This is a genomic window from Microtetraspora glauca (assembly GCF_040656155.1).
GTDB classification, from domain to species: Bacteria; Actinomycetota; Actinomycetes; order Streptosporangiales; family Streptosporangiaceae; genus Microtetraspora; species Microtetraspora glauca.
Genome location: NZ_JBFALK010000006.1, coordinates 75635 through 190977 on the forward strand (window position 1 = coordinate 75635; position 115343 = coordinate 190977).

A 115343-nucleotide genomic window follows, 5' to 3' on the forward strand; every position below is an offset into this window, starting at 1 on the left:
CGCGCCGACACCCAGCCAGTACTGCGCCCGCTCGGAGTCGACCTCGATGCGCGAGGGGTTCTCCTTCGGGTGGTACAGACCGATCTCCTCGATCGCCCGGCCGTCACGCTTGGTGCGGCTGTCGGCGACGACGATGCGGTACTGCGCGTTGCGGATCATGCCGAGCCGCTTGAGCTTGATCTTGACTGCCACGGGTGTGGTCTCTCCTGCTTCAGAGCGTGGGTGAGCGGTGTCACATCGAGTGGGGCACGACGCGAACCCGCCCGAGGGACAGGCGCGACCGGCGGGGTTGAGAGGGCACCCGCGTGGTCACGATGTTCCAACATGACATTCTGCCAGACGATCCGGGGTGCTTGGCGAAATCCCGGTGTGTGCCGGACACGAACAAAACCCTGAGGTCAGGCATCCAACATGGCATGGAGCGAACCAACCGTACATCCCGTGCCATGACGATCTCCGCGGCGGTCGCGAGCCTGGCGTTCGTCGCCGCCTGCGGCGCCGCGGACGCCCGGACCGCCGGCACCGTCTCCGCGGGCGCGGGCACCCCGGCGACCGTTTCCGCAGACAACCCCGCGGCTGTTTCAACGGGCGTCCCCGGGGCCGTTTCGGCGGGCGTCCCCGCGGCGGTTCCGGACATGCCCGGGAAGGCGACCGTACCGGTGACCTCCCCGCCGGGCACGGCCGCGCTCGGGGCCGGGCCGGGAACGGCCGCGCTCGGGACCGGCGCGGCGGCCCCCGCCGCGCCGAAGAGGTGCCGCACCGACGCGCTGAGTGCGCGGATCGGCACGGCGGACGCGGGGGCGGGCCAGCGGTACGCGCCGCTGGTCCTCACCAACACCGGGTCGCGGCCCTGCTGGGTCTACGGTTTCACCGGCCTGATCATGATCGACGGGAACGGCGACGCGCTGCGCACCAGGACCCGCAGGGAGAGCGTCCAGCCGCGCCGGGTCACGCTCCGGCCCGGAGCCGGCGCCCACGCGCGCCTGCACTGGACCGTGGTGCCGACCGGGAAGGAGACCACCTGTCCCCGGTCGGCGCGGCTGATGATCATCCCGCCGGACGAGGTCGCGCACCTCGAGATCCCCTTCGACGCCATGGTCTGCGGCGACGGAAGGATCGACGTCAGGCCGATGGAGCCGGGGACCCGGCTCTGATCACTTCTTGGGGAACTTCAGCTTCGACGGGTCGAACCCGGGCGGCAGCTCCAGGCCAGGCGGGAGCTGGCCCGCGCCCAGCTTGCCGAGCGCTCCGAGGCCCGGCGTGCCGGTCGAGCCGGTCGAGCCGTCCGGGCCGTCCGGGCCGGACGCCGCGCCCGACTTGGCCTGCGCGGCCTTGCGTGGGTCGCCGCTGACGCGGCGGCCCTTCTTGGCCTTCTGCGCCTTCTGCGCCTTGCCCCGACCACCCGGCATGCCGGGGATGCCCAGGCCCTGCGACATCCGCTTCATCATCTTCTGCGCGTCGAAGAAGCGGACGACGAGGTTGCTCACCTCGGTGACCGTGACACCGGAGCCCTTGGCGATGCGGGCCCGGCGCGAGCCGTTGATGATCTTGGGGTCGTGTCGCTCGCCGGGGGTCATGGAACGGATGATCGCGGCGATGCGGTCGAGGTCGCGGTCGTCGACCTGGTTGAGCTGGTCGCGCATCTGCCCCATGCCGGGCATCATGCCGAGCAGGTTCTTGATCGGGCCCATCCTGCGGACCATCATCATCTGCTCGAGGAAGTCGTCGAGCGTGAAGCCGTCGCCGGAGGCGAGCTTGCCGGCCATCTTGGCGGCCTCGGCCTCGTCGAACGTCTTCTGTGCCTGCTCGATCAGGGTGAGGATGTCACCCATGTCGAGGATCCGGCCGGCCATGCGGTCCGGGTGGAAGGCGTCGAAGTCCTCGAGCTTCTCACCGGTGGACGCGAACATGATCGGACGGCTCGTGATGTGCCGCACCGACAGCGCGGCGCCGCCTCGGGCGTCGCCGTCGAGCTTGGTGAGCACGACGCCGTCGAAGCCGACGCCGTCCATGAACGCCTGGGCGGTGCTCACCGCGTCCTGGCCGATCATCGCGTCGACGACGAACAGCACCTCGTCGGGGCTGACCGCGTCACGGATGTCCGCGGCCTGCTTCATCATCTCCTGGTCGATGCCCAGACGGCCGGCGGTGTCGATGACCACGATGTCGTGCTGCTGCCGCTTGGCGTGGTCGATCGACTGCCGGGCGACCGCGACGGGGTCGCCCACGCCGTTGCCGGGCTCGGGCGCGTAGACCGCGGCACCCGCGCGCTCGGCCACCACGGCGAGCTGCTGGACCGCGTTGGGCCGCTGCAGGTCACAGGCCACGAGCAGCGGCGCGTGCCCCTGGTCACGCAGCCACTTGGCGAGCTTGCCCGCGAGCGTCGTCTTACCGGCACCCTGCAGACCGGCGAGCATGATGACGGTCGGCGGGGTCTTGGCGTAGCGGAGCCGCCGGGTCTCGCCGCCCAGGATCTCGATCAGCTCGTCGTTGACGATCTTGACGACCTGCTGGGCGGGGTTCAGCGCCTGGGAGACCTCGGCCCCGCGCGCCCGCTCCTTGACCTGGGCGACGAATGCCTTGACCACCGGCAGCGCGACGTCCGCCTCGAGCAGGGCGATGCGGATCTCGCGGCAGGTCGCGTCGATGTCGGCGTCGGAAAGCCTGCCCTTGGACCGCAGGGAGGAGAAGACCGAAGTCAGCCGGTCGGAAAGCGTCTCGAACACGTGTTTGGCCAGCCTCGAAGCGAGTGGACGGTAAAGAGCTCGCGTCCCAGCCTAGCCGCCCGTGCGGCATGCGTGCCCGAGCCCATGTCGCGTCACCATCCTCCGCCGCTGCCGACATGGGTGGTGAGGGCGTGCTCGACCAGGGTGATGAGCGTGTGCTTGACCGATTCCCGGCTGCGGGCGTCGGTCCGTACGACGGGGACGCGAGAGGAGAGCGTGAGCGCCTCCCTGAGCTCGTCCTCGGTGTGGCCGTACTGCCCGTCGAAGCCGTTGACGCCGACGACGAACGGGAGCTGGGCCTCCTCGAAGTAGTCGACCGCGGGGAAGCTGTCCGCCAGCCGCCGCGTGTCCACCAGCACGACCGCGCCGATCGCACCGCGTACGAGGTCGTCCCACATGAACCAGAAGCGATGCTGACCCGGCGTACCGAACAGGTAGAGGATCAGATCCTGGTCCAGGGAGACCCGGCCGAAGTCCATCGCCACGGTCGTCGTGGTCTTGTGCGGTACCAGCCCGACGTCGTCGATGTCCTTGGACGCGTCGGTCATCACCGCCTCCGTCGTGAGCGGCACGATCTCCGAGACCGCGCCGACGAAGGTGGTCTTGCCCACACCGAAACCGCCCGCCACCACGATCTTCGTCGAGGTCAGACCCCGCTGAGAGCCATGGCTAGAGCCTGCGAAGTCCACTGAGCACCCTTTCAAGCAAGTTCAGATCAGGCTTACCCGCGTCGAGCTGCGGCTGGTGCACGTGCACCAGCCCCTCCGCCGCCATGTCCGCGATCACGACGCGGACCACGCCCAGCGGGATCCGCAGCATCGCCGACACCTCCGCCACCGATCTCACCTGGCGGCACAGCGAGCTGATCGCGCGGTGTTCCGGCGGCCTGCCGGACAGGTCGAGATGCGTGGACGTGGCCGAGGAGACGAGCGCCTCCAGAGCGAGTTGCATGCGCGGAGCCGTGCGGCCTCCCGTCACCGTGTACGGGCGCACCGGCGAGGAGGGCTCCTGGGGAAGCGGGGCGCCGCCGTACGGCTGCCCCCATTGGTCCACCGTCAGCCCCTCGGGTGCGATGCCTGGAGTTCCGCACGTACGGCGGGGGTGAGCACCTGCCCCGCACGATCCACCAGTAGCGTCATCTGGTAGGCCACCAGGCCCATGTCGCATTCGGCCGAGGCGAGCACCGCGAGACACGAGCCGTCGCTGATGGACATGATCAGGAGCAGCCCGCGCTGCATCTCGACCACCGTCTGGTTGACCGGGCCGCCCTCGAACACCCGCGACGCGCCCTGCGTCAGGCTGATCAACCCGGCGGCGACCGCGGCGAGCTGGTCCGCCCGGTCCTTGGGGAACCCATCGGAGTACGCCAGCGGCAGGCCGTCCGCCGACACCACCACCGCGTGGGCGACGCCGGGGACGGATCCCACGAAGTCGCTGATCAGCCAGTTGATGCCGCGAGCCCCCTGGCTCATCTCTCTCATGCGTCCTCCACATTCTTGGGCCCGGGATATCCCTGGTCCTCGCTCAGTTCGCCTCTGGTCACCGCGCGGCCCTGCTGTACGCCGCGTTGCAGGCTGGAGAGCCGGCTGCGCATGCGGTCGGGGGACAGCGCGGGCGGCGGGGAGGCCGCGGGCCCGGCCGAGCCGACGGAGCCGACGGAGCCGGGAACGAGGTTGGCCCTGGGCACCCGCTTGGGCAGGCCCGAGGACGTGTTCCCCTCCCAGGACGGTTTCCGCACCGCGGCGTCGGCGGCCTGCCAGCCCGCCTCCACGTTCTCCTGCTGCCGCCATTCCGGCCCCGTCTCCGACGGGGGCACGCGCTGGAACCACGCGGACTCCACCGAGGCGAAGATCGGCAGGAACTCCTCCTGCTGGCGTTCCTCGACGGGCGTGTTGCGCAGCGCTGGCAGCGGACCTGTCGCGTCGTCGAACTCGTGCTCCTGGCGGCGGGGCCGCATCCGGATCTGGGTGTCCTGAGGAGGAATGGACGAGATCGCGGGCGGCGGCGCGTGCCAGCCGACCTGGGGAGGAGGCGCGCCCCACCCGGGCTGTGGGGCGGTCGGCGCGCCCCAGACGGGCTGCGGATCATGCTGGGGCGTCCACGCGGAGGGGAAGCCGTTCGGGTGCGCGGCCACGGCGGGCTGCGCGATCACGGGTTCCGGCAGCAGGACCATGGCGGTGAGCCCGCCGTCGTCGTGCGGCCTGATCTGGACGCGGATGCCGTTGCGCAACGCGAGACGGCCGACCACGAACAGGCCCATGCGGCGGGACACCGACACGTCCACGACCGGCGGGTTGGCGAGCCGCCAGTTGGTCTCCGCGATCTCCTCGACGGTCATCCCGATGCCGGTGTCGGTGATCGAGACCATCATCCCGCCGCCGTCGATGCGGTTGCCCGACACGATCACACGGCTGTCCTTGGGAGAGAAGGCCAGGGCGTTCTCGACCAGCTCGGCGAGCAGGTGGATGACGTCGTTGACGGCCTGCCCGACGAGCGCGACGTCGGACGGCATGTTGATCACTACGCGCTCGTAGCCCTCGACCTCGGAGAGCGAGGCGCGGACGACGTCGGTGACCTCGACCGGCTGGCTCCACCGGCGGGCGGGCTCCTGGCCCGCGAGGACCAGCAGGTTCTCACTGTTACGGCGCATGCGGGTCGCCAGGTGGTCCAGCTTGAACAGGTTCCCGAGACGGCCCTCGTCCTGCTCGCCCTGCTCCAGCCCGTCGATCAGGGCCAACTGCCGCTCCACCAGTGTCTGGGTGCGGCGGGACAGGTTCACGAACATGGCGCTGATGTTGCTGCGGAGCTGGGCCTCGTCACCGGCCAGCCGGATCGCCTCGCGGTGGACCTCGTCGAAGGCGCGCGCCACCTCGCCGACCTCGTCGGCCGAGGCGACACCGATCGGCTGGACCGCGGGCGGGCCGCCCATGCCCTCGGATTCGCGCAGCCGCTGCACCGTCTCGGGCAGCCGGTGCCCGGCGATCTCCAGCGCCTCGCGGCGCAGCCGCCGCAGTGGCAGTACGAGCGAGCGGGCCATGATGGTGGTGATGAGCACGACGAACAGCAGGACCGCGACGACGAGCGTGATGTTGAGCACCGCGACGCTACGGGCGTCCTGCTGGAAGGTGAGGCTCTTCGCGATGACGGACTTGGTCAGCGCGTCGCCGACCTTCTGCATGCTGTCGATCCGGTCGCTGATCGCGTCGAACCACCGCGTCTCGTCGGATCCTCTGCGGTCGAGTGCCCGGACCGGCTGCCCGGCCTTGGCCATGCCGAGGGCGCGTTCGGTCAGGAACGCGGCACGGTCGACCTTCTGGCCGGTCACGGTGTCGCTGTAGAGCTGGCGCTGGCCGGTGCTCGCCTCGGCGAAGAATCCGCTGAGCTCGCTCTCCTGCCCCGCGCGCGCGGAGGTGAAGGCGTCCATCTCAGCGGGGTCGAACTGCTGCCTGGCCAGCCCGACGGCCAGCAGCGCACGCTGCTTCGACACCGCTTCCTTGGCGCGGACGAGTGAGCCGAGCGCCTTGATGCTCGCGTTGAGCTCCTCGTCCACGACACCCTCCGCGGCCGTGTCGTACAGCCGCAGGAGGTCGGAGATGATGATGGAGTACTTGGTGAGGGACGGCAGCGGCGGCAGCGAGCTTTCCAGCACGATCTCCCGCAGCGCGGCCATCTCGCCCAGGCGGCCGTTGGCGCGGACGACCTCCTGCCGGCCGAGGTCGCCGAACACCTCGGTCGCGGCCTGCATCTTGATGCGTACCTGTTCGACCGCGGTGTTGACGGTGCCCTGCTGGGTGCGGATCGGCGTGAGGTAGCCGCCGCCGCGTCGGCCGGCGGCGATGTAGCGGATCGACAGGTCCCGTTCGAGCTGGAGCTCGTGCGTCAGGTTTCCGACGCTTCCGACCAGGTCGATCGCCTGCCGTACGCGCTGGTATTCGGCGGCGGTGCTGATCGAGCTGGTCACCCGGAATCCGCCGAGAAGCATCGCGACCACGGTGGGCAGCACGATCAGCGCGAGGAGCCGGGTGCGCACGCGCCAGTTCTTCAGTGCCCACTGGTTCCCGGTCGCCGGTTCCGGCGGCTGCGTGCTCGCGGTGGGCGCACCGCCGGCGACCGGCTCGCCGGGCGGCTGGAGCTCGGCGCGGCGACCGCTCTCGATCGTTGCTGTCCTCACAGGTCGCAACCTCTCGCGCTGGTCTTTCCAGAAGGACTTTCAGGGGATTCGCTCGGGAAGCCTGCCACGAGTCCGGGGCAATTTGAGCACAAAGCGACGAGATTGACCAACCACTCGATCTCCTTCAAACGTTCCAAAGACCGCCTGGATGGCGAGGAAGCGATGCGGAGAGAGCGATATCCAGGGAGGATTACGCACAGCGACACATGACCGAATCTCGCCCCGGTCGCAAAACCGGTCCAAATCCCTACACGCAGGGTTATGGACATAGTGGATTTATTGACAAGTTTTGCGACATAGGCGACTTATTCCGCGTTAGGACGTTTTGTCTGCTGTACGCTTCTCGCCCGTCGCCCGTCTTCCGCGATCTTCACACCGGTCGGGCACACTTCCTTCCCCAGCCAAGGAGACTCCATGCGACTTATGGGTCGGACCTTCGCCGTCGGTGTCGTGGCCGCGCTCGCGCTCACGGCATGCGGCGGTTCAGATACGGACACCTCCTCCTCGTCGAACGGCGCCGCCGCGAGCGGAGGACTCGAGAAGACCACGCTGGTCGTCGCCACCATCCCGGTCCCGGACATCGCTCCGCTGCAGGTCGCGATCGACCGCGGCTTCTTCAAGGCCGAGGGCCTCGACGTCAAGACCGAGGTCGTCGCCGGTGGCGCGGTGGGCATCCAGAAGCTGCTGGGCGGGAGCATCGACCTCACGCTCGGCGCCTACATCGGCACCTTCCTCGCCCAGGAGAAGGGCGCCGGCAAGTTCAAGTACGTCGCCGACAGCTACGGCGCCGCGCCCGGAGCCTTCGTCCTCATGGTCAAGAAGGACTCTCCGATCAAATCCGCGGCCGACCTCCGAGGCAAGAAGATCGCAGTCAACACGTTCAAGAACGTGAGCCAGATGACCGCCGAAGTGCAGATGAAGGTGGCCGGAGTAACGGCCACGCAGGACCAGTTCGTGGAGAAGGCCTATCCGGACATGCCCGCGGCCCTGGAAAACGGTCAGGTCGATGCCGCGGCTATGGTCGAGCCGTTTATCACTGTGGAATCCAAGGCGGGCGGAAGAATCATCGCCGACGCCATGGCCGGACCGACTCAGGACCTCCCTGTCGCCGGCTGGCTGACCACAGAATCGGTCGCCGATAAATACCCGAAGACCATGGCCGCATTCCAGCGCGCGCTCGGAAAGGCGCAGGAACTCGTGGCGAACGACCGAAAGATCGTGGAAGAGGTCCTGCCGAACTACACCAAGATCGACGCGGCCACCGCGGCGGTGATCGCCCTCGGCTCCTACCCCACGTCGCTGAGCGAGACGCGGCTCCAGCGGGTGGTGGACCTGATGAAGGAGTACAACTACCTGAAGACCGACCTCGACGTGAAGTCCATGATCCTGGCGCCTCCCGCCGCCTGACAGTGACGATCACACGATCATGAACTACGCACGAGTGCTCCGCGGCGTCGTGGGCGCCGCGGGGTTCCTCGCCGCCGCCGAGCTCGTCGGCATGAGCGGGCTGGTGGACGACCGATTCCTGCCGCGCATGTCCACGGTGCTCGCCGGCGCGGCCGGCCTGGTCACCGACCAGGACTTCCTCGCCGACGCCGGGGCCACGCTCACCGTCTGGCTCCTCGGGCTCCTGCTCACGGTCGCGGTGGCCGTACCCGCCGGGCTGCTGCTCGGCACCCTGCCGCGGGCCGAGGCGGCGGTGCGCCCGCTGATCGAGTTCCTCCGCCCGATCCCGTCGGTCGCGGTCATCCCGCTGGCCATCCTGCTCTTCAGCGACAACCTGAACCTCAAGCTGGCCGTCATCGTGTACGCGTCGTCCTGGCCCGTACTGATCAACACCATCTACGGCCTGAAGGACGTCGACCCGCTCGCCAAGGAGACCCTGCGCAGTTTCGGTTTCGGTCCCCTCCCTGTCCTGGCCAGGGTGGCCCTGCCCAGCGCCGCCCCGTTCATCGCCACAGGGATCCGCGTCGCGTCCGGCATCGCGATCATTCTGGCGATCAGCGCGGAACTGATGGCCGGAGGATCCGAGGGCATCGGGATCTACATCACCGAGGCGGCGAGCGGAAGCCGCGTCGACCTCATGCTGGCCGCCACCCTGTGGGCCGGCCTTTTCGGCGTCGTCGCCGACTCCGTGATGGTGGCGCTGGAACGCCGCCTGTTCCGCTGGCACCACGTCCGCACCGGAGGAGCCCGATGAACGTCGTCAAGGCTCTCGGCCGCCTCTGGCTCGTGCCGGTCGCGCTCGTGGCGTGGGAGGTCGTCACGCGCGTGGCGGAGCAGCCGTTCTTCCCTCCCCCGTCGGCGATCCTGGCGCGGATGTACGAGCTCTGGTTCTCCGGACCGCCCTCGCACCTCCTGCTGACGGACGGCGCGCTCGCCGACCTCGGCCCCAGCCTGGCTCGGCTGTTCACCGGCTGGCTGGTGACCGCGGTCATCGGCATCGCCGCCGGGATCGCGATCGGGTGCTCGCCCCGGCTGTCGGACTACGTCGACCCGCTGATCCAGTTCGGCCGGGCCGTGCCCCCGCCGCTGCTCGTGCCGTTCTTCCTGGCCCTGCTGAAGCTCGGCACCCCGGCCCAGCTCGCCACCATCGTCTTCGGAGTGATCTGGCCGATCCTGCTCAACACCATCGACGGCGCGCGTACGGTCGACCGCCAGCACCTGGAGACCGCGCGCATCTTCGGGTTCTCCGCGGCCCAGCGGTTGTGGCAGGTCATCCTGCCCTCCGCGATGCCCAAGATCTTCGCGGGGCTGCGGCTGGCGCTCTCCCTCGCGCTGATCCTCATGGTGATCGCCGAGATCTTCGCGGGCACCGACGGGATCGGCTACCGGCTGCTCTACACGCAGCGCAGCTACCTCTACCCCGACATGTGGGGCTGCATCGTGCTGCTCGGCCTGCTCGGCTACCTGCTCAACTCAGCGTTCCTGCTGGTGGAACGGCGCGTTCTGGCCTGGCATCGAGGTGCCAGGCAGACTACCTAGGAAGGTCCCGTGCTCGAGATCACCGATCTGGTCCACTCGTACGGCTCGCACCGCGTACTCGGCGGCGTGAGCTTCTCCGTGGCCGAGGGCGAGCTGGTCAGCGTCGTCGGCCCCTCGGGGTGCGGGAAGTCCACACTGCTGCGATCCGTCGCCGGGCTCATCCGGCCGTCGGGTGGGCGGATCACCCTCGGCGGGGAGCCCGTCGAACGCACGCCCGACAACCTGGCGATCGTCTTCCAGGACTACAGCCGGTCCCTGTTCCCGTGGATGTCTGCGGCCAACAACGTCGCCCTGCCGCTGCGGCGCAAGGGGATGGACCGGAGGCGGCGCAGGGAGGCCGCGATGACGGCCCTCGAACAGGTCGGCCTGGCCGACGCGGGCGGGAAGTTCCCGTGGGAGATGTCCGGAGGCATGCAGCAGCGCGTCTCCATCGCGCGGGCGCTCGCCTACCGGCCATCGCTGCTGCTCATGGACGAGCCGTTCGGATCCGTGGACGCGCAGACCCGCGAGGACCTGGAGGACCTGGTCCTGAACGTCTGCGCCCACCACGGGATCACCATCCTGTTGATCACCCACGACATCGACGAGAGCGTGTACGTCGGTGACCGGGTCATCGTCCTCACGCGGTCCCCGACGCGCGTCGCCGCCGACCTGGAGATCGGCCTCGGCCGTTCGCGCGACCAGATCGCGACCAGGCAGCTCGACGCCTTCGTCCGGCTGCGCGCCGAGGTGGGCCGTCTCGTCCGGGGCGGTCACACCACCACCCCCGCCTCAGTTCTGGAGAAGCATTGATCGACTCCACCGGCCCCATCTGGGACGCCATCATCGGCCTCTCGCGGTTCGGCGCCCTGGCCACCATGGCCGAGCTGGGCTGCGCGGACCATCTGGCCGCCGGCCCGCTCAGCGTCACGGACCTGGCCGCCGCCTGCGGCGCGCACGCCCCGTCGCTCGACCGGGTGATGCGCGAGCTCGCGGCGATGGGCGTGGTGCGCACGGTCGCCCCCCAGGTCTACGAGCTCACCGAGGCCGGCGACATGCTGCGCGGCGACGTGCCCGGCAGCATGCGCCCCGCCGTACGGGTGATGGCCGAGGCGGGCTACTGGCACGCGCTGGGCACACTCCCCGAGTCCGTACGGCGCGGCCGTTCCGTGTTCGTGGAGCAGTACGGGCCGTACTACGACTACCTGGCGGAACGTCCCGAGGCGGCGCGGAACTTCAACGCCTACATGGCCACCCGTGCGGCGCCGATCGAGGCGGCGCTCGCCGGCGGCTACGACTTCTCCGGCGTGAAGACCCTCGTGGACGTCGCCGGAGGGAAGGGGCACCTGCTGGCCGCGGTGCTCGACGCCTACCCGGCCGTGCGCGGCGTGCTCTTCGATCTGGACCACGTGGTTGAGGACGCCCGCGAGCCGCTGGACGCGCGGGGTCTCGGCGACCGGTGCGAACTCGTCGGCGGTGACTTCTTCCAGGGGGTGCCCGCCGCCGACGCCTACCTGCTGGCCAGCATCATCCACAACTGGGACGACGACGCGGCCCTGCGGATCCTGGGCAACGTCCGTGAGGCGATGACCGCGGACGGCAGGGTGCTGCTGCTGGAGATGGTGCTGCCCGACGACGACTCGCCGCACATCGGCAAGGAGATCGACCTGCGGATGCTCACGCTGTTCGCGGGCGGCAGGGAACGGACCCGCGGCGAGTACGCGGCGCTGCTCGCCGCGTCGGGCCTGTCGGTCTCGCGCGTGGTGCCGCTCCCGGCCGGGGCGAGCCTGATCGAGGCCCTGCCCGTCTAGGGTCCGTCTCTCCGGCGGGCCGTCCCCGTGGATCGTCCCGTGGATCGTCCCGTGGGTCGTCGCTGCGGCGATCCACGGGGCCCGGCCGGGAGCACGCGCGCGCCGCCGATCTCGGGCAGAGAGCCCCTCCGACGCGCCCCCGAAGGGCATAACTCGAAAAAATAGGACCGCAACAGGAATTCATCCGGCCCGAAACCGGCACGATTCGTGGAACGGTCCAAAGCAGCAAGCGATAGCAACCGGGATATCTTCGGCATCTATCGCGCTTCGCCTGGCATCTACCCAGTTAGGTGACAAAAGCCAGATATGGGGATCTTTCGCAGGCCCGAAGCTCGGGGGAACCTGGCCGCCGCTTCCCGCGTACGGGGCTGAACGGACGAGGCGGGCGAGGCGGACGACACCGCCGGCCGGGGCGGACGCGTGGCGGACGCGCACCCCGGCCGTTCGAGCGCACGTCTCGCCGGGACTCCGGCCGTTCGCGCGCTCGCGTGCCGGGCCCCGGTCAGCGGCCGCCCCAACCGGGTACGGCGACACGCATCGTCAGGGCGTGCTCGACCAGAGTGATGAGCGTGGTCTTGACCGACTCCCGCGTACGCGCGTCGGTGCGGACGATGGGCACGTGCGGCGACAGGCTCAGGGCCTCGCGTACCTCGTTCTCGCTGTGCGGGTACTGCCCGTCGAAGCCGTTGACGCCGACGACGAACGGGAGCTGGGCCTCCTCGAAGTAGTCGACCGCGGGGAAGCTGTCCGCCAGCCGCCGCGTGTCCACCAGCACGACCGCGCCGATCGCACCGCGTACGAGGTCGTCCCACATGAACCAGAAGCGATGCTGACCCGGCGTACCGAACAGGTAGAGGATCAGGTCCTGGTCCAGGGAGACCCGGCCGAAGTCCATCGCCACGGTCGTCGTGGTCTTGTGCGGTACCAGGCCCACGTCGTCGATGCCGGCGCTGGCGTCGGTCATCACCGCCTCGGTCGTGAGCGGCATGATCTCCGAGACCGCGCCGACGAAGGTGGTCTTGCCCACACCGAAACCGCCCGCCACCACGATCTTCGTCGAGGTCAGGCCCCGCTGAGAGCCATGGCTAGAGCCTGCGAAGTCCACTGAGCACCCTTTCAAGCAAGTTCAGATCCGGCTTACCAGCCTCCAACTGCGGCTGGTGCACGTGCACCAGCCCCTCCGCCGCCATATCGGAGATCACCACGCGGACCACGCCCAGCGGGATCCGCAGCATCGCCGAGACCTCCGCCACGGACCTGATCTGGCGGCACAGCGAGACGATCGCCTGCCGCTCCGGCGTGAGCGTGGACAGATCCTGGTGAGTCGAGGTCGCGGAGGACACGAGTGCCTCCATCGCGAGTTGGAGACGCGGTGCCGTACGCCCACCGGTCACCGCGTAGGGGCGCACCAGTGAACTCGGTTCCGCCGGCCCCGGTTGAGGAATCGGGTTCGTCCCGCCATAGTGCCGGTGGGCGTCGTCCACCGGCGGGTAGGGCTCATCCGTCCAGCCGCCGCCTGCCACAACGTCCTCCTGTCATCACCTTTATCTGGGCTGGGACGCCTGGAGCTCGGCGCGTACCGCGGGGGTAAGCACCTGTCCCGCACGATCCACCAGCAGCGTCATCTGGTACGCCACCAGACCCATGTCGCAGTCCGCGGACGCGAGCACCGCGAGACACGACCCGTCACTGATCGACATGATCAGGAGCAGCCCGCGCTGCATCTCGACCACCGTCTGCGTGACCGGGCCGCCCTCGAACACCCGCGACGCGCCCTGCGTCAAACTGATCAACCCGGCGGCGACCGCCGCCAGCTGGTCCGCCCGGTCCTTGGGGAACCCATCGGAGTACGCCAGCGGCAGGCCGTCCGCCGACACCACGACCGTGTGGGCAACGCCGGGAACGTTGTTCACAAAGTCAGTGATCAGCCAGTTGATGCCGCGAGCCGCCTGGCTCATCTCCCTCATGCGTCCTCCTTGTCAGTGTCCGGGCCGCCGCCGGTCATCGGCGTCGCCCCCGGATAACCCTGGTCACCGCTGACCTCTCCTCGCGCCACCGCGCGTCCCTGCCGGATGCCCTGCTGGAAGCTCGCCAGCCGGTTGCGTACGCGGTCGGGCGAGAGCGAGGGCGCGGGCGGCGGGGGTGCCGGCGCCGCCGACGCCGACGCCCCACTGGAGGCGATCGCCGACGCGGAACCCGGTACCAGGTTGGCCTTGGGGACCCGCTTGGGCAGACCGGAGGAGGTGACTCCGCCGAGCGACGGGTCGCTGGCGGCCTTGGCGGCCTGCCAGCCGGCGTCGGCGGGGGACGACCATTGCCGTGCTTCCAGCGGATTGGTCTCCATGCCGGACTTCTTCTCGGGCTCTTCGGTCCCCGGCTCGACCTTCTTGAACCAGTCGGACTCGACCGCCGCGAAGATCGGCAGGAACTCCTCCGGCTGGTCCTCCATCGGCGAGGTCCGTACGACGGGCAGGGGGCCGGTGTTGTCCACATCCGGCTCGAACGCCCCGCGCGGAGCTGCCGGCCAGCCGCCCGAGTCTCCCGGCGGGCTGGGCCAGGAGGAGCTGCCGGGCGCGGGCAGGTGACCCGGCCACGGCGTGTCCACGGGAGCGCCGGTGGCCTTGCCACGCTCGAACGGGGGCGGGTCGAAGGGGTTGCGCGCGAACGGCTCCGGCTCCGGGGCCGCGCCCGCGCCGAACGCGTTCTTCGCGAAGGGGTCCGCGGCCGAGCCCTGCTCGAACGGAGGCGGGTCGAACGGGCTGCGCGCCGGAGCGGGCGGCGGGTCGAACGGGTTCCGCGTGGCCGCCGGCGGGTCGAGCGGGTCGCGGGCCGTCTGGGGCGCGTCGAACGCGTCACGCGCGAACGGCTCCGGCTCCGGGGCCGCGCCCGCACCGAACGTGCTCTTGGCGAACGGCTCCTTGTCCCGTCCGAACGTGTCGAACGGGCCACGCTCGAACGGGTCCGCGCCCGGGGTGCCGACGCCCGGCGCGTCCGACCCGATCACCGGCGTACGCGGCGGGGCGTCGAAGGACGTCGGGCTGGCCAGCGCCGGGGCCCCGCCGAACTGGGCGGCGGGGTCGGCCGGCGGCATGCCCGGGAAGGCCGGGCCGGCCTGGGCGAGCAGCGCCTCGGGCAGGAGCACCATGGCGGTGAGGCCGCCCGCGTCCTGCTGACGGAGCTGCACCCGGATGCCGTGGCGCAGCGCGAGGCGGCCGACCACGAACAGGCCCATGCGGCGGGACACCGACACGTCCACGACCGGCGGGTTGGCGAGCCGCCAGTTGGCCTGGGCGAGCTCGTCCGCGGTCATGCCGATGCCCAGGTCGCTGACGGAGATCATGAGACCGCCGCCGTCGATCCGGTTGCTCGACACGACGACCTTCGTCTCGCGGGGGGAGAACGAGATCGCGTTCTCGACCAGCTCCGCGACGAGGTGGACGACGTCGTTGACGGCCTGGCTGACGACCGCGCCGCCCGCCGACACCTGAAGGCTCACTCGCTCGTAGTTCTCGACCTCGGAGAGCGAGGCGCGGACGACGTCGACGACCGGGACCGGCTGGCCCCACCGGCGGGCGGGCTCCTGGCCCGCGAGGACCAGCAGGTTCTCACTGTTACGGCGCATGCGGGTCGCCAGGTGGTCCAGCTTGAACAGGTTCCCGAGACGGCCCTCGTCCTGCTCGCCCTGCTCCAGCCCGTCGATCAGGGCCAGCTGCCGCTCCACCAGCGTCTGGGTGCGGCGGGACAGGTTCACGAACATCGAGTTGACGGCGCTTCGCAGCTTGGCCTCGTCGCCCGCCAGCCGGATCGCTTCCTGGTGGACCTCGTCGAAGGCCCGGGCGACTTCACCGATCTCGTCGCGTGTGTTGACCTGGATGGGCGCGACCTCGACCTTGACCGAGTCGTCCTGTGCCTCGCGCAGCATCTGGACCGTGCGCGGCAGCCGCGAACCGGCGATCTCCAGCGCCTCGCGGCGCAGCCGCCGCAGCGGCCGGGTGAGCGATCCGGCGACCGCGGTGGTGATCAGCAGCATCAGGCCGAGGAGTAGGAGGATCGCGGAACCGGAGATGATCGCCCGGCGCTGCTCGTCGTCCGCCAGGGTCTGCGTCTGCGTCACGACGGACCCGGCGAGGCGCTGCTCGACGACGTTCATCTTGTCCACGGTCGTGGTCATCGTCTCGAACCACAGGCGCAGGTCGTCGCCCCTGCGGGTGCGGTCCAGGTCGATGATCCGGTTGTACTCGCGCATCTGGGCCAGCGCGCCGGCTCGGAGGGAGTACGCCTTCTCGATCTGGAAGCCCTTGACCGTCTGGGTGTAGAACTTGACGTCGTCGGGCGAGGCTTCCTTCTGGAAGGTCTCGAAGTTGCTGTCCTGCGCCTGGCGGGCTCCGAGGAAGTCGGAGAGGTCGTCGTAGGTGAGCGCCTTCTCGGCGATTCCGACGGTGAAGATGCCTCGCTGGCGGGCGACCTGCTCCTTGGCCCGGCTGAGCGCGCCGAGGGCGATGCCGTCGGCGAACAGGCGGTCGCTACCGGTGGCGGATCGCAGCTCGTCGCCCAGCGCGTTGAACGCCTCGATCATGGTCGTGTACGTGCCGAGAACGGCTCGGGCGGGCACGCCGCTGGAGACGAACTGCTTCCGGAGGCCGGTGAGGCCCTCCATCCAGCGCTCGATCTCCTCGACCCGGTTGCGGACACGGGTGGAGTGGCCGCTGTCGAGCTGCGCGATGGTGTCGGCGACCTTCTTCCTGGCCTTGTCCACGTCCTGCTGCGCGCTGCGCACTTGGGCCAGCCGGGCCGGCCTGCGGCCGGTCGCCGTGTACCAGGCGGTGTAGTCACGTTCCATCGCGACCTCGTGCGAAAGGCCGCTGACCGCCTGGACCAGGCCCGCCACCTCGTTGAGGCGCCGGTATTGGACCGATGTGTTGACCGCGTCGGCAAGCTGGATGCCACCGAGTAGCACACCGACGACCGTGGGAAGCAGGATGAGCGCGACGAGACGCGACCTCACCCTCCAGTTCCCCAGCCGGAACCAGCCGCCGTCCCCTGAGGCGCGCCTGGACGCGGTGTCGGAGGCCGGCATCGATACCGGTACCGCCTCCGGCTCTGGGGCAGCCTTGGGTTCTTGAGTACTCACGGGTTTTCGCAACCTCTTGCCGAAGCTCATATACGCGCAGCTATGGCCCTCAGCCGCGGGGCGGCTGTGATGCCTGGGACGTCATTGAAGCGAGGGTAATTGGAACACACCATTACCAGATCGGCCAAACGTGCACCGCGCGCAGTCGTGACCTTATTCCCACAGAACGGGATGTATAGGACCGCATTTGGGTCAGCCCAAGTGATCAAAATCGGCTGATCCTGTCGTTGTAACGGTCCCGGCGCCCCCCAGAAGGGAGGCGCCGGGTCACACGTCGAACGTGAGGTCAGCCGTGGGTCACTCGGATCACTGCTGCGCCGCGACCTCCGTCGCGAGGCGGGTGTACTTGGCCGAGTCGGCACCCAGGTCGATGATCGACTCGCCCTGGAGCAGGTCGGCAGGGCTCAGCTTGAGCGACGGGAACGACTGGACGAGAGCGGGGTCGACCTTGTCCATGGCGGCCTTGTTCGGCACCTTGTAGAGGATGTTCGCGGCCACCCAGCCGTGGATCTCCGGGTCGAGGATGTAGTTGATGAAGGCGTGCGCCGCCTCCTTGTTCTTGGAGCTCTTCAGGATCACCATGGTGTCCGCCCAGAGGTCGCTGCCCTCCTTCGGCACGGTGAACTTGATGTTCTTGACGTTCTCCGGGCACCAGCCGTCCCACGCCTCGACCATCACGGCCTCGCCCGACTTGAGGCGGTCGCCGAACGTCGTGTCGTCGTACGCCAGGAGGTGGGACTTGGCCTTGAGCAGGAGCTCCTTGGCCTTGGCGAGCTGGCCGTCGTCGGCGGTGTTGATGGAGTAGCCGAGCGACTTGAGGGCGGGCAGGGCCAGCCAGCGCTCGGTGGTCATCATCGTGACCTTCTTGTCGTACTCCGGCGCCGGGTTGAGGATGTCGTTCCAGCTCGTCGGCGGCGTCTTCACCAGGTCGCTGCGGTAGCAGATGCCGGTACTGCCCCAGGTGTAGGGAACCGAGAACTTGTTGCCCTTGTCGTAGGACAGCTCCGACGCCTCGGGGTAGAGGTTCGCGAGGTTCGGGATCAGCTCGGGGTGCAGCGGCTCGAGCAGGCCCTGCTCGCTGAGCGCCTGGGCGTACTGGCCGGAGACGAAGGCGACGTCGAAGCCGCCGTTGTTCTCGCTCGCGGTGAGCTTAGCCATCGCGGTCTCGTTGGTGTCGTGGATCGCGATCTTGATGTCGAAGCCGAGCTTCTGCTTCACCCGCTGGGGAAGGTCCTTCGGCGAGTAGCCGTCCCAGATGGTGATGTTGAGCGACTGCTTCTTCAGGTCGGCGTTGGGGTCCAGCTTCGCGGCGGACGCGGTTGGAGCCGCCCCGGCTCCTGTGGTCTCCGACGAGCCGCACGCTGCCAGGGCAAGGGCAAGACCGGCCACGACGGCGGCAGCCGGAAGACGACGGGTGTACCGGGTACGGGACACGACCGTAACTCCTTCGGGATTCAGATCTTCGAGAGCTCTGCAAAGGGCAGGCCAAAGGAGGAGTGTTGCAGCCCAGACCAGGTTTAAGCAAGACTTATCGGACAGCGTTAACGATCGGACGACGAGTTGATTTGAATCCGTGTTCAACATGGCGCATCCTGTGACTGGTCCGTGAAATCGGACAAAACGCCACAATCGCCATCAATAAGGGGCGCCTCGACGACCCTTTTCGGCTCGGTCCGGCGCCGCGCTCAGGACACGGCCCGCACGCGGAGCACGTACTCCACGAGGCTGATCAACGTGGACTTCACCGCCTCGCGCGAGCGTGCGTCCGTACGGACCAGTGGGACGTGGGGGGCGAGGGACAGCGCCTCCCTGACCTCTTCCACCGAGTGGTGGAACGTGCCGTCCCAGCCGTTCATCGCCACCACGAAGGGCAGCCCGGCCTCCTCGAAATAGTCGATGGCGGGAAAGCAGTCGGCCAGCCTGCGGCTGTCGACCAGCACGACCGCGCCGATCGCGCCGCGTACAAGATCGTCCCACATGAACCAGAACCTGTGCTGACCGGGAGTGCCGAACAGGTAAAGGATGAGGTCCTGGGCCAGGGAGAGGCGCCCGAAGTCCATCGCCACGGTGGTCGTCGTCTTGTTCGGCGTGAGGCCGAGGTCGTCGATGCCCGCGCTCGCGTCGGTCATGACGGCCTCGGTCGTCAGCGGGAGGATCTCCGAGACGGCACCCACGAAGGTGGTCTTGCCCACGCCGAACCCACCGGCCACGACGATCTTCGTTGAGGCGAGGCCCCGTTGAGAGCCGTGGCTAGAGCCTGCGAAGTCCACTGAGCACCCTTTCGAGCAGGTTGAGGTCTGGTTGTCCCTGGTTGAGCTGGGGCACATGCAGGCGGACCAGACCCTCATCGGCCAAATCGGCGATGAGCACGCGGGCCACGCCGAGCGGAACCCGCAGCAGCGCGGAGATCTCCGCGACGGAACGAACGGAACGGCAGAGCACGATGATCGACTCCTGCTCGGGGCTGAGCAGCGAGTAGTCATCGCTCATCAGGGTCACCGATGATACGAGAGTCTCCATCGCCAGGTGGTAACGCGGCTCGGAGCGTCCGCCGGTGACGGCGTACGGACGGAAGAGGGGCTCGTCCTCTTCCCCATCACCAGGGCGCATGCCTGTCTCCCATGACCGGGCGTCAGCGGCGGGTGGACTGCAGCTCGGCGCGGAGCGCCGGGGTCAGCACCTGGCCGACCCGCTCGACCAGCAGCGTCATCTGGTAGGCCACCAGGCCCATGTCGCAGTCGGCCGCGGCGAGCACGGCCATGCAGGATCCGTCGCTGATCGCCATGATCAGCATCAGCCCGCGCTGCATCTCGACCACCGTCTGGGTCACCGGACCGCCGTCGAAGACGCGGGACGCGCCCACGGTCAGGCTGAGCAGACCCGCCGCCACCGCGGCGAGCTGGTCGGCGCGGTCGGGCGGGAACCCGTCGGAATTGGCCAGCCGCAGCCCGTCCGCCGACACGACCACGGCGTGCGCGACACCGGGGGTGCCGCCGACGAACTCCGTGATCAGCCAGTCGAACCTACGTGCCTCAACGCTGAGGGCGGTCACGAACTTTCCTCCTCATTACCGGGCTTCTCGGCTTCGGCGCCGGACACGTCGGCCCGGCCGCGCCGTACACCCTGCTGGTAGCTGGACAAGCGGCTGCGCACCAGATCCGGCGACACCGCCGGCCTGGGTGGGGCCGGAGTGCCCGGCGCCGCGCCCACCGAGCCGGGCACAAGATTGGCCCTGGGGGTCCGCTTCGGCAAACCCGCCGACGTGACGCCTCCCAGAGAGGGGGCGCTCGCCGCGGCCGCCGCCTCGAATCCGCTGTCCGCGCGGGACGCCCAGCCACCCCGCGACGGGTCGCCGCCGGGACCTCCGGAGGTGGCCGGAACGGCGGTCGCGCCCCCGCCCGGCGACACGGTCCGCCCCTGTGCCGAGCCGTTCCCGTGCCCGGTCGCGGATCCGGTCGCGGATCCCGGCGTCCCGGGTACGGCACCAGCGGGGGCGGCACCGGGCACGGCGCCCGCGGCCGGAGTCGCCGGGCGGCGGAACCACGCGGACTCGACCGAGGCGAAGATCGGCAAGAACTCGTCTCCCCGTTCGAGGTGCGCGTCGTCCGCGATGTGCGAGGGGACCGGCGGGGCCCCCTCCACGGGGAAGGCGCCGGAATGCTCCGTGAACCTGGGCAGGGCCGACGGCGCGTCCATCGTGGACGCGTACGACGCCGGGGGTGCCTGGCGGCTGTCGCGACCGGAGCCGTCGGCGGGTGCCGTACGGTCCGCGGTGCCGGCGCGGTTCGGGAGCCCGGCCGAGCCGCCCGAGTCTCCTGTGGGAGCGGGATAGGCGACGGGGCCGCTCGGGCCCTGCCGGTCCGCGTCCCTGAACGCGGGGAACTGCCCCGTGCTCCGCCGATCCCCGTCCCTGAACGCGGGGAACTGCCCCGTGCTCTGCCGGTCCGTGTCTCTGAAGGCGGGGAACTCCCCTGTGCTCCGCCGATCCCCGTCCCTGAACGCGGGGAACTGCCCCGTGCTCTGCCGGTCCGCGTCTCCGAACGCCGAGAAGCCCCCTGTGTTTCCTGTGCTCCCGTTGTCCTGCCGACCGGAATCGCCGAAGGCGGAGAACCCTCCCGTGGGAAGCTGGGCCGCTCCCCCGGAGGCGGAGAAACCACTGGCGGCCGGTGTGCGTGTCGGCAGCCCGTTCCCCCGGGTCGTCCCCGCTCCTGAAGGAGCGGACGTCGCCGAAGGCTCACGGCCCGGCGCCCCGCTCCCCGACGCACCGGTCCCTGCCGCATGGGCGCCCGCCGTGCGCGCGACGGGACCTGTCGCCGGACCCGGCGCGGCGGCGATCTGGGCCCGGCCGACGCCGTTCCCGGCGACCTGTCCGAAGCCGTTGCCCTGACCCTGGCCGAACCCGCTCCCGGCCGGCGCGGGGCCGTTCCCCGGAACCTGCCCTGTGGTGGTTCCCGGAGCCTGCCCGGCGACGGGCCGGTCGGTGCCGGAGACGAGCTCGGCGGGGAACAGCACCATGGCGATCAGGCCGCCGGCGTCACCCCTGCGCAGCTGGACCCGGATGCCGTGCCGCAGCGCGAGGCGGCCGACCACGAAGAGACCCATCCGCCGGGAGACCGACACGTCCACCATGGGCGGCTCCGCGAGCCGCCGGTTGGCCTCGGCCAACTCCTCCTGCGACATGCCGATCCCGGAGTCGCTCACCGAGAGCAACACCGCGCCGCCCTCGATGCGGTCGCTCGACACCACGACCTTCGTACGGTCCGACGAGTAGGCGATGGCGTTCTCCACCAGCTCGGCCACCAGGTGGACGGAGTCGTTGGCGGCGTACCCGGCGACCGAGGCGGTGCGGTGGACCCGGACGGTCACCCGCTCGTAGTCCTCGACCTCCGAGAGCGCGGCGCGCACGACGTCGACCAGGAGGGCCGGCTTACTCCGCTTGCGCGCGGGCTCGTGCCCGGCGAGGACCAGGAGGTTCTCGCTGTTACGCCGCATGCGGGTGGCCAGGTGGTCCAGTTTGAACAGGTCCGACAGGCGGGCGCCGTCCTGCTCGCCGCGCTCCAGGCCGTCGATCAGCGAGATCTGCCGCTCCACGAGCGTCTGGGTGCGCCACGACAGGTTCACGAACATGGCGTTGACGTTGCTGCGCAGCCGGGACTCCTCGGCGGCCAGCCGTACGGCCTGCGCGTGCACCTCGTCGAACGCCTGGGCCACCTCGCCGATCTCGTCGTTCGTGCCGAGGTCGATGGGCCGCACCTCGGGCACGTTCTCGGGGTCGTCGGACTCGCGCATCCGCCGTACGACCTCGGGCAGCCGCATGCCGGCGACCTCCAGGGCCTCGGCGCGCAGCCGGCGCAGCGGCCGGACCATCGACCGGGCGATGAGCACGGTGGTGGCGAGGACGAGCAGGAGGAGGGCGAGGATGAGCCCGGCCGCGATCAGCGCGTTGCGCTGCTCGGCGGACTGCAGGTCCTTGGCACGGTCGATGACGGCGCCGGAGAGCCGCTTCTCGGCGACCGCGAGCTGCCCGATCGTCTTGGTGCTGTGCTGGAACCAGCGCACCAGGGTCCGGTCCCTGGCCTGGTAGCGGCTCAGCGAGGAGTTCTGGATCGCCAGCGTGATCGCCCACGACTTGGTCAGCTCGGCGTCGACCACGTCCTTGTCGCTGAGGAGGCCGGCCAGGAACGCGGCGTCGCCGGAGCCGGTCTCGGCGTAGAAGCGGTCGATGTACCCCTGCTGCCGGGACTGGGAGGCGATGAAGTCCCTCAGCTCGTAGCCGGTGAACCGCTGGTTGGCCTCCATCAGCTCCCTGGTCAGCATCTGCCGCTGCTGGGACGCCTCCTCCTTGGCGTACGCCAGGGCGCTCAGGGCGCGCATGTCCGCGACGACGAGGGCGTCGTCGCTGCTCTGACCGAGTTCGTCGTGCAGGCGCAGCAGACCGGCGATGATGCCGGTGTAGTCCTCCTCGGTGCCCTTCTCGCGGACGTTCTCCAGGCCGGAGAGCCGGTTCCCCGCCTGCTCCGCCTGCTGTACGGCACGCACGCCGTAGCTGTCGTCGATCTTCGCGAGGTCGGCCGCGACCTTCCGCGCCAGGCCGTCGACCGCCACGCGCTGGTCGGTCAGCGTGAGCTTGGTGGTGCCGTCCACGTTGAACACCCGCTTGGCACCGCCGCCGCGCGCGGCGAGGTCGCGCTCCATGGCGAGCTGCTGGGCGAGGTCGCGGAGCCGTACGGAGTATTCGGCGGCGGAGCTGGTCCGCTGGTATCCGTTCAGGCTGCCGACCGAGTCGACGACCCTGGCGCCCGCGAGGGCCACCGCCACGAGGGTCGGGGCGACGATCAGGGCGGTCAGCCGGGAGGGGACACGCCAGTTGCGCGGTGCGAGGCGGTCCGCCCACGTGCCGCTCCGCGCTCCGGCCGCTTCGGGCGTACCCTCCGCGCCACCGCCGCTCTGCTGCTCCGTACTCACCGGCCCCGCCATTCTCGGGATGCCATCACGCATCCCGACAGCATGAAATGACATCGCTACGCAAACGCGGACAATTCGACCACAAGGTCACGATTACCGGCGATTCGCCCTCCGAGGGCGACAGAATTGTTACCAACTGGTAAGGGGTTGCTCCCCTTCTTCCGGCCTCACGTCATCCAGCTAGGTCATCGCAGCGCGGCGAGAACGTGCCGCCGCACCTCGCCCCGCTGCTCCTCGTCCACGAGAGGCCTGCCGGCCCGATCGACGACGTAGAAGACGTCCACGGCCTCCGCGCCGAGAGTCTCCACTCTGGCCGCTCTCACGTCAAGGCCGCATTCGCCGAAGGCCCGCCCGATGCGCCACAGAAGCCCCGGGCGGTCGTGCGCCCGCACCTCCACCACCGTCGCCGTACTGGACGCGTCGTCCACCAGCGAGACCTTCGGCGGCGCCACCGGAACGCGGGGCGGCCGCAGGGCGCGGGCCCGGCGGGCGAGCCGCTGCTCGATGTCGAGGCGGCCCGCGAGCACCAGGCGCAGGTCGGCCTCCAGCGTCGCGGGATCGGGCGGCGATCCGTACTCCGGGACGACGGCGAACTCGATCACGGCGGTCGAGCCCGCCGACGCCGACGCCGCCGACCTGACGACGAGCCGGTGCGCGGCCAGCACCCCCGCGGCGTGCCACAACAGCCCCGGCCGGTCGGGCGCGACCACGGTCACCGCGCCGCCGTGGACCCGGACGGCGCCTCCTCCGTGCCTGGCCAGCGCGGCCTGCTCGGGAGACAGGACCGGCGCGGGCGCGGGCGGCGCCCCCGAGAGGACCGACTTCACCCGGCGCACCAGATCGGAGACCAGGGACGCCTTCCAGGAGTTCCAGGCGGCCGGTCCCGTGGCGTTCCCGTCGGCCACCGCGAGCGCGGCGAGGAGTTCCAGCACCTCGCGCGACCCCACGGCCTCGGCGACCCGGGAGATGGTCACCGGGTCGTCCAGGTCGCGGCGGGTCGCCGTCTCGGGCAGCAGGAGGTGGTGGCGGACGACTCGGGCCAGGATGTCCACGTCCGCGGGCGGCAGGCCGATCCTGGCGCCGATGTCCCTGGCGACGACCTCGCCCGTCACCGAGTGGTCGCCCGGCCAGCCCTTGCCGACGTCGTGCAGCAGGGCGGAGATGAGCAGCAGGTCGGGACGCGAGACGTCGCGCGTGTACGCGGCGGCGCCGGCCGCCGTCTCGATCAGATGCCGGTCGACGGTGTACCTGTGCACCGGGTTGCGCTGCGGGCGGTGCCGTACCCGCTCCCAGTCGGGGATGAGACGGACGAGGACGCCCGCCTGGTCCAGCTCCTCCCAGACCGGTACGGCGGCGCGCCCGGCACCCAGGAGGGAGACGAGGGCGTCCCTGGCCTCCTCCGGCCACGGCACGGGAAGCGGGGGCGACTGGGCGGCCAGCGCGGACACCGTCGCGGGCGCCATCGGCAGCCCGGCCTCGGCCGCCGCGGCGGCGACGCGGAGCACGAGCACCGGGTCGTTGCGAGGGGAGACGCCTCGGGCGAGCACCACCTCGCCGCCGTGCTCGACGACCCCGTCGGCGAGCGGCCGTCTGCCACGCGGAGCGGGACCGGTCAGCAGCCGGTCCACGGTGCGCCAGGTCGAGTCGAACGCGTGGGAGACGGTGCGTCCCGCCTCGGCCAGGCGGCGCATCAGCGCCTCGGCGTCCAGCAGTCCGAGGCTGCCCGCGACCGCGTCCTGCTCCTGCAGCACGAGCCGGTCCGCGCCGCGCGCGGTGACCAGGTGCAGCCCGTGCCGGATGTCCAGCAGCAACTCGTACGCCTCGCGGACGCGCGGGCCGGGGGCCGAGGCGACCCAGGCTGCGGCCACGGCCTGCATCGCCTGGACGTCCCTGAGCCCGCCGCGCGAGTCGCGCAGGTCGGGTTCGAGCAGGAAGGCCAGCTCTCCGCTCGCGCCGGCCCGCTGGTCGGCCGCGTCCCTGAGCTCGGCGAGCCTGCGCCGTGACTCCGCGCGCCAGTCGGCGAGCACGGTCTCGCGCACCGCCCGGGTCAGCTCGGCGTCGCCCGCGACGTGCCTGGCCTGGATCAGGCCGAGAACCGCCTTGAGGTCCTCGCGGGCCACCTTGGCGGCCTCGTCGATCGTGCGGACCGAGTGGTCGAGCCCGACGCCGGAGTCCCAGATGGGATACCAGACGCGGTCGGCGATCCGGCCCACGTCCTCCCGGCCGTTGTGCAGCAGCACCAGGTCGAGGTCGCTGCCCGGGGCGAGCTCGCCCCGCCCCAGGCTGCCGACCGCGACGAGCGCGACACCGCCGAATCCGTTCCTGTCGGCGGAGCCGCGCTCCTCCGGGAGCCCGCTCCTGGTTCCCGGCCCGTTCCGCCCTTCCCGGGCGTACGGCTGCGTGCAGGCCGTACGGAACAGATCGGTGAGCCACCTGTCGATGTCCGCCGCGCGCTCCTTGCGGGCCGCGGCGAACGAGCGAGCATCCCCTCTCATCATGCGATTACAGGGCCTCCGGCCCGCGCTCGCCGGTGCGAACGCGGATCACCGTGTCCACCGGGACGGACCACACCTTGCCGTCGCCGATCTTGCCGGTCTGGGCGGCCTTGACGATGACGTCGATGACGTCGTCGGCGTCGTCCTCCTCGGCGAGCACCTCGATCCGGACCTTGGGGACCAGGTCCACCTGGTACTCGGCGCCGCGGTACACCTCGGTGTGCCCCCGCTGGCGGCCGTAGCCGCTGGCCTCGCTGACCGTCATGCCCTTGATGCCGAACTGCTCCAGCGCCGCCTTGACGTCGTCGAGCTTGAAGGGCTTGATCACTGCCGTGATGAGTCTCATGCGTCCACCTTCTTGGCCTCGGCCGGGACCGCCGGCCCGTTGAGGGAGGCTACGCCGGAGGCGTGGATGGTGCCGAGGTCGTAGCCGGTCTCGGCGTGGGTCGTGATGTCGATGCCGGTGACCTCCTCCTCCTGCGTGATCCGGAAGCCCATCGTCTTGTCGATGATCTTGCCGATGATCCACGCCATGGCGAAGGAGTAGAGGCCGACGACCACCGGGCCGAGCGCCTGGACGCCCAGCTGGGAGAGCGGGCCGCCGTACAGCAGGCCCTTCTCCTGACCGTCGGCGAACGGGTAGCGGGCGATGATGCCGAGGGCGACCGCGCCGATCGCGCCGCCGACCAGGTGCACGCCGACCACGTCGAGCGAGTCGTCGAAGCCGAACCGGTACTTCAGGCCCACCGCGTACGCGCAGACCGCGCCGGCGATGGCGCCGAGGACCACCGAGGCCCACGGGTCGATGAAGCCGCAGGCGGGGGTGATGGCGACCAGACCGGCGACCGCGCCTGACGCCACGCCGAGCGTGGTGGAGTGGCCGTCGCGCAGCTTCTCGACCAGGATCCAGGCGCCCGCGGCGGCCGCCGTGGCGACCTGGGTGTTCATGAACGCCAGGCCGGCGGTGCCGTCGACGGCGAGCTCGGAGCCCGCGTTGAACCCGAACCAGCCGAACCACAGGAGACCGACGCCGAGGAGGACCAGCGTGAGGTTGTGCGGCCGCATCGGCTCCTTGCGCCAGCCGGCCCGCTTACCGAGCACCAGCGCGAGCGCCAATCCCGCGGCACCCGCGTTCACGTGGACGACCGTGCCGCCCGCGAAGTCCTCGATGCCGAGACCGGCCAGCCAGCCGCCGCCCCAGACCCAGTGCGCGACGGGGAAGTAGACGAGGGTCGACCAGACGACGGAGAACACGACCCAGGCGCCGAACTTGGCGCGGTCCGCGATGGCGCCGCTGATCAGCGCGACGGTGATGATGGCGAAGGTCATCTGGAAGGCCGAGAACACCATGCTCGGCATTCCGCCCTCCGCCTTCGTGGCGGTGTCGATGATGCTCTGCAGGCCGAGGGCCTCGAAGCCGCCGACGAACTTGTCGATGAAGCTGTTGCCGCTACTGGTGAAGGCCAGCGAGTACCCGTAGAAAACCCATGCGATGCTGACCGTGATGATGCTGACGAACGACATCATCATCATGTTCAGGACGCTCTTCGCCCTGGTCATGCCCCCGTAGAAGAACGCGAGGCCGGGAGTCATCAACAGCACCAGCGCGGTGGCTGTGATCATCCAGGCCGTGGTGCCGGTATCGATCTTGTCCATCGAACGCGGCCCTCCTTAACATTGCCATGTGGCCGGCTATTCACGCGCTCAGTTGCGTCCGTCCAGGGCATCGTCGACCGGTTGGCGCACTGACGTTGGCCACAGCGTGTTCTTCCACCGTTTCCGGGCGGGACTCTGTGTGTTTCACGTCTGTGAAACTCGCCTGGGCGGTGTTTCGGGTGCGTTTCGGATGGCTCACACACAAACGAAGCGCGCACCGTAATCGGTGCGCGCTCGCATTACGTCCTTCTCACATCGATCGGCGGCTCACATCGACCGGCGGGCGGCCGCGCCGATCTCCCCGTACTTGTCGCCGCCGTCTCGGCGCTCTCGTCCTTGTCGCTGTCGTCCTTCTTGCCGGTGGTCCTTCTCGGGGTTCGCGTCCGTCTCGTCCGCGCGGCTCAGGCCGCCGCGCCGGCCATCTTGCGCAGACGCAGCAGCGCGTCGCGCTCCAGCCGCCTGGCCCGGTCCCGGCCGATGCCGTACCGCTCCCCCACCTCGGTGAGCGTGTGCTCGCGGCCGTCCACGAGGCCGTACCGCCACCGGAGCATCTCGCGGATCTGCCCCTCCAGACCCGTCAGCCAGAGCTCCAGGCGCTCCTTCTCCAGCGTCGCCATCGCCTGCTGCTCCGGATCGGCCCAGGTCTCGTCGGCGATCATGTCGCCGAGCTCGGTCTCGTCCTCGTCACCCACACCGAGCTGCAGCGACACCGGATCGGACGCCCAGCGGCGCAGCTCCTGCACCCGCTCGATCGGCAAGTCGAGCAACTCGGCGAGGTCCGCGTCGGTCGGCTCGACGTCGAACTCGGCCAGCAGATCGCGGCGGACCCGCATCAGGCGGGTCATCTGCTCACCCGCGTGGGTGGGCAAGCGTACGGGCCGCGCCTGCTCGTGGATCGACCTGCCGACCGACTGGCGGATCCACCAGGTGGCGTAGGTGGAAAACTTGTAACCACGCCGGTAATCGAATTTCTCCACCGCGCGGACCAGGCCCAGATTTCCCTCCTGGACGAGATCGATCAACGGCATCCCCCTGCCGGAGTATTTCCGGGCCACCGCGACCACGAGCCGCAGGTTCGCCTGGATGAACTCGTCCTTCGCACGCCGCCCGGAAACCGCGAGGCGTTCCAGCTCCTCGTCCGCCGCGTCGGAAACCCTGGGCTCGGCGCGCCCGCTGTCCAACAGGTGCTCGGCGAACAGGCCGGCCTCGATCCGCTTGGCGAGATCCACCTCCTGTTCCGCGGTCAACAAGGGGACCCGCCCGATTTCGGCCAGGTAGGTCCCCAGCAGGTCCCGATCAGAGACGTGCTGGTCGTGCGTCCGATTCCCCGTCGCCATTCGATGGCACCTCGTTCCGCCGCGCCGCAGTATGTCCGAGTCGAGTCGGCCCAGACCAGGGCTTTCCCGCCGTCTTTGTCCTGACCCGATCAACGATTTCCCTGGAAGAAAGATTCCCTGAACTAATACGACTGGAGAATGGTTTTCGGCGTCCTACTCAAGGAGGAGGCGAACGCCTGGAAAGCCCGTCGATTACCCCTTCCGCGCGTTCTCAAACGACGCGGCTTCCGTCCTTCCGGGCCCGCGCCACGAGCGGCACCCCGGGACGGGAGGCCAAGTGGCACGTACGCGCTACCTCCGGACACCCGCGACGGCGTCGCTGAGGAGGACGCCGACGTCTCCCAGCATGTGCCGCCCGTCCTCGACCACCCGGCGGCCCCCGGAGACGACCGAATGCACGTCACCCGCCGTCGCCGCGAAGACGACGGCCTCGGCGGCCGTGCCCTTCGTCGTGCCCGCCGTACGGACCGAGTCGAGGCGCACCGAGACCAGGTCGGCCCACGCTCCGGGGACGAGCATGCCCGCGTCGGGGAAGCCGAGCGACGCGTGCCCGGCCGCGGTGGCCGCGTCGAGCAGCTCGGCGGCGCGGAAATGGCCGCGCTCGCGCGTGGCGAGCCGCTCGTCCAGCTCCACGGCGCGCGCCTCCTCGAACAGGTCGATCACCGCGTGGCTGTCCGAGCCCAATGTGATCGGCGAGCCGCCGTCCAGCAGCCTGCGCGCCCGCCCGATGCCGTCGGCGAGGTCCCGCTCGGTGGTCGGGCACATGCAGACGTGCGTGGTGGAGCCGCCGAGCAGCACGATGTCCACGTCGGACAGATGGGTCGCGTGGACGGCGGTCGAGCGCGGTCCCAGCGCCCCGTGCTCGTGCAGCAGCTGGACGGGAGTCGCCGAATACGCCTGGACGCAGTCGTGGTTCTCCGCGCGCTGCTCGGAGACGTGCGCGTGGAGGGGAATCGCGTGCCGGTTGGCGAACTCCGCGACCAGGCACATCTCCTCGGGGGGCACCGCGCGGACCGAGTGGATCGCCGCGCCGACCACCACGTCCTCGGCCGTCCGCTGGGAGCGGCCGAGCAGCTCGACCCGGTGTGCCCAGCGGGTCGCGTCGCCGTCGCCGAAGCGGAGCTGGGTGCCGATCAGAGGGTGTCCGATCGCGCCTGTGAGGTAGCAGGTGTCCATCAGGGCGATCCGCAGACCGGCGTCCCTCGCCGCCTCGATGAGCGCGTGCCCCATCGCGTTCGGGTCGTCGTACGGCACGCCGCCCGGCCCGTGGTGCAGGTAGTGGAACTCGCCGACGCAGGTGACGCCGGCCAGGGACATCTCGGCGAACGTCGCCCTGGCCAGCGCGAGGTAGCGGTCGGGATCGAGCCGGGCGGCCACGGCGTACATCTGCTCGCGCCAGGTCCAGAAGGTGCCGCGCGCCGTCTGGGTATGCCCGCGCAACGCCCGGTGGAAGGCGTGCGAGTGCGCGTCGGCCAGGCCGGGCAGGGTCAGCCCGGCCAGCCGTACGGCTCCCGGCGGCGGTGGGACCTCGGGCTGGATGGCGGCGATCCGCGTCCCCTCGACCCGGACGCACACGCACTCCACCACCTCGCCGGGCGGCAACCAGGCCATCTCGCACCAGTAGGTGACGCCGCCGCCGTCGCCGCCGGCGAGGACACCCGCGTCGTGCCCCGCCCCCGTCGGTCTGACCGGAGCCTTCTCAGTCGCCATCGCTATGCCCGGAACGCCCTTTCTCTCCGCCGCCGGCCTGGCCGGCGCGGGCTTCCCGCCCCCTGTCGGTCGACCGGATCACCACCCCCGCATGGCACGGTCGATGGCCCCCTACCCCCGGGGGGCCGGTCGGCGCATCCTCGCCCGCTTCGTACGGCACGCCTGGTGAATGGACTCATTCACCAGGGAGCCGGGATCAGCTCGGGAGGGACGCCGACGGACGGATCGTGATCTCGGTGATCTGGGCGTCCGCGGTGACGGTCACCGCGGCGAGCACCGCCTTCGCGACCGAGTCCACGTTGAGGTACTTGCCGGGTTCGTAGTCGCCGCCCTCCTGCGCCCGGACACCCCTCTGCATGTCGGTGTCGGTCCGCCCGGGATAGATCGTGGTGACGCGCACGCCGTGGGAATGCTCCTCCAGGCGAAGCGCGTCGGCGAAGGCCCGCAAGGCAAGCTTGCTCGCTGCGTACGCGCCCCAGCCGGCGTTCACCCGCTGCCCGGCGGTGGAGTTGATCAGTACGACCTGCCCTCCGGCCGCGCGCAGCGCGGGCAGCAGCAGCCGGGTCAGCTCGGTCACCGCGAACAGGTTGACCTCGAACGTCCGCCGCCACTCCGCCGCGGGAGTCTCCGCGACATCGCCGAGCCGTACGGTCCCGGCGCTGTGGACGAGCAGGTCGAGCCGGTCGACGCCCTCGACGTCCGCCGCGGTGACCGCGGTCAGTTCGACCGGCCAGGGCCGCGCGCCGGGCAGTCCGGCGCACACGGAGTCGAGCGCGGCGCGGTCGCGCCCGCCGAGCACCAGGTCATGCGTGGGGGCGAGGGCTCGCGCGATGGCCGCACCGACCCCGCGAGAGGCTCCTGTCACCAGCGCCACAGGTCTTTCGGACATTCGCCCACCATATTGATTCCAGGCGGGCCACGGTGAACACGGGACGATCACGCGGGTTCGGCCGGGCGTGTTCATCCACCCCTCAGCGCCGCGAGCACCTCAGCGTTCGGGGCGGAAGGTGCCGGGGCCGGGACGCTCCAAGGTCAGCGCGTAGACGTCGCGCGGATAGCAGTGGTCGTCGGGCCGGACGCGGACCTCGGTCGCGTCGGCTTCGAGTATCACGCAGCGATACCACTCGCCGCCCTCCAGGAAGAGCCACCGGTCGGCGAGCCGGGCGAGCCCGTCCCGCCGCACCCGCTCCTCGGCCTCCTCGTACGGCCCGGCCTCGGCGAGCGGATAGCCGAACACGGTCAGGGCCTGCCACGCGCCGCCCACCGGCCCCACATAGCCGAGCAGCGCGCCGTCCTCGTCACGGTGAATCGCGTCCATGATTGACGATGGTACTCAAGTTTGTATAAAAGTTTGAGTATGTCCTCGACGCGAGTTCTGATCCTCGGAGTGCTGCTTGACGGACCCATGCACGGCTACGAGGTACGGCGCCGCCTTGAGCTGTGGGGCGCCGATCACTGGGCCAACGTGGCCTTCGGCTCGATCTACCACGGGCTCGCCAAGATGGCCGACGAGGGTCTGCTGACGATCGTCGACAAGGGTCGCGGCGGCAAGACCGTCTACGAGATCACCGACGACGGGCGGCTGGAGTTCCAGCGGCACCTGCTGAGCTACTGGCGGGAGATCAAACCGATCGTCGACCCGTTCCAGGTCGCGCTGACCTTCATGGACCGGCTCTCCCCCACGGACCTGGCCAACGCCATGGAGTCCCGCATCGCCCAGTTGCGCATGTCGATCGAGATGACGGAACGGGCGATCGGCGGCAAGGCCGGATACGGCGCGGCCCGGCACATCGACGAGTGTCTCCGGCTCAACATCCGCCATCTACGCGCCCAGCTCGAATGGGCGGAGGAGGCGCTAGGGAAGGTCAGGAACGGCGAGCTTCCCTAGCGAGGTCGTGTCCGGCGGACCACGCCTGCCGCTTTCCACGATGGCCCTTCTCTGAGGCGAGTCAGCCACCGGCGTTGCTCGGCGGTCAGCGGTCGGCGGTCGGCGGCGTTGCGAACCCGTCGTGTCCTTCCATCGCCGGCGAGCAGGGCTGCGCGGACCGAACAGACCGCGCGTCGCGTCAGGGGTGGAAGACGCCGGTCTGGTCGGTCATCCGCTCGTACTCGTCGAGCCGCGCCTGGGTGCGCAGCGGCGCCGCGTCCGCCATCGCCTCCACCAGCACCATCGTCAGCGCCATCGGCGCCATGTGCGAGTCGAACACGAGCCGCTCCCCGACCGGCGCGTCCATCACGACGTCGGCGGGGAAGGGCACGTCGCACCGATCGGTGATCACCGCCGTGTTCAGGCCGAGTTCCTTGGCCTGCTCCAACGCGCGTACGGCCTCCGCCGGATACCTGGGCAGGATGACGGCGAGCAGCCACCCCGCTCCCGCCCTCCGCGCGGCGTAGAGCCCCTCGGTCAGTTCGGATCCGCCGTGGACGAGCAACCGCACGTCGGGATGGATCCGCCTGGCGTAGTAGGCGAACGTCGTGGCGAGGCCGCTCGACACCCGCAGGCCGAGGACCGGCAGCGGCTCCGACGCGGCGAGAGCCGTACCGAGCTCGCGGAGCGATCCGGCCAGACCGGCGGCCCGGCCGTCGCCGGCCAGCCGGTCGCGGATCATGGTCAGGTCGCGTATATCGCCGTCGACGGCGTCGCACAGCACCCGGTCGGGCTCGGGACGGCCGGGCTCCGCGCCGTCCGCCCCGTTTCCGCCGACGACCAGGGGACGCAGCGCGTGCCTCAGGTCGAGATACCCCGAGAAACCCAGGGCCATCGCGAAGCGTGTCACGGACGGCTGGCTGACTCCGGCGCGTTCGGCCAGTTCGACGCTGGACAGGAAGATCGCCTCGTCGAGGTGCTCCCTGAGATAGTGGGCGATCCGGCGTTGAACGGGCGACAGCCGCCGGCCCTCCAGGAGCCGATCAAGTCCACCACTCACGCTGTGCCCAACGCGGAATCCCCCTCCTGCTCATCCCCATGATCGGAAACGGGCGCCGTGCGGGGAGGAGGCGGCGGGGCACCCCATGCCGAGGCAGGGATGCCCCGCCCAAGGCCGAGTTCCAGGACGCACCGCACGCGCTCAACCCGGAGCCGGCCATGGCGAAGGAGAGGTTCCGCACTGCCGGATCTTCCCGGTCCATCGGCGGGCCAGCGGGTCAGCGCGGTAAAGGGTCCGTACGACTTCCGCATCGCCGCAGGTCACCGGACACGCAGTCAACCAGTTACACCATTTCCCGCTGTCATCTCCTTCTGTCAGGATGCCGCCGATCGCCTTCTCCCGCGGGCGCGACGCCCCGCGGCGTACGGAACGACGGAGCTCAGGACGCGACGAGGAACTGTGTGGCGGCCAGCTCCCGGTAGAGGTCGTCCGCCTCGACGAGCTCCTCGTGCGTGCCGGAGGCACGGACCCTGCCCGCCTCCATGACGATGATGCGGTCGGCGCCGGTGACCGTGGACAGGCGGTGCGCGATCACCAGGACCGTGGTCTCGCGCGCGACCTCGGCGACCACCTCGCGCAGCCGCAGCTCGTTGACGGCGTCCAGCTGGGAGGTCGCCTCGTCCAGGAGCAGGAGACGCGGCCTGCGGAGCAGCGCCCTGGCGATGGCGACCCGCTGGCGTTCGCCGCCGGAGAGCAGCACGCCACGATGACCGACCGGGGTCGCGAGCCCCTGGGGCAGCCGCTCGACCAGGTCGTCCAGCCGGGTCCTGGCCAGCGCGTGCGCGATCTCCTCGTCGGTCACGCCGGGGGCGGCGAAGGTGAGGTTCTCGCGGAGCGTCCCGGCGAGGATCGGCGCGTCCTGCTCCACGTACCCGAGCGAGGACCGCAGCTCGTCCAGCGGCCAGTCGCGGATGTCCCTGCCGCCGACGGCGATGGTCCCCGAGTCCGGCTCGTAGAACCGCTCGACCAGGCCGAACACCGTGGACTTGCCCGCTCCCGAAGGGCCGACGAGCGCGGTCATCCCGCCCGCGGGGACCTCGAAGCTCACCCCGTCGTGGACCACCGGCCGGTCGTCGCCGTACCGGAAGGCGACGTCGGTGAAGGTGACCCCGACCGGCGCGCCGCCGCCCGTGACCGCGGAGACGGGGGGCTCGGCGGGCAGCTGGGCGATCTCCTGGATGCGGGTCACCGCGGCGAGGCCGTTCTGCATCTGGGTCAGGCTCTGGACGAGCTGCCCGATGGGCGAGACCAGGTAGAACAGGTACAGCAGGAACGCGATCAGCGCCGATATCTCCATCGACCCGTTCGCCACCCGCGCGCCGCCCACGCCGAGCACCGCGAGGAACGCGAGCTGCACCGACATCCACGCGCTGATGCCCGCGGCGGAACTCCACGCGGCGGCCGCGACGCCCCGGTCGCGCGCCTCGGTGGCGGCGGCGGTCACCGCGGTGATCTCGCGGGTCTCCGCCCCGCTGGCCTTGACCGTACGGAACGCTTGGAGCGCCCGGTCGAGCGTCGAGCTCATCTCGCCGAGCGCCACCTGGGCCTGGAGGGACGACCGCCTGATCTTCGGCGCGATCGAGACGCCCGCGAGGCCCACCAGGGCCACGACGCCGAGCGTCACCAGGAGGAGCACCCCGTCCATGATCGCCATCATCACGACGGCGCCGAGGAACATGAAGACCGACCCGACCGCGCCGGCCAGGGCGTCGGTGCACACGGCCCGCAGGAGGGTGGTGTCGGAGCTGACCCTGGAGAGCAGATCTCCCGGCTTGAGCCGGTCCACGTCCGGCACCCGGAGGCGCAGGATGCGGTCGACGAGGTTCGTCCGGGACGCGAGCACGATGCCCTCGCCCATGCGTTCGAGCAGGAACCGTCCGCCGGCGGACACCACCGCGCCCACCAGCACCGCCACGGACAGGCCGAGAACAGGGCCCACAAGATCCTGCCCCTGCCCGAAGGCGTCGATCACCGTCTTCGCGAGCAGCGGCATCGCGAGGCCGGCGAGGCTGCCGAGGAGGCTGAGCGCCCCGCCGAGCAGCAGGGCTCGCCTGTGGGGACGGATCTGGCCGATCAGTAATCGCCAGGCTCCCCGCTCGGTCATCCCGGTCATCCCTGCTACTCGCACCCGCCCCCGAACAGCCTCCCGCCGCCGAACTTCTTGTGCACTGCCTGTTTGCTGACCCCCAGGGCCTGCGCTATCTGCACCCACGACATCCCCTGCACACGGGCTCGCCGTACCTGCACGGCGGCCAGCCGATCGACCTGCCGGCGCAGCTCGGCGGCGGCCCGTAGCGCGCGCAGCGGATCGTCCCCCTCGGCTTCGGTCACCAGAGCCACGAGTTCTCCGTTCATGGAGTCAACCTATGTTGACCGGCATCCCGGGTCAATCTACGTTGACCGCACGGCGGAGTCAACACCGGTTGACGCGCAAACGGCGGCGAGATCGAGCCGGAGACGACCGCCAGCCGGCCTGAAGCGCCGTCGCATCTAGCCCGTGCGGTAGGCGCGGAAGGCGGGCACGGACAGGCCGACGACGAGCACGACGAGGGCGCAGAGCAGGCCCCCTCCCACCCACGCGGGGACCAGGCCGAACGTCGCCGCCGTCGCTCCCGCTCTCATGTCGCCGAGCCTCGGCCCACCCGCCACCACGACGAAGAAGACACCCTGGAGGCGGCCGCGCATCTCGTCGGGCGCGTATGTCTGGAGGATCGTCTGCCGCCACACCGCCGAGACGAGGTCCGCGAAGCCTCCGGCGGCGAGCAGCGCCACGGCCAGCCAGAGTTGCTCGGCCAGCCCGGCCGCGGCCACCGTGAGGCCCCACAGCGCGATCACGAATGTCAGCGCCACACCCTGCCTGCGGACCCGGCCCACCCAGCCGGAGAACACGCCGCCGATGACCGCGCCGAGCGCCACGCTCGCGGACAGCCAGCCGAACGCCATCTCCGAGCCCCCGAACCGTGTCGCGGTGAGTTCGGGAAAGAGGGCGCGCGGCAGTGCGAAGGCCATCGCGATGATGTCCACGACGAACGACATCAGCACGATCGAACTGCCGAGGATGTAGCGCAACCCCTCGGCCACCGCGCGAAAACCCGGCGCGGCGGTCTCGCCGAGCGGTTCGAGCCGCGGCAGCCGTACGGCCGCGTAGAGGCTGGCGCTGAAAAGGAGCGCGTCGATGAGGTAGGCCATGCCGTATCCGCCCCCGGCGAGTACGACACCGCCGAGCAGCGGCCCGAGGACCGATCCGAGGCTGCCGAGGGTGAAGTTCAGCGTGTTGGCCGACGGCACCAGGTGCTTGGGAACCAGCCTCGGGATGATCGCGTTGCGGGTGGGCGAGGCCACCGCGACCCCGGTGGACTGCACGGCGACGGCCGCCATCAACAGCCATACGTTCGAAAGGAACACCGCGTTGACGAGCAGCACCAGGGTGGCGGTCCAGCTGATGAGCGAGCAGGTCAGGAGCAGCTTGCGCCGGTCCACGGCGTCGGCGATCGCCCCGCCCCACAGACCGAAGACGACCAGGGGAACCAACGCCACCGGCCCGAGGAGTCCCACCCACAGCGACGACTGGGTGAGCGCGTAGACCTGCGCGCTCACCGCGACCGCGGTGAGCTGGAAACCGATGAACGAGAGCCCCTGGCCGAACAGCAACCGGCGATAATGCGGGATCGACAGCGGCCGGGTGTCCACGATATGCCGACGTACGAATCCCTGAACGCCCATGGCTTGGTCAGTCACGGGCAACCACCATCCCATGCCCGCCCGATTCGGGGCTTTCGGGGGGCGTCAAAGTGCGGACCGCGCCGCCCCTCCCAACCTCGCCGCATCCCGCGCCGCCCATCACAGCCTCGCCGCCCGACTCCGCGCCCGGCCTCGCTCGTTCAGCGGGCGAGGAGGTCGCGAAGCGCCGTGGCGATGTCGGCGGGGGCTTCTTCGGCCATGAAGTGGCCGCAGGTGACGCCGATGTGCCGCAGGTCCGGCGCCCAGGCGCTCCACAGGGCCGCCGCGTCGTAGCCGAGCGCGGCGCCCCAGTCCTGCTGGAGCACGGTGACCGGCATCCGCAACTGGTTGCCGGCGTCCCGGTCGGCCTGGTCGTGGGCGACGTCGATGCCGGCGGAGGCGCGGTAGTCGGCCACGATCGAGGGCACCGCGTCACGGCAGGCGTCGAGGTACGCGGCGCGTACGTCGGCGGGGATCGCCCGCGGGTCGTTGGTCCAGATGTCGAGGAAGTGGCCGAAGAACGCGTCCGAGGCGGCGCCGATCATCTGTTCGGGCAGGCCCGGAGGCTGGGCCATCAGGTAGAGGTGGAAGCCGACGGCGGCGGTGACGCCGCGCATCACCTCCCACATGTCCACCGTGGGGAGCACGTCGAGGCAGGCCAGGTGGCTGATCGTGTCAGGGTGATCGAGCCCGGCGCGGAAGGCGACCAGGGCGCCGCGGTCGTGCCCGGCCAGTGCGAATCGCTCGTGCCCCAGCGCGCGGGCCAGCGCGACGACATCGGCGGCCATGGTGCGCTTGGCGTAGACGGTGAGGTCGGTCTCGGCGGGTTTGTCGCTGGCGCCGTAGCCACGCAGATCGGGACAGATCACGGTGTGGTCGGCCGCGAGGTCGGAGGCGACGTGCCGCCACATCAGGTGGGTCTGGGGGAAGCCGTGCAGCAGCACGATCGCGGGGCCCGAGCCCGCGACGGCCGCGTTCAGGGACACGCCGTCGGTGACGGCGACACGCTGGTAGTCGAATCCGGCGATGGCGGATGCCATGGTTTCCATCTCTTTCGGTAGATGACTTCGATGAGTGGGCGACGTCGATGAGCGACTTCGGTAGGTGAGCCCGGTAGGTGACCGGGTGTCCTCAAGGCTGCCGGGCGCGAATGAGCATCCGATGAGCGCGCTAGCGTGACCAGGGGCGATGTCCCCGGAAAAGGTGGTCAGGGGTGCAGGCACAGGTCGCGTTCGGGGTGCTGGGGCCGGTGGTGGCCTGGGACGCCGCCGGAGGCGCGATCGCGCTGAAGGGTCCGCGGCACCGCGCGGTGCTGGCCCGGCTGATCGTCGCCCGCCGCCGCGTCGTCCCGGTCACCGGCCTGGTCGAGGACCTGTGGGACGACCCGCCGCCCGGGGCGGTAGGCGCGGTCCGTACCTTCGTGGCCGCGCTGCGCCGTGCCCTGGAACCCGCGCGCCCGCCTCGCGCCGCTGCCCGGCTGCTCGTCACCGAGGGCCCCGGATACGCGCTGCGCGCCGAGCCGGGCGCGGTCGACGCCTGGCGCTTCGAGAAGGCGGTGACCGCGGCCGCGACGCTGCCGCCCGAGGACGGGCTCGCCCTGCTGGAGGAGGCGCTGGCATGGTGGCGCGGCCCCGCCTACGCCGAGTTCACCGAGGAGACCTGGGCCCGCGCGGAGCGTTCCCGCCTGGGCGAGCTACGGCTGCACGCCGTGGAGCGCCGGGCCGAGGCCCGGATGGCCCTGGGACGTGCCGCCGAGGCGGTGCCGGATCTGGACGCGCACGTGGCCGAGCACCCCTGGCGGGAGGACGCCTGGCGGCTGCTCGCCCTCGCGCTGTACCGCACCGGCCGCCAGGGTGACGCGCTCGCGGTGCTGCGCCGGGCACGAACGCTCCTCGTCGAGCAGCTTGGCGTGGATCCGGACCCGCGGCTGCGCCGCCTGGAGGCGGACATCCTCCACCACGCCGAGCACCTCGACCCCGTCCCTCGGCCCGGTGAAGCGGCGGGGCGGGTGTGGGCGCTGGCGGCCGCCGCCTACGACCGCACCGTGGCGTCCGGCGCCCGGGCCAGGCTGGAGTCGACGGTGGGCCTGCTGCGCGGTCTCGCGGTGACCGGCGGCGGCGGACTCGAAGCGGCCCGCGAGCACCGCGTGGCGGCCATCGCGGCAGCGGAAGAGCTGGGCGACACAGAACTGACCGCCCGCGTGATCGGCGCCTACGACGTCCCGGCGATCTGGACCCGCGTCGACGACCCGGAGCAGGCCATGCGGGTGGTCGCGGCCGCCGAGCGTACTCTGGCCGCTCTCCCGACCGGCGAGCATGCGGCCGCGCGGGCCCGGCTGCTGGCCACGATCGCCCTGGAATCACGCGGCACCGGCTCGGCGCACGGACCGCGGGCGGCTCGGCAGGCGGAGCAGATCGCCCGGCATCTGGACGATCCCGCACTGCTGGCGTTCGCCCTCAACGGCACCTTCATGCAGACCTTCCACCGCGCGGGGCTGGCCTCGCGCCGGGACGCGATCGGCGCCGAACTGGTCGCCCTGTCCGCCCGGAACGGCCTGGCGACGTATGAGATCCTCGGGCACCTCATCCGCCTCCAGGCCCGCGGCGCGCTCGCCGACTTCCCCGGAGCCGACCATCACGCGGCCGCCGCGGACCGCCTGGCCGAGCGCCACGAACTGCCGCTCACCGGCGTGTTCACCGAGTGGTACCGGGCGCTGCGGCTCGCGGCCGACGGGCGGGCGCCGATGGATGAGATGGAGGCGGCCTACCGGAGTGCCGCCGCACGGCTGGACGGCGCAGGCATGCCCGGGCTGGAGCACGGCCTGCTCCCGCTCGCCCTGCTGTGCCTCCGGGTACGGCACGCGCTGCCCGTCCAGGCCGACGAGGGCACCGACTGGGGGCCGTACGAGCCCTGGGCCCGCCCCCTGGTGCTGCTGGCCGACGACCGGCGCGGCGATGCCGCGGCGGCGCTGCGCGAGGTCCCGGCCCCGCCCCGCGACCTTCTCTTCGAGGCCCTGTGGTGCCTCGCCGGGCGCGCGGCCATCGCCGTCGGCGACCGGGAGACGATGGAACTCGCGCACAACGAGCTCATCCCCGCGGCGGCGGAGCTGGCCGGAGCGGGCAGCGGCCTGCTCACCTTGGGCCCGGTCACGGAGCACCTCGACGCTCTCGCCACCGCCCTCCGGCGTTCTCGTACTCGGTGAGCGGAGACAGGCGCTGACCTGTCGCCCACCACCCCATGACGGCGGAACGGAGCGCGCGGCTACCCCTGGCGGCGGTGGGATCTCCGCTGCGGCGCGGGGAGGTCGTGCCGGCCGGAGACGAACTCCTGGAAAGCGATCTTCATCCGGATGGCCGGCCGCCGCCACCGCTCCTCCCGGTGTACGGCTCGCGCCATCCGCCTGGGCTTGGGCCGCCTGGCGCTTTCGGCGTAGAACCAGCGGGCCCAGGGCGAGCCGGGCCGGGCCAGCCGTACCGCGCCGACGTAGACCACCGGCGGCAGGAAGAGTCCGAGCAGACCGCTCCAGATCTTGCCCTTGAGCAGCGTGGTCACCGCGAAGAGGAGGTTCACCATGAGGAAGCCGGCCGCGAGCCATCTGCCCTCCGGCGTGCCGTCGGACTCGCCCCAGCCGAGCGGGCGCAGGCCGAGCAGCAGCAGGCCCGTCGCGGCGACCGCCACGAAGACCGCGTCGACGGAGGTGCGGCCCTCCTGTGACCAGTAGACGTCCCTGACGTGCAGGATCAGGGCGAACTCGTCCAGCACGAGGGCGGACCCCACCCCGAACACCGCCGCGGTGAAGGCGTACCAGCCGGTGGAGATGCCCGACACGATCAGGCTCGCGACGCCGCCGAGCAGCATGAGGATCACGCCGAACACGACGTGGTGGATGTGCATCTCACCGACGCTGACGTTGCCGAACCACCGTACCCGCGACCTGATCAGCCGGACGTTGATGCGTGTGAACACGAAGGCCACGATCAGCGCCACGAAGAAGCAGAACAGCGGCAGGCGGTGGGTCTCGACCACGCTCTCGTGAAACCAGTCAGCCATGTGGAAGTCCCCGTCCCCGCCCGTGATGCTAGTGCCCCTTCGTCAATCTTTGCCCCGTCGCGTCGCCCGAGGCGCCACCTCGCGGCGTTGTCGGCGTCGGCCGTAGGACGACGATGCCAATCTTGATCACGCCTCCACCTCCACTATGGCCTTTCCGCGGATAAGGCCGCGCTCGGCGGCCCGGTGCAGGTCTGCCAGGGACTCCAGCGGGCGAACGTCCGCCTCGACGTGGACCACGCCCTTGTCGATCAGCGCCACGAGCTCGGCCAGCTGGCCCGGGTCGTTGCGGGCCACGAACTGGACGGCGCGCGGATGCTCGATGGGCTGGGTGATCGAGACGAACTCCTTGGCCAGCCGCGTCACCGAGGCGGGCACGTCGGCCACCAGATTGATCAGCACCCGGCTGTCGCGGCCGATGCGGGCATGCTCGAAGACGGCCTGCCACGCGGTGAGCCCGAGCACCCGGTCGCCGGGGGCGAGCAGCGCGCGCACCGCGACGGCTGCGACGTCCCGCTCGTGGATGGGGAGAAGGCCGCGTCGCCGTACGGCTGCCGCACGACGCCCGCGCGGACCTGCTCGGCCCATCGCGCCGGCAAATACCGCCGACTGGGCTGCCCGCCTACGGGTCGAACGGCGGCAGGCACCGCTTGAGGTCACGTGGCGACGCGCGATGCGCCGATTTCGCTCTGACGAGCAGCCTCACTCCTCGTGCGTGCGGCGGGCCGACAACTCGTCGGAGGCCACCTCCAGCCGGTTGAGCCGTTCCCGCATCTCGGCGACCTGCTCGCGCACCAGGGCGACGGCGGTCTCGCCCGATGTGACGGGGGCGGGCAGATTGATCAGCGTGCGGGAGCGGCGGCCGATCCCGGCGAAGACCGGCAGTGACACCACCGCCCACGCCAGCACGGCCACCCCTGCCGCCAGGGCCTGGCCGGCCGCGGGGCTTTCGGCGTAGACCATCGCCACGGTGCTCGCGCCGTACAAGGTCCAGGCCAGGCGCACGCCCCAGGACCGGAACAGGCCGAGCAGCCACAGGCCCACCCCGGTCACCGCCCATGCCTTCCACAGCGCCTCGGCGGTGATGGGAAGACCTGCGGCGTGCTCAGTGAGATAGGCATGGACCGGCTTGGTGATGACGTCCATGAACTGCGAGGAGGTCGCCGCGTCCACCCCTTCGGCGGCGGCGCCTGTGGCGGCTCCCACGAGGGCTACGCCGATCGCGATCACCACCCACAGCACAGCGATCACGAAGGCGAGGGCGGCCAGGACCACCGCGGCCACCACGGCGACGAGCACGATCCGGCCGCGCTCGCTGCCTTCGCCATACCGGTGATCGATCCGGGCCAGGAGGCTGTCGTAGATGGTGAGCAGCCTGATCAGTAGGGGTTCGTCGGTGTCAGCTTCGCGGGGGTCGGGCGATTGGGCCATCAGCAGTGCTCCCGCTTGCCGAGATCATCGCTCATACCTCCATAGGAACATTTCAGCGGGGCTGTGGCACCCCTCAACATCTCTTGTCAGGATTCGGCGGGGATGTCCTCCTGCGCGCCTACGCGCGTAGGTACGCGCGCGAGGCCGGGCGGTCAGGTTTCGTCAGGAGAGGAAGCCCCGCAGCAACGCCGCCGTTCCCTCGAGATGTTCGGCGACCGCCCGGCGCGCCGCGTCGGGGTCGCGGGCGAGGATCGCGGCCACGATGGCGGCGTGCTGGACGGAGGCGTGCTCGATGTTGGGCCCCAGCACGGGGATGGCGTTGAGCAGGTCGGTCACCCGCAGCCGCGCGTCCGCGCAGGCGGCGGCGAGCAGCGGCGAGCCCGTCAGCTCGGCGATCGACAGATGGAAGGCCGTGTCCAGGCGCCGGTAGTCGGCGGGAGCGGCCTCGTTCACCTCCTCCAGGCGGCGGGTGAGCGTCCCGCGCTGCGCGGCCGTCAGCTCCGCGCTCGCCAGGACCTCGGCCGCGCCGCATTCGACCGCCATCCGGAAGGTCAGGGCGTCCTCCAGGTCGCCCTGGCCCATCGCCTTGACCGCCCTGCGCAGGTCGCCCTGCCCCGGGCGCGGCGGCTCGTAGACGACGAACGCGCCGCCGTACCGGCCGCGCCGTACGTCGAGGAATCCGGCGTCCTGCAACGCGCGGATCGCCTCCCGGAGGGTCACCCTGCTGATGCCGAGCTGGGCGGCGAGCTCGCGTTCGGGGGGCAGCTTCTCACCGTGGGCGACGACCCCGAGCTTGATCGCCTGCAGGAGCCGCTCGACGGTCTCCTCGAAGGCGTTTCCCGACCTGACCGGGCGGAGCAGCGGAAGCAGCGGGGCGCTCACCGCGCTCACCGCGCTCGCGCGGGCTCGGGGCGCGTCCACTGCGGCTCCCTCCCTTGTCACCTGCTCGGTCATCCGCTCGGTCACGTGCTCGTCGTCACCTGCTCGTTCCGGTGCGGCTCTCCCGGGTATCTCACCCAGGCGTCCCACCCCGTGCGGCCGCCCCGGCGTACGCGTCCCGGCGGTGAGATCCGCAGGACACGCCCGCTGGTCCGTCCCCGTCTCGTCCTCACAGGGCGTTTTGGCCCGAGATTAGCTCACGGTCATGGTTGACGCGGGGCCGGGCCGAATGCTTGCATCCATCCATTGGTCTGTTTCCAGACTTTTGACGCCCCGAGGAGGCGGTGTGCTGACCGTCGAGCAGCTTCGCGCGGAAATCGAGGCGGGCCGGGTTGACACCGTCCTGCTGGGGATCACGGACATGCAGGGCCGGTTGCAGGGCAAGCGGCTGGCCGCCAGATACTTCCTCGACGAGGTGCTCGAACACGCCGCCGAGGGGTGCAACTACCTGCTCGCCGTGGACGTCGACATGAACACCGTGGACGGGTACGCGATGTCCTCCTGGGACCGGGGATACGGCGACTTCGTGATGAGGCCCGACCTCTCGACCCTGCGCAGGGTGCCGTGGCAGGAGGGAACGGTCCTCCTCCTCGCCGACCTTGTCTGGGAGGACGGCTCGGACGTCGTGCCCTCTCCCCGGCAGATCCTCAGGAGGCAGATCGACCGGCTCGCGGCGTACGGCTGGACCGCCTTCGTCGGCACCGAGCTGGAGTTCTGCGTCTACAACGACACCTACGAGCAGGCCTGGCAGCGCGGCTACCGCGATCTCTCCCCGGCCAACGTCTACAACGTGGACTACTCACTGCTCGGCACGGCCAGGATCGAGCCGCTCCTCCGGAAGATCCGGCTCGGCATGGAGGGCGCCGGGCTGTACGTCGAGTCGGCGAAGGGCGAGTGCAACCTCGGGCAGCACGAGATCGCCTTCCGGTTCACCGACGCACTGACGACGTGCGACAACCACGTGTTCTACAAGAACGGCGCCAAGGAGATCGCCGCCCAGGAGGGCAGGTCGATCACGTTCATGGCCAAGCCGAACCAGCGTGAGGGGAACTCCTGCCACATCCACATCTCGCTGCGCGACGCCGACGGCGTCCCGGTGATGGCGGGGCGGGAGCAGTACGGGCTGTCGAAGATCGGGGAGCACTTCATCGCGGGCCAGCTCGCCGCGATGCGGGACCTGACGCTCTTCTACGCGCCGAACATCAACTCCTACAAGCGGTTCGTCCCGGGCAGCTTCGCCCCGACCGCCGTGAAATGGGGCATCGACAACCGCACCTGCTCGCTGCGCCTGGTCGGGCACGGCCCCTCCCTGCGCATCGAGAACCGGGTGCCCGGCGGCGACGTCAACCCCTACCTCGCGGTGGCCGCCCTGATCGCCGCCGGGCTGCGCGGCGTCGAGAACGAACTGCCCCTCGACGAGCCCTATGGCGGCAACGCGTACACGTCGGGGGCCGAGACGGTGCCGAGCACGCTGCGTGACGCGCTTTCCCTCTGGGAGAACTCGGCCCTCGCCGAGGAGTCCTTCGGGAAGGACGTCGTGGATCACTACGCCAACAACGCCAGGGTCGAGATCGCCGCCTTCGACGCGGCCGTCACGGACTGGGAGCTCTTCCGGGGGTTCGAACGACTGTGAAGATCATCAATCCGGCGACCGAGGACGTCATCGCCGAGGTCGAACCGGCCGACGCGGCCGAGGTCGATCGCGCGGTGGAGCGTGCCAGGGCAGCGTTCGCGGCCTGGCGGGCCACCGCTCCGGGCGACCGGGCCCGGCTGCTGCGACGATTCGCCCAGGTGGTGGACGACCACGCCGAGGAACTGGCCCTGCTGGAGGTCGCGGGCGCCGGGCACACGATCGGCAACGCCCGCTGGGAGGCCGGGAACGTCCGCGACGTGCTCGACTTCTACGCCGGGGCGCCCGAGCGCGACCACGGGAAGCAGATCCCCGTCCCCGGCGGCGTGGACGTCACCTTCCAGGAGCCGCTGGGCGTCGTGGGGGTGATCGTGCCGTGGAACTTCCCCATGGTGATCATGACGTGGGGCGTCGCGCCCGCGCTCGCGGCCGGGAACGCGGTCATCGTGAAACCCGCCGAGTGGACCCCGCTGACGGCACTGCGACTGGCCGAGCTGGCCCTCGACGCCGGCCTCCCCGAGGGGGTGCTGCAGGTCCTGCCTGGGGCAGGGGAGGTCGCTGGATCCCGGCTGGTCGAGCATCCGGACGTCGCGAAGATCGTCTTCACCGGTTCGACCGAGGTCGGCAGGCTCATCGGCGCCAAGGCCGCCGCGCGGGTGAAGCGGGTCACGCTGGAGCTCGGCGGCAAGAGCGCGAACATCGTCTTCTCCGACGCCGACCTGGACCGGGCCGTCGCCTCCGCGCCGATGGCCGTCTTCGACAACTCGGGGCAGGACTGCTGCGCCCGCTCCCGCCTGCTCGTGCAACGCGAGATCTACGACGAGTTCCTGGACCGGCTGGCCCGAGCCGTACGGGAGGTGCGGGTCGGAGACCCGCTCGACCCCGCCACCCAGATGGGGCCGCTGGTCAGCGCCGAGCACCTCGCCCGCGTCGCGTCGTTCACCGGGCCCGAGGTGACGCCGTACGCGCGGGGCGCCTGCCCTGACGGGCCCGGCTACTGGTTCGCGCCGACGGTCCTCGCCGCACCGCCCGGGTTCGACCCCCTGTCCCGTACGGGGGATCCGGAGTTCCGCCGGGCCTACGAGGAGGAGATCTTCGGGCCGGTCGTGACGGCGATCCCCTTCGACGGCGAGGAGCACGCCGTGCGCCTCGCCAACGCCACGCCGTACGGGCTGAGCGGGTCGATCTGGACCGGGAACGTCGGGCGGGCGCTGCGGATGGCGCGCGCGGTCGAGGCGGGGAACCTGTCGGTCAACTCGCATTCGAGCGTCCGCTACTGGACCCCGTTCGGCGGGTTCAAACAGTCGGGCCTGGGCCGGGAGCTCGGCCCTGACGCCCTCGCCGCCTTCACCGAGACCAAGAACGTCTTCATCTCAACGGAGTAGACCTATGCAGCGTTTGCAGGACCGCGTGGCCGTCATCACGGGTGCGGGCAGCGGCATCGGGCTCGCCACGGCGCGCCGGTTCGCCCAGGAGGGCGCGAAGGTCGTCGCCGTGGACCTCGACGAGGTGGCGGGGACCAAGGCGGCCGACGAGGTCGGCGGGCTCTTCGTCAAGGCGGACGTCTCCCAGGAGGACGACGTCATCCGGATGTTCCGGACGGCGCATGAGACCTACGGCAGTGTGGACATCGCCTTCAACAACGCGGGCATCTCGCCTCCGGAGGACGACTCGATCCTCACGACGGGCATCGACGCCTGGCGCCGGGTGCAGGAGGTCAACCTGACCTCGGTCTACTACTGCTGCAAGCACGCGATCCCGTACATGCAGCGGCAGGGCAAGGGCTCGATCATCAACACGGCGTCGTTCGTGGCGGTGATGGGGTCGGCCACCTCGCAGATCTCCTACACCGCGTCCAAGGGCGGCGTGCTGGCGATGACGCGGGAGCTGGGTGTGCAGTTCGCCCGCGAGGGCATCCGGGTGAACGCCCTCTGCCCGGGGCCGGTCGACACGCCGTTGCTGCAGGAGTTGTTCGCCAAGGACCCGGAGCGGGCGCAGCGCCGGCTGGTGCACATCCCGATCGGCCGCTTCGCGCGGGCCGAGGAGATGGCCGCGGCCGTCGCGTTCCTCGCCTCGGACGACGCGTCCTTCATCACGGCGTCGGAGTTCCTGGTCGACGGCGGCATCTCCAGCGCGTACGTCACGCCGCTGTAATCGGGGTATCGGACCCCTCGTCACACCGGACGCACAGAGTGTCGTCGATCACGCGCGTACGCGGTCGCGATCGTGGACGCCTGTGCGTTCGCCGTGACGTGGGCATCGGGGAAACACGAGGAAAGGCGGCGGCATGTCCCGTCCCGTCATCGGGATCACCTGTTACGTCGAACCCGCGAAGTTCACCGTCTGGGAGATGACGGCGGCGCTGCTGCCGTACATGTACGTCGAGCGGGTGAGCCGGGCGGGCGGGCAGCCGGTCATCCTGCCGCCGGCGGGGGACCCGGCCACGGTGGCCGGACGGCTCGACGGGCTGATCATCGCGGGCGGGGGCGACATCGACCCGGCCAGGTACGGCTCGCCCCCGCACGACCAGACCGGCTACATCCGGAAATTTCGGGATGAGGCGGAGTTCAGGGTGTTGCGTGCGGCCCTCGACGCGGGCATGCCGTTCCTCGGCGTCTGCCGGGGCATGCAGGTGCTGAACGTCGCCAGGGGCGGGACCCTCCACCAGCACCTTCCGGACATCGTCGGCCACTCCGGCCACTCCCCCGCGCCCGGCACCTTCGGCCGGATCCCGGTACGGCTCTCCCCCACCCTGGCCAAGATCTACGAGGCCGAGGAGGTGACCCCGGCGCACTACCACCACCAGGCGATCGACCGCCTGGGCGACGGGCTGGCCGTCACCGCGCACGCGGACGACGGCACAATCGAGGCGGTCGAACTCGACGGCCACCCCTTCGCCCACGCCGTCCAGTGGCACCCCGAAGCCGACGAACACGCGCCCGTCTTCCACGCCCTCGTCACCGCCGCCGCCCGCGCCGCCCGCGCCCGGCGCCGCTGACTGTCCGGTCACTCCCGGGCGAGCAGGCGGGCGAGGGGAAGCCGCTGCGCGAGCAGGGCGGGGGCGACGGAGGCGGATGCGGCCAGCAGCACGGCGAGCCCGCTGGCGGCCCCTGCCCCGGCGACGACGGGGGCCGGCAGCTCACCCGCCACGGCGTACGTCGCGACGAGCCCGGCGACCGAACCCGACAGGGCACCGAGCATGCCGATCCCGACCCCTTCCGACACGATCAGACGAGCCAGCGCGGCACCCGACCAGCCGGTGCTCCGGAACGCGGCCAGTTCGGTGTCCCGCTCACGCACGCCGAGGTACAGCACATCGGCCACGGCCAGCGCGGCCAGCGCGAACATCACCCCGATCGCGACGTAGTCGGCCGTTCTCGCCTGCAGAACGATCGCGTCCCCCAGCAGGGAGCCGACGACCCGCCCGCGGAAGCCGTACGTCACTCCGAGGAGCAGGGTCAGCGCGAACACCGCCACCGCCAGGGTCGACGCGCCGAGGAGGGCGCGGCCGGGGACCCTGGTCAGCGTGGTCAGCGCCAGCCCGGTCACCCCGCGGGGCGACCTGGCCCGGCGCGGAAGCCGTACGGCGGGCCTGACCGCCTCCACCGGGGGCACCCGCGACGCGCGCCACGCCGGCACCAGCCCCGCCAGCAGTGCGAGCAGCAGGGCCGCGGGTACGGCCAGCCAACTGCGGGCACCGGGGTCCGGCAGGCCCGCCCACGAGGAGAGCGGGACGGCCGGCGCCGCCGCGAGACAACCCGCGAGCAGGCCGATCACGCCGACCTCCAGCAGCACAGTGCCGAATATCCGGGGCCGCGACCAGCCGAGACAGCCGAGCACGCCCAGCTCGGCGCGGCGTGCCCGCACGGCGGCCGACGCCGCGTTGACGACGAAGAGCCCGCACACGGCGAGGATCAGCACGAACAGCGCCATCGACTTGCGGTCGGCCGCGGCCAGGATGCGGTAGGCCACCCCCTTGTTCACCCAGCCCTCGCGCAGGGTCAGCGCGGGCCGCCCGTACGAGCCTGCGGGCAGCTCCACGGTCATCGGCGACGGCGACGACCCGATGGTGATGTCCACGTCCAGGCCGGTGGCGGCCACGATGTCCCGGGCCACCTGGCTGATCCGCTCCCGGCTGACCGGGTCGGGGCCGATCACCCCGGCCACGCGCACCCTGACCACGCTGAGCGGGGCGGCGTCCGTGGCCGCCTGCGCCTTCTCACCCGCGCCGCTCGCCTTGGCCGCCGAAGTGATCCGCCGCAGCCCTTCGAGGTTGGTCAGCAGCAGGGGCGGCGTCTGGAGGTAGCCGCCGACGTTGTCGTTGGGCAGCAGGTCCTGCCCGCCGAGCAGCTTCCCCGTACGGCTGTCGCCGGGCCTGGCGACCGGCGGGTTGTAGGTCTCCATCGGCAATCCCGTCAGCTCGCTGAACCCCGGCAGCCTCTCCGGGTCGAACCGGCCGATCAGGCGGGTGGACAGCGTGTCGATGTCCGGCACGAACGTGGGACGCAGTGGCCGGAACTGCGCGTCCGCCGCCCCGATGGGCGCGTTCGCGTGCCCCTCCCACCCGAGGAAGAAGTACGCCGGCTCCCCGAAAGCCTTCCCCCACGCGGGGTCCTTCCAGACGGCCGGATCGTTGTCCACCGGAGCCGCGGCGACGTGCCGGTCTCCCAACTCCCGGTACTCGGTCGGGCCCGCCGTCCAGAAGCGGGTCAGCGGGGTCGACACCTGGCCTTCCGGGATGTCCTGCCACCCGTCGAGCATGCCGTCGTAGACGTCGGCGGCGTCCAGTGTCACCCGCTTGACGACCTCGCCGTCCTGCGCGGTGAGGTACTTCTTCAATGCCTCCGCCAGCGTTCCCTTGACGACCTTGTCCGCCGCCTCGGCCGGAAGCCTGCGGATCTCGATCTCGTCCCGCTGGTCGGCGTACTGCCGCGCCGCGGCGAGGAGCAGGACCTCCCTGCCGCCTCCGGTCGGCGGCACGCGATACTCCTCCTCCGCCCTGAGGTAGCGGCCGGCGACCATCGCCTTGTCCAGGCCGGCCAGCCGGGCCTCCGCCTCGGGATCGACGGCGGCGAGCAGGAACGGGAACTCCTGCTCGACGCTGACGATCGCCCGTCCCGGGGTCCAGTCGCCCAACGTGTTCTCGGTGATCGTCCCCATGCCGTACGCCGTGCTCGTGGACCAGTACCCGACCTGCGCGCCCCCTTCGAAGGGGAACGTCTTCTGGGCCGCCCAGCCGCGTTCCTTCCGTTCGAGCAGCGATGGGCCGAGCGCGACCTCCCGCCCCGAGGCGGTCGTCTCCTTGGCGAGCAATCTGGCGTCTCCGCCGTTGTGCTTGGTGACGGGCACCGTGACCGGCCTGCGGGTGACGTACTGGTAGCGCGGCCCGCCGTAGGAGATCCGGGTGAGACCGCGGTCGGCGACCCGGGTCTGATCCATCCGCAGCATGGTCCGGTCGCCCTTGTGGAGCACGTCGGTGACGTCGATGTCGGCCGAGCCTCCCCTGGTGAGGTAGCCGACCATGCCGATCGGCGCCGCGATCTCCACCCCATTGATGTGCTTGACCTTCTCGTACTGGTCGAGGGTGATGCCGCCGAAGATGCCCGACAGGTGGTTCTGCCGTACCAGGGAACGCGTCCGCTCCAGATCGGTGGTCGAGCCCTTGGGCCGGACGAGGATGTCGTACTGCGCGCGGAAGTTCTTCCCGACGGTCCCGACAATCTCCAGGCGCTGGGTCTCGGCCGTGCCGGTCAGCACGGTGAAGCCAGTGGCCGCGACCAGGATGCCGATCAGCAGCACGAGCGAGCGGCCCAGCCGGTGACGGAGCTGGGCCCACATCAGGCGGATCACCCGAGCCTGCCGATCCGGTCGAGCACGTCGTCAGGTGGGGTCAGCCGCTCGTCGGCGGCGATCTTCCCGTCCCGCATCCGTACGACCCGGTCGCACACGGCGGCGACCTCGGGATTGTGGGTGGCGACCAGCATGGTCATGCCGTACGCCTCGCGGAGCGTGAGAAGCAGATCGACGATCTCGTGACCGGTGCCGCTGTCGAGGTTGCCGGTGGGCTCGTCGGCGAGCAGCAGCGGCGGGCGGCCGATGAGCGCCCTGGCGATGGCGACGCGCTGTTGCTGGCCTCCGGACAGCCTGCTCGGCAGCGCGGAGGCGCGGTCGGTCAGCCCCACCGCGTCCAGCAGGTCCATCGCCCTCGCCTTGCGGTCGAAATCGACTCGGCGGGGCAAGACGGGGGCGAGCACGTTGTCCAGCACGCTGAGCGCGGGCAGCAGGTGGAAGCGCTGGAACACGAACCCGATGCGGCGGCGGTATCGGTCCAGCCCCCGGCGCGGCAGGTCGTCCACCCTGGCGCCGTCGACCAGGATCTCCCCCGCGTCCGGCCGGTCCATCGCGCCGACGAGATGGAGCAGCGTGGACTTGCCCGCTCCGGACGCTCCCATGAGCGCGACCGCGCTTCCCGCTTCGATGTCCAGGCTGACCTCGTCGAGCGCCACGGCGGACGCGTATCGACGGCTCACATGCCGAAGGCTGACGTCGACTCCCATGCGCCCATACATTGTCACAATGTAGGGCAGTATGGGAGTCCCTACATTGTGACAATTCAGGAAGGCAGCTCCGGATGCCGCTCAGCCACGCGGTCCTGACCCTCCTCGCCGACGGCCCGAGTCACGGCTACGAGTTGAAGGCCAGGTTCGAGGCCGCCATCGGCCCTCAGTGGGGCGGGCTCAACATCGGGCACCTGTACCAGATCCTCGACCGCCTGGTCCGGGACGGGCACGTCGTCCGCGACCACGTCGCGCAGAGCGACCGGCCGGACAAGACGACCTACCAGCTCACGCCGGAGGGAGCGGAGGAGCTGCGATCGTGGGCGACCAGCCCGTGGACCCGCTCGTCCGGCTTCAGGGACGAGCTGTTCCTCAAACTCCTCGGCGCGAGCAGGCTCGGTGCCGAGTCCCTGGCCGCGTTCGTCACGGCGCAACGGCAGGCCCACCTGTCCGACCTCGGCGCGCTCACCAGGCAACGCCGCGCGCACACCGGCGATCCGCTCGTCGCACTGCTCATCGACGCCGCCGCCGCGCACATCAAGGCCGACCTCCAGGTGCTCGACACGGCCGAAGAACGCCTGGCCGGCCTGACGGCGGGAGACGTCCAGGTCCACACCGCCTCCGCCGACGGCCAGGCCACCGCCTGACCCGGCGACACCCGTCACGCGGCGACGCCGTCTGGTCGAGGGGAGCTCCGCGACCTGCCGGAAGGACCGCCGCACAGGCGGGCTCCGGGAGACGCGTCGGGAGACCCGGGAGACAGGGTGGGACCGTCGGCCGGAGATCGCCCACAGGGGATGTCCGGATTCAACCGGGCGTGGGCCGGGCGGCGACTGCCGCCCGGCCCACGCCAGGATCCTCGGACATTTCCTTCAGGTCACGTCAGTTGACGCTGATCACGGTTCCGGCCCCGTTGGGGTACTCGATGTAACCGGTGTGGGGCCGCCCGTCCGGCAGCCTCGACCAGCCGGCGGTCACCGTCTCGGGAACCCCCGGGGTGCCCTTGAGCTTGCGCGGCGACACGGTCAGACCACCCACGCCCGGGGCGTCGGTCACCACGTTCGCCTGCGCGTGGAACGGGGTCGACGTGGTGCCCGGCGCGGTCAGGTAGCTGACAAGCACGAAGGTGTACTTCCCGGCCTTCGGCCGCGAGATGACCAGCCGGTAGTCATCGCCGTCGCGATCCACCCAGCCCGCGAACTCCCGGCCCTCGTAGAGCACGCCTCCGCCGAAGCCCAGCTCCAGGCCGTTGTCGGGGCGGGCCCGGAACTCCACGGCCTTGGTCCCCTCGGGGACGTCGATCGTGTACTGCTTGCCGTTGGCCTCCTCGGGACCGACCGAGCCGACGATCTCCGGGCCGGAGACCAGCCCGTAGGCCGTCATGTCGGTCTTCTTCTTGACCGGGGTCACCTCGAAGGACACCGACCCGTTCGCGTCCTTGCCCCTGACCTCGGCGGGAGCGAGCACGCCCTGAGCGGTCACCGCGACGACGCTGCGAACGGTACGGCCCTCGCCGGTCCAGGTCAGCGAGCCGGTGATGCCGGTCGCGACCTCGTCCTTCAGCTCCATGGTGACGGTGAACGACTTGGTCTCACCGGCCCGGTCGAAACGCAGCGTGGAGGGGCTCACCTTGGCCTTGACGCCGGGCAGGTCGATGTCGGCCTTGTACTTGCCGGGCGTGACGGCCGTCAGCGTACGGGTGACGGTCCGGGGGCCGGCCAGCCCGCCGAGCGCGATCGAGGGGTAGTTCAGGTCGCTGGTGGCGATCGGTGCCACCCCACTGCCCGTCCTGACGCCCAGGCCCTCCAGGTAGCCGAGCCAGTTCTGCTCCGTGGAGTCGTAGACCAGGCCGGGCTCGAGCATCCGGGCCGGATCGACGTTGCCCGCGCCCTGCGCGAAGGCGTCGGTACTGTCCGTACCGTCGGCGTTCCTGGTCGGCACGGTGGTCGTCATCATCGCGGACTTGATCGCCATGGGCGACAGATCAGGGTGCTTGCCCAGGTAGAGCGCGGCCAGACCCGCGATGTGCGGGGTGGCCATCGAGGTGCCGTCGTAGAAGCCGAAATCGTTGCCGTTGTTCGTCGGCGGAGCGACGGCCGCCAGGATCGAGACACCGGGGGCGGCGATGTCGGGCTTGAGCAGGTCGCCGCGGTTGGCCAGCGACGGTCCGCGCGAGGAGAACCCCGCCACCCGCGGGTAGACGGCGCCCTCGGCGCTCGCGGGCCGCAGGATGGCGGTCGCCCCGTCCGTCGCCGCGTAGGCCAGCACGGCCGGCACGCCGGGCCCGCCGATGTGCACGGTCGGCACGGCGTGCGAGTCGGCGACGGTGTCCTCGTCGGCCATGTTGACCATGATCATGCCGACGCCGCCGGCCCGCTTGACCTCACCGGACTTCTCCAGGCGCGTGACGGTGCCGCGCTCGCAGACGACGATCTTCCCGGCGGTCCTGGCCGGGTCGAGGCTGTTCGGGGCGCAGACCTGTGCCTCGAAGTCGTCGACGGAGGCGTTCTTGACCACCGGGCCCGTGGCCAGCGGCTTGGGCCCGAACGTGTCGCTGACCGTGGTGCTCGAACCGCGGTGCCTGGTGCCGTCGCCCAACTCCACCTCGGCCACGTACGGCGCGGCCGTGCTCGCGGCCACGGTGGTCGTCCACGGCATGGTGTTGTCCAGCGTCGAGGCACCCGGGCCGCTGTTGCCGCCGGCGGTGGCCACGAAGATGCCGCTCGCGGCGGCCGCGCGGAAGGCGAGCCCGATCGGGTCCTCCGCCGGGGACTCCGTTTCGGAGCCCACGGAGTAGTTGATCACATCGACGCCGTCGGCCACCGCCTGGTCGACGGCGGCCAGGATGTCGGAGTCCAGGCCGCCGGTCTGCTGGCCGTCGGCACTCTCCCAGAGCGCCTTGTAGACGGCGATCGCCGCGCCGGGCGCGACACCGGAGATCTGGCCGAAGTCGGTGCCGTTCACGCTCGCCGGCACGTCCGCGTTGCCCGCGGCGGTGGAGGCGGTGTGCGAGCCGTGCCCCTGCGCGTCGCGCGGCGAGACGTAGTCGGCGCGATTGGCCGGCGGTACCCGCTTCAGCCAGGCGTCACCGAAGTAGCGGGCGCTGATCAGCTTCTGGTTGCACAGGTTGGCGGCGAACTCCTCGCCGGTCTGGCAGACGCCGGTGAACGTGCCGCCGTCGGCCTTCTTCATGACCGCGGTCGAGCCCTGCAGATAGGGCCGGTACGGATCGGCGTCCGTGGGCGCCGTGGCGTCGAGGGCCGGGGCCGCGAACGACGGGTTCTCCGGCCAGACGCCGGTGTCGATCACGCCGACCACAATGCCCTTGCCCGCGTTCGCAGTGCCGCCGAGCCTGGACCACAGACCGGACTCGCCGGACAGGCCGAGGAAGTCGGTGGACCTGCGGTCGTCCAGAGCCTTGCGCAGGCGGTCGGGAACGACGGAGAGCACACCGGGCGTGGTGTTCAGCCGCGCCGCCTGGGTCATGGTGAGCTCGGCGACGAACGCGTTGGAGGCCACGGAAAGCTGCTTGGCCGGCGTGGCGTCGACGCTCCGGGAGACCTGGTCCTGCCTGCTCTTCAGGTGGTCGCGGTAGCGCTTGGCGTTCGCGCTGCCGGTGTCCACCTTCTTGCCCTTGCCGGGCTTGGTGGCGGGGATGCCGGCGACGCCGCCGTCATAGGTCGCGAGCGGCTGCTCGGCCAGCGTGACGATGTAGGTGTCGATCGGGCCGGCGGTCAGAGGATCGGTGGTCAGGGGATCGGCCGAAGCCGGCGCCGAGGCCGTGGTGATCACCACGGCGGCGGCGAGTGCCATCGCGCCGAAGGCACTCACTCGTCGGGGGTTGCGGGCCATTGCTCCTCTTCGAGACGGGGGGTGCCGCCCTGCAGCAAGGTCGCCGGGAGGCAGCTAGAAGTGAACGGCCCGTGAGGATCAGTTGTCGAGATATAGTGCTGGCGTTTTCGGTCATATGGCGAAAAGCGTCACGATCCGGTCAGGTGGTGGGTGGACGACCAGCCAGTGCTCGGTGCGGTGGGCATCGGCGATTTCGACGAACAGATCTACCGGTCCCTGCTCCGCCACCCCGACCGCACAGTCACCGACCTGGCGGGCTCGCTGCGGGTCAGCGCCGCACGGGTACGGCACGCGCTGGCCCGGCTGGCCGAACTCGGGCTGCTACGACGGATCAGGCCGGGCAGGTACGAGCCGGTGGCGCCGGAGGCGGCGCTCGGATGGCTGATCGACCGGCGCCGACTGGAGGCCGAGGCGGGGCTGGCCGAAATCCGGACCACGGTCGCCGACTTCGCACAGCTCTACCAGTCGGGCCGGCTGCGGGCCGACCCGGCCGGCCTGGTGGAGATCCTCTCGGGCGAGGACGCGGTGAAGCGGCAGATGACGGAGACGAACAGGGCGGTCACGTCGGAGGTGTTGGCGCTCGACCGGCCGCCCTACATCGGGTGGCCCGACAACTCGGTGGACAGCAACGAGTCGGAGGTCGCCGGCACCCGGGAACTGATCGCGCGCGGGGTGGACATCCGGGTCGTGTACTGCCCGGAGTCCCTGCGACGCCCCGGCCGGTTCGAGACCCTCCTCCGGCTGGCCGAGGAGGGTGAGCGGTCCAGGTTCCTGCCCAGCCTGCCGTTCAAGCTGCGGATCGTGGACCGGCGAGTGGCGCTGATGCCCCTCGTGGACGGCGTCTACGACAACGTCGCGCTGATCCGTCCCTCCGGCCTGCTCGACGCGCTCATCGAACTGTTCGACGCCTACTGGGAGCGCGGCCAGCCGCTCACCGGGACCCGGCCGCCCGTCGGCGACCGGCCGGACGAGGAGGACCTGCTGGTGCTCCAGATGCTCAAGGCCGGGCTCAAGGACGAGACGATCGCCAGGCAGCTCGGGGTCAGCGCGCGAACCGCGACCCGCCGGATCGCCGCGGTCGTCGAACGGCTGGGCGCCACCACCAGGTTCCAGGCCGGAGCGGAGGCGTCGGCGCGCGGCTGGATCTGAGAGAGGCCCACCGGTTTCGCGAGACGGGGTACGACCACTAGGCTGGCAGAACACCATCGATCCCGTGCGGGAGAGCGTCCTGACAGCCGGTCAGGTCCCCTGAAGGAGCAAGCCCTCCCCGCGAACCTCTCAAGGCAAAGGACCGCGCGGGCCAGGTGTCCTCTGGAAAGCAGGCCGTACGCGGCCTCGCCGAAGGTGAAAGTCCGGGTAAGGAAACGGACGAAGCTCTCAGGCACCCATGACAGAGGGGGAGGATGCTGTCATCCGTCTTCCTGAGGTGCGATCATGTCCCGATCTACCCCGTTGCGTGAGGTTCACGAGAGCCTCGGCGCGACGCTCACCGACTTCGCGGGATGGCAGATGCCCCTGCGCTACGGCAGCGAGTCAGCCGAGCACAACGCGGTGCGCACCGCTGCCGGCCTGTTCGACCTGTCCCACATGGGCGAGATCCACGTCACCGGCCCGCAGGCGGGAGAGGCGCTGGACTTCGCTCTCGTCGGGCATCTGAGCGTGCTGGAGCCCGGCCGCGCCAGGTACACCATGATCGTGACCGAGGACGGCGGCGTGCTGGACGACCTGATCGTCTACCGCCTCCGGCCCGAGGAGTTCATGGTCGTCGCGAACGCCTCCAACTACGCCAGGGTGGCCGAGGAGCTGGCCGAGCGCGCCAAGCCGTACGACGCCCGGGTCGAGGACAGGTCGGACTCCTACGCGCTGATCGCCGTCCAGGGGCCGAACAGCACGGACATCCTCGGGAAGCTGACAGACGCCGACCTGGTCGGGCTCAAGTACTACGCGGGGCTCCCCGGCGAGGTCGCCGGGTTCGAGGTCATGATCGCGCGTACGGGTTACACCGGCGAGGACGGCTTCGAGCTGTTCGTCCGGCCCGAGGACGCGGTCCCGCTGTGGAACGCCCTGTCCGAGGCGGGGGCGGAGCTCGGACTGCGGCCCTGCGGGCTGTCCGCGCGCGACACGCTGCGCCTGGAGGCGGGCATGCCGCTGTACGGCAACGAGCTGACCGCGGACACCACGCCCTTCGACGCCGGCCTCGGCCGGGTCGTGAAGTTCGACAAGCCGGGCGACTTCGTCGGGCGGGCCGCGCTCTCCGGGCGCACGGCCCCCGGACGCCGCCTGGTCGGCCTGGTGGCGCGCGGCCGCAGAGTCCCCCGCCACGGCTATCCCGTCACGTGTGAGGGCGAGGTCGTCGGCGAGGTGACCAGCGGCGCGCCCTCGCAGACGCTGGGCAAGCCCATCGCCATGGCGTACGTCGCCGCGGACGCTCTCGAAAAGGGAGGTCTGGCCGTGGACATCCGTGGTAGCCATGAACCCGTTGACGTCGTTGATCTGCCTTTCTACAGGAGGAGCAAGTGAGCAGCATTCCCGACGAGCTGAGCTACACCAAGGAGCACGAGTGGGTGGCCGGTCTCGATGACGGCCTCACCGTGACGGTGGGCGTGACCGCGTACGCCGCGGAGCAGCTCGGCGACGTGGTCTTCGTGCAGGTGCCGGAGGTGGGCACCAACGTCGAGGCCGGTGACGCGGTCGGCGAGGTGGAGTCCACCAAGTCGGTGAGTGACATCTACGCGCCGGTCGGCGGCGAGATCGTGGAGACCAACCCCGCGGTCGTGGACGATCCCTCTCTGGTCAACTCCGACCCGTACGGCGACGGCTGGCTGTTCCGCGTGCGCCTCGAAGGCGAGCCGGAGGACCTGCTCTCCGCCGCCGAGTACACCACCCTCACGTCGGGTGAATCCTGACATTTCCAGATAAGGGCATGGATCAATGGCGATCAGTGTCTTCGATCTGTTCAAGGTGGGCATCGGGCCGTCCAGTTCGCACACGGGCGGCCCGATGGCCGCGGCGCACAAGTTCGCCCGCGGTCTCCACCAGGACGGTCTGCTCGAGAAGACCTCGCGCGTCGAGGTCATCCTGTACGGCTCGCTCGGCCTGACCGGCAAGGGCCACGGCAGCGACAAGGCGGTGCTGCTCGGCCTGTCCGGTGAGAAGCCCGAGCTCGTCGACGTGGACACCGTCGACGAACGGCTCGCCGCCATGCGGGACACGGGCACGGTCACCCTGTACGGCTCCCGCGAGATCCCCTTCGTCGTCGGCGAGGACCTCGTCTTCGAACGGAAGATCACACTGCCCCACCACCCGAACGGGATGCGGTTCACCGCCTTCACCGAGTCGGGCGAGATCCTGCGCGAGAAGATCTACTACTCGGTGGGCGGCGGGTTCGTCGTGGACGAGAACGCCACCGGCGCCGACCGCATCAAACCGGACGACACGGTCCTCCCGCACCCGTTCACCACGGGGTCGGAGCTGCTCGCCCGGTGCGCGGAGACCGGCCTGTCGATCTCCGCCCTCATGCTGGAGAACGAGCGGGCCTTCGGCCGTACCACCGAGGAGATCCGCGCGGGGCTCCTGCACCTGTGGTCGGTCATGGCCGAGTCGGTGCGTCGCGGCAGCACCCAGGAGGGCGTCCTCCCGGGCGGCCTCAAGGTGAAGCGGCGGGCGAACCAGCTCCTGCGCAGGCTGCAGACCGAGGCCGACCTCGACCCGCTGCGCGCGATGGACTGGGTGACCCTGTTCGCGCTCGCCGTGAACGAGGAGAACGCGGCCGGCGGCAGGATCGTCACGGCGCCGACGAACGGCGCGGCCGGCATCATCCCCGCCGTGCTGTCGTACTACACGCGGTTCGTCTCGGGAGTGGACGACGACGGGGTCGTCCGCTTCCTGCTCACCGCCGGTGCGATCGGAGTGCTCTTCAAGGAGAACGCGTCGATCTCCGGCGCCGAGGTCGGCTGCCAGGGCGAGGTCGGGTCGGCGTGCTCGATGGCCGCGGCCGGGCTCACCGAGGTCCTCGGCGGCACGCCCGAACAGGTCGAGAACGCCGCCGAGATCGGCATCGAGCACAACCTCGGCCTGACCTGTGACCCGATCGGCGGCCTGGTCCAGATCCCGTGCATCGAGCGGAACGCGGTGGCCTCCATCAAGGCGATCGCCGCGGCCCGGATCGCGCTGCGCGGTGACGGCCGCCACTTCGTGTCGCTCGACAAGGCCATCAAGACCATGCGCGACACCGGCAGGGACATGCTCGACAAGTACAAGGAGACCAGCCGGGGCGGCCTCGCCGTCAACGTGATCGAGTGCTGACCGGGGCGCCGGTCCGCCCGCGCGGCGGGGCCGGCACGGTCACCCTGTAAGAACCGGGCACAGGCGGGCGCGACGTCCGGCACGGGGCAACCCGTGACCGGACGCGGTCTCCGCGGAAACGGCCCACATGCGCGCCCTTCTATACACCGCGTATATACCCCCGGTATATAGTCATCCGTCATGACAGTCCCCTTGGCCCTGATGGGCCTCCTGGACCGCGAGCCCAGCTACGGATACGACCTGAAGCGCGACTACGACACCTACTTCGGCAGGGGCAAGCCGCTCCCCTTCGGGCAGGTCTATTCGACGCTCGGCCGCCTGGCCAGGGACGGCAAGGTCACGGCCGGCCAGAGCGAGCCGGGCGACGGCCCCGACCGCAAGCGCTACACCATCACCCCGCTGGGCAAGCAGGAGGTGAAGGTCTGGCTGGCCGAGCCGGTGGCGGCGGAGCCGTTCCTGCAGACGGTGTTGTTCACGAAGGTCGTGCTGGCGCTGATGCTGGGCCACGACGCGGAGCGCTACCTGGTCACCCAGCGCGCCACGCACATGCGGCGCATGCGCGAGTTGTCGGAGATCAAACGCGGTGGCGCCCTCGTGGACGCCCTGCTGGCCGACCATGCCCTTTTCCACCTGGACGCCGACCTGCGCTGGATCGACCTGACCACGGCCCGGCTGGGCGCGCTGGCGGAAACGGTGCGCCGCGCATGACCGTCGACGCCCTTCCCGTGCCGGGCCCGCTGCTGGAGGCCCGTTCCATCGACCGCTCCTACGGCCGGACGCAGGCGCTGCGCGAGGCGAGCCTGTCCGTGACGGCGGGGGAGATCCTGGCGATCATGGGCCCGAGCGGCTCCGGCAAGTCCACGCTGCTGCACTGCCTGGCCGGCATCTTCACCCCCGACGCGGGCGAGGTCTGGTTCGACGGGCGGCGGCTGGACACCCTGAGCGACGCCAGGCGGTCCGAGCTGCGCCGTACCTCATTAGGCTTCGTCTTCCAGTTCGGCCAGCTGGTGCCGGAGCTCACGGTGGCCGACAACGTCGCCCTGCCGCTGCTGCTCGGCAAGGTCAGGCGCAAGCGGGCCTACCAGCGGGCGGACGGCTGGCTGAAGCGGCTGGAGCTGGACGACCTGGGCGAGCGGCGCACCGGCGAGCTGTCCGGGGGGCAGGCGCAGCGGGTGGCGATCGCCAGGGCGCTGGTGGCGCGGCCCAAGGTGATCTTCGCGGACGAGCCCACCGGCGCGCTCGACTCGCTCACCGGCGAGAAGGTCATGGAACTGCTCGTCGGCCTGGCCCGCGAGGAGGGCACGACCGTGATCGTGGTGACCCACGACGCCCGCGTCGCCGCCTGCGCAGACCGGGAGGTCATGGTGCGCGACGGCAAGGTCACCGACCCCTACGCCGACGAGGCCGTCCGATGACGCTCTGGCTGGGCCTGCGGCTGTCGCTGCGCGGCGGCCGGGAGGCGGTTGTCCGGCTGGCGCTCGTCACCGCCGCCGTCGCGATGGGGGTGACGGTGCTGCTGTCCACGGTGGCGCTGTTCAACGCCTTCCAGGTCACCGCGGACCGCCCGTGCTGGGAGTGCACGACCGGCTCCGCGCCGGGCGGCTGGGCGCTGGGCGCCACCCCGGGCGCGGTGCTGTGGAACCACCGCCAGGACTCCTACGCGGGCCGTCCGATCAAGCGGCTCGACGTCGCCGTCCTCGACGCGCGGACGTCCACGCCGACCATGCCCGGCGTCCCCGCGCTTCCCGGCGCGGGACGGTACTACGTCTCGCCCGCGCTCGCCGAGCTGATGGACACCGTGCCGCGCGAGCAACTCGCCGATCGCTTCCCCGGCACCCGCGCCGGCCTCATCGGACGGGCGGCGCTGTCCGGCCCTGACGACCTGGTCGTCGTCGTCGGTCAGCGCCCCGACGGGCTGGCCGCCATGGCCGGCACCGTGGCCGTCGACGCCGTCGCCACCACCCCGGTCGCGGACGACACCACGGCCCTCTACGAGCACGGCTTCGGCATCGCCGCCATCGGCCTGATCTTCCCGCTGCTCGTCCTCATCGGTACGGCCACGCGCCTGGCCGCCGCCCGCCGCGAGGCGCGCTTCGCGGCGATCAGGCTGGCGGGCGCCACCACGCGGCAGATCAACGCGATCGCCTCGGTGGACGCGGCGCTCGGCGCGCTGCTGGGCGCGCTCGTCGGCATCGCGGTCTTCCAGGCGCTGCGGCCCGCCCTGGCCGGCGTCGCCATCACCGGCTCCCGCTTCTTCCCCGACGTGGTCGCGCCCACCGCGCTCCAGTACGCCGCCGTGGTCGCGGGGGTGCCGCTCGCCGCGGCAGGCGCCGCCCTGTGGTCGCTGCGCCGGGTGCGGATCACACCGCTCGGCGCGGCGCGCAAGGTGCGGGCCTCCGCCCCGGGATGGTGGCGGGCGCTTCCGCTCCTGGCGGGGCTGGGGCTGTTCGCCGGCCCGGTGTTCGCGGGCGGCAACGACCCGAACGCGGTGCTCGTCGACGTCGGCCTGGCGCTGATCATGGTCGGTCTCGTGGTGGTCGGACCCTGGCTGACGATGCTGGCCGCACGACTGGCCGCCCGGGTCACGCCCGGCGCGGCGACGCTGCTGGCCGCCCAGCGGCTGGCGGCGGACCCGAAGGCGGCCTTCCGGTCGGTGAACGGGATCGTGCTGGCGGTCTTCATCGGCACGGCCGTCGCCGGCATCGTCCCCGCCGTCGTCTCGGGCCAGAAGGCGGCGGGCGGCGGCACGCTGAGCGAGGTCATGCGGGCGTCGTTCGGGTACGGCAAGGACATCGACGGCCTGCCTCTGCCGCCTGGCACGGCGGCAGAACTGCTCGCCGAGGTACGCGCCCATCCCGGCGTCACCGTGCTGCCGATCTACCGCAGGGCCGACGCGCTGACCTGGCCGGACACCCCTCCTCCGTGCGACCCCGGCCCCGGCTGCCGACCCGACTTCCTGCTCGGGCACGTCGTCGAATGCGACGCCCTGACCAGCTTCCCGGCACTCGGCCGGTGCACCCCGGGCACCCGCGCGGTGAAGGCCGACTTCATCCGGCTGCTGTCCAGCGACAACATGCTCTCCGTCGACCGCAAGCTGCCGATCGTGGACGCGGCCAACCCGCCCGCACCCGGCGCCTCCGGCGGCTCCGGTGGCTCCGGCGGCTCCGGCAAGGACGCCCAGGCCGCCTCGGCCGGCCTCCCCCTGGCGGCGGTGCTGATCCGCGCGGACGACCCGGACGTCCGTGAACGGATCCGTACGCTGCTCACCGCGTACGTCGCCCGCTCCGGCAGCACCGAGACGCCGCAGACGTTCGCCGAGGTCGCCCAGGCCCGCGCGGTGCTGCTGGACCAGATGGAACGCGTCGCGCTGGCCATCGTCGCGCTGACCCTGCTGGTGGCGGGCTGCGGCCTGCTGGTGGCGGTCGCCGGCGGCGTGGTGGAGCGCAGGCAGCCGTTCACGCTGCTGCGGTTGTGCGGCACGCCGACACGGACCCTGTCCAAGGTGGTGCTGCTGGAGACGGCGGCCCCCGTGGTGGTGGCCGCCCTGGTGGCGGCGGCCGCGGGCTTCGGCGTGGCCGAGCCGATGATCGACCAGCTGGCGATCAAGAGCGCACCGGCGGTGCTGCCGGGCCCCGCCTACTTCCTGACCGTCGGCGGGGGGCTGCTGGCCGCCCTGCTCGTGGTCCTCGCCGGCCTGCCGCTGCTCAAGCGTGTGACCGCGCCCGACAACGCCCGCTTCGAATAGGACCGTCGATGATCATGACCCTTGCCAGGCGGCTGGCCGCACCGCTCGCAGCGGCCCTGGCCGGCGCCCTCCTTGTGGTGGCGCCCGCGCCGGCGCGGGCCGCCGAAGGCCGCTACGCCGCCGACATCAGGCGCACCGAATACGGCATCCCGCGCATCTCCGCGAAGGACCACGGCGGCCTCGGCTACGGCTACGGCTACGCCTTCGCCCAGGACAACCTGTGCGTCATGGCCTCGTGGGCACTCACCTTGCGCGGCGAGCGGTCGCGCCACTTCGGCCCGGAGGCGATGTCGGACGACGCCATCGACCCGGTCGCCAACCTGGCCAGCGACGTCTACTACAAGAGCGTCCAGGCGTCGGTTGCTGCGCCGGGTGCTCGCCCGCCCCGCGCCCTACGGTCCCAGCGCCGAACTGCGCGCGCTCGTGGACGGCTACGTCGCCGGGTTCAACCGCTACCTGAGCGACACGGGCGTGGCCCGGCTGCCCGACCCGGCCTGCCGGGGCAAGGAGTGGGTCGGCCCCATCACCGCCACGGACGTCTGGATGAACCTGCTCGACCTCGGCCGCCTGGGCGGCAGCTCCTCGTTCAAGGAGGCCATCGCCGCCTCCGGGCAGGCGGAGGAGCAGGCGGAGAACAGGAAGGAGCCGAACCAGCCGGACAGGACGGTCCCGTCGAAAACCGTGCCCGCCCCCGGAAGCAACGCCTTCGCCATCGGGCGCGAGGCCACCCGCGACGGCCACGGCATGCTGCTGGCCGACCCCCACTTCCCGTGGAACGGCTCCCGCCGCTTCTACCAGGTCCACCTGACCATCCCGGGCGTGCTCGACGTGTCGGGCGGCAGCCTGTACGGCACCCCCGTGGTCCAGATCGGCCACAACGCGAGCGTGGCCTGGACGCACACCGTCTCCCACGCCCAGCGCTTCACCCTGTACCAGCTCAAGCTGGTGCCGGGCCAGCGCACCGCGTACCTGGTGGACGGCCGGCCCGAGCCGATGGGTCGGCAGGAGGTGTCGGTCACCGTCCGGAACGCCCAGGGCCAGATCAACGTCGTCACCACCACTCTCTACACCTCCCGGTACGGCCCGGTGCTGGCCACCGGCTGGACGGAGGAGACGGCGATCGCCCTGGCCGACGCCAACGCCGCCAACCTGCGCTTCGCCGACGAGTGGCTGGCCATGGGCGCCGCCCGCGACCTGGCCGCGCTGCGCCGCGCGCAGGATACGCACCAGGGCATGCCCTTCGTCTACACGCTCGCCACGGACGTCGGCGGCGAGGCGTACTTCGCCGACGCCTCGGTGGTCCCGCATGTCACCGACGAGCAGGCGGAGCGCTGCCGCGCCAAGGACGACCCCGAGATGCTCCTCCTGGACGGCTCCACGTCGGACTGCCTGTGGGGCAAGGACGCGGACGCGATCGAGCCGGGCATCTTCGGCCCCGCCGCCCAGCCCCGGCTGACCCGCGTCGACTACGTGACCAACGCCAACGCCAGCCCCTGGCTGGCCAACCCGAAGGCCCCCCTCACGGACTATCCGCGCATCTACGGCGACACCCGTACGGAACGGGACCTGCGCACCCGGGTCGGCCTCGACATGATCGCTCAGCGGCTGTCGGGCGACGACGGGCTCGGCGCTCCCGGCTTCACGCTGGAGACGCTCCAGCGGACGGCGACGGGCAAGCGCAACCTGAGCGCCGAGCTGCTCCGCCCGGATCTGCGCGCGCTGTGCCGGGCCACGCCCGTGATGACGGCGACCGACGGCGAGAAGGTCGACGTCCGCCGGGCCTGCGCCACGCTGACGGCCTGGGACGGGCGGGCCCGCCTCGACAGCCGTGGCGCGATCCTGTGGCGCGAGTTCTTCCTGGGCCTGAACCGCCCGCAGAGGCGGCCCGACGGCACGGTCGTCCCGCCAAAGAGCTGGTGGAAGGTGCCGTTCGATCCCGAGCACCCGCTCACCACGCCGCGCGGGCTCGACACCGCCAACCCGGCGGTGCCGGCCGCGCTGGCCGACGCCGTGCGGGCATTCACGGCCGACGGCCTCCCGCTGACGCTCACGCCGGGGAAGGCCCAGCGGTACGGCTCCGTCCCGGTTCCTGGCTGCACCGAGGGGGAGGGCTGCTTCGACCGGATCCGCACCGGCGGCGCGCTCAGTAAGGAGGGCCGCTATCCGGACGTCAACACCGGTTCCAGCTTCATGATGGCCGTGGAGCTGACGCCGGCCGGGCCGCGCACCCGGACCGTGCTGACGTACTCGCTGTCGGCCAGCTCGGCCTCGCCGCACCACGCCGACCAGACCGAGCTGTTCTCGCGCGGCCAGTGGGTGACGGAACGGTTCACGGAAGCCGAGATCAGGGCGTATCCGCGGCTGACGACGACGTCGCTGCGGTAGCGAACACGCGCACCGGCAGGAGCGTGCGAGAGCCGCGGAACCCCCGCTCAGGCGAGGTTCGGCGGCTCATCGCACCGCTCTTGCCGGCACCCCGTGACGGGCACGCCAGCCGATCATGCCCTATTCTGGCTGTTCCTGATTTGTCGGGCGGATCGCGAATCGCAGGGGGGACATTGACCTCGTTCCTGCGGTCGCACCTGGCGTTCTTCGTCGCCCTCCTCATCGGCGTGGCGCTGCGGGCGCTGGCCGTGTTCGGCTACCGGCCCGCGCTGTGGTTCTGGGCCGACTCGTTCGCCTATCTCAGCTCGGGCCTCGATCTGCGCCCGCTGGCGTCCCGCCCGTCCGGCTACTCGCTGTTCCTGTGGCTGCTCAGCCCGCTGCGCGACATCCAGTCCGTGGTGGTCGTCCAGCACCTGCTCGGGATCGGCATCGCCGCTCTCGTCTACGCGGTCCTGCGACGCCGTACGGCACTGCCGGGCTGGGGCGCGGCCCTCGCCGCGGCGCCGGTTCTGCTCGACGTCCACCAGATCCAGCTCGAACACCTGATGATGGCCGACCTGCTGTTCACCTTCCTGGCCGTGGCCGGGGTGGCGATCCTGGTGTGGTGGCCCAAACCACCGGTGTGGGCCGCGACGGCGGCGCTGTTCCTGCTGGCGCTCGCGACGATCACCCGGACCATCGGGCTCCCGCTGATCGTCATCGCCGCCGCCTGGGTGCTGCTGTCCCGTGCCGGCCGCGGGGCGCTGGTCGCGGGTGTCGCCGCGGCGGCCGTCGTCCTCGGCGGTTACGCGGTCTGGTTCAACAGCGCGCACGGCTCGTACGGCATGGGCGGGAGCAGCACCTGGCTGTGGTCGCGGACCATGACGTTCGCCGACTGCGACAGGATGAACCCCGCTCCGCGCCTCACCGGCCTCTGCCCGTCGGAGCCCCGGCTCGCCGCGCCCGCGTACATCTGGGACGCCGCCTCACCGCTCCAGAAGGTCGGCGCGGGCAGGGAGGAGCTGGCCGGGGAGTTCGCCTCGCTGGCGATCCGCAGCCAGCCGCTCGACTTCCTGATGACCGGGCTGAAGGACGCCCTCTGGGCGTTCGAATGGGAGCGCCGGGTCTACCCCTCCCCCGGCCCGCAGAGCGCGTACGTCTTCCCCGAGTCGGTGAAGCCGTTCAGCGACAAGATCGCGTCGGCGGGCCGTACCGCCACCCAGCTCACCACGGCGTACCAGGGGTCGCCGGGCGAGACGCGCGTCGTCGAGCCCTGGGCCGGAGTGCTGCGCGCCTACCAGCAGCAGGGCTACCTGCGCGGGCCGTTCCTCGCGATCATCCTGCTGATCGGGCTCGGCGGCCTGGCCGCCCGCCGGTGGTCCGTGTTGCTGCCGCTGGCCGCGGCGGCGGCCCTGCTCGTCCTGCCGCCGATGATCGCGGCCTTCGACCACCGCTACGTCGTCCCGGTGGTGCCGCTCGCCTGCCTCGCCGCCGGACTGGCCCTGGGAGCACGGCGCTCAGCGTCGCCGGATGTGCAGCCTGACCAGCGTCGGAAGGTCGCCGCGGCCCACCACGCCGCGAACTCGTGAGACCGCCTCGCGGTTCAGCCGCCCGATCACCTCGGCCGGGTCGGCGTCGGGCAGGAGATCGATCCGGATCCGCATCCTGCGCTCGCCGACCAGCCTGACGTACAGCTTGCCGATGCCCTGGACGCCCTTCAGCGCGACGCCGAGCATGGCGATCCCCGAGCCGGTACGGCTGCCGCACCGCCCCCAGCCGGACGCGATCAGCAACCACCGCGTCGCGACCAGCCCGATCACCACGGGCAGCAGGATGCCGATCGGGCGCGCCCACGCGTTGTCGGTGAAGAAGCTCAGATCGAGGACCTCGTCCCCGGGACGGTCCCTCGCGGCGAGCAGCATCGTGATGCCGCCCGCCAGCAGGGCCACCCCCACCAGGAGGATGCCGACACGATTTCCGATGTGAGAGCGCATGGTCAGACCCTCGTCCTGCGCAGCCGTACGACGACGTCCTGGCGGCTCTGGACGCCGAGGCCCGCGAGCCGGTCTCCGACGGCGGTGCCGACCGCCCGGAGCAGTTCGCCCGTCCCCTGCGCGCGGGTGATCACCGTCACCTCGATCCGCCGGGGATGGATGCGCACGCGGGCGGCCTCCACCCCTTCGACGCCGCGCGCCGCGCTCGACAACGTCCGGCGCAGGCCGCTCCGGGTGAGGCCGATCACGAGCAGCGGGTCCGTGGTCTCCACGGCGATGAGCCGGGGGCGGCCGGGGATCAGAGCGAGGGCCACCAGGAGCGCTCCGGCGACGACCATCGCGCTGGCCGCGCTGCGGATGACCGGATCGCCGAGGGTCAGCGACATCAGACTGCCCAGCCGGGGGTCCGCGGGGGCGCCGAACAGGCCGCCGATGGCCACGGCGAGGACGGTCCACGACGACGTGGCGAGCAGAGCGGAGACCACGATGCCCGCGGGTGTCCGCCCGGGGCGCAGGGCGCGGATCGCGTTGCGCCGCAGCGTCCGCTGTTGGGTCCGCACCGCCGCGGCCGGGGAGGCCGCGAGGATGTCCTCCACGATGCTCATCAGGCCGATCACCACTTCCCGTGTACAGGCATGCTCACGTGCCTATGGGTACACCGCAAAAGATCTCGGGGGGACGCGCACCACTCCTTCGACCGGATCTTGAAGGCGCGGCGCCGCAAAATTTGCCCGGCGATTAATATGAACGCCACTCATATATTTCACCTCGGCGGCATTAAGCTGCCCATATGGACGACCGAGAGCGCCTGGACCGGGCCACCGCACACCTGGAGGCGCCGTTCGCGGTGCTCGACCTCGACGCGCTGCGGCTGAACGCCGAGGACATGGTGCGGCGGGCCGGCGGGAAGCCGATCCGGGTGGCCAGCAAGTCGATCCGCAGCCGCCCGATCCTCGAACGTGTCCTGGCGATGGACGGATTCGCCGGAATCATGGCGTTCACGCTCCCGGAGGCGCTCTGGCTGGTCTCCACCGGCATGCGCGACGTGCTCGTGGCCTATCCCACCGCCGACCGCGCGGCCATCCGCGCCCTGGGCGCCGATCCGGTCGCGGCCCGGGAGATCACGGTGATGGTCGACTCCCCCGAGCACCTGGATCTGCTCCAGGGCCAGCCCCACCAGATCCGGATATGTCTGGACATCGATGCGGCGTTCGTCGCGTTCGCCGGAAAGCTGCGCGCCGGGGCGCTGCGCTCCCCCCTGCGCGAGCCCGAACAGGCCGCCGAGATCGCGGCCGAGATCGCCAAGCGGCCCGGCCTCCGGCTCGCCGGGCTCATGGCGTACGAGGCGCAGATCGCCGGGGTGGGCGACAAGATCCCCGGCCTGTACGGCAGGGCGGTCCGCTGGATGCAGGCGCGGTCACGCCGCGAGCTGATCATCCGGAGGGGCCGGATCGTGCGGGCCGTACGCCAGGTGGCCGACCTGGAGTTCGTCAACGGCGGCGGCACCGGCAGCATCGAGAAGACCGTCAAAGAGAAGGCGATCACCGAGGTCGCGGCCGGCTCCGGGTTCTTCCACCCGCGGCTGTTCGACTTCTATCGCAACTTCGAGGGGCATCCGGCCGCGCTGTTCGCCCTGCCCGTGGTGCGCAAGCCCGCGGCCGATGTCGCGACCGTGCTCGGCGGCGGCTACCACGCCTCCGGGGCGCCCGGACCGACCCGGCTGCCGCAGCCGTACCTGCCCGCCGGCCTGCGGTACGACTCCAACGAAGGGGCGGGCGAGGTGCAGACCCCGCTGCTCGGCGACGCCGCCTCCGACCTGCGCGTCGGCGACCGGGTGTGGTTCCGCCACGCCAAGGCCGGCGAGCTCTGCGAGCGGTTCGCGACCCTGCACCTGATCGAGGGCGACCGCGTGGTCGAGGAGGTGCCCACCTACCGGGGCGAAGGGAAGACCTTCCTCTGACCCGCGGGCCCGATGACCGGGCGGGAGGTCGGCGATGACCGGGCGGGGCGGTCAGCTCCGGTTGCGGCGGCGCAGCAGGAGGACGGTCGCGCCGACGACGAGCGCGACACCCATGACGATGAGAACGGGGCTGATGTCCCGGGGCGCGTACTCGTCCCAGACACCGGCCTCGCCCTCTTCACCGGGCCTGACATGACGATGCTGAGCGCCCCCCACGAGACGCTCGGCGTTGGCCTTGACCTTCGCCACGCTCCGCTCGGCCACGCGCTTCGGGCTCACACGGTCCGCGATGGCGTCGACCGTACGAGCCAACTCCACCCGCGTACGCTCGATCTCCCGCTCCAGCGCATCGGGATCGGTCTCCGCCATGGCGACCCCCTCCTAGGTACTCGTGTCCGATCAGTCTGCCAGCTCGCGGGGCCGCGCCGCGCAGCGGCCGACCCGGTAGTTTGATTAGCGCCTACCCGCATCCGCACGGGTCACCCCCGTGGCACGCGAAGCATGGGCTTTTCCGTCCAATAGCAGGAGGACTTCATGAGCAGGCTCGAGCCCGGCGACGCCGCGCCGGACTTCACCCTTACAGACGCCGACGGGAACGACGTGTCGCTCGCGTCGTTCCGCGGCACGCGGGTCATCCTCTACTTCTACCCGGCGGCGTTGACGCCCGGCTGCACCAAGCAGGCATGTGACTTCCGCGACAACCTGAACGCCCTGACCGGCCACGGCTTCGCCGTCCTCGGCGTGTCCAAGGACAAGCCCGCCAAGCTCCAGCAGTTCCGCGAGCACGACGCCCTCACCTTCCCGCTGCTCTCCGACACCGGCCTCGACGTCCACAAGGCCTACGGCGCGTACGGCGAGAAGACCAACTACGGCAAGACGATCATGGGCGTGATCCGGTCCACCTTCGTCATCGACGCGGACGGCAAGATCGAGAAGGCTCTCTACAACGTGAAGGCCACCGGCCACGTCGCCCGCCTGCTCAAGGAGCTCGGCGTCTCCTGATCCGGGGGCGCCCCGCCGGTCGCGCACGTCGCGATCCCATACTCGGGCGGGGTCCGAACGTGGGGATGTGCCACATATCACGTGAACATTGGCGAATGTACCGTCACGGGCAAATGTCGGGCCTGTGAACGAGGAGCCGTTCGTGACCCCACTCCCCGACGGCGGTGCCCCGCTGTCCCTCCCCCCAGGACACACCCCAGTACAGACCCCAGGACGCCCCTCAGAACGCTCTTCCGGACGCCTTCCGGGACGCTCTTCGGAACCCCGCCCGAGACGCGTCCCGGCGCGTCCCGGTCGAGGCCCGCTCTCCGTCGGCGGATCCGCCCTCGTCCTGCCGCCGGGCGCCGTCACCGCTGTCACCGCCGCCGTCATGGCCGTCGTGCTGGTCGCCGCCCTGGTCGCCGGGGCGCGTCCGGCACGGGCGGCGGCGCTTGAGAAGGTCACCGGGTTCGGGTCCAATCCCGGCGGCCTCACCATGTGGGTCTACCGCCCCGACGGCCTGCCGGACGGCGCGCCCGCCGTCGTGGCCCTGCACGGCTGCACGCAGACCGCGAGCGACTACTTCACCAACTCCGGCTGGAGGAAGTTCGCCGACCTCCACCGCTTCGCGCTGATCCTCCCGGAGCGGATCGACTCCGCGAGCTTCCCGTCCAACTGCTTCCAGTGGTACCAGGAAGCCCACATCAGGCGGGGCCAGGGAGCGGCACTGTCCATCGCGCAGATGGTCGCCCACGCCTCCGGGGCGTACCGCCTCGACGCCGGGCGGATCTCCGTCACGGGGCTGTCGGCGGGCGGGGCGATGGCGGCGGTCATGCTCGCGACCTACCCCGACCTGTTCCAGGCCGGTTCCGTCGTGGCCGGCCTGCCGTACCGCTGCGCACCGCCCGCCTCGACGAGCACCTGCATGGGCGGGGCCGTCAGCAAGACCCCGGCGCAGTGGGGCGATCTCGTACGCGACGCGTACCCCGGCTACACCGGACGGCGTCCTCGGGTGGCCATCTGGCACGGGCAGGCGGACTACGTCGTCAACAAGGCCAACGGCACCGAGCTGCGCGACCAGTTCACCGATGTGCTCGGTGTCTCGCGGACACCCGCGTCCACCGAGAGCCTTCCCTCCGGCACGACCCTGGAGCGGTACGGCGACGACGCCGTACGGTTCTACGCGGTCGCCGGCATGGGCCACGGAACTCCGGTGGACCCCGGCGGCGCGGCCGAGCAGTGCGGCACGGCGGGCGCCTACTTCCTCGACACCATCTGCTCCGCGTACCACGACATGCGGTTCTTCGGGCTGGACGGCGGTGTCACCCCGAGCCCGACCCCCAGCACCACGCCCAGCCCGACCCCGAGCCCCACCCCCACCCAGACGCCGACCCCCACCCCCTCGGCCAGCCCGACGCCGACACCGGGCTCCGTCTGCGTGACCGCCAGCAACTACGCGCACACCACCGCCGGCCGGGCCTACCAGTCCGGCGGATACACCTTCGCCAACGGCTCCAACGACGCCATGGGCCTGTGGAACCTCTTCGTCACCCACACGCTCCGGCAGACCGGGCCGAACCACTGGGTGCTCGCCGACGGCTCCTGCTGATCTCTCCTCCCCCGGCCCGCCCGTCCCGGGCGGCACGCGTACGGTGACCACCGCGTCGCCGCCCGCCGCCGCCCGCCGCCACCACGCGCGACCGCGCCGCCCCCGGACGGCCACGTGGTGAACCGACACATGGCCGCAGGGTCGGGTATGGGCCGGGCACTCCGTCACGCCGATTCCCGCACCGGCGGGCGGACCCGCCCGTACGGGCCGCCACGGAGCGGTTTCACGGCGCGGAAGGCGACCACGAGATGGCGAGACCTAACACCACATTCCCACCCGTTGTGGGGACACGGCACATGGAACGCCCCCGGGACTTTGCCTAGCCTTTGCGCCAATCCGGTCAGGTCATTCGCCTGCACTACCCCCTATCTCCTCGATGCCAGCAGAAAAGAGTTGACCATGGGTCGAAAGCGTCACCAGGTCCGGTTGCCCGCGGTTCTGACCGCCGCGACGGCCCTGCTCCTGGCCGCGGCGTGCGGCAGCCCCGGTACCGCCGAATCGGGGAGCGGCGGCACCGGCTCGACGGAGCCGATCAAGGTCGGTCTCGTCTACTCCAAGTCCGGCCCGCTGGCCTCGTACGGCAAGCAGTACATGGAGGGCTTCCAGGCCGGGCTCGACTACGCCACGAACGGGAGCAAGAAGATCGGCGACCGCGCCGTGGAGGTGACGGAGGTCGACGACGCCGGCGATCCCGCCAAGGCGGTGTCGGCGGCGAAGGACCTGATCGGCAAGGGTTACAAGATCCTCGCCGGTTCCACCTCGTCCGGCGTCGCCACGCAGGTCGCGCCCATCGCCGAGCAGAACAAGGTGCTGTTCATCTCCGGCCCGGCCGCCACCGACGCGGTGACCGGCGCCGGCACGTACACCTTCAGGTCCGGCCGCCAGACGTCCCAGGACATCAACACCGCCGCCGCCTTCATCGGCGACGTGCAGGGCAAGAAGGTCCTCGTCTTCGCGCAGGACAGCGCGTTCGGCCAGGCCAACGTGGCGGGCGTGCAGGCCGTGCTCGGCGCCAAGGGCGCGAAGGTCGAGCCGCTGCTCGTCCCCGCCAGCGCCACCGACTTCACCCCGTTCGCCACCCAGGCCAAGGAGGCCAAGGGCGACCTGCTGTTCGTCGCCTGGGCGGGCACGACCGCGCAGGCCATGTGGACCGCGCTCGGCCAGCAGGGCGTCTTCGAGGCGACCACGGTCGTGACCGGCCTCGACATCACCGCCACCTGGCCCGCGTACGGCCCGGTCGCGGACAAGGTCAACTTCCTGTCCCACTACTTCGCCGGCGCGGCGGGGACCGAGCAGGAGAAGGCCATGACCGAACGGGTCACCAAGGCGGGCGGCACCGTCGACCTGTTCACCGGTGACGGCTTCACCGCCGCCCAGATGATCGTGCACGCCGCCGAGAAGGGCGACGACCCGGACGCGATGGTCCAGAGCCTCTCCGGCTGGAGCTTCGACGGCGTCAAGGGCAAGATGACCGTCCGGGCCGAGGACCACGCCCTCCTCCAGCCGATGTTCCAGGCCAAGCTGACCGGCGGCGCGACGCCCACGGCCGAACTGGTCAAGAAGCTCGAGGCCGACGCCGTCGCGCCCGCGGTCGCGACGAAGTGACGAGTACCGTGGCCGCCCCCGCCCGGCCGGTCCTGCGCGTACGCGGGCTGAGCTGGGCGGTCGGCGGGGCCCAGATCGTCTCCGACGTCGGCTTCGACGTGGCCGAGGGCGAGTTCGTCGCCGTCATCGGCCCCAACGGAGCGGGCAAGACCTCGCTGTTCAACCTGATCTCCGGGTTGACCCGGCCGACCGCGGGGACGATCGAGCTGGACACGCTCGACATCACCCGCGTGGCGCCGCACCGGCGGGCCCGGCGCGGGCTCGGCCGTACCTTCCAGTCCTCCAGCGTCTTCCCCGCGCTCACCGTCGCGGAGAACGTACGGCTGGCCGCCGCGGCCCACCGCGGCGCCTGCCTGCGGATCTGGCGCCGGGCCGAGTCCGACCAGGCGGCGTGGCACGCCACCGCGGAGGCACTCGAACGCGTGGGGCTCGCGCACCGGGCCGCCGAGATCGCCGGTTCGTTGTCCCACGGCGACAAGCGCAAGCTGGAGATCGCCATCCTGCTGGCCACCGACCCCCGCATCATCCTGCTGGACGAGCCCATGGCCGGGGTCGGCGTGGCGGACGTGCCCGCGCTCACCGAGGTCATCCGGGCCGTACACCGCGAGCAGGGGCGCACGGTGCTGATGGTGGAGCACCACATGGACGTCCTGCTCGGCCTCGCCGACCGGGTCGCCGTCATGCACCACGGCAGCCTGCTGGCCCTGGACGTGCCGGACGAGGTCATGGCCAACCCCGTCGTGCAGGAGGCCTATCTCGGGGAGGCGCTGTGACGCCGCTGCTGGAGATCGCCGACCTGCACGTGCGGATCGGCAGCTCGCACATCCTCCAGGGCGTCGGCTTCGCCGTCGCGCCCCAGGGGGTCACCGCCGTGCTCGGGCGCAACGGCGCGGGCAAGACCACCACGCTGAAGGCCGTGCTCGGCATCGTGCCCAAGACCGGCACCGTACGGCTGGACGGCGAGGAGATCGGCGGCCTGCCGACCCACGCGATCGTCCGGCGCGGCCTCGGCTACGCGCCCGAGGACCGCAACGTCTTCGCCGGGCTGACCGTGACCGAGAACCTCCGGCTCGCCGAGCGCGGGCGCGGCCCCCACCGGTACGACCTGGTCTACGAGATGTTCCCCGAGCTGAGGCAGCGGGGCGCGCAGCGCGCGGGCACCCTGTCCGGGGGCCAGCAGCAGATGGTCGCGATCGGCCGCACGCTGCTCAACGACAACCGGATGCTCCTGGTGGACGAACCCACCAAGGGCCTCGCACCGAAGATCGTCACAGAGGTCGCCGACGTGCTGGAGCGCGCCGCGCGCGAGGTGCCCATCCTGCTCGTGGAGCAGAACCTCGCGCTGGTGCGCCGGATCGCCGACCACGTCGTCGTCATCGAGCAGGGGACCGTGGTGCACACCGGGGAGGCCGACTCCCTGCTCTCCGACCCCGACCTCACCCGCGAACTCCTGGGGGTGGCATGAACAAGCGCAGCATGCGAGCCGACAGGCGTAACTCCCCCCGCGAACTCCTGGGGGTGGCGTGAGCAACGTCGTGCTCCTCGCGCTCACCGGCCTCGGCCTGGGCGCGCTCTACTTCCTCATCGCGTCCGGGCTGTCGCTCATCTTCGGCCTGGCCGACGTGCTGAACTTCGCCCACGGCCTGTTCCTCGCCGTCGGCGCGTACGGCACCTGGTGGTCGTCGGCCCATCTGGGTCTCGGCTTCGTCCCCGCCGTCGTGTTCGGCGTGGTGGCCGGTACGGCGACCGCCGTACTCGTCGAGATGCTGCTGATCCGGCCGCTCTACCGCAGGACGATCGAGCAGGTGCTGGTCACCGTCGGTCTCAGCCTCGCCGGGGTGGCGCTGCTGCAGGCCGGGTTCGGAGCCGACCCGCTGACGTTCCCCCGGCCGGAGTGGGCCACCGGGACCACCCGCGTGCTCGGCGCGATCGTCCCCAACGACCGGTTCCTGCTGATCGGCGCGGCCGTGGTGGTGCTGGTCGCGATCCAGGTGTTCCTGCGCCGGACCCGGTTCGGCCTGATCGTCCGGGCCGGCGTCGAGGACCGGACCATGGTCACCGCGCTCGGCATCAACGTGCGCACCGCCTTCACCCTGGTGTTCGCCATCGGCGGCGCGGCGGCGGCGCTGGCCGGAGCGCTGGCCGGGGTCTACTTCGGCAACGTGTCCCCCGGGCAGGGCACCTCCTTGCTCATCTTCGCCTTCATCGTCGTCGTCATCGGCGGCATGGGCTCGGTCACCGGCTCGGCGGTCGCCGCCGTGCTGGTCGGCCTCGTCCAGCAGTTCACCAGCTTCTACGCCGCCGCCGGTGTCGGGGAGGCCTCGGTCGTGCTCCTGCTCGCCGTGGTCCTGCTGGCCCGGCCGGGCGGTCTGGCAGGGAGGTCCGCGTGACCACGACAGCCGATGTCCCGGGAACCGTGACCGTGGACGACATCCGGCCGCGTCCGGCCTCGCCCCGCACGCGGTGGCTGCGCCGGGGCGTGCCGCTCGCGGCCGTCGCCGTACTGGCCGTGTTGCCGTTCTCGACGGTGAACCTGCCCGCGCTGCTGCCCGGTCCCGTCAACAGCCCAGGGTCGTTGCAGCTGCTCGCGATCTGCCTGGTCTTCGCCGGGCTCGCGGCCACCTACGACCTGCTCTTCGGCCGTACGGGGCTGCTGTCCTTCGGGCACGCGCTCTACGTGGCGCTGGGCAGCTACACGGTCAACATCGCCGTGACGAAGCTCGACCTCGCGCTGCCCGCCGCGCTGCTGCTCGCCGTACTCGTGGGCCTGGTTGTGCCCGCGCTGCTCGGCGCCGTGGCGCTGCGGGTGAACGGCATCGCCTTCGCCATGGTGACCCTGGCCACCGCGCAGGTCGGCTCCATCCTGGTGATGAGCGACCCGGGCAGGCTCACCGGCGGCGAGGAGGGGCTGCCGCTCGCGCCGGGCGCGATCCCCGGTTTCCTCTCCGGCGTGGCCAACACCGCGAACCTGTACTGGCTCGCCCTGGGCTACGTGGTCGTCGTGCTCGCCGTGATCGCGTGGGTGGTGGAGTCGGAACCCGGCCGTGTCTGGCAGGCGATCCGCGAGAACGAGCGCAGGGTGTCGGTGCTCGGCCTCCCGTCGTACCGTTTCCGCCTGCTGTCCTTCGTCGTGGCGTCCTTCCTGGCGACGCTCGGCGGGGTCGTCCACCTCTTCCTGGTAGGCGGCTCCAGCCCGCAGATCACCACGTCGAACTTCACCCTCGCCTTCCTGGTCATGGTGGTGCTCGGCGGTACGGGAAGCCGGTGGGGCGCCATGCTCGGCGGCGTGCTGTACACCTACCTCGACCACCGGCTCGCCGCGCTCGGCACCTCGGACGCCGTCGCGGGCCTGCCCGAGGTGCTGCGCGCGCCGTTGTCCGAGCCGCTGTTCGTGCTCGGTGTGCTGTTCATCGTGATGGTGTACTTCCTTCCCGGCGGTCTGGCCAGCCTCGCCACCCGCCTGCGCGGATCCTCGAAGTGACGGAGCCGTCGTTCTTTTCCGGATTTTCCGTACGGAAGAGAGCGACGGCCTCCCACTCCGGGATCATCCACGCACGGGTGTTCCGAGGAATTCGGATGACCACCCCGGCTCGGAGGGCCTTTCCGGCCTCGCCGTCGCGTTCCCCGCATGCGATTCCAACAGCGGCCGACATTTCAGCAATTACCCTATTTGACACACTTCCGAAATTGTCAGCGCCGGCCAATAAACTCGGGCCATGGCGACTCCGAAGTACAAATACACCCCCGAACTCCTCGCCGAAGCGGCCGCGAACTCCCTCAGCGTTGCAGGAGTTCTTCGACACCTCGGCATCCCCCCGTCAGGCGGCGCACACAGCCACATCAGCCGCCGCCTCAAGCTCTTCGGCATAGACACCTCGCACTTCCTCGGGAAAGCACACAGCCGCGGGACGTGGTCTCCAGCCCGCCGTCCCTCGACAGAGATCCTGATCATGCTGCCCGATGGCAGTCCTCGCCAGCGGCCGGCCTTCCTACGCCGTGCGCTTCGAGAAGCAGGAGTCGCCTACGCGTGCTCACACTGTAAGATAGGCGGCACTTGGCTCGGTCGACCGCTGACGCTACATGTCGACCACATCAATGGGAATTGGCTCGACAACAGAAAAGAGAATCTGCGTTTCCTCTGTCCGAACTGTCATTCACAGACAGACAATTTCGCAGGCAAAGGGAAATCGAAGGGGTCGTAGTCCAACGGCAGAGACAGCGGCTTTAGGTGCCGTACAGCGTGGGTTCGAATCCCACCGGCCCCACTCGAATTACAGCAAAAATCGAACGCCAAGATCGGAAATCGAAGGCATTGACCTCTCCAAGGTGAATATCAGCCTCACTGTGGACGATGCCCTGTTTCTGGAAAGCTACGTCGCCAGCCAACGCTCTCGCTCGCGATCGGCGGCGGTTCGGAAGGCGATCGACCTGCTACGCGCCGAAAGCGCCCGGGAACAGAACCACTGACCATCTCCTCGAGTCATAGGGACCCGTGGTCGATCACGCGGCCAGTGTGTCGATGGAGATCTGCCAGAGCAGCGTGGCGGCCTCGGGGTCGAGCGCGTACGCCGCGACGCCACGGCGGGTGCCCGGCTGATGCGGCGCCGCCTCGTCGCAGTCCTCGAAGTACCTGCCACCGACCCCGTCGAGCAGCGGGGACGTCGCGACCAGCACGGACGTGGCGGCGCCCTGCTCCGGCGTCTTCCATGTGACGGCCGTCGGTCCGCCGCTCAGGGCGCGCATCCGGTCGAGATCCTCTTCTGTGATGTAGCGCTGCAACCTGGTCCGGATCCCGCCCGGCATCAGCGCGTTCACGGTGATGCCGTCATCCGCCCAGCGCCTCGACGCCTCGACCGCGAACAGGACGTTGGCCGTCTTGGACTGTCCGTACGCCAGCCAGGGGTCGTACGGGCGCTCCCTGAAGTGGATGTCGTCGAAGACGACGGGCGAGCGCAGGTGCGCGCTCGAACTGACGGACACGACGCGGGCGCCGCCGGCCGCCGCGAGCGCCCGGTGCAGCCCCGTCGCGAGCGCGAAGTGGCCGAGGTGGTTGGTGGCGAACTGCATCTCCCAGCCCTCCGGCGTGCGTATCTCGGGCGACGCCATCAGGCCCGCGTTGTTGACGAGCACGTGCAGGGGGCCGTCCCAGGCGGCGGCGAACGACGCGACGGACGCCCGGTCGGCGAGGTCCAGTGGCGCGACGAGGACCCGCTTGTTGCCGGTGGTCGCGATGAGATCCTCGGCGGTGCGCTCCCCCGCCGCGAGATCACGGACCGCCAGGGTGACCTCGGCGCCCGCGCCGGCGAGCGCCCGGGCGGTCTCGACGCCGATGCCTGACGCCCCGCCGGTCACGATGACGCGGCGGCCGGTGAGGTCGATGCCGTCCACGACCTCGGCGGCGGTGGATTCGGCGGTGAATGACGTGGTGATCGGGGCACTCGAAGTCATGACATTTCCCGTCTTGTTCGGCGAAGCGGAACGGGTGGGCGTGACCAATACACATCCATACCGGAGGAGCCTCCGCTATGGGCCGACTCTAACTGGAGTATCCTCCGCTTAGCAACTCGGTCCTCGCAGTGGGACAGTGGACTACGACCCGCGAGCACATCGACCAGGAGGAACCGTGCCGGCCACCGGCCCCCGACCGCTGCGCGCCGACGCACGACGCAACCGCGACCGGCTGCTCGACTCTGCCGTTCGCGCGTTCTCCCAGGAGGGGCCGGACGTGACACTCGACGCGATCGCCAAGGACGCGGGCGTCGGCATCGGCACGCTCTACCGCCACTTCCCCACCCGCGAGGCGCTCGTCGAGGCGACGTACCGCAACGAGCTCGAACGGCTGTGCGACGCGGCCGCGGACCTGCTGGACACCCTGCCGCCGGACCGGGCGATACGCGCCTGGATGGATCGGTTCGTCGACTACATGACGACCAAGCGCGGCATGTCCGACGCGCTGCGTGCGGTGATCTCGTCCGGTGGCAACCCGTTCGCGCACAGCAGGGACCGGATGGTCGCCGCGGTCACGGCGCTACTCGGCGCCGGTGCCGCCGCCGGGACCGTGCGGTCGGACATCGATCCGGAGGACCTGCTCACGATGCTGAGCGGGGTCCCGCTCACCGCCGGTGAGCCCGCTCGGCGCGACCAGGCCCGCCGCCTGCTCGACCTTTTGATGGACGGCCTGCGCTACCGGGCTGCCGGGGAGAGCTGACGCCGCGCCGCGCGATGGACCCCACGCGAAATCCGGACTTCTGGCGAAAGAACCCGTTCCGGACCACGTTCCTGTCGAAGCGGCTGAACGACCGTCTTGATCACCCGGTTGGTGCCCTCGGAGCTTGCGTTGGTGATCCCGGTGCGGATGAACGCGCAGATCTCCGGCCACCAGGTCTGCACCGTCGTGGCCGGCCGCTCCAGTTCGGGTCCGGCCCGAGGCGGTGTGTGCGCCCCGCCACCGCTCACGGCTTCAGCTTGAGCCTCTTCCTCGACGCACCCGGGAACACGACGACCAGGTGCTGCTCCTCTCCTGCATCGTCGACCCGTACGTAGACACGGAGCCGGTAGCGGCCCTTCCCCGCGATCGCCAAGTTCGGCATCGGGGCACCCGCGCCCACGTCTCCGCCCTCGCCCATCTCCGGCACGGTGAGCTGGCCGCCGCGGCTGACGATCGACACCTCGTTGACCTGATCCCACCCGGCCGTCCGCTGTGGCGGCGGGGTGCGGAATGCCTTCACTGTGAGGCACAGATCAGCGATGTCTTCGACATGCCCGATGAGCACCGCGCCGCCGGCCACCCCGATGAGGGTGCTGTCGTCGTAGACCTTGTCCATCGCCTGCTCCGCCGCCGCTTCGTCTTCGGGGTCGTGGACCAGATAGCCGGGATCGCCGTCGGCGAACAGGAAGTATTTGGCCGTGGCCTGGACGACACCCTTCGTCCGGGGCCACGGGTCGCGGCACTTCGCGTTCTCCTCGGCGAAGTAGGCGGCGTTCGCCGCCTCCGCCTCCGCGGTCGACCGCAGCAGCTCGGGATGGGTCGCGCCGACGATCTCCGGGCAGACGTAGACGAGGTCCCACTGGTCCGCACCCCAGGCGGGCCGCGCGCTCCCGGCCCGCGTCAGAATCGCCTCCTGCTCGTCGCGGTCCTTCGTACGGCACAGCGCCCGCCCATACGCGAGGATCTCCTGGTCCGACAGGTTGTCCGGGAACATGGGCGAGACTCCGCCATCTGTGCTCCGCGCCCGGCACAGGAACGCGGCGTCGCGTTCCGCGGGTTTCAGGTCGCCGAAGCTGGGCCGGTCATAGCAGTCCATCGACCAGCCGGTGTAGGTGAGGTGCGGGGTCCGCTCCGGGTGGATCAGTGCGATGATCGGCAGTACGGCCACGGCCGCCACCGCGACGCGGATCACGCGCCGCCGCTCGGGCGGAAGGTCCGCCGGGCCGCCCTCAGCGGGCAGTTCACGGGCGGTCGCCGCGATCCACACGATGCCGACGAGCCCCACCGCGTCCAACGCGACCAGCATCGCCAGATTGCCGCTGAAGATCCTTCCGAGGAGAACGTTGAGCGGAATCACCAGCGCGTAGACGCCCACCCACAACCACCCGGCGGCCTGCGTGCCGCGGCTCCACCGGCCGTCGCGCCGCTGCCCGACGACCGTGATGATGGTCGCCGCCACTCCGCCCAGCATCAAGCCCAGTTCGACGATGTCGCCCGATCCAAGCTCTGGGAAGTCGAGCTCGTCGAGCAGTTCGTCGGCCATCCCGACCAGCTCGACCGCGAACATCGCTCCGGCCGCCGCGCGCAGCATGCGGGACCGCCAGCGGATAACGAGCAGGTAGAGGACGTCGATCGCGGTCCACAGCGCGAGCTGGGATGCCGCGTCGACCGCGTCGGGGAGCAGCGCGATCGGGTACCACAGCACGAGGGTGTACGCCACCGCCAGATACAGCAGCCGGCGCAGCGCCTTCGCCCGGCGGTCCAACGGTCCCGGCGCGGGGGTACGCAGGATCAGCCACAGGAGCGCGGCCTTCACCAGAGCGGCCACGAGCAGCGCCACAACCGTCGGGGTGTCAAACCCGCCGCGCGCGTAGAACCCCGCATAGGCCGGCGGCGACCATTCGACGGCAGCCCAGAGCCAGGTGTCGCCGAGCACCAGGCCCGCGACCGCCGCCGCAAGAACCAGACCTACTAATCCAATCCTGATAATCCGCCAGAAACTATCCGAAGGCACGGGACGCGATCTTAGTGCGGCACCGCCGTACAGGCGGGCACAGCGGAACGAGCGGTCTCGCCCCGCCGATCAGACTCCCTGATCTCCCCGCCGATCAGACTCCATGATCTGGATGCTCGGCACCCCGCCGGACGGCCCTGCGGCCTGGGCGTACGGCCCGCGCGTCGACGGCCGCGGGCACGTCGAGATCACCGACCAGCGGCGCCGTCGCCCGATCCTCACCCACGGCGTGAGCCGGGCACGATCGAGCTACCGGGAGCCGCCTGAGCGGGGGACCTCGCAGCGGAAGCCGGTCTCGGTGCGCTGGCACAGCTGTGACAGCTGCCCGCGCAGGTCGTCCATGCTCCGTTCCTGGCCGGACGACCGGTCCCACAGCCCGCGACCGTCCCGATAGTCCTGCTCCAGGGTCGCGCCGTAGAGGTGCCCGCGGCTCCAGAGCGCGGTACCCGCGGCGACGGCGCCGCCTCCGACGATCGCGCCGATCAGACCGGCGACGATCAGCTGCCCACCCCGTCCGCGCGCGAACGCGCCGAACCGGTCGGCACGCGACGGCCGCGGGGTCCCCGGGCCCGGGACACCCGCGCCGGGCGCGGTCCCCCAGCCCGGGGCGGCCCAGCCGGGACCGCCGGAACCGTAGGCGTAAGCGCCGGAAGCCGACGCGGCCCCGGAAACGGTCAGTACGGGCCCGAAGGCGGACGATGCGCCTCCGGAAGCGAATGGTGCGCCCCTGAAATGGGACGCCGGGGGGCCGAAGACGGGTCGCGCGGCGGGGCCGTAGCCCCCTGGGCGCGGGCCGGGCGCTCCGGCAGGCGACGCGAACGGCCTCGTCGGGGGCGCGGCCGAGGGCCCGAACATCGGGTTGACCATCGTCGGCGGCTGCCGACCCTCGTCGGCTCCACCCGCGACGGGCGTGCCGGTCCCCGCCTCCCCATTGACGGGCTCTGCCTTGACCGACTCTGCCTCGGCGGACTCGGCCTTGACCGGCTCGGGTTCCTGACGCCCTTCGGGTGCCGTGTCCTCTGGGCCGCGCGGCTCGTCCTCTGCGCCGCGCGACCCGGCGTCGCGATCCGCCATCACACAGATCTCCCTTTACTCGCCCCCCAAAGGGCTCCGAAGAAAAGGATGCCCGACTCTCCGTAAGAGTGGTGTAAATGGGGGCGAACCCCTATGCGACCACGGTCGTAGACAGGAATCCACCGAAGGGGGGAACCCCGCCTACCTGGGCATTACTTATCGTGGATGTCGTGTTCGGCAGACTGCGCGCCTGGAAGCGACGCCACTCCCTCCTCGTTGACACGCTCGCTCTCACGCCGCTGATGCTGCTCGGCCTGGTTTCCACCCTTGCCGCCTCCTCCTACCGGTCCGGAAGCTGGCCGGGCGGGTTCGGCGCCGGCATGGCGCTCCTGATCTCCGCCATGCTCGTGGTGCCGCTGGTCTGGCGGCGCAGATATCCCCTCGCGACGTTCGCGATCGTGGCGCTGGTGAGCTTCGCCCAGTGGGTGGTGAGGATCGACACGCTGCCCGTCAACATCGCGGTCCTCGTCGCGATGTACGGCGTGGCCGCGCGGCGACCCCTGAAGTGGGCGATAGCGGCGGCCGCGGTCAGCGAGTTCGGCATGTTCCTCTCTCTGGTCCGAGACGACACCATCGCGGCCCTGCCGGCGTCGACCGTCTTCATCATCGCGATCTGGGTCACCGGCATCTACGTCAACATGCGGCAGAGGTACGTCGAGAGCCTCCTGGAGCGGGCGGAGCGCGCCGAACACGAGAGGGACCAGCAGGCCCGCATCGCGGCCGCCGCCGAGCGCACCCGCATCGCCCGCGAACTGCACGACGTGGTCGCGCACAACGTCAGCGTGATGGTGGTCCAGGCGGACGGCGCCGGGTACGCCATCGACACCGATCCCGAGCAGGCGCGCCGTGCCGTACAGGCGGTGTCGTCGACCGGGCGGCAGGCGCTGGCCGAGATGCGGCGGCTGGTCGGGGTGCTGCGTGACGACCAGGCGTCGGCCGGGGAGTACGCTCCCCAGCCGGGCCTGCGACAGCTCACCGATCTCGTCGAGCAGGTCCGCGCGTCCGGGCTTCCCGTGGAGTTCACCGTGTCGGGGAGCCCGCAGGCCGTTCCCGAGGGGGAACAGCTGGTGATCTACCGGATCATCCAGGAGGCGCTGACGAACACGCTCAAGCACGGCGGGCCCGGTGTCCGCGCCCGCGTCCTGATGGAGTACGGCTCCAGCGACGTGACGCTCACCGTGACCGACGACGGCCGGGGCGCCGCCGCGGTGCGGGCCGAGGACGGCCACGGCCTGATCGGCATGCGGGAGCGGGTCTCGATGTACGGCGGCACGGTCCGGGCCACGCCGCATCTCGGAGGGGGCTTCCAGGTGACCGCCCGTCTTCCTGTCGGCCAGACGGCATGAACCCGTATGCCCGTATGCCCGTATGCCCGTATGCCCGTGTGCCCGTATGCCCGTATGCCCGTGTGCCCGTATGCCCGTGTGCCCGCATGAGCCGCATGGCCTACATGTATGACGGACCTGTGACCACCACCCCGGCCGGACGCACCAACCACGAGCCGGCCGTCGCCGAACGAAACGAGGCACTGTGATACGCGTGATGCTGGTCGACGACCAGGAGCTGGTGCGGACAGGCTTCCGTATGGTGCTCGGCGCCCAGCCGGACATCGAGGTCGTCGGCGAGGCGGCGGACGGCGTGGCGGCGCTGGAGGCGCTGCGCACGGTCGAGGCCGACGTGGTCCTGATGGACGTGCGCATGCCGCGCATGGACGGCGTGGAGGCCACCCGCCAGATCTGCGCGGCGTCGCCGGAGGCACGGGTCCTCATCCTCACGACGTTCGACCTGGACGAGTACGCCTTCGCCGCGATCAAGGCAGGGGCCTCCGGCTTCATGCTGAAGGACGTCCTTCCCACCGACCTGCTGAGCGCAATCCGTTCCGTCTACGCGGGAGACGCGGTGGTGGCGCCGAGCACGACCCGCCGGCTGCTCGAACGCTTCGCCGTACACCTTCCGGAGGAGGACCGCGCGCCGCAGGACCTGGACGGGCTGACCGCCCGGGAGCGTGAGGTCCTCTTCCACGTGGCGCAGGGCCTGTCGAACACGGAGATCGCCGCGCGGCTGCATCTCGCCGAGGCGACGGTGAAGACCCATCTCGGCCGGGTGCTCGCCAAGCTGCGGCTCCGTGACCGGGCCCAGGCCGTCGTCTACGCGTACGAGACCGGGCTGGTCATACCCCATGGTGGACCCAGGTAGGAGCGAAACTACGCCAGAAGTCGCACACCGGCCGGTCGGGGTGGCCGAAGAGCGCAGATCAGGTCCCTTCCGCAAGCCGAGAGAACCGCAAGATCACACCCATAGCGTTGGTCTCATGACGATGACTACGGACGTCCGGCAGGCCGTGACGGCACGGGGACTCACGAAGGTGTACGGCCAGGGCGACGCCGCGGTGCACGCTCTGCGCGGGATCGAGGTCGGGTTCGCCACGGGGGCGTTCACCGCGATCATGGGGCCGTCGGGCTCCGGCAAGTCGACGTTGATGCACTGCCTGGCCGGGCTGGACACGGTCTCCGGCGGCGAGATCCACATCGGCGACGTCGAGATCACGAAGTTGACCGACAAGCAGCTGACGCTGCTGCGCCGCGAGCGCATCGGGTTCGTGTTCCAGGCGTTCAACCTGCTGCCGACGCTCACGGCGGAGCAGAACATCAGGCTTCCCCTGGAGATCGCCGGACGGCAGGCGGACCAGGTCCTCTTCGACCGCGTGATCGACACGGTCGGGCTCGGCGACCGGCTGGGACATCGGCCGACCCAGCTTTCCGGCGGCCAGCAGCAGCGGGTCGCGGTCGCGCGGGCACTGATCAGCAAGCCGCAGGTGATCTTCGCGGACGAGCCGACGGGCAACCTCGACTCGCGCAGCGGCGCGGAGGTGCTGTCCTTCCTGCGCCGGTCGGTGCGGGAGCTCGGTCAGACGATCGTGATGGTGACCCACGACCCGGTCGCCGCGTCCTACGCCGACCGGGTCATCTTCCTGCGCGACGGGCTGCTGGTGAACGAGCTGCACCAGCCGACCGCGCAGACCGTACTCGACACGCTGCTGAAGCTGGAGGCCTGAGCCGTGTTCAAGACGACTCTGGCCGGGCTGCTGGCGCACAAGCTGCGCCTGCTGCTCACCTCGCTCGCGATCACGCTGGGTGTGGGGTTCATCGCGGGCACCTTCGTACTGACAGACACCATCAACGCCGGCTTCGCGCAGAAGTTCACCGCGGACGCGGCCAAGATCTCCGTAGCCGTGCTGTCCAAGGGCGAGGACCACAAGGTCGCCGCCGCCGAGCTCGAGAAGGTACGCGCGGTGAAGGGCGTGGCCGACGCCCAGGGCATCGTGTCCGGCACCGCCGCCCTCATCGGGAAGAACGGCAAGGTGGCCGGCGACTTCCCGACCGCCGGGATCTCCATCCCCGAGGGCGCGCTCAACCGGACGCTGATCACCAAGGGCGCCGCGCCGAAGAGCGCCGCGGAGGCCGTACTCGACGAGAACACGGCGAAGACCCGCGGCTTCACGGTCGGCGACACCATCACGGTGCTCGATTCCGCGAGCGCCAAGCAGCGGTTCACCCTCGTCGGGTTGTTCGACGTCGGCGTGAACCAGGAGCTGGCCTACACGGGGGCGGTCGGCTTCACGACGGACACCGCACGGCGGATGACCGGGGAGAAGTCCTTCAAGGAGATCGACGTTCTCGCGGCGGACGGCGTCTCCCCCACGGACCTGCGCGCCTCGGTCGCCGCGGCGCTCGGTTCCGCGTACGAGGTCAAGACGGGCGAGAAGCTCGCGCACGACCTGGCCGCGGCCAACAACATGGACACCCAGTTCCTGACCATGGGCCTGCTCATGTTCGGCATGATCGCGATGTTCGTGGCGGCGCTCGTCATCTACAACACGTTCAACATCCTGGTGGCGCAGCGCGCCCGGGAGATGGCGCTGCTGCGCTGCATCGGCGCGACGAAGAAGCAGATCTTCGGGTCGATCGTGCTGGAGTCCGGCGTGGTCGGCGTGATCTCCTCTGTGCTCGGGCTGCTCATCGGGCTCGGGCTGGGCGCGGGGGCCATGGCCGTCCTGGGCGCGCTGGACGCTCCCGTTCCCGTCGGGGTCGGCGTGTCCCTCACGACCCGCACGATCCTCGTGGGCCTGGTCACCGGCATCGTCGTGACGGTCGCGGCGGCCCTGCTGCCCGCCCGTGCGGCGACCAGGGTGGCGCCGATCGCCGCGCTGCGTTCGCAGGTGGAGGAGTCCACCGTACGCACCGGCGTGGTCCGCGCGGTCTTCGGCGCGCTCTTCCTGCTCGCCGGTACGGGCGCCACGGTGGCCGGAGTCTCCATGGAGCCCGGCCAGAGCGCCCTGGTGGTGGTCATGGCGAGCGGAGCGATCTTCTTCCTCGGCGTGCTGGTCCTCGGCCCGCTGATCATCAGGCCGCTCGGCGCGTTCGTCGGCTGGGTGCCGGCCAAGATCTTCGGGGTGCCGGGCAGGCTGGCCGTGACCAACTCGCGGCGCAATCCGAAGCGCGCGGCGACGACCACGGTCGCGCTGACCATCGGTGTGACGTTGATGACGCTGATCTCCGTGATCACCGCGACGACGCGCGAGACCGCCGGGGAGCGGCTCGACAAGCAGTTCCCCGTGGACTACATGATCGCGACACAGCAGCGGGACTCGACGATTCCGCGCACGCTGGCGAGCGACCTGCGTGCCAGGCCCGAGCTGGCGTCCGTGGTCGCGATCCGGGAGGCCGAGGCCAAGGTCAACGGCAGGCGGGCCGAGGTCGGCACGTTCACCGCCGATCCCGCCTTCACGCTCACCGCGACCAAGGGATCCGTGAAGGGCCTCGGGCCGGGCACCGCCGGAGTCTCGGACGGGTTCGCCAAGAACGAGAACATCAAGGTCGGCGACACCGTGAAGGTGGCCGGCCGGGACTTCCGGGTCGTCGCGCTGCTCTCCGACGACACCGCCCCGGTGTACGGGGTGACCATCCCGGAGCGGGACTTCGACAGCGCCTTCCCGAAGGTCGCGGACAAGCAGCTTCTCGTCAACGCCAAGGACGGCGTGACCGCGGACCGGTCGCGCCAGATCGTGGAGGCGGCGGCGCAGCCGTACCCGACCGTGCTGGTGGCGAGCTCACGAGAGGTGCGCGGCGCGTTCGACGACGCGCTGGACCAGATCCTGATGATCATCACCGGCCTGCTCGGGCTGGCGATCCTCATCTCCCTGCTGGGCATCGCCAACACGCTGTCGCTCTCGGTCCACGAGCGGACCCGCGAGTCGGCGCTGCTGCGTGCCCTCGGCCTCACCCGGCCGCAGCTCCGCCGGATGCTCTCGATCGAGGCGTTGGTGCTCGGTCTGATCGGCGCGCTGGTCGGAGTGGCGCTCGGCGTCTCGTTCGGATGGGCGGCGACGCAGACCATGATGGACGACATCACCTTCCGGGCGCCGGTCGGTCAGATCCTCAGCTTCGTCGCCCTCTCCGGGCTGGCGGGCGTGGTCGCGGCCGTCCTCCCGGCACGGCGCGCGGCGAGGGCGTCGATCGTCGGCTCGCTGGCGAGCAGCTGACGGCGGGCAGGAGCCGTCGCGCGATCAGCGGGGGAACTGGTCGGCGACGGCCTGCGGGGCGAGCAGGGGGCGGACGGCGATCTCGCCGGTGTCCTTGTCGATGACGAGGCAACCGCCCCCGACCGTCTCCGGCAGCGCCCTGGGATCGTCCGGCTCACCGCCCCGCACCCAGGCCACGTAGATGCGACCGAACGTGAAGATCTCCACTTTGGCGGACCGGCCGGCGAAGTATCCCTCCGCCAGCTCACGCGCCCTCTGGGGCGAGACCTTCAAAGGCGCTGCCCCTCATGGTCGATGATCACGCAGAAGACGCCCGTCACGTCGGCGTACGGCGGCTCGACCGCCATGTGCCCGCGCTGGGCGTCGATCCAGAGGATCTCGCCGTGGCAGTTGACGGCGTTCCACGCGTGGCTGCCACCGCTCGGCCAGCGGGTGATGAGGATCGCGGCGGCACCGTGCCCTCCGCTGAGAAGCCGCCCGCCGATGACGGTGTACGCCCGGCGGCCGTGTCCCACGTACTCGAAGCGGTGGCCGATCCACCGCTCCGCGCGGGACACGCCCTTGGTCTCGCCGGTCAGGACGGGCGTGCCGCTCTCGTCGAACTCCGGCAGCCGGGGAGCCGCCACCACGGGCTCGCCGTGCCAGGTGGACAGCACGGAGAGGGCGCAGTCCACGGCGTTGGTGGACCGGAACGGATCCTCTGACGGCCCTTCGGCGTTGATGAGCCGGATCCAGGTTCCGCGTGGGTCGGGAAAGCGCCCGTGCACCGCCTGGTCCAGGTCCCGCTGCGTGCGCGGGTCGGGTTCGGCCAGCCCGCCCGGCATGCCGTACGGCCTGGCCAGGTCGAGGCGGGGCGGGCGGCCGGGCCGGTCGAACCAGTCCGGCCCACCGGCGAGCGGCACCGGCACGCGGATCCGCAGCGGACGGTCGTCGAGCGAGGGCGCGGGAACCTCCGCGGCCTTCTCGTAGTCCCGCCATCGGCGGCCGTCCGGAGTGACGACGGGGTTGTACACACCGGTCGGCAGCCGCCACCGGGACAGGCCGCGAGTCTGCCAGTGGGACTGCCGATGGGTCATCTCCTGAGACACGTGCCGCGGCTCCCCTCCACTCACGCGCATATCAGGATGCCGATGCTAGAGGGGGACGGCCGCGGGCAGGCTCCATTCCCGAAGTCGCCCGGGCGCGTCGCACCGGTTCGCCCTGTTACATCCGGGTCGGTCAGCCGGCCCGGACCATGATGGAGTGGTATCCGGTGGCGCCGTCCGGCGCGGGCGGGGCGACGTTCGGGGTCTGGGTGTATCCGGCGGCGTCCGTCGCCCGGACCGCGATCGTGTGACCGCCCGGGGCGAGATCCCAGTCGATCGACCACTGCCTCCAGGTGTCCGGCCCGGGAACCTCGGCCAGCCTCGCCCGCCGCCACTCCCCGCCGTCCACCTGGACCTCCACCGCGTCCACTCCGCGGTGCTGCGCCCAGGCGACGCCCGCGACGGTCGTACGGCCGGCGGGCACCCTGTCCCCCTCGCGCGGGACGTCGATCCTGGACTCCGTCTTGATCGGAGCCCGGGCGGACCACCCGCGGGTCGTCCAGTAGGCGGTGTCCTCGTCGAAACGGGTGACCTTGATCTCGGTGACCCATTTGGTGGCGGAGACATAGCCGTACAGGCCGGGCACGACCTGGCGCACGGGGAACCCGTGGGCGGCGGGCAGCACCTCGCCGTTCATGGCCACCGCGAGCAGGGCCTCCCTGCCGTCCATGACGACGTCCACCGGCGTGCCGCTGGTCCATCCGTCCCGCGAGACGCTGAGCAGCATGTCCGCGCCACGCCGGATCCCGGCCTCGCGGAGCACGTCGGCCAGCCGGGCGCCGAGCCAGCGGGCGTTGCCCACGTACGGCCCGCCGACGTCGTTGGAGACGCAGGTCAGCGTGACGTCCGCCTCGACCAGCGGCCGCCTGAGCAGGTCGGCGAAGGTGAGCTCGACCGGCCGGTCGACCATGCCGTGGATCTTCAGCGTCCAGGACCGGGGGTCGACGCCGGGGACGACCAGCGCGGTGTCCACCCGGTAGAACTCGTAGTTGGGGGTGACGAACGGCGACAGCCCCCTGATGTGGAGATCGGCACCGGCGGGGAGCGGCTTCGCCGCGATGGTGGGGCGCGGCAGCATCCTCGCCACGTCCCTCCTGGCCATCGTCACGTCCCCGCGCCGGCCGAGCAGCCGCCCGGTCACCGCACCGGCCCCGGCGACGCCCGCGCCGACCGCGACGCCGGTCAGCAGCTTCCGCCGGTCGAAGGTGTGGAGATCAGCCCCGGCCCGCCTGATGGTCGGCTCGCCCCGTGGATGCGGCTCCGCCCCGGTACTCGGTTCGGCCCCGGTACTCGGTTCGGCCCCGGTACTTGGTTCGGCCCGTGGATGCGGTTCGGCCCGGGAACTCGGTTCGGCCCGCCGGAAGAGCAGGACCAGTGCCCAGGCGCCCGCCGCGGCGCCGATCATCGAGGGCAGGAAGTCGAGCGGCCCGGAGTCGGGGCGGCTCACCGCCGCGATGATCCCCACCACGCCGAACACGGCCAGGCCCGCCATGCCGTACCCGACGCGCCACCGGGCGACCAGACCGAGACCGGCCGCGATCAGGGCCGCCACGACGACGATGCCGATGACCAGGATCGTCTTGTCGTTCTCCCCGAACGTCCGGATCGCCCATTCCTTGACCGCGGCGGGCGTCCGGTCCACCATGGCGCCGCCGACGGCGACCACCGGCGACGCGCCCGCGGTGGTCAGGCCCGCCACCAGCTCGGCCACGCCGAGCGCGACCGCGCCGGCCGTCACCCCGGCGAGACCGGCGGCCCACGCGGGCACGCGCGCGCCGTTCGCGTTCGTGTTCACATGTCCGACGCTATGCCTCCGCGTCCAGGACCGGGAGCCCGGGCGGGAATCCGCGCCGGAACTCGGTCAGGAGGACGACCGCAACAGCGCGCCGGAACTCGGTCAGGAGGACGGCAGCAGCAGACCGGGCAGGTCGGCCGCGAGCGCGCGGAAGGCCCGGCCGCGGTGGCTGATCGCGTCCTTCTCCTCGGGCGACAGCTCGGCGGTCGTCCGGGTCTCGCCCTCCGGCACGAAGATCGGGTCGTAGCCGAAGCCGTTGGTGCCGCGCGGCTCGCGGATCAGGAACCCCTCGATCGTGCCCTCGACGACATGCTCCTCCCCCGAGGGCAGCGCGAGCGCCGCCGTGCAGGCGAAGTGCGCCTGGCGGCGCCCGTCGGGCACGTCGGAGACCTGGGCGAGCAGGAGGTCGAGGTTGGCCTTGTCGTCCCCGTGGAACCCGGACCACCTGGCCGAGAAGATGCCCGGCATGCCGTTCAGCGCGTCCACGCAGAGCCCGCTGTCGTCCGCGATCGCGGGCAGGCCGCTCTCGGAGGCCACGGCGTGTGCCTTCAGCAGGGCGTTCTCGGCGAACGTGAGGCCGGTCTCGGCGACGTCCGCGATCTGGGGGAAGGAGTCCATCCCCAGGAGCTCGACCGGCGCGCCGGACTCGGCCAGAATCCGGCGGAGCTCGGCGATCTTCCCGGCGTTCCGCGTGGCCAGGACCACCTTGTGCATCGTTTCTCCCTTGCTACCGGCTGGTCGCAGCCGGGCCGTTCCAGAGGGTCAGGCGAGCGATTCGGCCTGGATGCGGGTGAGCTCCGCGCAGCCGGCGGCGGCCAGGTCGAGCAGGCCGTCCAGCGCGGCGCGGTCGAAGGGCACTCCCTCGGCGGTGCCCTGGACCTCCACGAAGTCGCCCTTGCCGGTCATCACCACGTTCATGTCGGTCTCGGCCTTGACGTCCTCGACGTAGCACAGGTCGAGCATCGGCACGGCCCCGACGACGCCGACCGATACGGCGGCCACCGAGTCGACCAGCGGGTTGCCCGGGCACATCTTCTTGCCGCGCATCCAGGCGACCGCGTCGGCGAGGGCGACGTAGGCGCCGGTGATGGCGGCGGTGCGGGTGCCGCCGTCCGCCTGCAGCACGTCACAGTCCAGGAGGACGGAGTTCTCCCCGAGCGCCTTGTAATCCACGCAGGCCCGCAGCGAGCGGCCGATCAGGCGGGAGATCTCGTGCGTCCGCCCGCCGATCCTGCCCCGGACCGACTCGCGGTCGCTGCGGGTGTTCGTCGAGCGGGGCAGCATGGCGTACTCGGCGGTGACCCAGCCCAGGCCGCTGCCCTTGCGCCAGCGGGGCACACCGGCCTCCACCGTCGCGGCGCAGAGCACCTTGGTGCCGCCGAACTCGACGAGCACGGAACCCTCGGCGTGGGCGAGCCAGTTCCGGGTGATCGTCACGGGGCGAAGCTGATCGGGTCGACGTCCGTCTGCACGAGCCATGACGCTCACCCTAGGTCATATACCGCACCGCTTCGGGCCAACTCCGTCCTGCCGCGGAAGCCCCCGGCGGCCGCGTCGCCGAGGATCCGCTCCGGGTCGTACCACGGCACGAGGTGGGTCAGCACGAGCGTTCCCGCCTCCGCCCTGGCCGCGTGCTCGGCCGCCTGCCGCCCGGTGAGGTGGATGTCGGGCCGGACGCCCGGCCCTTCGATGAACGACGCCTCGCACAGCAGCAGGTCCGCGTCGCGGGCCAGCGTGACCAGGTCGGCCGACTCGCCCGTGTCCGCGGAGTACGCCACGGAACGTCCCCCATGGGAGACGCGGAAGCCGTACGTCTCGACCGGATGGTTCATCAGCGCCGTCGCCACCTCGAACGGGCCGATCCGCCGCACGCCGGGCTGGAGCCGTACGAACTCGAAGGAGCTCTCCATCACCGGCTCGTCCGGCATCGCGTAGGCCGAGTTGAGCCGGCGCGAGGCGTCGGCCGGGGCGTACACCGGCACCTTCGGCAGCGGCCCGTCCGGCGAGTACGTCCGTACGACGTGGTAGGAACACAGGTCGAGGCAGTGGTCGGCGTGCAGGTGGGACAGGCAGACGGCGTCCACGTCGTAGAGGCCGATGTGCCGCTGCAGCGCGCCGAGCGCCCCGTTGCCGAAGTCCAGCAGCATGCGGAAGCCGTCGGCCTCCAGGAGGTAGCAGGAGGCGGGGCTGTCGGGCCCGGGAAAGCTGCCCGAGCAGCCGATGATCGTCAGCTTCACCGGAGCCTCCCGTCACCGGAGCCGTCGCCCCGACCGTCATCGGAGCCGTCGCCCATCGGCGCGAGCTCCACCGCCTGGATCTCCGGGCCGAGGAAGCGCCTGCCGAGCTGCTCGAACAGGGCCGTCTCCCCCGTGGCGCGGAAGATGTGCCGCGGCGGCTCCCCCGGCGGCCGGGGCAGGCCCCGATCGTGCAGGATTCGGTAGACGTCCTTGGCCGTCTCCTCGGCGCTGGACACCAGCGTGACGCCGTCACCGGCGACGTACGAGACCGCGCCGGTGAGCAGGGGATAGTGGGTGCAGCCGAGGATCAGCGTGTCGCAGCCCGCGTCCTGGATCGGTTTGAGGTATCCGCGGATCACCTCGATGAGCTCGTCGCTCATCGTCTCGCCACGCTCGACGAAGTCCACGAGCAGGGGCGCGGGCACCCCGATCAGCTCGACGTCGGGGGCGGCGGCGAACGCGTCGTGGTAGGCCATCGACGCGATCGTGGCCCGCGTGCCGATCACGCCGACCTTGCCGTTCCGCGTCGCGCGCACGGCCCGGCGGGTCGCCGGCTGGATGACCTCGACGACCGGGACGTCGTACCGCTCCCGCGCGTCCCGCAGCACGGCGGCGCTGGCGCTGTTGCAGGCGATCACGAGCATCTTCACGTCGTGCTCGACCAGGTGGTCCATGACCTCAAGGGCGTACCTGCGGACCTCGGCGATCGCCTTCGGCCCGTACGGCTGGCGCGCGGTGTCGGCCACGTAAACGATCGGTTCGTGCGGCAGCTGATCGATGATCGCGCGGGCGACCGTGAGGCCGCCCACGCCGCTGTCGAAGATCCCGATCGCCCTGCTGTTCTCCGGCATGAGTCCCAAGATTAGGGGACCGGCCCCCATTCACTCACGGTAAGAATGCTCACACTGCCGGGCGATTCGCGCCCGGCTCCGCCGGTCGTTCCGTGCTTCTCCCCGCTCGCCCGGATGAGCCGCGGATCAGCCGCGGCCGACGCGGGCGAGCTGGCGTGACTGGGCGACCAGGCGGCCGGCCGAGTCCCAGACCTCGACCTCCTCGTCGAACCAGCCGTCGCTGATCAGCCTGCCGCTGCCGAGGAGGGTCAGCCAGCCGGGGGCGGGCAGCGCCCGCAGGTGCCAGGTCAGCTCGACCGTCGGCGCCCATCCCCTGGCCCCGGCCGAGAAGACGACGGGCGGGAGCGCGTCCACGGCCAGTGCGAGCACGTACGGGTCGGGGTCCTGCGGTTCGGCCATCCGGAAGTACGCGCGCGACTCCGGACGGCCGCTGGGCGCCCCGCGCAGCCACCCGATCGAGCTCGGGTCGAACAGCAGCTCGATCTGCGCGCTCAGCGTCATGTTCGACTCGGGCTTGGGGCTCGGGAACCGTACGCAGTCGGCCAGGTCGGGCATGGAGATCTCCGGGGTGGCCGACCAGTGCGGCGCGGCGTCCCCGTCGAGGTCGGCCGACGTGACCTGCATGTCGATGTACCGCTCGCCGTCGCGGACGAGCGTGGCCCGCGTCATGGTCGCGGTCCGGCCCGTCTTGAGCCGCTCCAGCCTGACCCTGGCCGGTCCGGGGGCGGGGGCGCGGAGGAACTGGGCGGAGGTCGAGACGGGGTGCGCGTGCGGGGAGGCGTCCGCCACCGCGCGCAGCATCACCGCCATCAGGTAGCCGCCGTTCAGGGGACCGCCGATCGCGTATCCGTCGTCGAGGCAGACGTCATAGGTCGTTTCGTCCACCCTGATCGCCTGCGTCGCCTCGTCGAATTTGGTCACCGCGCCCTGCCTCCCGAATGTTGTTCTAGTGAGTACCTTAACGGTCCATCCGGATCGGCCATGCTTCGGGTCAAGCGAAGTGCAAGCATTTCGCTACCGTTGGGGCTTACGGTCAAGATTGCCAAGCTGTCACCGGATATGTGAGAGAGACATGCCTGCCGATATCCCCCCATTCCCTCCGGGACAGGACCCTGACCAGACGATCTCGTACCGGACGCCGCGGCCGCAGCCTCCGAATGACGCGCATACCCGGCAGTGGCCGTACCCGGAGGAGCTCGGGCCCACAGTCGCACCCCCGGCCGCCCCCGCGAAGCGCGGTCGCGGCTGGATCATCGCGCTGGTCGCGGCGGTTCTCGTGGGCGTCGTCGGCGGGGGCGGCGTGTGGGCGGCGAGCATGCTCAGCGGCGGGGGCACCCAGCCCCACGAGGTGCTGCCCGGCAACGCAGTGGCGTACGTGCGGCTCGACCTCGACCCCGCGGCCAACCAGAAGATCGCGCTGTTCAACATCGCCCGCAAGTTCTCCGCCACCAAGGAGAGCTTCGCCGGGGACGACCCGCGCAAGGCCCTGTTCGAGACGATGCGCAAGGACGCGGGCGAGTTCACCGAGCTCGACTACGCCAAGGACGTCGAGCCCTGGCTCGGCGACCGGATCGGCGCCGCCGTCCTTCCCCCGGCCCAGGACGGCGCGGAGCCGGGCATGGTCGTGGCCGTCCAGGTCAAGGACGAGGAAGCGGCCCTGGCGGGCATCGCCAAACTGGACTCGACACCGGAGCGGACGAAGACCGGCGTCGCGTTCCGCGAGGGATACGCGATCATCGCGGACACCCAGGAAGAGGCCGACCGGTACGCCAGGGCGACGCCGCTGTCGGAGAACGAGCGGTTCACCGGCGATCTCGACGCGCTCGGCGAGCCGGGCGTGCTGTCCTTCTGGGCGGACCTCGGCGCGATCGCCAAGGTCGCGGGCACGGAGCAGGACCCGGACACCATGGACCTCGTCCGCAATGCCCGATTCACCGGAGCCCTCCGGTTCGGCGACGACTACGCCGAGCTGACCGGGTTCGCCCGCGGCATGGACGTGAAGACGACGGAGACCGAGCCCGTCAAGCTGGGCGAACTGCCCGCCACGACCGCGGGCGCGGCGGGGATCTCCGGGCTGGGCGACATCGTGCGCGACCAGTGGGCGAAGCTCCAGAAGGCGGCGGACGCCGCCGGCTCAGGCGGCCGGTCGCTCACCGAGTCCGGCGCGGAGTACGGCCTCACGCTGCCCGACGACCTGGTCACGCTGCTCGGCAAGAGCATCACCGTGGCCGTGGACGGGGAGGGCCTGAACGGCGACCAGCCGAACGGGGGCGTGGTGCTGCGGACCGACCCGGCCAAGGCGCGGGAGGTCCTGGCCAAGCTGGAGGCGTCCGCCGCCGGCAGCGGAGTGGCACCGCAGCTCGTCAAGGTCGACGGAGACGGCAAGCTGGTCGTGGCGACGTCGCAGGACTACGCGAACAAGCTCTCCGGGCAGGGCACGCTCGCCGACAGCGAGACGTTCCAGCTGGCGATGCCCGGCGCCGAGGACGCGACCTTCGGCCTGTACGCCGACCTCGACAAGATCGAGAGCCTCTATCTCGACGGCCTGCGAGGTGAGGAGAGGGCCAACGCCGAGGTGCTGCGCGCGGTGGGCCTGAGCGGCCGGGCCTCCGCCGATAACGCCGGATTCACGCTCCGCGTCCTGTTCAACTGACGCCTGCCAGATGCGACCCGGCGCGATCACGCGGGGAACACCCCCGCGTGATCGCGTACGGCGCCCGACAAGGAGACGTCGGCGGCGATGCGCTACAAGTGCGCGGATCTGGAGAACTTCCAGCTCCAGTCGTGCCGGCCGCCCGACATGGACTCCCCCCAGCGGCGGTTCCGCAGGACCCAGCTCTGACCGCCGTGCCCGGGAACGCCGAGGGCCGGTCCCGATGATCGGGACCGGCCCTCGGCACATCTGGACGCCGCGGTCGCGGCGGCGCGACGGATCAGGCCCAGAGCTGGCCTTCGAGGCGGTCCTCCGCCTCGTCGAGAGTGCCCTCGTACGCCCCGGTGGACAGGTACTTCCAGCCGCCGTCGGCGACGACGAAAACGATGTCGGCCCGCTCCCCCGCCTCCACGGCCTTGCGCGCCATACCCAGGGCGGCGTGCAGTGCGCAGCCGGTGGAGATGCCGGCGAAGATGCCCTCGGTCGCGAGCAGCTCCCGCGTACGGCGCAGGGCGTCGGCCGACGTCACGGAGAACCGCGTGGTCAGCACCGAGGCGTCGTACAGTTCGGGCACGAACCCCTCGTCGACGTTGCGCAGGCCGTAGACGAGCTCGCCGTACCTCGGCTCGGCCGCGACGATCTTGACATCGGGGACCTTCTCCCGGAGGTAGCGCCCGACGCCCATGAGCGTGCCCGTGGTGCCGAGCCCCGCCACGAAGTGGGTCACCGTCGGCAGATCCTCGAAGATCTCCGGACCGGTCGACTCGTAGTGGGACCGCCAGTTGGCCGGGTTGCCGTACTGGTAGAGCATCACCCAGTCGGGATGCTCGGCGGCGAGCCCCTTGGCGACCCGGACCGCCTCGTTGGACCCGCCCGCCGCGGGTGAGGAGATGATCTCCGCGCCCCACATCCGCAGCAGCTGGCGGCGTTCCTCGGAGGTGTTCTCCGGCATGACGCAGATCAGCTTGTATCCCTTGAGCCGGGCGGACATCGCCAGCGAGATGCCGGTGTTGCCCGAGGTCGGCTCCAGGATGGTGCAGCCCGGGGTGAGGAGGCCGTCCTTCTCCGCCTGCTCGACCATCCACAGCGCGGGCCGGTCCTTGATCGACCCGGTCGGGTTGCGATCCTCCAGCTTGGCCCAGATCCGCACGTCGTCCGAAGGGGACAGACGCGGCAGGCCCACCAGGGGTGTGCGACCGACCGAGTCGATCAGTGAGTCGAAACGCATGATGTACGGCTCTCGCCTAGCGGGCGCCACCGGCGACGGCGGGCAGCACCGTCACCGTGTCACCGTCGGCGACCGGGGTGCCAAGGCCACCGAGGAACCGGACGTCCTCGTCGTTGAGATACACGTTGACGAAGCGGCGCAGCCCGGCGTCGTCCACCAGGCGGTCCTTCAGGCCCGGGTGACGCGACTCCAGGTCGCCGATCAGCTCTTCCAGGGTCGCGCCCGTGGCGTCCACGGCCTTGGCGCCGCCGGTGTAGGTGCGGAGGATGGTCGGAATGCGGACCTCGATGGCCATCGCGGGTCAGTCTCCTTGATCAGTGGTCGTCATGGTGAACGGCCCACCTCATTGGAACAGGGGTGGGCGCGCGGCGATTCCGGAGGGGAACTCAGCGACAGTCGTAGACGACGACAGAAGGGGTGTGCGCGAAGAGGAACTTCTGCACGGGAGATCCGGGACACATTAGACCCGGGAGGACAGCCGACGACAGCCCGGGGCGGACGTCATCAAAAGGCATGCGGCCAGTCTAGCCGTACGCCTCCACGATCTTGACCTGCTCCTCCGTTATGACGCCGTCCACGATTCGGTAGGACCGGAACTCCACGTCGTCGGTGGCCGTCGAGACGAGTACGTAGTGGGCGTTCGGCTCGGACGCGTAGGACACGTCCGTCCGGGAGGGGTACGCCTCCGTCGCGGTGTGCGAGTGATAGATGACGACGGGCTCCTCGTCCCTGTCGTCCATCTCCCGCCACACCCGGAACTGCTCCATCGAGTCGAACCGGTAGAACGTCGGAGACCGCTCGGCGTTCTCCATCGGGACGAACCGCTCGGGCCGGTCGGAGCCGGCGGGCCCGGCGACCACGCCGCACGCCTCATCCGGATGATCCGCCCGCGCGTGGGCCACGATCGTGTCCGCCAGCTCCCGTGAGATCGTCAGCATGGCCTCACCATAGGGCACGTACGAGAGTGTCCTGGAGGTAGGTCAGCCACTCGTAGATCGCCAGAGCCGGATAGCGCGGATCCTCCTCCGGCATCTCCGCCATCTCGTCGTGGATCTGCTCCGTCACGCCGAGCCTGACGCCGAGCGCGAGCCGCACGTCGTTGAGGGCGCGCAGCCACGCCTGCCCCTGCTCGGGAGTGAGCTTGAGCACTCCCGGCTCCGCCGTGTCCAGCAGCGTCTGCGCGTCGGCGCGCTTGCCCTCGCGCAATGTCGCCTCGGTGTAGCGGCGGAACTCCTCGGACGCCTTCTCGTCCTCGGCGTACGCCGAAGGGAACAGGCGGGCCAGCACGGGATCCGACGGCGCGCTGCCCGATCCGATGCCGAGCGCCCGCTCCAGCGGGTCGTCCCCCGTCACTCCCGGCTCGACGAGGCCGAGGATCTGCGAGACCAGCGAGCTGAGCACGGACACCTCTCCGGCGTCCAGCGTGATCGACACGCCCTCACCCGCGGCCGTGAAGCCGGCGCTCACAGGTCACTCCGTTCCGTGCTCATCTGGTCGCTCAATGTGGGGCATGCCTCTCAGGAGTCCCGCTGGACGGTGGCCCACAGGCCGTAGGAGTGCAGGATCTGGACGTCCCGCTCCATCTCCTCGCGGCTGCCGCTGGCGACCACCGCCTTGCCCTTGTGGTGCACGTCCATCATCAGCTTCTCCGCCTTCTCGCGCGGGTAGCCGAACACGGTCTGGAAGACATAGGTGACGTACGACATGAGATTGACCGGGTCGTTCCAGACGATCGTCAGCCACGGAAGCTCGGGCCGCACGTCCATCGCCGGACGTTCGACCTCCATCGGAGCGGTACCACCCACGTAACCATCCTGCACCACGCCCGCCGTAGTCTCGACACGTGCAGATCCCCATGAGCAGCGCCTTGCTCACCGATCACTACGAACTGACCATGTTGCAGGCGGCCCTCGCCGGAGGAGCCGCGCACCGCCGGGCCGTCTTCGAGGTCTTCGCCCGCCGCCTGCCCGGCGGACGGCGTTACGGAGTGGTCGCGGGGACGGCCCGCGTGCTCGACGCCCTGGAGAACTTCCGGTTCGGCCCGGAGGAGCTGGACTTCCTGCGTGCCGCCCGAGTCGTCGACGAGCCCACCCTGGAGTTCCTCGCCGGCTACCGCTTCTCCGGTCAGGTGTACGGCTACCGCGAAGGCGAGTCCTATTTCCCCGGCTCCCCTGTCATGGTGGTGGAGGGCACGTTCGCCGAGGCGGTCCTGCTGGAGACCCTGGTCCTGTCGATCCTCAACCACGACTGCGCGGTCGCCTCGGCGGCCTCGCGCATGGTCCAGGCCGCGGGCAAGCGCCCGATCATCGAGATGGGCTCCCGCCGCACCCACGAGTTCGCGGCCGTCGCCGCGGCGCGCGCCGCCTATCTCTGCGGCTTCGGTTCCACCTCCAACCTGATGGCCGGGCACGTGTACGGCGTGCCCACGGCGGGCACCGCCGCGCACGCGTTCACGCTGCTGCACGACTCCGAGGAGGACGCCTTCCGCGCCCAGCTCGACTCGCTCGGCGTCGGCACGACCCTGCTCGTCGACACGTACGACGTCGCGAAGGCGGTGCGCACGGCGGTCGAGCTGGCCGGGCCGGACCTCGGCGCCGTGCGGATCGACTCAGGCGACCTGGGCGAGGTCGCACTGGAAGTGCGGCGGATCCTCGACGCGTTCGGCGCCAACCGGACGCGGATCGTCGTGACCGGCGACCTCGACGAGTTCGCCATCGCCGCGCTCGCCGCCTCCCCGGTCGACGGGTACGGCGTCGGCACCTCCGTCGTCACCGGATCCGGCCATCCCACGGCGAACTTCGTCTACAAGCTGGTCGCCCGCGAGGACGCCGGAGGGGTGCTGCGGCCGGTGGCCAAGCAGTCGGTGGGCAAGCCGAGCAGGGGCGGCCGCAAATGGGCCTACCGCGCGGTCGAGGACGGCACGGCCGTCACCGAGGTCGTGACCCTCGAACCCGCCGGGGGACGGCACCGGCCGCTGCTCGCGGAACTCGTCAGGGACGGCGAGATCGTCGGCCGCGAGCCGCTGGAGGACGCGAGGGCCCGCCACCGCGCGACCGTGACCGAATTGCCGACGATGGCGCACAGCCTCTCCCCCGGAGACGCCGCGATCCCTACTATCTTCAGTTGATCGCGAGGGACCGGCGCATGAGGACGACGCCGGTCTCCTCGCGATCGCTTTAGGCTGTTTCGCATGAAATCCGCGCTCATCATCGTGGACGTGCAGAACGACTTCTGCGAGGGCGGCAGCCTCGCGGTGGGAGGCGGCGCCGAGGTGGCCGCCGCGATCGGACGGCACGCGCGACGGCACGGCTACGACCATGTGGTGGCGACCCGCGACTACCACATCGATCCCGGGGCGCACTTCGCCGAGCGGCCCGACTACGTGGACACCTGGCCCGCGCACTGCGTCGCGGGCACGGCGGGCGCCGGTTTCCATCCGGCGCTCGACGTCGCCCCGATCGAGGAGGTGTTCAGCAAGGGCGCCCACGCGGCGGCCTACAGCGGTTTCGAGGGCGTCACCGGCGACGGCACCGGCCTGGCGGGCTGGCTCCGCGACCGGGGCGTGGAGTCCCTGGACGTCGTGGGCATCGCGACCGACCACTGCGTACGCGCGACGGCCGTGGACGGGGTCCGCGACGGCTTCGCCGTACAGGTGTTGCTGGACCTCACCGCGGGCGTGGCGCCGGAGACCACCGAGGCGGCGCTCGCCGAGCTGGAGCGGGCCGGCGTCCGGCTCACCGGGACGCCCGTGGTGCGCGGCTGACACACGCCCCCGCCGCGTGCCACGTGTGCCAGGCGGCCGGTAAATGTTGGATTCGACCGACACGCCGTGCGAGAGATGTGTTACGTAGAGTGACAACTCCTCGCGATTGGCGGCGTCGATGTTCGCGTTCCTGCTCGGCCTGTCCTGGCTCGTCCTCACCCCCGTCTGCATCTGGCGGCTGTTCGGCCGCGAGCAGTCCAGGCTCGCGCGCGTCACCGGCGTGCTGACGCTGGCGGCGCTGGAGGCGGCCACGCTGACGGTCGGCTGGATGGAGCAGCCTCCGCCCGACCTGCCCGGGAGGGCTCCCGTCGCGGCCGCTCCCGCCCCCGCGACCTCGCCCAGGTCTCCCGCCTGCGCGACCCGCACCCCCGCCCCCGAGTCCGTACGGCTGTCGCGACGCCGGCACCAGGGCGTGCGCGGCCTGACGATCTACTGGACGGCGTCGCCCCAGCAGTGCGAGACGGCGACCGTGACGTTCCAGCGCGCCGGGAGGCGGGTGCGGATCTGGCTGGACGAGGGCGCGGCGGGCGGCGACGACGTCCAGGGCAGGGAGTCCCGGACGCTGCCCGTGCGCGTCTCCGAAGGGCGCGCGGCGCTGGACCTCGCGCTCATGCCGCCGCTGCGGCCGGGCCCGCGGTACGTGGCCGTGGACGGCCGCACCGGTCACCGCATCCCGGAAAGGCGCTCGGTCAGCTGATCGGGACCCGGCGCGATGTGGACCTGGCGGGACGATCGGGATTCGGCGGGACCTGGCGGGATGATCGGGCCCTGGCGGACGATCGGGACCTGGCGGGACGCGGCGCGCGATCCGGATCCGCGCCGCGCCGCCAGGGCGGGCGTCACCTCCGCTGGGTGGCCCACTTGCGGATCATGGCGATCCGCTCCCTGATCTGGTCGGCCGACGCCTGCGCGATGGCGGGACCGCCGCAGGACCGGCGCAACTCGGCGTGGATGACGCCGTGCGGCTGGCCGGTGCGATGATTCCACGCGCCGACGAGCCCGTTGAGCTCCTTGCGCAGCTCGTGGATCTGCTCGTGCGGGGCGAGCGCGGGCGCCGCCTCCTCCGTGGTGCTCTTCCGCCGCTTCGCCGCCTGCTGGTCGGCCTGCCGCCTGCGCAGGAGGGAGGCCACCTGGTCGGGTTCGAGCAGCCCGGGGAGGCCGATGAAGTCCTCCTCCTCCGGCGACCCGGGGGCGGCGGAGGTGCCGAACTCGCCACCGTCGAACAGCACCCGGTCGAAGGTCGCGGACGCCTCCAGCGTCTGGAACGGCAACTCGTCCCCGAGCGCGTCGGGCTGCTTGCGCTCCTGCTGCGCCCGTTCGAGCAGGGAGTCGTCCAGCCCGTCCTCGGGCTGTGAACGGCCGAGGACGTGGTCGCGCTCCTCCTCCATCTCGGCGGCGAGCCCCATCAGGACCGGCACGGACGGCACGAAGACCGATGCCATCTCGCCCCGCTTGCGCGCCCGGACGAAGCGCCCGACGGCCTGGGCGAAGAACAGCGGCGTCGAGGTGCTGGTGGCGTAGACGCCGACGGCGAGCCGAGGGATGTCGACGCCCTCGGACACCATCCGGACCGCGACCAGCCACCGCGCCTCGGAGGCGGAGAAATCCTTGATCTTCTTGGACGCGCCCGGATCGTCGGAGAGGACGACGACGGCCCCCTCACCGGACACGGTCCTGATGTGCCGGGCGTACGCGCGGGCCGACTCGTGATCGGAGGCGATGACCAGGCCCCCGGCGTCGGGCACCCCGCGGCGCACCTCGGTGAGCCGCCGGTCGGCCGCGTGGATGACCTGGCGGATCCAGTCGCCCTTGGGATCGAGCGCGGCCCGCCACGCCTGGGAGAGCTGGTCCTTGGTCAACGGGGTGCCGAGCGTGGCGGCGATCTCGTCGCCCGCCCGCGTGCGCCACTTCATCTCGCCGGAGTACGCCAGGAAGATGACCGGACGGACGACCCCGTCGGCCAGCGCCGGGCCGTACCCGTAGGAGTAGTCGGAGGCGCTGCGCAGGGCGCCGTCGCCGTCCTCGACGTACGTGACGAACGGGATGGGGCTGTCGTCGGAGCGGAACGGCGTGCCGGTCAGCGCCAGCCGTCTGGTGGCCGGCTCGAACGCCTCGCGGACGCCGTCACCCCACGACTTGGCGTCGCCCGCGTGGTGGATCTCGTCGAAGATGACCAGCGTCTTGCGGGCCTCCGTACGCGCCCGGTGCAACGCCGGATGCATCGACACCTGGGCGTAGGTGATCGCGACGCCGGTGTAGTCACGGGAGGTCGCGCCCTGGCTGTTCTTGAACTCGGGGTCGATGCCGATGCCGACCCGGCCGGCCGCGTCGGCCCACTGCCGCTTGAGGTGCTCGGTCGGGGTGACGATGGTCACCGCCCGGATGACGCCCTTGGAGAGCAGCTCGCTGGCGATGCGCAGCGCGTAGGTGGTCTTTCCCGCACCCGGTGTCGCGACGGTGAGGAAATCCCTCCGGTCACGCTGGAAGTAGAGGTCGAACGCCTCCTGCTGCCACGCGCGCAACTTGGGCGCGGTGCCCCAGGCGGCTCTGTCGGGATAGGAAGGCGAGAGATGCGATGCGGCGGATACGCTCAACGACGCCTCCCCGATCCCGTAGGAACAATGCTGTATCTATCGGTTCGCTCCCTCACAGTGACCTCAGAGTAGTCGGATCGACCGACAAGACGTGCCGACCAACCGAGATCCTGGTGAGGATCAGCCCGTTGTGCTACGGCCTTCCGCACGACCGGGCCGCCGATGAGACATGCCTCACAGGTGCTCCCGCCTGCTCGGCGGTGGTCAGCGCACACCCGCCATGAGGGCGTCGATGTCCGCCCGAGAGGCGGGCTCGTCAGGATGGGCCAGGCCCAGGAGCACCGTGCTCGCGCCCTCGGCGTCCAGCAGAAGCGTCACCCGGAGGAAGGCCGGCTGGTTCACGGTGTCCCGGTACTCCGCACGCAGGGCCCTGGTGTAGCCGCGGCGGGACCCAGCGGTCACCGCCCGGTCGTCCACCACATCGATCTTGTCCCCGTGGAGCAGCAGTCGCGCGTACACGTCGGTCAGCCCGACCACCGCCGGGCGGGGGTCCGCCGGGTCGGCCCGCTCCCCTCGCCGGGCCATCACCGCCACCCTGCCGTCGTTGACGGCCGCGGACGTGAACCCGGTCACCGGAGCGACGACGGCCTCCTGCCAGCCGGACGGCAGGTCGTACGCGACCCCGGCGAGCGGGTCGGTGACCGTACCGGTGGGCCGGCCCTCCGCGCGGCTCATGACGGTGACGACCAGCACGCCGATCACCGTGCCGGCCGCGGCCGAGGCGAGGGTGCCGACGATCAGACGCACCGCCCAGCGCGGCATCCGGCGCGGGGGCGGGGCCGGCGTGCCGTACCAGCGGGCGGACGGGGGCAGGTCCTCATCGGGCCCGGACCGCACCGCGTCGCCTCGGATCACACCACTGGGAACCGTGTCGCCCGGGGCCGTGTCGCCTCCGGGCATGCCGCCTCGGAGCACGTCGCCTCGGGCGGCGTCGCTTCGGGCGGCGTCGTCGCGGGTGGCGGGCGGCCACACCCGGCGCGTCCACTCATCGTCCACGGCGCCTCCTGAAACGGCGCCCGGCGGCACGAGCGCTGATCAGGAGTTACTCACGCCTCCGGCCGCCCGTCAACGGAAATGCCCACATTCGCCGCCGAAAGCTCACAGACGCGACTGGCGGTAGGTCGTCCACATCTCGTACATCCGGGCCGCCTGACCGGCGGTGAACTCGGACATGCACCGGTCGTAGCCGTAGTCCATGAAGTTGTGGATCGGGTCGTCTCCCGGCGCCGGGCACGAGTCCCTGCGCTGGGGGCAGCCGGAGCCCGGCGACCCCTCGGCGGGCGTGTCGGCCACGAAGTCGCCCGGCTCGTCGCAGCCGTTCTCGAAGGTGTGCAGCAGCCCGAACCAGTGACCGATCTCGTGCACCGCCGTGTATCCCCGGTTGAAGTTGGCCAGCGGGCCTCCGGGCATGCTGCGCCAGTCGATCACCACGCCGTCCAGCTGCGGCTCGTCCTTGTACCAGTACGGGTAGGTCGCGTAACCGAGGACGAGCTGGCTGAGCTGGGCCAGATAGAGGTTCAGCGTCTCCGGCCCGCCAGTCCGGAGCTTCCGCTTCATCGGCTCCTCGTACGCCACGGGATCGCGGAACCACTGGGGGTTCGCGGTGTGGGTGATGCCCTTGAGATCGAAGCGGAAGCCGGTGTCCGCACCGCCGACCTTGCCGCCGTAGGCCGCGTTGAGCGCGGCGACCTGCTGCTTGACGGCGGCGTCGGGCGCGCCGAGCGCGCCGTCCTTGATGACGTGCACCCACAGCGGCACGGTGACCGACTGGACGGTCCTGCTGCCGTGCCGGTCCCGGGCGCGCGCGAGGCGGCGACGGAGATCGGCGGACATGCGGCTGATCTGGCGTGCTTTCGGGGCGCGTGGTTCCGCCAGCCGCGCCGGCGCCGGAGGGTGCGGCCTGGTGCGGCACTCACTCCTGGTCCCGGCGACACCGGCGCGGCTTTCGGCGGGAACCCCGCACACCGTGAACAGACATGCCAAAGAGACGGCGATCGTGCGCCGGGCCATTCGTTCCCCCGATACGACTGGTCAGACAGACAGCTGACGCTAGCCGCACCGGGAGCGGTCATCCCGGATCGACACTCACTCGCCGGAGGGCTCTCCCTTGGGCAGGCCCTCGTAGATTTCCTTGCATTCCGGGCAGACGGGGTACTTCTTCGGATCCCGGCTGGGCACCCAGATCTTGCCGCATAGGGCTCGGACCGGCGTGCCGGTCACCATGCTCTCGGTGATCTTGTTCTTGTCGGCGTAGTGCGAGAACCGCTCATGGTCGCCGTCTCCGTGCGAGAGCCTCGGAGTGACGTCGCTCTCAGGAAGAATCTTCGTACCGCTCACGGGTACCGATTTTACGCGCGAAAGGGAACCGCCCCGTCGGCTCCCGCCCATGAGGGCGGGAGCCGTACGGGGCGGAGGGCCGTACGGAGTGACGGTCAGCCCATGTGGACCGGGCCGCCCTCGGTCTTGCGCCCCGCCTTGACGAACAGGGCGAGGATCGCGGCGAGGACGGCGACGCCCGTGCTCACGGTGAAGCCGAGGTGCAGACCGTCCATGAAGGACAGGTGCGACGCCTTGACGATCAGGCTGCCCACCGGTTCGGGAAGCCCGGTCGGGGCCATGCCGACGGCGGCGGCTCCCTTGAGCCCCTCCAACTGATCCGCCGGAAGGGCGGCCGCGGCCGGGCCAAGGTGCCCCGCGAACACGTCCGCGACCTTGCCCGACACGACGGCGCCCAGGATGGCGGTGCCCAGCGCGCCGCCGACCTGCATGGCGGACTGCTGCACGCCGCCCGCGACGCCGCTGAGATCCTCGGGTGCGTTGCCGACGATGATCTCGGTGGCGCCGACGAAGACCGGCGAGAGGCCGAAGGCGAGCAGGACGAACGGGATCGCCGTATCGATGAACGCGGCGTCCACGCTCAGCCGGGACATCAGGAACATGGCGACCGCGGTGACCAGCATGCCGCCCGCGATGGTGATCTTCGGCCCCAGCTTGCCGATCAGGATGCCGGCCAGCGGCGATGCGACGATCATGCCCGCGCTCATGGGCAGCATCCGGAGCCCGGAGTCCATCGGAGACAACCCGTGCACGCCCTGGAAGAAGAACGTGAGGAAGAACATGGCGCCGAACATCGAGAACGCGACCATGATCATCAGGCCGGTGCCGATGGAGACCGAGACGTTCCGGAACAGGCTGAGCGGCAGCAGGGGCTCACGCACCCGGGACTGCCAGAACAGGAAGATCGCGCCGATGATCACGGTGGCGGCGAGGAACAGGATCGTCCAGGGGTCGGTCCAGCCCCACTCCGGAGCCTTGATGATCGCCCAGACCAGGGAGAACATCGTGCCGGAGAGCAGCACGACGCCGAGCCAGTCGACCTTCGAGAGGGTCTGGGCCTTGCTCTCCGTGAGGACCCACAGGCCGACCGCGAGGGCGATCACACCGACGGGCACGTTGATGAAGAAGACGGACTGCCAGCTCACGTTCTCCACCAGCAGGCCGCCGATGATGGGGCCACCCGCGCTGGACAGACCGATGATCGCACCCCACGCGCCCATCGCCATGTTCAGCTTCTCGCCGGGGAAGGCGGATCGCAGCAACGCCAGGGCCGCGGGCTGCAGCATCGCGCCGAACAATCCCTGCAGCACGCGGAACGCGATCAGCGCGCCCACCGAGTCGCTGAGGCCGATCGCGAGCGACGTCAACGCGAAGCCGGCCACGCCGATCAGGAAGATCCGCTTGTGGCCGAAGAGGTCACCGAGCTTGCCCGCGGTGATGAGGAACACCGCCAGCGCGAGCAGGTAGCCGCTGGTCACCCACTGAAGACTCTCCAGGGACGCGTTCAGCTCCGTAGCGATCACGGGGTTGGCGATCGACACCACGGTGCCGTCGAGCATCACCATGATGACGCCCAGCGAGACCGCCAGCAGCGTCATCCACGGGTGGCCTTTGCCGCGCCCCGCGGACGCGTCGGTTGGTACGGCTAACGCCTGAGCCATGATCGGGAGTCCCCCCTAGTAGAAGTCAACCGGAGTAACTTATGTCACCCCATGACAGATGACAAACACTTTTTTCCGGCATAGCGTGACAAATGACAGCTTATGAAGCGAGGGTTTCGTGAAGATGACAACCATGGGTCTACGAGAGCGCAAGAAGCAGAAGACCCGGATCGCGCTGATCGACGCGGCCCTCGACCTGTTCCTAACACAGGGGTACGACATAACGACGATCGACCAGGTCGCCGCCGTGGTGGACGTCTCGCCGCGGACCTTCTTCCGGTACTTCTCCTCCAAGGAAGAGGTCGCACTCTCCCTCCCCCAGGATGGGCAGGAGATTTTACTGGCCGAACTCGCCGCCCGGCCCGCCGACGAGTCGCCCCACCAGGCGCTCTCCAACGCCATGCGTGTGATGTTGGACACCCTGCGCGAGGGCGACGCCGCGGAGGCGAGGCGCTTCCTCCAGGCCAGACAGCTCATCGGGAGCACTCCCACACTGCTGGCCGGACAGATGTGCCTCATGGCGACGAGCGAACGACGACTGGCCGAGGAGGTCGCCCGCCGTCGCGGCACCGATCCGGACGACCTGCACACCCAGTTCGTGGTCTCGGTCTTCACCGCCCTCGGCCGGATCTGCTTCGAACACGGCCCGGACGATCTCTCACTCCTGGCCGAGCGCCTGGAGCAGACTCTCGCGATCGCAGAACGGTGCCTGCGTCCCGGATGGGACCGCTGAGACTTCCCCCCGAGGCGGGCCGGCCGGAATTCGATCAATGTACCGTTCATCCTCCGGCCGCCCCGATCTCCCTGGTCAGCCGCCCCGACCGGCTCTCGCCCCCACGGTCTCCTGTACGGCGTGAGGAGCCCCGCCTATCGTCCCTGGGAGCGCTCCCATAGGACACGACCGAAGGTGGGTCATGAGGAAACGATTCGCCGTCGCGGCCACCGCGCTGGCCGCCCTGCTGATCTCGCTGCTCTCCTTCACCGCGCCCGCGCAGGCCGCGGTGGGCCTCCGGGTGAGCGGCGGCAAGATCTACGAGGCCAACGGCAGCCAGTTCATCATGCGCGGGACCAGCCACGCCCATACGTGGTATTCCAGCCAGACGAGTTCCTTCGCCAACATCAAGTCGCTCGGCGCGAACACCGTCCGGGTGGTGCTGAGCGGCGGCCGGTGGACCGCCAACACCGCGAGCGACGTGGCCAACGTCATCGCCCTCTGTAAGCAGAACCGCCTGATCTGCGTCCTGGAGAACCACGACACCACCGGGTACGGCGAGCAGGGCGGCGCCTACACCCTGGACCAGGCCGTCGACTACTGGATCGGTCTCAAGAGCGTCCTGACCGGCCAGGAGAACCACATCGTCATCAACATCGGCAACGAGCCGTACGGCAACAACAACACCTCCGGCTGGACCAGCGCCACGTCCAACGCGATCAGCAGGATGCGGGCCGCGGGCTTCCAGCACATGCTCATGGTCGACGCGCCGAACTGGGGCCAGGACTGGGGCTTCGTCATGCGCGACACCGCGGCGACCGTGTTCAGCGGCGACCCGCAGAAGAACACGGTCTTCTCGATCCACATGTACGGCGTCTTCGACACGGCGGCGGAGATCACCGCCTACCTCCAGGCGTTCCAGACGGCCGGGCTGCCTCTGGTGATCGGCGAGTTCGGCAACATGCACTCCGACGGCGACCCCGACGAGGACACGATCATGTCGCAGGCGCAGTCCCGCGGCATCGGCTACCTCGGCTGGTCGTGGAGCGGCAACGGCGGCGGCGTCGAGTACCTCGACCAGGTGACGAACTTCAACGTCGGACAGCTCACCACCTGGGGCCAGCGGCTGTTCAACGGCGCCAACGGCATCGCGTCGACGTCGAAGGAGGCCACCGTCTACAGCGGCGCCTCGCCCAGCCCCTCGCCTTCGTCCAGCCCGTCGAGCTCGCCCAGCCCCTCGCCCTCGTCCAGCCCGTCGTCCTCCCCGAGCCCGTCGACCTCGCCGACCGGAGGCACCAAGACGTGCTCCGCGACGTACTCCGTCATCGGGCAGTGGCAGGGAGGCTTCCAGGCCGAGGTCAAGGTGACCGCGGGCGGCGCCGCGATCAGCGGATGGACCGTGAAGTGGACATACGCGGACGGCCAGACCGTGACGCAGTCCTGGAACACCACGATCACGTCGAGCGGGTCGGCCGTCACCGCGAATAACATGAGCTACAACGGCGGCCTCGGCGCCGGAGCCGCCACGTCGTTCGGGTTCCTCGGATCCTGGAACGGCACGAACGGCGTGCCGTCCCTCACCTGCACGGCCGCCTGACCGGGCCGGCCTGACAAGCGGCGACGCGACGGCCGGGCGCGCTCTCGCGCTCCCCGCCGTCGCGTCGCCCGCCGTCAGTTGAGCTCGGGATCGTCGGGATAGGTCGCCACGAAGGACAGCTCGCCCTGCTGACGGCGCAGCACCGATCGCCAGAGCGTCGTCGGGTCGGAATGGAAGGTGTCCTCCGGCTCGGAGTCCACGACGTACCAGGCGCCTTCCTCGACCTCGCCCCGGAGCTGGCCGGCGGTCCATCCGGCGTAGCCCGCGAAGATGCGCATCTGCGAGATCTCCCCCGCGAGGATCTCGGGCGGCGCGTCGAGGTCGACCGTGCCCAGGCGGTACGCGGCGGACCGACCCGACTGCAGCCGCCGCCAGCCCAGGGGCTCGCCGCCGCTCTGCACGGCGGCCAGCGCCAGCGCGCTGTCGGTCTGCACCGGACCGCCCTCGAAGAGCACGGAGGGACCGGTCACCAGCGCGTCCCACGAGGGCAGCACCTGCGTCACCGAGATCTCGCTGGGACGGTTGAGCACGACGCCGAGCGAGCCGCCGCCCTCGTCGTGCTCGAGAACGAGGACGACGCTGCGCCGGAAGTTGGGGTCCTCCAGCAGTGGCGTCGCGACGAGCAGCCGACCGACGTAGATCCCTTCCGCCATACCCTCCATCATGAGGGAGAAGGCGTGAATCTCGCACGCCGCCCCGACATCGACTTCGCGCCCCGGTCACCCGGCGCGCGACGTGATCAGGCCTCGGTGAATCCGCGGGCCCGCCCGCCGGCCGATTCCCGTACGGCGGCCGCGACCGCGCCCGCGACGTCGGGGTGGAAGACGCTGGGGATGATGTAGTTGGGGCCGAGCTCCTCGTCGGTCACGACCGCGGCGAGCGCCCTGGCCGCGGCCAGCAGCATCTCCGGGGTGACCACGTTGGCCTGGGCGTCGAGCAGACCGCGGAACACGCCGGGGAAGGCCAGCACGTTGTTGATCTGGTTCGGATAGTCGGAGCGGCCGGTCGCCACGACCGCCGCGTGCTCCCTGGCGTCGTCGGGCGAGACCTCGGGCTCGGGGTTGGCCAGCGCGAACACGACGGCGTTCTCCGCCATCGCGGCGATGTCGTCGCCGTCGAGGATGCCGGGGGCGGACACGCCGATGAAGACGTCTGCGCCCTTGACGGCGCCGCGCAGGTCGCCGCTGTATCCCTCGGCGTTAGTGTGCTCGGCGATCCAGCGCAGCGAGTCGTCGAGGTCGTCCCGGCCCAGGTGGACGGCGCCGAGGTAGTCGCAGACCACCACGTGCCGCGCGCCACCGGCGAGCAGCAGGCGCAGGACCGCCGTTCCGGCGGCACCCGCTCCGGCGAGCGTGATGCGGACGTCGGAGATGTCCTTGCCGACCACCTTGAGCGCGTTCGTCAGCGCGGCGAGCACGCAGATCGCGGTGCCGTGCTGATCGTCGTGGAAGACCGGGATGTCCAGGAGCTCGCGCAGCCGCCGCTCGACCTCGAAGCAGCGCGGCGCGGAGATGTCCTCCAGGTTGATGCCACCGAAGCCGGGCGCGATCACCTGGACGGTGCGCACGATCTCGTCGACGTCCTGGGTGTCGAGGCAGATCGGCCAGGCGTCGATGCCCGCGAACCGTTTGAACAGCGCCGCCTTGCCCTCCATCACCGGGAGCGCGGCGGCCGGGCCGATGTTGCCGAGGCCGAGGACGGCCGACCCATCGGTGACCACGGCCACCGAGTTGCGCTTGATGGTGAGGCGGCGCGCGTCCTCGGGGTTGCGCGCGATGGCCATGCTGACCCGCGCCACACCCGGCGTGTACGCCATGGAGAGCTCGTCACGGTTGCGCAGCGGGACCTTCGACTGCATCTCGATCTTGCCGCCGAGGTGCATGAGGAAGGTCCGGTCGGACACCTTGTGGATGGCGACGTCCTCGACGGAGCCGAGCGCGTCGACGAGCGCCTGCGCGTGGTCGGTGTCCCTGGCGGCGCAGGTGACGTCGATGCGGAGCTTCTCGTGACCCGCCGTGCTCACGTCGAGAGCGGTGATCACACCACCGGCGCTCTCCACCGCGTGGGTGAGGAGGCTGACGGCCTTGCCGCCCGCGGGCACCTCGAGACGAACGGTGATCGAGTACGAAACGCTCGGCACGGTGGCCACGTCAATTCGCTCCTGTTGTCATGGCTGTCTGCGCGTGCACGCCTCCGGAGGCCGTGCCGTTCTGATCTGTGACGGCGCCGGGGACGCACCAGTGTCCACACACTACAGCGCTCGCCGCAATGGGTCTGCTCCTCCGGAGCGACCCGGATCAGAACAGCGCGCTCGCCAGGCCGCGGCGGCCCTTCGACACGGCGGGGTCGTCGGAGGGCAGCGCCTCGAACAGGCCGAGCAGGTGGACCCTGGCCCGGTCGCGGTCGTCCCCGGCGGAGCGCCGTACGACGCCGACGAGCCGGTCGAAGGCGGCGTCCACATCGCCCGCCAGCATCTCCAGGTCGGCCGCCTGGGTCTGGAGGCCGACGTCGCCGGACTGCTCGGCCGCGCGGGCCAGCACGTCGGCCGGGTCCAGGCCCTGGGTGCGCCGGACCAGCCCGACTCCGGCGAGGCCGATCCTGGCCTCCTCGTTCCCGGGCTGCCGGGCGAGGAGCCGCTCGAACGCGGCCGCCGCCGCGTCCAGGTCGCCCTTCTCGACGGCCTCGTCCGCGGCGGCCAGGTCGGGGTCGATCGGCGGCTCCGCCGGCTCCTCCGCGCCCGGCGCGGGGGCGGCCAGCTCGACGCCGAGCTGCTCGAACACCTGGGTGAGCGCCTGGCGCAGCTGCGACTCGGGCAGCGGCCCCTCGAACAGGGGCATGAGCTGCCCCTGGACGGCCAGGTAGACCGTCGGCACGGCCCGCATGCGCAGGGCCTGGGCGAGCTCGGGGTTGGCCTCGACGTCCGCCCGGGCCAGGATCCACGCGCCGCCCGCCTCGGCGGCGAGTTTCTCCATGGCCTGGCTGAACTGCTGGACCTGCTCGGCCCGCGGCACGGTGGCCTCGACGATCACGGGAACGCTCATCGAGCGCTCGACGACGTCGGCGGTGAAGGTCGCCGCGCTGACCTCGATGACGTTCGCGGCCGCCGCGTCCGGGTTCTGCGCGGCGGCCTCACGCCGCGCCTGCGCTTCCAGAGCCTGCTTGCGCGCGCCGAGGTCCACGGCGCCGTAGAGCGATCCAGGTCGAGTGAAGTCCGCTGCCATACTCCAATCCTGCCGTACGCGCGCGGCTGTTCCGTGCCAACCGCGCCTCCTCGTCACGTCCGGCGGCCCGCCCGCGTGCCGAACATCTGAGGAACGCGGGCGGAACGCGGGCAGAACGGGCGCGGAACGCGGGCGGGTCAGAAGCGCGCGGGCTCGGAGTAGGTCCCCCACTCCGCCCGGAGCGCGTCGCAGATCTCGCCCAGTGTGGCCTCGGCCCGTACGGCGTCCAGCATCGGCGGGATCATGTTGCGGTCCGACCTGGCGGCGGCGACGAGACCGGCGATCGCGTCGTCCACGGCCTTCTGGTCGCGTACGGCACGGCGGTCGGCGAGGACGCGGCGCTGCTCCAGCTCGACCTCGTGACTGATCCGGAGGATCTCCAGCGGCTGTTCGACGGTCGAGGTGTGACAGTTGACGCCGACGATCTTCTTGTCGCCCTTCTCCAGCTTGCGCTGGTAGTCGAAGGCGGCCTCGGCGATCTCCGACATGAACCAGCCGTCCTCGATGCCGCGGAGGATGCCGGAGGTCATCGTGCCGTCGGTGCCCATGTTGCGAATTTTCGTGAATGTTGCCTCGGCCTCGGCCTCCAGCCGGTCGGTGAGCGCCTCCACGTACCAGGAGCCGCCCAGCGGATCGACG

At 70.9% G+C, this 115343-nt stretch carries 104 protein-coding genes, 1 tRNA gene, 1 pseudogene and 2 riboswitches (2 of these 108 running past the window's edge); of the genes and pseudogenes, 43 read left to right on the plus strand and 63 right to left on the minus strand.

Going from position 1 to position 115343, the window contains the following annotated elements; translation table 11 throughout:
• Positions 1-192 carry the beginning of a 30S ribosomal protein S16 gene (gene rpsP, locus AB0I59_RS13315; RefSeq protein ID WP_061259059.1) on the minus strand. 270 nt of this gene lie to the left of the window's left edge, so the window shows 192 of its 462 coding nt (coding positions 1-192); its start codon is at positions 190-192; its stop codon lies beyond the left edge, outside the window.
• 254 nt (positions 193-446) lie between these two features.
• Between rpsP and AB0I59_RS13320 the strand changes: the two genes are divergently transcribed.
• Positions 447-1154: a DUF4232 domain-containing protein gene (locus AB0I59_RS13320; protein ID WP_358132588.1), complete on the plus strand. Its 708-nt coding sequence runs from the start codon at positions 447-449 to the stop codon at positions 1152-1154.
• Here the strand turns inward: AB0I59_RS13320 and ffh are convergent, their stop codons facing one another.
• From ffh to AB0I59_RS13345, 5 genes are all read right to left on the minus strand, one after another.
• Positions 1155-2726 (minus strand): signal recognition particle protein, encoded by a 1572-nt coding sequence (gene ffh, locus AB0I59_RS13325; RefSeq protein ID WP_358132590.1) that lies wholly within the window; start codon positions 2724-2726, stop codon positions 1155-1157.
• A 92-nt stretch (positions 2727-2818) separates the two neighbouring features.
• Positions 2819-3376 carry a GTP-binding protein gene (locus AB0I59_RS13330; RefSeq protein WP_082777354.1) on the minus strand — a complete coding sequence of 186 codons (558 nt, stop codon included), beginning with the start codon at positions 3374-3376 and terminating at the stop codon, positions 2819-2821.
• Between the two features lie 19 nt (positions 3377-3395).
• Entirely contained in the window at positions 3396-3779 is a 384-nt protein-coding gene (locus AB0I59_RS13335; protein WP_228637986.1) for a DUF742 domain-containing protein, read from the minus strand.
• 2 nt (positions 3780-3781) lie between these two features.
• Complete coding sequence (locus AB0I59_RS13340; RefSeq protein ID WP_061259054.1) at positions 3782-4207, minus strand: roadblock/LC7 domain-containing protein; 426 nt, start codon at positions 4205-4207, stop codon at positions 3782-3784.
• Complete coding sequence (locus AB0I59_RS13345; protein ID WP_358132592.1) at positions 4204-6897, minus strand: sensor histidine kinase; 2694 nt, start codon at positions 6895-6897, stop codon at positions 4204-4206. The genes AB0I59_RS13340 and AB0I59_RS13345 overlap by 4 nt, the downstream gene beginning before the upstream one ends.
• Positions 6898-7347: 450 nt before the next feature.
• Between AB0I59_RS13345 and AB0I59_RS13350 the strand changes: the two genes are divergently transcribed.
• Genes AB0I59_RS13350 through AB0I59_RS13370 form a run of 5 tightly spaced genes read left to right on the plus strand, consistent with a single transcriptional unit; the run spans position 7348 to position 11672 of the window.
• On the plus strand, positions 7348-8304 hold the full coding sequence (locus AB0I59_RS13350; protein WP_358132594.1) for an ABC transporter substrate-binding protein: 957 nt from the start codon (positions 7348-7350) through the stop codon (positions 8302-8304).
• 19 nt (positions 8305-8323) lie between these two features.
• A complete protein-coding gene (locus AB0I59_RS13355; RefSeq protein WP_358132596.1) occupies positions 8324-9097 on the plus strand; it encodes an ABC transporter permease in 774 nt (257 codons plus the stop codon).
• Positions 9094-9882 carry an ABC transporter permease gene (locus AB0I59_RS13360; RefSeq protein ID WP_061259050.1) on the plus strand — a complete coding sequence of 263 codons (789 nt, stop codon included), beginning with the start codon at positions 9094-9096 and terminating at the stop codon, positions 9880-9882. The genes AB0I59_RS13355 and AB0I59_RS13360 overlap by 4 nt, the downstream gene beginning before the upstream one ends.
• A 9-nt stretch (positions 9883-9891) precedes the next feature.
• Positions 9892-10674: an ABC transporter ATP-binding protein gene (locus AB0I59_RS13365; RefSeq protein ID WP_061259049.1), complete on the plus strand. Its 783-nt coding sequence runs from the start codon at positions 9892-9894 to the stop codon at positions 10672-10674.
• On the plus strand, positions 10671-11672 hold the full coding sequence (locus AB0I59_RS13370; RefSeq protein WP_358132599.1) for a methyltransferase: 1002 nt from the start codon (positions 10671-10673) through the stop codon (positions 11670-11672). The genes AB0I59_RS13365 and AB0I59_RS13370 overlap by 4 nt, the downstream gene beginning before the upstream one ends.
• 502 nt (positions 11673-12174) lie before the next feature.
• On the opposite strand, the gene AB0I59_RS13375 is transcribed toward AB0I59_RS13370, so the two are convergent.
• From AB0I59_RS13375 to AB0I59_RS13450, 16 genes are all read right to left on the minus strand, one after another.
• Positions 12175-12777 carry a GTP-binding protein gene (locus tag AB0I59_RS13375; RefSeq protein WP_082777341.1) on the minus strand — a complete coding sequence of 201 codons (603 nt, stop codon included), beginning with the start codon at positions 12775-12777 and terminating at the stop codon, positions 12175-12177.
• Positions 12758-13195 (minus strand): DUF742 domain-containing protein, encoded by a 438-nt coding sequence (locus AB0I59_RS13380; protein WP_082777340.1) that lies wholly within the window; start codon positions 13193-13195, stop codon positions 12758-12760. The genes AB0I59_RS13375 and AB0I59_RS13380 overlap by 20 nt, the downstream gene beginning before the upstream one ends.
• A 21-nt stretch (positions 13196-13216) precedes the next feature.
• Positions 13217-13639 carry a roadblock/LC7 domain-containing protein gene (locus AB0I59_RS13385; protein WP_061259046.1) on the minus strand — a complete coding sequence of 141 codons (423 nt, stop codon included), beginning with the start codon at positions 13637-13639 and terminating at the stop codon, positions 13217-13219.
• Complete coding sequence (locus AB0I59_RS13390) at positions 13636-16677, minus strand: nitrate- and nitrite sensing domain-containing protein (RefSeq protein ID WP_358132602.1); 3042 nt, start codon at positions 16675-16677, stop codon at positions 13636-13638. Before AB0I59_RS13390 ends, AB0I59_RS13385 begins: the two co-directional genes overlap by 4 nt.
• Positions 16678-17109: 432 nt before the next feature.
• Positions 17110-18237: a polyamine ABC transporter substrate-binding protein gene (locus AB0I59_RS13395; RefSeq protein ID WP_061259044.1), complete on the minus strand. Its 1128-nt coding sequence runs from the start codon at positions 18235-18237 to the stop codon at positions 17110-17112.
• A gap of 251 nt (positions 18238-18488) precedes the next feature.
• Positions 18489-19073 carry a GTP-binding protein gene (locus AB0I59_RS13400; protein WP_061259043.1) on the minus strand — a complete coding sequence of 195 codons (585 nt, stop codon included), beginning with the start codon at positions 19071-19073 and terminating at the stop codon, positions 18489-18491.
• Complete coding sequence (locus AB0I59_RS13405) at positions 19054-19413, minus strand: DUF742 domain-containing protein (RefSeq protein WP_061259042.1); 360 nt, start codon at positions 19411-19413, stop codon at positions 19054-19056. The genes AB0I59_RS13400 and AB0I59_RS13405 overlap by 20 nt, the downstream gene beginning before the upstream one ends.
• 22 nt (positions 19414-19435) lie before the next feature.
• Positions 19436-19855, minus strand: a complete 420-nt coding sequence (locus AB0I59_RS13410) for a roadblock/LC7 domain-containing protein (RefSeq protein ID WP_061259041.1) — start codon at positions 19853-19855, stop codon at positions 19436-19438.
• Positions 19852-23301, minus strand: a complete 3450-nt coding sequence (locus AB0I59_RS13415) for a sensor histidine kinase (protein ID WP_358132607.1) — start codon at positions 23299-23301, stop codon at positions 19852-19854. The genes AB0I59_RS13410 and AB0I59_RS13415 overlap by 4 nt, the downstream gene beginning before the upstream one ends.
• Before the next feature lie 152 nt (positions 23302-23453).
• Positions 23454-25763, minus strand: coding sequence for a [protein-PII] uridylyltransferase (locus AB0I59_RS13420; protein ID WP_435830960.1), 2310 nt, complete (start codon positions 25761-25763; stop codon positions 23454-23456).
• Between the two features lie 7 nt (positions 25764-25770).
• Positions 25771-26109: a P-II family nitrogen regulator gene (locus tag AB0I59_RS13425; RefSeq protein ID WP_061259039.1), complete on the minus strand. Its 339-nt coding sequence runs from the start codon at positions 26107-26109 to the stop codon at positions 25771-25773.
• Entirely contained in the window at positions 26106-27419 is a 1314-nt protein-coding gene (locus AB0I59_RS13430) for an ammonium transporter (RefSeq protein WP_061259038.1), read from the minus strand. Before AB0I59_RS13430 ends, AB0I59_RS13425 begins: the two co-directional genes overlap by 4 nt.
• 401 nt (positions 27420-27820) lie before the next feature.
• The gene (locus AB0I59_RS13435; protein ID WP_061259037.1) at positions 27821-28756 is read right to left on the minus strand and encodes a sigma-70 family RNA polymerase sigma factor; all 936 of its coding nucleotides are present in this window, start codon (positions 28754-28756) and stop codon (positions 27821-27823) included.
• A 291-nt stretch (positions 28757-29047) separates the two neighbouring features.
• Entirely contained in the window at positions 29048-30367 is a 1320-nt protein-coding gene (locus AB0I59_RS13440) for a formimidoylglutamate deiminase (protein WP_061259125.1), read from the minus strand.
• Between the two features lie 295 nt (positions 30368-30662).
• Positions 30663-31355 carry an SDR family oxidoreductase gene (locus AB0I59_RS13445; RefSeq protein WP_358132614.1) on the minus strand — a complete coding sequence of 231 codons (693 nt, stop codon included), beginning with the start codon at positions 31353-31355 and terminating at the stop codon, positions 30663-30665.
• 99 nt (positions 31356-31454) lie between these two features.
• Positions 31455-31784: a hypothetical protein gene (locus AB0I59_RS13450; RefSeq protein ID WP_358132616.1), complete on the minus strand. Its 330-nt coding sequence runs from the start codon at positions 31782-31784 to the stop codon at positions 31455-31457.
• Between the two features lie 39 nt (positions 31785-31823).
• Here AB0I59_RS13450 and AB0I59_RS13455 point away from each other — a divergent pair, with 39 nt between their 5' ends.
• The gene (locus tag AB0I59_RS13455; protein ID WP_061259034.1) at positions 31824-32354 is read left to right on the plus strand and encodes a PadR family transcriptional regulator; all 531 of its coding nucleotides are present in this window, start codon (positions 31824-31826) and stop codon (positions 32352-32354) included.
• A gap of 178 nt (positions 32355-32532) precedes the next feature.
• Here AB0I59_RS13455 and AB0I59_RS13460 read toward each other — a convergent pair whose 3' ends face one another.
• The 5 genes from AB0I59_RS13460 to AB0I59_RS13480 all read right to left on the minus strand — a co-directional run bounded on the left by AB0I59_RS13460 (position 32533) and on the right by AB0I59_RS13480 (position 38153).
• Complete coding sequence (locus AB0I59_RS13460) at positions 32533-33393, minus strand: MurR/RpiR family transcriptional regulator (protein ID WP_061259033.1); 861 nt, start codon at positions 33391-33393, stop codon at positions 32533-32535.
• 379 nt (positions 33394-33772) lie between these two features.
• Positions 33773-35497 (minus strand): ABC transporter ATP-binding protein, encoded by a 1725-nt coding sequence (locus tag AB0I59_RS13465; protein ID WP_358132619.1) that lies wholly within the window; start codon positions 35495-35497, stop codon positions 33773-33775.
• Positions 35498-35511: 14 nt separating this feature from the next.
• Positions 35512-35748 (minus strand): sigma-70 family RNA polymerase sigma factor, encoded by a 237-nt coding sequence (locus AB0I59_RS13470; RefSeq protein ID WP_358132621.1) that lies wholly within the window; start codon positions 35746-35748, stop codon positions 35512-35514.
• A 135-nt stretch (positions 35749-35883) separates the two neighbouring features.
• Positions 35884-37131 (minus strand): MFS transporter, encoded by a 1248-nt coding sequence (locus AB0I59_RS13475; protein WP_358132623.1) that lies wholly within the window; start codon positions 37129-37131, stop codon positions 35884-35886.
• 143 nt (positions 37132-37274) lie between these two features.
• Positions 37275-38153: an alpha/beta fold hydrolase gene (locus AB0I59_RS13480; protein ID WP_358132625.1), complete on the minus strand. Its 879-nt coding sequence runs from the start codon at positions 38151-38153 to the stop codon at positions 37275-37277.
• Between the two features lie 173 nt (positions 38154-38326).
• On the opposite strand from AB0I59_RS13480, the gene AB0I59_RS13485 reads away from it, so the two are divergent.
• Positions 38327-40315 (plus strand): AfsR/SARP family transcriptional regulator, encoded by a 1989-nt coding sequence (locus AB0I59_RS13485; RefSeq protein ID WP_358132627.1) that lies wholly within the window; start codon positions 38327-38329, stop codon positions 40313-40315.
• Positions 40316-40374: 59 nt separating this feature from the next.
• Here the strand turns inward: AB0I59_RS13485 and AB0I59_RS13490 are convergent, their stop codons facing one another.
• From AB0I59_RS13490 to AB0I59_RS13505, 4 genes are all read right to left on the minus strand, one after another.
• On the minus strand, positions 40375-41163 hold the full coding sequence (locus AB0I59_RS13490; RefSeq protein WP_358132629.1) for a hypothetical protein: 789 nt from the start codon (positions 41161-41163) through the stop codon (positions 40375-40377).
• Between the two features lie 126 nt (positions 41164-41289).
• Entirely contained in the window at positions 41290-41748 is a 459-nt protein-coding gene (locus tag AB0I59_RS13495) for an MDR/zinc-dependent alcohol dehydrogenase-like family protein (protein ID WP_358132631.1), read from the minus strand.
• Between the two features lie 114 nt (positions 41749-41862).
• Positions 41863-42591 carry a hypothetical protein gene (locus AB0I59_RS13500; RefSeq protein WP_061259026.1) on the minus strand — a complete coding sequence of 243 codons (729 nt, stop codon included), beginning with the start codon at positions 42589-42591 and terminating at the stop codon, positions 41863-41865.
• 162 nt (positions 42592-42753) lie between these two features.
• The gene (locus tag AB0I59_RS13505) at positions 42754-43545 is read right to left on the minus strand and encodes a FadR/GntR family transcriptional regulator (protein WP_435830961.1); all 792 of its coding nucleotides are present in this window, start codon (positions 43543-43545) and stop codon (positions 42754-42756) included.
• A 214-nt stretch (positions 43546-43759) separates the two neighbouring features.
• Between AB0I59_RS13505 and AB0I59_RS13510 the strand changes: the two genes are divergently transcribed.
• From AB0I59_RS13510 to AB0I59_RS13525, 4 genes are all read left to right on the plus strand, one after another.
• Positions 43760-45163: a glutamine synthetase family protein gene (locus tag AB0I59_RS13510; RefSeq protein ID WP_358132635.1), complete on the plus strand. Its 1404-nt coding sequence runs from the start codon at positions 43760-43762 to the stop codon at positions 45161-45163.
• The gene (locus AB0I59_RS13515) at positions 45160-46545 is read left to right on the plus strand and encodes an aldehyde dehydrogenase family protein (RefSeq protein ID WP_358132637.1); all 1386 of its coding nucleotides are present in this window, start codon (positions 45160-45162) and stop codon (positions 46543-46545) included. The genes AB0I59_RS13510 and AB0I59_RS13515 overlap by 4 nt, the downstream gene beginning before the upstream one ends.
• 4 nt (positions 46546-46549) lie before the next feature.
• A complete protein-coding gene (locus tag AB0I59_RS13520) occupies positions 46550-47314 on the plus strand; it encodes a 3-oxoacyl-ACP reductase (protein ID WP_061259023.1) in 765 nt (254 codons plus the stop codon).
• A 133-nt stretch (positions 47315-47447) separates the two neighbouring features.
• Positions 47448-48158, plus strand: coding sequence for a gamma-glutamyl-gamma-aminobutyrate hydrolase family protein (locus AB0I59_RS13525; protein ID WP_061259022.1), 711 nt, complete (start codon positions 47448-47450; stop codon positions 48156-48158).
• Between the two features lie 8 nt (positions 48159-48166).
• Here AB0I59_RS13525 and AB0I59_RS13530 read toward each other — a convergent pair whose 3' ends face one another.
• Together AB0I59_RS13530 and AB0I59_RS13535 are read right to left on the minus strand one after the other, a co-directional pair.
• Complete coding sequence (locus AB0I59_RS13530) at positions 48167-50998, minus strand: FtsX-like permease family protein (protein WP_358132640.1); 2832 nt, start codon at positions 50996-50998, stop codon at positions 48167-48169.
• A gap of 8 nt (positions 50999-51006) precedes the next feature.
• Positions 51007-51690 carry an ABC transporter ATP-binding protein gene (locus AB0I59_RS13535; RefSeq protein ID WP_358132642.1) on the minus strand — a complete coding sequence of 228 codons (684 nt, stop codon included), beginning with the start codon at positions 51688-51690 and terminating at the stop codon, positions 51007-51009.
• A 101-nt stretch (positions 51691-51791) separates the two neighbouring features.
• On the opposite strand from AB0I59_RS13535, the gene AB0I59_RS13540 reads away from it, so the two are divergent.
• The gene (locus tag AB0I59_RS13540; RefSeq protein ID WP_061259019.1) at positions 51792-52364 is read left to right on the plus strand and encodes a helix-turn-helix transcriptional regulator; all 573 of its coding nucleotides are present in this window, start codon (positions 51792-51794) and stop codon (positions 52362-52364) included.
• 235 nt (positions 52365-52599) lie between these two features.
• On the opposite strand, the gene AB0I59_RS13545 is transcribed toward AB0I59_RS13540, so the two are convergent.
• Positions 52600-55569 carry a S8 family serine peptidase gene (locus AB0I59_RS13545; protein ID WP_358132644.1) on the minus strand — a complete coding sequence of 990 codons (2970 nt, stop codon included), beginning with the start codon at positions 55567-55569 and terminating at the stop codon, positions 52600-52602.
• Positions 55570-55719: 150 nt separating this feature from the next.
• Between AB0I59_RS13545 and AB0I59_RS13550 the strand changes: the two genes are divergently transcribed.
• The 10 genes and pseudogenes from AB0I59_RS13550 to AB0I59_RS13595 all read left to right on the plus strand — a co-directional run bounded on the left by AB0I59_RS13550 (position 55720) and on the right by AB0I59_RS13595 (position 67572).
• A complete protein-coding gene (locus tag AB0I59_RS13550; RefSeq protein WP_358132646.1) occupies positions 55720-56718 on the plus strand; it encodes a helix-turn-helix domain-containing protein in 999 nt (332 codons plus the stop codon).
• 57 nt (positions 56719-56775) lie between these two features.
• A riboswitch (glycine riboswitch) is annotated at positions 56776-56873 on the plus strand.
• Positions 56874-56973: riboswitch (glycine riboswitch) on the plus strand.
• 30 nt (positions 56974-57003) lie between these two features.
• Positions 57004-58089: a glycine cleavage system aminomethyltransferase GcvT gene (gene gcvT / locus AB0I59_RS13555; protein ID WP_358132648.1), complete on the plus strand. Its 1086-nt coding sequence runs from the start codon at positions 57004-57006 to the stop codon at positions 58087-58089.
• Positions 58086-58475, plus strand: a complete 390-nt coding sequence (gene gcvH, locus AB0I59_RS13560) for a glycine cleavage system protein GcvH (RefSeq protein WP_061259015.1) — start codon at positions 58086-58088, stop codon at positions 58473-58475. Before gcvT ends, gcvH begins: the two co-directional genes overlap by 4 nt.
• Before the next feature lie 25 nt (positions 58476-58500).
• Positions 58501-59874 (plus strand): L-serine ammonia-lyase, encoded by a 1374-nt coding sequence (locus tag AB0I59_RS13565; protein WP_061259014.1) that lies wholly within the window; start codon positions 58501-58503, stop codon positions 59872-59874.
• 180 nt (positions 59875-60054) lie between these two features.
• Positions 60055-60582, plus strand: a complete 528-nt coding sequence (locus tag AB0I59_RS13570) for a PadR family transcriptional regulator (RefSeq protein WP_061259013.1) — start codon at positions 60055-60057, stop codon at positions 60580-60582.
• Positions 60579-61289, plus strand: a complete 711-nt coding sequence (locus AB0I59_RS13575) for an ABC transporter ATP-binding protein (RefSeq protein ID WP_358132651.1) — start codon at positions 60579-60581, stop codon at positions 61287-61289. The genes AB0I59_RS13570 and AB0I59_RS13575 overlap by 4 nt, the downstream gene beginning before the upstream one ends.
• A complete protein-coding gene (locus tag AB0I59_RS13580; RefSeq protein WP_358132653.1) occupies positions 61286-63619 on the plus strand; it encodes an FtsX-like permease family protein in 2334 nt (777 codons plus the stop codon). Before AB0I59_RS13575 ends, AB0I59_RS13580 begins: the two co-directional genes overlap by 4 nt.
• A 14-nt stretch (positions 63620-63633) precedes the next feature.
• Positions 63634-63900: pseudogene (locus AB0I59_RS13585) on the plus strand (penicillin acylase family protein); the annotation flags it as partial.
• A 79-nt stretch (positions 63901-63979) separates the two neighbouring features.
• Positions 63980-66004, plus strand: a complete 2025-nt coding sequence (locus AB0I59_RS13590) for a penicillin acylase family protein (RefSeq protein WP_358132655.1) — start codon at positions 63980-63982, stop codon at positions 66002-66004.
• 173 nt (positions 66005-66177) lie between these two features.
• Positions 66178-67572 carry a hypothetical protein gene (locus AB0I59_RS13595; RefSeq protein ID WP_358132657.1) on the plus strand — a complete coding sequence of 465 codons (1395 nt, stop codon included), beginning with the start codon at positions 66178-66180 and terminating at the stop codon, positions 67570-67572.
• Here the strand turns inward: AB0I59_RS13595 and AB0I59_RS13600 are convergent.
• Both AB0I59_RS13600 and AB0I59_RS13605 read right to left on the minus strand, forming a co-directional pair.
• A complete protein-coding gene (locus AB0I59_RS13600; protein WP_061259009.1) occupies positions 67501-67977 on the minus strand; it encodes a hypothetical protein in 477 nt (158 codons plus the stop codon). The two genes, AB0I59_RS13595 and AB0I59_RS13600, sit on opposite strands and share 72 nt — an antisense overlap.
• A 2-nt stretch (positions 67978-67979) precedes the next feature.
• Positions 67980-68582 carry a DUF6286 domain-containing protein gene (locus AB0I59_RS13605; RefSeq protein WP_358132659.1) on the minus strand — a complete coding sequence of 201 codons (603 nt, stop codon included), beginning with the start codon at positions 68580-68582 and terminating at the stop codon, positions 67980-67982.
• A gap of 185 nt (positions 68583-68767) precedes the next feature.
• On the opposite strand from AB0I59_RS13605, the gene AB0I59_RS13610 reads away from it, so the two are divergent.
• A complete protein-coding gene (locus AB0I59_RS13610) occupies positions 68768-69937 on the plus strand; it encodes an amino acid deaminase/aldolase (protein WP_358132661.1) in 1170 nt (389 codons plus the stop codon).
• Between the two features lie 51 nt (positions 69938-69988).
• On the opposite strand, the gene AB0I59_RS13615 is transcribed toward AB0I59_RS13610, so the two are convergent.
• A complete protein-coding gene (locus tag AB0I59_RS13615) occupies positions 69989-70306 on the minus strand; it encodes a DUF3618 domain-containing protein (RefSeq protein ID WP_061259006.1) in 318 nt (105 codons plus the stop codon).
• A gap of 165 nt (positions 70307-70471) precedes the next feature.
• Between AB0I59_RS13615 and bcp the strand changes: the two genes are divergently transcribed.
• The 8 genes from bcp to AB0I59_RS13655 all read left to right on the plus strand — a co-directional run bounded on the left by bcp (position 70472) and on the right by AB0I59_RS13655 (position 78397).
• A complete protein-coding gene (bcp, locus tag AB0I59_RS13620; RefSeq protein WP_061259005.1) occupies positions 70472-70939 on the plus strand; it encodes a thioredoxin-dependent thiol peroxidase in 468 nt (155 codons plus the stop codon).
• Between the two features lie 370 nt (positions 70940-71309).
• Positions 71310-72527 carry an extracellular catalytic domain type 1 short-chain-length polyhydroxyalkanoate depolymerase gene (locus tag AB0I59_RS13625; RefSeq protein WP_358132664.1) on the plus strand — a complete coding sequence of 406 codons (1218 nt, stop codon included), beginning with the start codon at positions 71310-71312 and terminating at the stop codon, positions 72525-72527.
• A gap of 399 nt (positions 72528-72926) precedes the next feature.
• Positions 72927-74132, plus strand: a complete 1206-nt coding sequence (locus AB0I59_RS13630; protein ID WP_358132666.1) for a substrate-binding domain-containing protein — start codon at positions 72927-72929, stop codon at positions 74130-74132.
• A complete protein-coding gene (locus AB0I59_RS13635; protein ID WP_228636652.1) occupies positions 74129-74905 on the plus strand; it encodes an ABC transporter ATP-binding protein in 777 nt (258 codons plus the stop codon). The genes AB0I59_RS13630 and AB0I59_RS13635 overlap by 4 nt, the downstream gene beginning before the upstream one ends.
• A complete protein-coding gene (locus AB0I59_RS13640) occupies positions 74902-75597 on the plus strand; it encodes an ABC transporter ATP-binding protein (protein WP_358132668.1) in 696 nt (231 codons plus the stop codon). Before AB0I59_RS13635 ends, AB0I59_RS13640 begins: the two co-directional genes overlap by 4 nt.
• A gap of 58 nt (positions 75598-75655) precedes the next feature.
• Positions 75656-76522: a branched-chain amino acid ABC transporter permease gene (locus AB0I59_RS13645; protein WP_061254821.1), complete on the plus strand. Its 867-nt coding sequence runs from the start codon at positions 75656-75658 to the stop codon at positions 76520-76522.
• Positions 76519-77613, plus strand: a complete 1095-nt coding sequence (locus tag AB0I59_RS13650; RefSeq protein WP_061254822.1) for a branched-chain amino acid ABC transporter permease — start codon at positions 76519-76521, stop codon at positions 77611-77613. The genes AB0I59_RS13645 and AB0I59_RS13650 overlap by 4 nt, the downstream gene beginning before the upstream one ends.
• A gap of 711 nt (positions 77614-78324) precedes the next feature.
• Positions 78325-78397 (plus strand) — tRNA-Leu (locus AB0I59_RS13655).
• Between the two features lie 235 nt (positions 78398-78632).
• Here the strand turns inward: AB0I59_RS13655 and AB0I59_RS13660 are convergent.
• Positions 78633-79580, minus strand: a complete 948-nt coding sequence (locus AB0I59_RS13660) for an SDR family NAD(P)-dependent oxidoreductase (protein WP_358132671.1) — start codon at positions 79578-79580, stop codon at positions 78633-78635.
• 175 nt (positions 79581-79755) lie between these two features.
• Here AB0I59_RS13660 and AB0I59_RS13665 point away from each other — a divergent pair, with 175 nt between their 5' ends.
• The gene (locus AB0I59_RS13665) at positions 79756-80340 is read left to right on the plus strand and encodes a TetR/AcrR family transcriptional regulator (RefSeq protein WP_061254824.1); all 585 of its coding nucleotides are present in this window, start codon (positions 79756-79758) and stop codon (positions 80338-80340) included.
• Here the strand turns inward: AB0I59_RS13665 and AB0I59_RS13670 are convergent.
• From AB0I59_RS13670 to AB0I59_RS13680, 3 genes are all read right to left on the minus strand, one after another.
• Positions 80316-80588 carry a transposase gene (locus AB0I59_RS13670; protein ID WP_358132673.1) on the minus strand — a complete coding sequence of 91 codons (273 nt, stop codon included), beginning with the start codon at positions 80586-80588 and terminating at the stop codon, positions 80316-80318. The genes AB0I59_RS13665 and AB0I59_RS13670 overlap by 25 nt on opposite strands.
• Entirely contained in the window at positions 80585-82180 is a 1596-nt protein-coding gene (locus AB0I59_RS13675) for a DUF2339 domain-containing protein (protein WP_358132675.1), read from the minus strand. The genes AB0I59_RS13670 and AB0I59_RS13675 overlap by 4 nt, the downstream gene beginning before the upstream one ends.
• Before the next feature lie 423 nt (positions 82181-82603).
• Entirely contained in the window at positions 82604-83428 is an 825-nt protein-coding gene (locus AB0I59_RS13680; RefSeq protein ID WP_358132677.1) for a hypothetical protein, read from the minus strand.
• A gap of 170 nt (positions 83429-83598) precedes the next feature.
• Here AB0I59_RS13680 and AB0I59_RS13685 point away from each other — a divergent pair, with 170 nt between their 5' ends.
• The 4 genes from AB0I59_RS13685 (at position 83599) to AB0I59_RS13700 (ending at position 88970) form a co-directional block, all read left to right on the plus strand.
• Complete coding sequence (locus AB0I59_RS13685; RefSeq protein WP_061254827.1) at positions 83599-84774, plus strand: sensor histidine kinase; 1176 nt, start codon at positions 83599-83601, stop codon at positions 84772-84774.
• A 184-nt stretch (positions 84775-84958) separates the two neighbouring features.
• Positions 84959-85624 carry a response regulator gene (locus AB0I59_RS13690; protein ID WP_358132679.1) on the plus strand — a complete coding sequence of 222 codons (666 nt, stop codon included), beginning with the start codon at positions 84959-84961 and terminating at the stop codon, positions 85622-85624.
• A gap of 115 nt (positions 85625-85739) precedes the next feature.
• Positions 85740-86483, plus strand: a complete 744-nt coding sequence (locus AB0I59_RS13695) for an ABC transporter ATP-binding protein (protein ID WP_061254828.1) — start codon at positions 85740-85742, stop codon at positions 86481-86483.
• 3 nt (positions 86484-86486) lie between these two features.
• Complete coding sequence (locus AB0I59_RS13700) at positions 86487-88970, plus strand: ABC transporter permease (RefSeq protein WP_358132681.1); 2484 nt, start codon at positions 86487-86489, stop codon at positions 88968-88970.
• Between the two features lie 24 nt (positions 88971-88994).
• Here the strand turns inward: AB0I59_RS13700 and AB0I59_RS13705 are convergent, their stop codons facing one another.
• From AB0I59_RS13705 to AB0I59_RS13740, 8 genes are all read right to left on the minus strand, one after another.
• A complete protein-coding gene (locus AB0I59_RS13705; protein WP_061254830.1) occupies positions 88995-89243 on the minus strand; it encodes an SUKH-4 family immunity protein in 249 nt (82 codons plus the stop codon).
• Positions 89240-90058, minus strand: a complete 819-nt coding sequence (locus AB0I59_RS13710) for a toxin glutamine deamidase domain-containing protein (RefSeq protein WP_358132683.1) — start codon at positions 90056-90058, stop codon at positions 89240-89242. Before AB0I59_RS13710 ends, AB0I59_RS13705 begins: the two co-directional genes overlap by 4 nt.
• 130 nt (positions 90059-90188) lie before the next feature.
• The gene (locus AB0I59_RS13715; RefSeq protein ID WP_358132685.1) at positions 90189-91850 is read right to left on the minus strand and encodes a sulfite oxidase; all 1662 of its coding nucleotides are present in this window, start codon (positions 91848-91850) and stop codon (positions 90189-90191) included.
• 102 nt (positions 91851-91952) lie between these two features.
• A complete protein-coding gene (locus AB0I59_RS13720) occupies positions 91953-92564 on the minus strand; it encodes an XTP/dITP diphosphatase (protein WP_358132687.1) in 612 nt (203 codons plus the stop codon).
• 48 nt (positions 92565-92612) lie between these two features.
• Positions 92613-93329, minus strand: coding sequence for a ribonuclease PH (gene rph / locus AB0I59_RS13725; protein WP_061255210.1), 717 nt, complete (start codon positions 93327-93329; stop codon positions 92613-92615).
• Between the two features lie 5 nt (positions 93330-93334).
• Positions 93335-94087 carry an MBL fold metallo-hydrolase gene (locus tag AB0I59_RS13730; protein WP_061254833.1) on the minus strand — a complete coding sequence of 251 codons (753 nt, stop codon included), beginning with the start codon at positions 94085-94087 and terminating at the stop codon, positions 93335-93337.
• Positions 94084-94938: a glutamate racemase gene (murI, locus tag AB0I59_RS13735; protein WP_228636668.1), complete on the minus strand. Its 855-nt coding sequence runs from the start codon at positions 94936-94938 to the stop codon at positions 94084-94086. Before murI ends, AB0I59_RS13730 begins: the two co-directional genes overlap by 4 nt.
• A gap of 126 nt (positions 94939-95064) precedes the next feature.
• Positions 95065-95859: a thioesterase family protein gene (locus tag AB0I59_RS13740; protein ID WP_358132690.1), complete on the minus strand. Its 795-nt coding sequence runs from the start codon at positions 95857-95859 to the stop codon at positions 95065-95067.
• Positions 95860-96010: 151 nt separating this feature from the next.
• Between AB0I59_RS13740 and AB0I59_RS13745 the strand changes: the two genes are divergently transcribed.
• Complete coding sequence (locus AB0I59_RS13745; protein ID WP_358132692.1) at positions 96011-97591, plus strand: DUF3352 domain-containing protein; 1581 nt, start codon at positions 96011-96013, stop codon at positions 97589-97591.
• Between the two features lie 280 nt (positions 97592-97871).
• Here AB0I59_RS13745 and AB0I59_RS13750 read toward each other — a convergent pair whose 3' ends face one another.
• The 5 genes from AB0I59_RS13750 to clpS form a co-directional block, all read right to left on the minus strand.
• Positions 97872-98819 carry a PLP-dependent cysteine synthase family protein gene (locus tag AB0I59_RS13750; RefSeq protein ID WP_061254837.1) on the minus strand — a complete coding sequence of 316 codons (948 nt, stop codon included), beginning with the start codon at positions 98817-98819 and terminating at the stop codon, positions 97872-97874.
• A gap of 16 nt (positions 98820-98835) precedes the next feature.
• Positions 98836-99114, minus strand: coding sequence for a MoaD/ThiS family protein (locus AB0I59_RS13755; RefSeq protein WP_061254838.1), 279 nt, complete (start codon positions 99112-99114; stop codon positions 98836-98838).
• Positions 99115-99343: 229 nt separating this feature from the next.
• Positions 99344-99757 (minus strand): M67 family metallopeptidase, encoded by a 414-nt coding sequence (locus AB0I59_RS13760; RefSeq protein WP_061254839.1) that lies wholly within the window; start codon positions 99755-99757, stop codon positions 99344-99346.
• 4 nt (positions 99758-99761) lie between these two features.
• On the minus strand, positions 99762-100286 hold the full coding sequence (locus AB0I59_RS13765) for a DUF2017 domain-containing protein (RefSeq protein WP_061254840.1): 525 nt from the start codon (positions 100284-100286) through the stop codon (positions 99762-99764).
• A 50-nt stretch (positions 100287-100336) separates the two neighbouring features.
• Positions 100337-100606 carry an ATP-dependent Clp protease adapter ClpS gene (gene clpS / locus AB0I59_RS13770; protein WP_061254841.1) on the minus strand — a complete coding sequence of 90 codons (270 nt, stop codon included), beginning with the start codon at positions 100604-100606 and terminating at the stop codon, positions 100337-100339.
• A 68-nt stretch (positions 100607-100674) separates the two neighbouring features.
• Here clpS and AB0I59_RS13775 point away from each other — a divergent pair, with 68 nt between their 5' ends.
• The 3 genes from AB0I59_RS13775 (at position 100675) to AB0I59_RS13785 (ending at position 103279) form a co-directional block, all read left to right on the plus strand.
• Complete coding sequence (locus AB0I59_RS13775) at positions 100675-101946, plus strand: nicotinate phosphoribosyltransferase (RefSeq protein WP_061254842.1); 1272 nt, start codon at positions 100675-100677, stop codon at positions 101944-101946.
• A gap of 63 nt (positions 101947-102009) precedes the next feature.
• Positions 102010-102582, plus strand: a complete 573-nt coding sequence (locus AB0I59_RS13780; protein ID WP_061254843.1) for a nicotinamidase — start codon at positions 102010-102012, stop codon at positions 102580-102582.
• A gap of 118 nt (positions 102583-102700) precedes the next feature.
• Positions 102701-103279, plus strand: a complete 579-nt coding sequence (locus tag AB0I59_RS13785; RefSeq protein WP_358132695.1) for a hypothetical protein — start codon at positions 102701-102703, stop codon at positions 103277-103279.
• A gap of 142 nt (positions 103280-103421) precedes the next feature.
• Here AB0I59_RS13785 and AB0I59_RS13790 read toward each other — a convergent pair whose 3' ends face one another.
• The 5 genes from AB0I59_RS13790 to AB0I59_RS13810 form a co-directional block, all read right to left on the minus strand.
• Positions 103422-105176 carry a DEAD/DEAH box helicase gene (locus AB0I59_RS13790; RefSeq protein WP_082776751.1) on the minus strand — a complete coding sequence of 585 codons (1755 nt, stop codon included), beginning with the start codon at positions 105174-105176 and terminating at the stop codon, positions 103422-103424.
• Between the two features lie 204 nt (positions 105177-105380).
• Complete coding sequence (locus AB0I59_RS13795) at positions 105381-106172, minus strand: hypothetical protein (protein ID WP_358132697.1); 792 nt, start codon at positions 106170-106172, stop codon at positions 105381-105383.
• Between the two features lie 102 nt (positions 106173-106274).
• Positions 106275-107009, minus strand: a complete 735-nt coding sequence (locus tag AB0I59_RS13800) for a zinc metalloprotease (RefSeq protein ID WP_358132699.1) — start codon at positions 107007-107009, stop codon at positions 106275-106277.
• Between the two features lie 252 nt (positions 107010-107261).
• Positions 107262-107564 (minus strand): DUF3039 domain-containing protein, encoded by a 303-nt coding sequence (locus AB0I59_RS13805; protein WP_061254846.1) that lies wholly within the window; start codon positions 107562-107564, stop codon positions 107262-107264.
• 44 nt (positions 107565-107608) lie between these two features.
• Positions 107609-109174 (minus strand): DHA2 family efflux MFS transporter permease subunit, encoded by a 1566-nt coding sequence (locus AB0I59_RS13810; RefSeq protein ID WP_358132701.1) that lies wholly within the window; start codon positions 109172-109174, stop codon positions 107609-107611.
• Positions 109175-109307: 133 nt separating this feature from the next.
• Here AB0I59_RS13810 and AB0I59_RS13815 point away from each other — a divergent pair, with 133 nt between their 5' ends.
• Both AB0I59_RS13815 and AB0I59_RS13820 read left to right on the plus strand, forming a co-directional pair.
• A complete protein-coding gene (locus AB0I59_RS13815; protein ID WP_061254848.1) occupies positions 109308-109907 on the plus strand; it encodes a TetR family transcriptional regulator in 600 nt (199 codons plus the stop codon).
• Between the two features lie 181 nt (positions 109908-110088).
• Positions 110089-111483, plus strand: a complete 1395-nt coding sequence (locus tag AB0I59_RS13820; protein ID WP_358132703.1) for a cellulase family glycosylhydrolase — start codon at positions 110089-110091, stop codon at positions 111481-111483.
• 74 nt (positions 111484-111557) lie between these two features.
• Here the strand turns inward: AB0I59_RS13820 and AB0I59_RS13825 are convergent, their stop codons facing one another.
• The 4 genes from AB0I59_RS13825 to icmA all read right to left on the minus strand — a co-directional run.
• A complete protein-coding gene (locus AB0I59_RS13825; protein WP_061254850.1) occupies positions 111558-112136 on the minus strand; it encodes a YqgE/AlgH family protein in 579 nt (192 codons plus the stop codon).
• Between the two features lie 86 nt (positions 112137-112222).
• On the minus strand, positions 112223-113632 hold the full coding sequence (locus AB0I59_RS13830) for an NAD-dependent malic enzyme (RefSeq protein WP_061254851.1): 1410 nt from the start codon (positions 113630-113632) through the stop codon (positions 112223-112225).
• Positions 113633-113780: 148 nt separating this feature from the next.
• Positions 113781-114704 (minus strand): tetratricopeptide repeat protein, encoded by a 924-nt coding sequence (locus AB0I59_RS13835; RefSeq protein WP_061254852.1) that lies wholly within the window; start codon positions 114702-114704, stop codon positions 113781-113783.
• 137 nt (positions 114705-114841) lie between these two features.
• A protein-coding gene (icmA, locus tag AB0I59_RS13840) for a coenzyme B12-dependent isobutyryl-CoA mutase large subunit (RefSeq protein ID WP_061254853.1) crosses the window boundary here: on the minus strand, positions 114842-115343 show its final stretch. It continues 1172 nt past the right edge of the window; the window shows 502 of its 1674 coding nt (coding positions 1173-1674); its start codon lies beyond the right edge, outside the window — the gene reads right to left on this strand; the stop codon is at positions 114842-114844.

Excerpts from the sequence above, each read along its gene's own strand:
- AB0I59_RS13320 (WP_358132588.1), top strand. The coding sequence starts at position 447 with ATGACGATCTCCGCGGCGGTCGCGAGCCTGGCGTTCGTCGCCGCCTGC.
- AB0I59_RS13340 (WP_061259054.1), bottom strand. The coding sequence starts at position 4,207 with ATGAGAGAGATGAGCCAGGGGGCTCGCGGCATCAACTGGCTGATCAGC.
- AB0I59_RS13355 (WP_358132596.1), top strand. The coding sequence starts at position 8,324 with ATGAACTACGCACGAGTGCTCCGCGGCGTCGTGGGCGCCGCGGGGTTC.
- AB0I59_RS13360 (WP_061259050.1), top strand. The coding sequence starts at position 9,094 with ATGAACGTCGTCAAGGCTCTCGGCCGCCTCTGGCTCGTGCCGGTCGCG.
- AB0I59_RS13385 (WP_061259046.1), bottom strand. The coding sequence starts at position 13,639 with ATGAGGGAGATGAGCCAGGCGGCTCGCGGCATCAACTGGCTGATCACT.
- AB0I59_RS13405 (WP_061259042.1), bottom strand. The coding sequence starts at position 19,413 with ATGCGCCCTGGTGATGGGGAAGAGGACGAGCCCCTCTTCCGTCCGTAC.
- AB0I59_RS13415 (WP_358132607.1), bottom strand. The coding sequence starts at position 23,301 with ATGCGTGATGGCATCCCGAGAATGGCGGGGCCGGTGAGTACGGAGCAG.
- AB0I59_RS13420 (WP_435830960.1), bottom strand. The coding sequence starts at position 25,763 with ATGAGAGGGGATGCTCGCTCGTTCGCCGCGGCCCGCAAGGAGCGCGCG.
- AB0I59_RS13425 (WP_061259039.1), bottom strand. The coding sequence starts at position 26,109 with ATGAGACTCATCACGGCAGTGATCAAGCCCTTCAAGCTCGACGACGTC.
- AB0I59_RS13430 (WP_061259038.1), bottom strand. The coding sequence starts at position 27,419 with ATGGACAAGATCGATACCGGCACCACGGCCTGGATGATCACAGCCACC.
- AB0I59_RS13435 (WP_061259037.1), bottom strand. The coding sequence starts at position 28,756 with ATGGCGACGGGGAATCGGACGCACGACCAGCACGTCTCTGATCGGGAC.
- AB0I59_RS13440 (WP_061259125.1), bottom strand. The coding sequence starts at position 30,367 with ATGGCCTGGTTGCCGCCCGGCGAGGTGGTGGAGTGCGTGTGCGTCCGG.
- AB0I59_RS13445 (WP_358132614.1), bottom strand. The coding sequence starts at position 31,355 with ATGTCCGAAAGACCTGTGGCGCTGGTGACAGGAGCCTCTCGCGGGGTC.
- AB0I59_RS13450 (WP_358132616.1), bottom strand. The coding sequence starts at position 31,784 with ATGGACGCGATTCACCGTGACGAGGACGGCGCGCTGCTCGGCTATGTG.
- AB0I59_RS13455 (WP_061259034.1), top strand. The coding sequence starts at position 31,824 with ATGTCCTCGACGCGAGTTCTGATCCTCGGAGTGCTGCTTGACGGACCC.
- AB0I59_RS13465 (WP_358132619.1), bottom strand. The coding sequence starts at position 35,497 with ATGACCGAGCGGGGAGCCTGGCGATTACTGATCGGCCAGATCCGTCCC.
- AB0I59_RS13470 (WP_358132621.1), bottom strand. The coding sequence starts at position 35,748 with ATGAACGGAGAACTCGTGGCTCTGGTGACCGAAGCCGAGGGGGACGAT.
- AB0I59_RS13480 (WP_358132625.1), bottom strand. The coding sequence starts at position 38,153 with ATGGCATCCGCCATCGCCGGATTCGACTACCAGCGTGTCGCCGTCACC.
- AB0I59_RS13490 (WP_358132629.1), bottom strand. The coding sequence starts at position 41,163 with ATGGCTGACTGGTTTCACGAGAGCGTGGTCGAGACCCACCGCCTGCCG.
- AB0I59_RS13495 (WP_358132631.1), bottom strand. The coding sequence starts at position 41,748 with ATGGGCCGAGCAGGTCCGCGCGGGCGTCGTGCGGCAGCCGTACGGCGA.
- AB0I59_RS13500 (WP_061259026.1), bottom strand. The coding sequence starts at position 42,591 with ATGGCCCAATCGCCCGACCCCCGCGAAGCTGACACCGACGAACCCCTA.
- AB0I59_RS13505 (WP_435830961.1), bottom strand. The coding sequence starts at position 43,545 with ATGACCGAGCAGGTGACAAGGGAGGGAGCCGCAGTGGACGCGCCCCGA.
- AB0I59_RS13510 (WP_358132635.1), top strand. The coding sequence starts at position 43,760 with ATGCTTGCATCCATCCATTGGTCTGTTTCCAGACTTTTGACGCCCCGA.
- AB0I59_RS13520 (WP_061259023.1), top strand. The coding sequence starts at position 46,550 with ATGCAGCGTTTGCAGGACCGCGTGGCCGTCATCACGGGTGCGGGCAGC.
- AB0I59_RS13525 (WP_061259022.1), top strand. The coding sequence starts at position 47,448 with ATGTCCCGTCCCGTCATCGGGATCACCTGTTACGTCGAACCCGCGAAG.
- AB0I59_RS13530 (WP_358132640.1), bottom strand. The coding sequence starts at position 50,998 with ATGTGGGCCCAGCTCCGTCACCGGCTGGGCCGCTCGCTCGTGCTGCTG.
- AB0I59_RS13540 (WP_061259019.1), top strand. The coding sequence starts at position 51,792 with ATGCCGCTCAGCCACGCGGTCCTGACCCTCCTCGCCGACGGCCCGAGT.
- AB0I59_RS13545 (WP_358132644.1), bottom strand. The coding sequence starts at position 55,569 with ATGGCCCGCAACCCCCGACGAGTGAGTGCCTTCGGCGCGATGGCACTC.
- gcvT (WP_358132648.1), top strand. The coding sequence starts at position 57,004 with ATGTCCCGATCTACCCCGTTGCGTGAGGTTCACGAGAGCCTCGGCGCG.
- AB0I59_RS13565 (WP_061259014.1), top strand. The coding sequence starts at position 58,501 with ATGGCGATCAGTGTCTTCGATCTGTTCAAGGTGGGCATCGGGCCGTCC.
- AB0I59_RS13570 (WP_061259013.1), top strand. The coding sequence starts at position 60,055 with ATGACAGTCCCCTTGGCCCTGATGGGCCTCCTGGACCGCGAGCCCAGC.
- AB0I59_RS13575 (WP_358132651.1), top strand. The coding sequence starts at position 60,579 with ATGACCGTCGACGCCCTTCCCGTGCCGGGCCCGCTGCTGGAGGCCCGT.
- AB0I59_RS13580 (WP_358132653.1), top strand. The coding sequence starts at position 61,286 with ATGACGCTCTGGCTGGGCCTGCGGCTGTCGCTGCGCGGCGGCCGGGAG.
- AB0I59_RS13600 (WP_061259009.1), bottom strand. The coding sequence starts at position 67,977 with ATGCGCTCTCACATCGGAAATCGTGTCGGCATCCTCCTGGTGGGGGTG.
- AB0I59_RS13605 (WP_358132659.1), bottom strand. The coding sequence starts at position 68,582 with ATGAGCATCGTGGAGGACATCCTCGCGGCCTCCCCGGCCGCGGCGGTG.
- AB0I59_RS13610 (WP_358132661.1), top strand. The coding sequence starts at position 68,768 with ATGGACGACCGAGAGCGCCTGGACCGGGCCACCGCACACCTGGAGGCG.
- AB0I59_RS13615 (WP_061259006.1), bottom strand. The coding sequence starts at position 70,306 with ATGGCGGAGACCGATCCCGATGCGCTGGAGCGGGAGATCGAGCGTACG.
- bcp (WP_061259005.1), top strand. The coding sequence starts at position 70,472 with ATGAGCAGGCTCGAGCCCGGCGACGCCGCGCCGGACTTCACCCTTACA.
- AB0I59_RS13625 (WP_358132664.1), top strand. The coding sequence starts at position 71,310 with ATGGCCGTCGTGCTGGTCGCCGCCCTGGTCGCCGGGGCGCGTCCGGCA.
- AB0I59_RS13630 (WP_358132666.1), top strand. The coding sequence starts at position 72,927 with ATGGGTCGAAAGCGTCACCAGGTCCGGTTGCCCGCGGTTCTGACCGCC.
- AB0I59_RS13660 (WP_358132671.1), bottom strand. The coding sequence starts at position 79,580 with ATGACTTCGAGTGCCCCGATCACCACGTCATTCACCGCCGAATCCACC.
- AB0I59_RS13680 (WP_358132677.1), bottom strand. The coding sequence starts at position 83,428 with ATGGCGGATCGCGACGCCGGGTCGCGCGGCGCAGAGGACGAGCCGCGC.
- AB0I59_RS13695 (WP_061254828.1), top strand. The coding sequence starts at position 85,740 with ATGACGATGACTACGGACGTCCGGCAGGCCGTGACGGCACGGGGACTC.
- AB0I59_RS13720 (WP_358132687.1), bottom strand. The coding sequence starts at position 92,564 with ATGCACAAGGTGGTCCTGGCCACGCGGAACGCCGGGAAGATCGCCGAG.
- rph (WP_061255210.1), bottom strand. The coding sequence starts at position 93,329 with ATGGCTCGTGCAGACGGACGTCGACCCGATCAGCTTCGCCCCGTGACG.
- murI (WP_228636668.1), bottom strand. The coding sequence starts at position 94,938 with ATGCCGGAGAACAGCAGGGCGATCGGGATCTTCGACAGCGGCGTGGGC.
- AB0I59_RS13745 (WP_358132692.1), top strand. The coding sequence starts at position 96,011 with ATGCCTGCCGATATCCCCCCATTCCCTCCGGGACAGGACCCTGACCAG.
- AB0I59_RS13750 (WP_061254837.1), bottom strand. The coding sequence starts at position 98,819 with ATGCGTTTCGACTCACTGATCGACTCGGTCGGTCGCACACCCCTGGTG.
- AB0I59_RS13755 (WP_061254838.1), bottom strand. The coding sequence starts at position 99,114 with ATGGCCATCGAGGTCCGCATTCCGACCATCCTCCGCACCTACACCGGC.
- AB0I59_RS13760 (WP_061254839.1), bottom strand. The coding sequence starts at position 99,757 with ATGCTGACGATCTCACGGGAGCTGGCGGACACGATCGTGGCCCACGCG.
- clpS (WP_061254841.1), bottom strand. The coding sequence starts at position 100,606 with ATGGAGGTCGAACGTCCGGCGATGGACGTGCGGCCCGAGCTTCCGTGG.
- AB0I59_RS13775 (WP_061254842.1), top strand. The coding sequence starts at position 100,675 with ATGAGCAGCGCCTTGCTCACCGATCACTACGAACTGACCATGTTGCAG.
- AB0I59_RS13780 (WP_061254843.1), top strand. The coding sequence starts at position 102,010 with ATGAAATCCGCGCTCATCATCGTGGACGTGCAGAACGACTTCTGCGAG.
- AB0I59_RS13785 (WP_358132695.1), top strand. The coding sequence starts at position 102,701 with ATGTTCGCGTTCCTGCTCGGCCTGTCCTGGCTCGTCCTCACCCCCGTC.
- AB0I59_RS13800 (WP_358132699.1), bottom strand. The coding sequence starts at position 107,009 with ATGTCCGCCGATCTCCGTCGCCGCCTCGCGCGCGCCCGGGACCGGCAC.
- AB0I59_RS13805 (WP_061254846.1), bottom strand. The coding sequence starts at position 107,564 with ATGGGCGGGAGCCGACGGGGCGGTTCCCTTTCGCGCGTAAAATCGGTA.
- AB0I59_RS13810 (WP_358132701.1), bottom strand. The coding sequence starts at position 109,174 with ATGGCTCAGGCGTTAGCCGTACCAACCGACGCGTCCGCGGGGCGCGGC.
- AB0I59_RS13815 (WP_061254848.1), top strand. The coding sequence starts at position 109,308 with ATGGGTCTACGAGAGCGCAAGAAGCAGAAGACCCGGATCGCGCTGATC.
- AB0I59_RS13820 (WP_358132703.1), top strand. The coding sequence starts at position 110,089 with ATGAGGAAACGATTCGCCGTCGCGGCCACCGCGCTGGCCGCCCTGCTG.
- AB0I59_RS13825 (WP_061254850.1), bottom strand. The coding sequence starts at position 112,136 with ATGGCGGAAGGGATCTACGTCGGTCGGCTGCTCGTCGCGACGCCACTG.
- AB0I59_RS13835 (WP_061254852.1), bottom strand. The coding sequence starts at position 114,704 with ATGGCAGCGGACTTCACTCGACCTGGATCGCTCTACGGCGCCGTGGAC.